The sequence below is a fragment of the Marinococcus tarijensis genome (assembly GCF_054971385.1).
In genome coordinates this window covers 1-114,412 of the sequence record NZ_JBQOJA010000006.1, presented here as the reverse complement: position 1 = coordinate 114,412, position 114,412 = coordinate 1, and the positions used below count along the sequence as shown (strand labels likewise).

Annotated in this window: 120 protein-coding genes, 1 tRNA gene, 1 other RNA gene and 1 pseudogene (1 of these 123 cut by a window edge); 106 read left to right on the top strand and 17 right to left on the bottom strand. The window is 50.6% G+C overall.

The genetic code is table 11. From position 1 onward, the window contains the following. Positions 1-111 carry the 3' portion of an SLC13 family permease gene (locus tag ACTTK7_RS05280; RefSeq protein ID WP_462866389.1) on the top strand. The gene continues 1,668 nt to the left of window position 1, outside the view, so only the last 111 of its 1,779 coding nucleotides appear in the window; its start codon lies off the left edge, out of view; the stop codon is at positions 109-111. Positions 112-173: 62 nt separating this feature from the next. Next, positions 174-689, top strand: coding sequence for a VanZ family protein (locus ACTTK7_RS05275; RefSeq protein ID WP_462866387.1), 516 nt, complete (start codon positions 174-176; stop codon positions 687-689). 82 nt (positions 690-771) lie between these two features. Here the strand turns inward: ACTTK7_RS05275 and ACTTK7_RS05270 are convergent, their stop codons facing one another. Both ACTTK7_RS05270 and ACTTK7_RS05265 read right to left on the bottom strand, forming a co-directional pair. After that, positions 772-1,158 carry a single-stranded DNA-binding protein gene (locus ACTTK7_RS05270; protein WP_091613616.1) on the bottom strand — a complete coding sequence of 129 codons (387 nt, stop codon included), beginning with the start codon at positions 1,156-1,158 and terminating at the stop codon, positions 772-774. Positions 1,159-1,176: 18 nt separating this feature from the next. After that, positions 1,177-1,743 (bottom strand): transposase, encoded by a 567-nt coding sequence (locus ACTTK7_RS05265; protein ID WP_462866385.1) that lies wholly within the window; start codon positions 1,741-1,743, stop codon positions 1,177-1,179. Positions 1,744-2,087: 344 nt separating this feature from the next. On the opposite strand from ACTTK7_RS05265, the gene galU reads away from it, so the two are divergent. Beyond that, positions 2,088-2,975, top strand: coding sequence for a UTP--glucose-1-phosphate uridylyltransferase GalU (gene galU, locus ACTTK7_RS05260; protein WP_462866383.1), 888 nt, complete (start codon positions 2,088-2,090; stop codon positions 2,973-2,975). A gap of 79 nt (positions 2,976-3,054) precedes the next feature. Here galU and ACTTK7_RS05255 read toward each other — a convergent pair whose 3' ends face one another. Continuing rightward, a complete protein-coding gene (locus ACTTK7_RS05255) occupies positions 3,055-3,990 on the bottom strand; it encodes an accessory Sec system S-layer assembly protein (RefSeq protein WP_462866382.1) in 936 nt (311 codons plus the stop codon). A gap of 220 nt (positions 3,991-4,210) precedes the next feature. On the opposite strand from ACTTK7_RS05255, the gene ACTTK7_RS05250 reads away from it, so the two are divergent. The 3 genes from ACTTK7_RS05250 to ACTTK7_RS05240 all read left to right on the top strand — a co-directional run bounded on the left by ACTTK7_RS05250 (position 4,211) and on the right by ACTTK7_RS05240 (position 7,649). After that, the gene (locus ACTTK7_RS05250; RefSeq protein WP_462866381.1) at positions 4,211-5,326 is read left to right on the top strand and encodes a CAP domain-containing protein; all 1,116 of its coding nucleotides are present in this window, start codon (positions 4,211-4,213) and stop codon (positions 5,324-5,326) included. A gap of 7 nt (positions 5,327-5,333) precedes the next feature. Further along, positions 5,334-6,212, top strand: coding sequence for a ribokinase (gene rbsK, locus ACTTK7_RS05245; protein WP_462866380.1), 879 nt, complete (start codon positions 5,334-5,336; stop codon positions 6,210-6,212). 135 nt (positions 6,213-6,347) lie between these two features. Further along, a complete protein-coding gene (locus tag ACTTK7_RS05240; RefSeq protein ID WP_462866378.1) occupies positions 6,348-7,649 on the top strand; it encodes a UDP-glucose dehydrogenase family protein in 1,302 nt (433 codons plus the stop codon). A gap of 64 nt (positions 7,650-7,713) precedes the next feature. Here ACTTK7_RS05240 and ACTTK7_RS05235 read toward each other — a convergent pair whose 3' ends face one another. Next, on the bottom strand, positions 7,714-9,033 hold the full coding sequence (locus ACTTK7_RS05235; RefSeq protein ID WP_462866376.1) for an LCP family protein: 1,320 nt from the start codon (positions 9,031-9,033) through the stop codon (positions 7,714-7,716). A gap of 244 nt (positions 9,034-9,277) precedes the next feature. Further along, positions 9,278-9,916, bottom strand: coding sequence for a YigZ family protein (locus tag ACTTK7_RS05230; RefSeq protein ID WP_462866374.1), 639 nt, complete (start codon positions 9,914-9,916; stop codon positions 9,278-9,280). 230 nt (positions 9,917-10,146) lie between these two features. Between ACTTK7_RS05230 and ACTTK7_RS05225 the strand changes: the two genes are divergently transcribed. The 13 genes from ACTTK7_RS05225 (at position 10,147) to ACTTK7_RS05165 (ending at position 21,061) form a co-directional block, all read left to right on the top strand. Beyond that, positions 10,147-11,280, top strand: coding sequence for a sensor histidine kinase (locus ACTTK7_RS05225; RefSeq protein ID WP_462866443.1), 1,134 nt, complete (start codon positions 10,147-10,149; stop codon positions 11,278-11,280). A gap of 59 nt (positions 11,281-11,339) precedes the next feature. Then, complete coding sequence (locus ACTTK7_RS05220) at positions 11,340-12,056, top strand: response regulator (RefSeq protein WP_462866373.1); 717 nt, start codon at positions 11,340-11,342, stop codon at positions 12,054-12,056. A 131-nt stretch (positions 12,057-12,187) separates the two neighbouring features. Then, complete coding sequence (locus ACTTK7_RS05215) at positions 12,188-13,045, top strand: DegV family protein (RefSeq protein WP_462866372.1); 858 nt, start codon at positions 12,188-12,190, stop codon at positions 13,043-13,045. Between the two features lie 61 nt (positions 13,046-13,106). Next, positions 13,107-14,564: a DEAD/DEAH box helicase gene (locus ACTTK7_RS05210; protein ID WP_462866370.1), complete on the top strand. Its 1,458-nt coding sequence runs from the start codon at positions 13,107-13,109 to the stop codon at positions 14,562-14,564. After that, on the top strand, positions 14,557-15,270 hold the full coding sequence (locus tag ACTTK7_RS05205) for a phosphoribosyltransferase family protein (RefSeq protein ID WP_462866368.1): 714 nt from the start codon (positions 14,557-14,559) through the stop codon (positions 15,268-15,270). Before ACTTK7_RS05210 ends, ACTTK7_RS05205 begins: the two co-directional genes overlap by 8 nt. A gap of 58 nt (positions 15,271-15,328) precedes the next feature. Next, complete coding sequence (locus tag ACTTK7_RS05200; RefSeq protein ID WP_462866367.1) at positions 15,329-15,733, top strand: TIGR03826 family flagellar region protein; 405 nt, start codon at positions 15,329-15,331, stop codon at positions 15,731-15,733. A 132-nt stretch (positions 15,734-15,865) separates the two neighbouring features. Beyond that, positions 15,866-16,132, top strand: coding sequence for a flagellar biosynthesis anti-sigma factor FlgM (flgM, locus tag ACTTK7_RS05195; RefSeq protein WP_462866366.1), 267 nt, complete (start codon positions 15,866-15,868; stop codon positions 16,130-16,132). A 48-nt stretch (positions 16,133-16,180) separates the two neighbouring features. Further along, positions 16,181-16,666, top strand: coding sequence for a flagellar protein FlgN (locus ACTTK7_RS05190; RefSeq protein WP_462866365.1), 486 nt, complete (start codon positions 16,181-16,183; stop codon positions 16,664-16,666). Between the two features lie 33 nt (positions 16,667-16,699). Beyond that, positions 16,700-18,301 (top strand): flagellar hook-associated protein FlgK, encoded by a 1,602-nt coding sequence (gene flgK, locus ACTTK7_RS05185; RefSeq protein WP_462866364.1) that lies wholly within the window; start codon positions 16,700-16,702, stop codon positions 18,299-18,301. An 18-nt stretch (positions 18,302-18,319) separates the two neighbouring features. Further along, complete coding sequence (gene flgL, locus ACTTK7_RS05180) at positions 18,320-19,219, top strand: flagellar hook-associated protein FlgL (protein WP_462866363.1); 900 nt, start codon at positions 18,320-18,322, stop codon at positions 19,217-19,219. A gap of 113 nt (positions 19,220-19,332) precedes the next feature. Next, positions 19,333-19,785 carry a flagellar assembly protein FliW gene (gene fliW / locus ACTTK7_RS05175; RefSeq protein WP_462866362.1) on the top strand — a complete coding sequence of 151 codons (453 nt, stop codon included), beginning with the start codon at positions 19,333-19,335 and terminating at the stop codon, positions 19,783-19,785. Then, positions 19,779-20,006, top strand: a complete 228-nt coding sequence (gene csrA / locus ACTTK7_RS05170) for a carbon storage regulator CsrA (RefSeq protein ID WP_079475418.1) — start codon at positions 19,779-19,781, stop codon at positions 20,004-20,006. The genes fliW and csrA overlap by 7 nt, the downstream gene beginning before the upstream one ends. Positions 20,007-20,356: 350 nt before the next feature. Next, positions 20,357-21,061 (top strand): response regulator transcription factor, encoded by a 705-nt coding sequence (locus ACTTK7_RS05165; RefSeq protein WP_079475419.1) that lies wholly within the window; start codon positions 20,357-20,359, stop codon positions 21,059-21,061. 744 nt (positions 21,062-21,805) lie between these two features. Here the strand turns inward: ACTTK7_RS05165 and ACTTK7_RS05160 are convergent. Then, entirely contained in the window at positions 21,806-22,273 is a 468-nt protein-coding gene (locus ACTTK7_RS05160) for a competence protein ComK (protein ID WP_462866359.1), read from the bottom strand. A gap of 280 nt (positions 22,274-22,553) precedes the next feature. On the opposite strand from ACTTK7_RS05160, the gene ACTTK7_RS05155 reads away from it, so the two are divergent. The 5 genes from ACTTK7_RS05155 (at position 22,554) to ACTTK7_RS05135 (ending at position 25,974) form a co-directional block, all read left to right on the top strand. After that, positions 22,554-23,861: a flagellin N-terminal helical domain-containing protein gene (locus ACTTK7_RS05155; protein WP_462866357.1), complete on the top strand. Its 1,308-nt coding sequence runs from the start codon at positions 22,554-22,556 to the stop codon at positions 23,859-23,861. Between the two features lie 115 nt (positions 23,862-23,976). Then, positions 23,977-24,312: a hypothetical protein gene (locus ACTTK7_RS05150; RefSeq protein WP_462866356.1), complete on the top strand. Its 336-nt coding sequence runs from the start codon at positions 23,977-23,979 to the stop codon at positions 24,310-24,312. Between the two features lie 168 nt (positions 24,313-24,480). Continuing rightward, positions 24,481-24,681, top strand: a complete 201-nt coding sequence (locus tag ACTTK7_RS05145; RefSeq protein WP_462866441.1) for a putative motility protein — start codon at positions 24,481-24,483, stop codon at positions 24,679-24,681. A gap of 29 nt (positions 24,682-24,710) precedes the next feature. Further along, positions 24,711-25,064, top strand: a complete 354-nt coding sequence (locus ACTTK7_RS05140; protein WP_462866355.1) for a flagellar protein FlaG — start codon at positions 24,711-24,713, stop codon at positions 25,062-25,064. A 139-nt stretch (positions 25,065-25,203) separates the two neighbouring features. Beyond that, the gene (locus ACTTK7_RS05135; RefSeq protein WP_462866353.1) at positions 25,204-25,974 is read left to right on the top strand and encodes an acetoin reductase; all 771 of its coding nucleotides are present in this window, start codon (positions 25,204-25,206) and stop codon (positions 25,972-25,974) included. Positions 25,975-26,020: 46 nt separating this feature from the next. On the opposite strand, the gene ACTTK7_RS05130 is transcribed toward ACTTK7_RS05135, so the two are convergent. Beyond that, a complete protein-coding gene (locus tag ACTTK7_RS05130; RefSeq protein ID WP_462866352.1) occupies positions 26,021-26,236 on the bottom strand; it encodes a hypothetical protein in 216 nt (71 codons plus the stop codon). A 102-nt stretch (positions 26,237-26,338) separates the two neighbouring features. Here ACTTK7_RS05130 and ACTTK7_RS05125 point away from each other — a divergent pair, with 102 nt between their 5' ends. The 4 genes from ACTTK7_RS05125 (at position 26,339) to dgoD (ending at position 29,952) form a co-directional block, all read left to right on the top strand. After that, positions 26,339-27,097, top strand: a complete 759-nt coding sequence (locus ACTTK7_RS05125; protein WP_462866351.1) for an IclR family transcriptional regulator — start codon at positions 26,339-26,341, stop codon at positions 27,095-27,097. Between the two features lie 127 nt (positions 27,098-27,224). Then, the gene (locus ACTTK7_RS05120; RefSeq protein ID WP_462866350.1) at positions 27,225-27,863 is read left to right on the top strand and encodes a bifunctional 4-hydroxy-2-oxoglutarate aldolase/2-dehydro-3-deoxy-phosphogluconate aldolase; all 639 of its coding nucleotides are present in this window, start codon (positions 27,225-27,227) and stop codon (positions 27,861-27,863) included. Beyond that, positions 27,860-28,807 (top strand): 2-dehydro-3-deoxygalactonokinase, encoded by a 948-nt coding sequence (locus ACTTK7_RS05115; protein ID WP_462866348.1) that lies wholly within the window; start codon positions 27,860-27,862, stop codon positions 28,805-28,807. Before ACTTK7_RS05120 ends, ACTTK7_RS05115 begins: the two co-directional genes overlap by 4 nt. Then, a complete protein-coding gene (gene dgoD, locus ACTTK7_RS05110; RefSeq protein ID WP_462866346.1) occupies positions 28,804-29,952 on the top strand; it encodes a galactonate dehydratase in 1,149 nt (382 codons plus the stop codon). The genes ACTTK7_RS05115 and dgoD overlap by 4 nt, the downstream gene beginning before the upstream one ends. 164 nt (positions 29,953-30,116) lie before the next feature. On the opposite strand, the gene ACTTK7_RS05105 is transcribed toward dgoD, so the two are convergent. Then, positions 30,117-30,413: a hypothetical protein gene (locus ACTTK7_RS05105; protein WP_462866345.1), complete on the bottom strand. Its 297-nt coding sequence runs from the start codon at positions 30,411-30,413 to the stop codon at positions 30,117-30,119. Between the two features lie 19 nt (positions 30,414-30,432). After that, positions 30,433-31,125, bottom strand: a complete 693-nt coding sequence (locus ACTTK7_RS05100) for an aspartate/glutamate racemase family protein (RefSeq protein WP_462866343.1) — start codon at positions 31,123-31,125, stop codon at positions 30,433-30,435. 552 nt (positions 31,126-31,677) lie between these two features. On the opposite strand from ACTTK7_RS05100, the gene ACTTK7_RS05095 reads away from it, so the two are divergent. The 6 genes from ACTTK7_RS05095 (at position 31,678) to ACTTK7_RS05070 (ending at position 35,688) form a co-directional block, all read left to right on the top strand. After that, a complete protein-coding gene (locus ACTTK7_RS05095; protein WP_462866342.1) occupies positions 31,678-31,941 on the top strand; it encodes a hypothetical protein in 264 nt (87 codons plus the stop codon). Positions 31,942-32,292: 351 nt separating this feature from the next. Continuing rightward, on the top strand, positions 32,293-33,390 hold the full coding sequence (locus ACTTK7_RS05090; RefSeq protein WP_462866340.1) for a GGDEF domain-containing protein: 1,098 nt from the start codon (positions 32,293-32,295) through the stop codon (positions 33,388-33,390). A gap of 33 nt (positions 33,391-33,423) precedes the next feature. Continuing rightward, positions 33,424-33,675, top strand: a complete 252-nt coding sequence (locus ACTTK7_RS05085; RefSeq protein ID WP_462866338.1) for a hypothetical protein — start codon at positions 33,424-33,426, stop codon at positions 33,673-33,675. 24 nt (positions 33,676-33,699) lie between these two features. Then, positions 33,700-34,548 carry a GNAT family N-acetyltransferase gene (locus tag ACTTK7_RS05080; protein WP_462866336.1) on the top strand — a complete coding sequence of 283 codons (849 nt, stop codon included), beginning with the start codon at positions 33,700-33,702 and terminating at the stop codon, positions 34,546-34,548. Between the two features lie 100 nt (positions 34,549-34,648). Next, positions 34,649-34,981, top strand: coding sequence for a hypothetical protein (locus ACTTK7_RS05075; protein WP_462866335.1), 333 nt, complete (start codon positions 34,649-34,651; stop codon positions 34,979-34,981). A gap of 47 nt (positions 34,982-35,028) precedes the next feature. Beyond that, positions 35,029-35,688 (top strand): SOS response-associated peptidase, encoded by a 660-nt coding sequence (locus tag ACTTK7_RS05070; RefSeq protein ID WP_462866333.1) that lies wholly within the window; start codon positions 35,029-35,031, stop codon positions 35,686-35,688. Positions 35,689-35,963: 275 nt separating this feature from the next. Here the strand turns inward: ACTTK7_RS05070 and ACTTK7_RS05065 are convergent, their stop codons facing one another. After that, positions 35,964-36,818: a MurR/RpiR family transcriptional regulator gene (locus ACTTK7_RS05065; RefSeq protein WP_462866331.1), complete on the bottom strand. Its 855-nt coding sequence runs from the start codon at positions 36,816-36,818 to the stop codon at positions 35,964-35,966. A gap of 186 nt (positions 36,819-37,004) precedes the next feature. Here ACTTK7_RS05065 and ACTTK7_RS05060 point away from each other — a divergent pair, with 186 nt between their 5' ends. The 7 genes and pseudogenes from ACTTK7_RS05060 to ACTTK7_RS05030 all read left to right on the top strand — a co-directional run bounded on the left by ACTTK7_RS05060 (position 37,005) and on the right by ACTTK7_RS05030 (position 44,392). After that, on the top strand, positions 37,005-38,582 hold the full coding sequence (locus ACTTK7_RS05060; protein WP_462866329.1) for a gluconokinase: 1,578 nt from the start codon (positions 37,005-37,007) through the stop codon (positions 38,580-38,582). Further along, a complete protein-coding gene (locus ACTTK7_RS05055; protein ID WP_462866327.1) occupies positions 38,579-39,931 on the top strand; it encodes a GntP family permease in 1,353 nt (450 codons plus the stop codon). Before ACTTK7_RS05060 ends, ACTTK7_RS05055 begins: the two co-directional genes overlap by 4 nt. A 22-nt stretch (positions 39,932-39,953) precedes the next feature. Beyond that, positions 39,954-40,853, top strand: coding sequence for a phosphogluconate dehydrogenase (NAD(+)-dependent, decarboxylating) (gene gnd, locus ACTTK7_RS05050; protein WP_462866325.1), 900 nt, complete (start codon positions 39,954-39,956; stop codon positions 40,851-40,853). 136 nt (positions 40,854-40,989) lie between these two features. After that, complete coding sequence (gene fliD / locus ACTTK7_RS05045; protein ID WP_462866324.1) at positions 40,990-43,008, top strand: flagellar filament capping protein FliD; 2,019 nt, start codon at positions 40,990-40,992, stop codon at positions 43,006-43,008. Between the two features lie 173 nt (positions 43,009-43,181). Then, positions 43,182-43,556: pseudogene (gene fliS, locus ACTTK7_RS05040) on the top strand (flagellar export chaperone FliS); the annotation flags it as partial. After that, positions 43,556-43,912, top strand: coding sequence for a hypothetical protein (locus ACTTK7_RS05035; RefSeq protein ID WP_462866323.1), 357 nt, complete (start codon positions 43,556-43,558; stop codon positions 43,910-43,912). The pseudogene fliS and the gene ACTTK7_RS05035, both read left to right, overlap by 1 nt. A gap of 99 nt (positions 43,913-44,011) precedes the next feature. Beyond that, positions 44,012-44,392, top strand: coding sequence for a hypothetical protein (locus ACTTK7_RS05030; protein WP_462866321.1), 381 nt, complete (start codon positions 44,012-44,014; stop codon positions 44,390-44,392). A gap of 32 nt (positions 44,393-44,424) precedes the next feature. Here the strand turns inward: ACTTK7_RS05030 and ACTTK7_RS05025 are convergent, their stop codons facing one another. Further along, complete coding sequence (locus ACTTK7_RS05025) at positions 44,425-45,447, bottom strand: DUF6612 family protein (RefSeq protein ID WP_462866319.1); 1,023 nt, start codon at positions 45,445-45,447, stop codon at positions 44,425-44,427. A 525-nt stretch (positions 45,448-45,972) separates the two neighbouring features. Here ACTTK7_RS05025 and ACTTK7_RS05020 point away from each other — a divergent pair. From ACTTK7_RS05020 to ACTTK7_RS04870, 31 genes are all read left to right on the top strand, one after another. Continuing rightward, complete coding sequence (locus tag ACTTK7_RS05020; RefSeq protein ID WP_462866317.1) at positions 45,973-47,400, top strand: NAD-dependent succinate-semialdehyde dehydrogenase; 1,428 nt, start codon at positions 45,973-45,975, stop codon at positions 47,398-47,400. 225 nt (positions 47,401-47,625) lie between these two features. Then, positions 47,626-48,222 (top strand): ribosome hibernation-promoting factor, HPF/YfiA family, encoded by a 597-nt coding sequence (gene hpf / locus ACTTK7_RS05015; protein WP_462866315.1) that lies wholly within the window; start codon positions 47,626-47,628, stop codon positions 48,220-48,222. A 254-nt stretch (positions 48,223-48,476) separates the two neighbouring features. Beyond that, positions 48,477-50,969 (top strand): preprotein translocase subunit SecA, encoded by a 2,493-nt coding sequence (secA, locus tag ACTTK7_RS05010; RefSeq protein WP_462866313.1) that lies wholly within the window; start codon positions 48,477-48,479, stop codon positions 50,967-50,969. Positions 50,970-51,059: 90 nt separating this feature from the next. Then, a protein-coding gene (gene prfB, locus ACTTK7_RS05005; protein WP_462866311.1) for a peptide chain release factor 2 occupies positions 51,060-52,164 on the top strand; the annotation gives its coding sequence in 2 pieces (ribosomal slippage) (positions 51,060-51,131 and positions 51,133-52,164; 1,104 coding nt in all). 69 nt (positions 52,165-52,233) lie between these two features. After that, a complete protein-coding gene (locus ACTTK7_RS05000; RefSeq protein WP_462866309.1) occupies positions 52,234-53,112 on the top strand; it encodes a YitT family protein in 879 nt (292 codons plus the stop codon). A 251-nt stretch (positions 53,113-53,363) separates the two neighbouring features. After that, complete coding sequence (locus tag ACTTK7_RS04995) at positions 53,364-54,824, top strand: S41 family peptidase (protein ID WP_462866307.1); 1,461 nt, start codon at positions 53,364-53,366, stop codon at positions 54,822-54,824. Between the two features lie 60 nt (positions 54,825-54,884). Then, positions 54,885-56,078, top strand: a complete 1,194-nt coding sequence (locus tag ACTTK7_RS04990) for a hypothetical protein (RefSeq protein ID WP_462866306.1) — start codon at positions 54,885-54,887, stop codon at positions 56,076-56,078. A 194-nt stretch (positions 56,079-56,272) separates the two neighbouring features. After that, positions 56,273-58,249, top strand: coding sequence for an excinuclease ABC subunit UvrB (gene uvrB / locus ACTTK7_RS04985; RefSeq protein WP_462866304.1), 1,977 nt, complete (start codon positions 56,273-56,275; stop codon positions 58,247-58,249). A 7-nt stretch (positions 58,250-58,256) separates the two neighbouring features. Beyond that, positions 58,257-61,142 carry an excinuclease ABC subunit UvrA gene (gene uvrA, locus ACTTK7_RS04980; RefSeq protein ID WP_462866302.1) on the top strand — a complete coding sequence of 962 codons (2,886 nt, stop codon included), beginning with the start codon at positions 58,257-58,259 and terminating at the stop codon, positions 61,140-61,142. Positions 61,143-61,248: 106 nt separating this feature from the next. Then, positions 61,249-62,376 (top strand): DUF4097 family beta strand repeat-containing protein, encoded by a 1,128-nt coding sequence (locus tag ACTTK7_RS04975; protein ID WP_462866300.1) that lies wholly within the window; start codon positions 61,249-61,251, stop codon positions 62,374-62,376. A gap of 21 nt (positions 62,377-62,397) precedes the next feature. Further along, complete coding sequence (locus ACTTK7_RS04970; protein WP_091613446.1) at positions 62,398-62,604, top strand: PspC domain-containing protein; 207 nt, start codon at positions 62,398-62,400, stop codon at positions 62,602-62,604. Beyond that, a complete protein-coding gene (locus ACTTK7_RS04965; RefSeq protein WP_091613443.1) occupies positions 62,604-62,966 on the top strand; it encodes a phage holin family protein in 363 nt (120 codons plus the stop codon). Before ACTTK7_RS04970 ends, ACTTK7_RS04965 begins: the two co-directional genes overlap by 1 nt. 203 nt (positions 62,967-63,169) lie before the next feature. Next, positions 63,170-64,105 (top strand): HPr(Ser) kinase/phosphatase, encoded by a 936-nt coding sequence (gene hprK, locus ACTTK7_RS04960; protein WP_462866298.1) that lies wholly within the window; start codon positions 63,170-63,172, stop codon positions 64,103-64,105. A 36-nt stretch (positions 64,106-64,141) separates the two neighbouring features. After that, the gene (lgt, locus tag ACTTK7_RS04955) at positions 64,142-64,972 is read left to right on the top strand and encodes a prolipoprotein diacylglyceryl transferase (RefSeq protein ID WP_462866296.1); all 831 of its coding nucleotides are present in this window, start codon (positions 64,142-64,144) and stop codon (positions 64,970-64,972) included. Positions 64,973-64,997: 25 nt separating this feature from the next. Then, positions 64,998-65,654, top strand: coding sequence for a pyrophosphatase PpaX (gene ppaX / locus ACTTK7_RS04950; protein WP_462866294.1), 657 nt, complete (start codon positions 64,998-65,000; stop codon positions 65,652-65,654). Further along, on the top strand, positions 65,651-66,130 hold the full coding sequence (locus ACTTK7_RS04945) for an acyltransferase (protein WP_462866293.1): 480 nt from the start codon (positions 65,651-65,653) through the stop codon (positions 66,128-66,130). The genes ppaX and ACTTK7_RS04945 overlap by 4 nt, the downstream gene beginning before the upstream one ends. A 199-nt stretch (positions 66,131-66,329) precedes the next feature. Continuing rightward, complete coding sequence (locus ACTTK7_RS04940) at positions 66,330-67,517, top strand: ATP phosphoribosyltransferase regulatory subunit (protein ID WP_462866291.1); 1,188 nt, start codon at positions 66,330-66,332, stop codon at positions 67,515-67,517. Then, positions 67,510-68,151, top strand: coding sequence for an ATP phosphoribosyltransferase (gene hisG, locus ACTTK7_RS04935; RefSeq protein WP_462866289.1), 642 nt, complete (start codon positions 67,510-67,512; stop codon positions 68,149-68,151). The genes ACTTK7_RS04940 and hisG overlap by 8 nt, the downstream gene beginning before the upstream one ends. Then, positions 68,151-69,422 carry a histidinol dehydrogenase gene (gene hisD, locus ACTTK7_RS04930; RefSeq protein ID WP_462866440.1) on the top strand — a complete coding sequence of 424 codons (1,272 nt, stop codon included), beginning with the start codon at positions 68,151-68,153 and terminating at the stop codon, positions 69,420-69,422. Before hisG ends, hisD begins: the two co-directional genes overlap by 1 nt. A 1-nt stretch (position 69,423) precedes the next feature. Further along, a complete protein-coding gene (gene hisB / locus ACTTK7_RS04925; protein ID WP_462866288.1) occupies positions 69,424-70,014 on the top strand; it encodes an imidazoleglycerol-phosphate dehydratase HisB in 591 nt (196 codons plus the stop codon). A gap of 20 nt (positions 70,015-70,034) precedes the next feature. After that, positions 70,035-70,679, top strand: a complete 645-nt coding sequence (gene hisH, locus ACTTK7_RS04920) for an imidazole glycerol phosphate synthase subunit HisH (RefSeq protein WP_462866286.1) — start codon at positions 70,035-70,037, stop codon at positions 70,677-70,679. Then, complete coding sequence (hisA, locus tag ACTTK7_RS04915) at positions 70,672-71,403, top strand: 1-(5-phosphoribosyl)-5-[(5-phosphoribosylamino)methylideneamino]imidazole-4-carboxamide isomerase (RefSeq protein WP_462866284.1); 732 nt, start codon at positions 70,672-70,674, stop codon at positions 71,401-71,403. The genes hisH and hisA overlap by 8 nt, the downstream gene beginning before the upstream one ends. Beyond that, positions 71,403-72,161, top strand: coding sequence for an imidazole glycerol phosphate synthase subunit HisF (gene hisF, locus ACTTK7_RS04910; protein ID WP_462866282.1), 759 nt, complete (start codon positions 71,403-71,405; stop codon positions 72,159-72,161). The genes hisA and hisF overlap by 1 nt, the downstream gene beginning before the upstream one ends. Next, a complete protein-coding gene (gene hisIE / locus ACTTK7_RS04905; protein WP_322526898.1) occupies positions 72,158-72,787 on the top strand; it encodes a bifunctional phosphoribosyl-AMP cyclohydrolase/phosphoribosyl-ATP diphosphatase HisIE in 630 nt (209 codons plus the stop codon). The genes hisF and hisIE overlap by 4 nt, the downstream gene beginning before the upstream one ends. 193 nt (positions 72,788-72,980) lie before the next feature. Further along, positions 72,981-74,012, top strand: coding sequence for a tetratricopeptide repeat protein (locus ACTTK7_RS04900; RefSeq protein ID WP_462866280.1), 1,032 nt, complete (start codon positions 72,981-72,983; stop codon positions 74,010-74,012). Positions 74,013-74,102: 90 nt separating this feature from the next. After that, positions 74,103-75,047, top strand: coding sequence for a thioredoxin-disulfide reductase (gene trxB / locus ACTTK7_RS04895; RefSeq protein WP_462866278.1), 945 nt, complete (start codon positions 74,103-74,105; stop codon positions 75,045-75,047). A 157-nt stretch (positions 75,048-75,204) separates the two neighbouring features. Beyond that, a complete protein-coding gene (locus ACTTK7_RS04890) occupies positions 75,205-75,678 on the top strand; it encodes an NUDIX hydrolase (protein WP_462866276.1) in 474 nt (157 codons plus the stop codon). Between the two features lie 16 nt (positions 75,679-75,694). Then, positions 75,695-76,579 (top strand): RNase adapter RapZ, encoded by an 885-nt coding sequence (rapZ, locus tag ACTTK7_RS04885; RefSeq protein WP_462866274.1) that lies wholly within the window; start codon positions 75,695-75,697, stop codon positions 76,577-76,579. A gap of 2 nt (positions 76,580-76,581) precedes the next feature. Further along, positions 76,582-77,526, top strand: coding sequence for a gluconeogenesis factor YvcK family protein (locus ACTTK7_RS04880; RefSeq protein ID WP_462866272.1), 945 nt, complete (start codon positions 76,582-76,584; stop codon positions 77,524-77,526). Between the two features lie 20 nt (positions 77,527-77,546). Further along, the gene (whiA, locus tag ACTTK7_RS04875) at positions 77,547-78,509 is read left to right on the top strand and encodes a DNA-binding protein WhiA (protein ID WP_322526381.1); all 963 of its coding nucleotides are present in this window, start codon (positions 77,547-77,549) and stop codon (positions 78,507-78,509) included. Between the two features lie 171 nt (positions 78,510-78,680). Next, positions 78,681-78,938 carry an HPr family phosphocarrier protein gene (locus tag ACTTK7_RS04870; protein WP_298785191.1) on the top strand — a complete coding sequence of 86 codons (258 nt, stop codon included), beginning with the start codon at positions 78,681-78,683 and terminating at the stop codon, positions 78,936-78,938. Between the two features lie 47 nt (positions 78,939-78,985). Here ACTTK7_RS04870 and clpP read toward each other — a convergent pair whose 3' ends face one another. Beyond that, positions 78,986-79,564 (bottom strand): ATP-dependent Clp endopeptidase proteolytic subunit ClpP, encoded by a 579-nt coding sequence (clpP, locus tag ACTTK7_RS04865; protein WP_022793882.1) that lies wholly within the window; start codon positions 79,562-79,564, stop codon positions 78,986-78,988. Positions 79,565-79,936: 372 nt separating this feature from the next. On the opposite strand from clpP, the gene rpoN reads away from it, so the two are divergent. The 27 genes from rpoN to ACTTK7_RS04730 all read left to right on the top strand — a co-directional run bounded on the left by rpoN (position 79,937) and on the right by ACTTK7_RS04730 (position 105,363). Next, positions 79,937-81,265: an RNA polymerase factor sigma-54 gene (gene rpoN / locus ACTTK7_RS04860; RefSeq protein ID WP_462866269.1), complete on the top strand. Its 1,329-nt coding sequence runs from the start codon at positions 79,937-79,939 to the stop codon at positions 81,263-81,265. A gap of 288 nt (positions 81,266-81,553) precedes the next feature. Beyond that, positions 81,554-82,600, top strand: coding sequence for a sugar-binding transcriptional regulator (locus ACTTK7_RS04855; protein ID WP_462866268.1), 1,047 nt, complete (start codon positions 81,554-81,556; stop codon positions 82,598-82,600). Positions 82,601-82,673: 73 nt separating this feature from the next. After that, positions 82,674-83,681: a type I glyceraldehyde-3-phosphate dehydrogenase gene (gene gap / locus ACTTK7_RS04850; protein ID WP_462866267.1), complete on the top strand. Its 1,008-nt coding sequence runs from the start codon at positions 82,674-82,676 to the stop codon at positions 83,679-83,681. Between the two features lie 215 nt (positions 83,682-83,896). Further along, positions 83,897-85,087 (top strand): phosphoglycerate kinase, encoded by a 1,191-nt coding sequence (locus tag ACTTK7_RS04845; RefSeq protein ID WP_462866266.1) that lies wholly within the window; start codon positions 83,897-83,899, stop codon positions 85,085-85,087. Between the two features lie 36 nt (positions 85,088-85,123). Further along, positions 85,124-85,882, top strand: coding sequence for a triose-phosphate isomerase (tpiA, locus tag ACTTK7_RS04840; protein ID WP_462866264.1), 759 nt, complete (start codon positions 85,124-85,126; stop codon positions 85,880-85,882). Next, a complete protein-coding gene (gene gpmI / locus ACTTK7_RS04835) occupies positions 85,879-87,411 on the top strand; it encodes a 2,3-bisphosphoglycerate-independent phosphoglycerate mutase (RefSeq protein WP_462866262.1) in 1,533 nt (510 codons plus the stop codon). The genes tpiA and gpmI overlap by 4 nt, the downstream gene beginning before the upstream one ends. Positions 87,412-87,434: 23 nt before the next feature. Then, positions 87,435-88,718 carry a phosphopyruvate hydratase gene (gene eno, locus ACTTK7_RS04830; protein WP_462866260.1) on the top strand — a complete coding sequence of 428 codons (1,284 nt, stop codon included), beginning with the start codon at positions 87,435-87,437 and terminating at the stop codon, positions 88,716-88,718. Between the two features lie 163 nt (positions 88,719-88,881). Then, on the top strand, positions 88,882-89,112 hold the full coding sequence (secG, locus tag ACTTK7_RS04825) for a preprotein translocase subunit SecG (protein ID WP_022793890.1): 231 nt from the start codon (positions 88,882-88,884) through the stop codon (positions 89,110-89,112). Positions 89,113-89,284: 172 nt separating this feature from the next. Continuing rightward, positions 89,285-90,031, top strand: a complete 747-nt coding sequence (locus ACTTK7_RS04820) for an alpha/beta hydrolase (protein ID WP_462866258.1) — start codon at positions 89,285-89,287, stop codon at positions 90,029-90,031. 36 nt (positions 90,032-90,067) lie between these two features. Beyond that, positions 90,068-90,820 carry an alpha/beta hydrolase gene (locus ACTTK7_RS04815; protein WP_462866438.1) on the top strand — a complete coding sequence of 251 codons (753 nt, stop codon included), beginning with the start codon at positions 90,068-90,070 and terminating at the stop codon, positions 90,818-90,820. Between the two features lie 49 nt (positions 90,821-90,869). Next, entirely contained in the window at positions 90,870-93,209 is a 2,340-nt protein-coding gene (gene rnr, locus ACTTK7_RS04810) for a ribonuclease R (protein WP_462866256.1), read from the top strand. A gap of 81 nt (positions 93,210-93,290) precedes the next feature. Beyond that, complete coding sequence (smpB, locus tag ACTTK7_RS04805; protein ID WP_462866254.1) at positions 93,291-93,770, top strand: SsrA-binding protein SmpB; 480 nt, start codon at positions 93,291-93,293, stop codon at positions 93,768-93,770. Between the two features lie 77 nt (positions 93,771-93,847). Further along, positions 93,848-94,210: a transfer-messenger RNA gene (ssrA, locus tag ACTTK7_RS04800) on the top strand. Between the two features lie 192 nt (positions 94,211-94,402). After that, positions 94,403-95,212 (top strand): zinc transporter ZupT, encoded by an 810-nt coding sequence (zupT, locus tag ACTTK7_RS04795; RefSeq protein WP_462866253.1) that lies wholly within the window; start codon positions 94,403-94,405, stop codon positions 95,210-95,212. 92 nt (positions 95,213-95,304) lie between these two features. Then, a tRNA-Thr gene (locus tag ACTTK7_RS04790) sits at positions 95,305-95,380 on the top strand. Between the two features lie 170 nt (positions 95,381-95,550). Then, positions 95,551-95,763 (top strand): hypothetical protein, encoded by a 213-nt coding sequence (locus tag ACTTK7_RS04785; RefSeq protein WP_462866251.1) that lies wholly within the window; start codon positions 95,551-95,553, stop codon positions 95,761-95,763. Then, the gene (locus ACTTK7_RS04780) at positions 95,760-95,951 is read left to right on the top strand and encodes a hypothetical protein (RefSeq protein ID WP_322526369.1); all 192 of its coding nucleotides are present in this window, start codon (positions 95,760-95,762) and stop codon (positions 95,949-95,951) included. The genes ACTTK7_RS04785 and ACTTK7_RS04780 overlap by 4 nt, the downstream gene beginning before the upstream one ends. A gap of 34 nt (positions 95,952-95,985) precedes the next feature. Continuing rightward, positions 95,986-96,483, top strand: a complete 498-nt coding sequence (locus tag ACTTK7_RS04775; RefSeq protein WP_462866249.1) for a DUF1648 domain-containing protein — start codon at positions 95,986-95,988, stop codon at positions 96,481-96,483. Between the two features lie 36 nt (positions 96,484-96,519). Beyond that, complete coding sequence (locus ACTTK7_RS04770) at positions 96,520-97,224, top strand: response regulator transcription factor (protein WP_462866247.1); 705 nt, start codon at positions 96,520-96,522, stop codon at positions 97,222-97,224. Beyond that, positions 97,221-98,573 carry a sensor histidine kinase gene (locus ACTTK7_RS04765; protein WP_462866245.1) on the top strand — a complete coding sequence of 451 codons (1,353 nt, stop codon included), beginning with the start codon at positions 97,221-97,223 and terminating at the stop codon, positions 98,571-98,573. The genes ACTTK7_RS04770 and ACTTK7_RS04765 overlap by 4 nt, the downstream gene beginning before the upstream one ends. A gap of 70 nt (positions 98,574-98,643) precedes the next feature. Beyond that, positions 98,644-99,336 carry a PepSY domain-containing protein gene (locus ACTTK7_RS04760; protein WP_462866244.1) on the top strand — a complete coding sequence of 231 codons (693 nt, stop codon included), beginning with the start codon at positions 98,644-98,646 and terminating at the stop codon, positions 99,334-99,336. Between the two features lie 167 nt (positions 99,337-99,503). Then, on the top strand, positions 99,504-100,100 hold the full coding sequence (locus ACTTK7_RS04755) for a PepSY domain-containing protein (RefSeq protein WP_462866242.1): 597 nt from the start codon (positions 99,504-99,506) through the stop codon (positions 100,098-100,100). 47 nt (positions 100,101-100,147) lie between these two features. Further along, positions 100,148-100,765 (top strand): redoxin domain-containing protein, encoded by a 618-nt coding sequence (locus ACTTK7_RS04750; RefSeq protein ID WP_462866240.1) that lies wholly within the window; start codon positions 100,148-100,150, stop codon positions 100,763-100,765. Between the two features lie 432 nt (positions 100,766-101,197). After that, entirely contained in the window at positions 101,198-101,593 is a 396-nt protein-coding gene (nrdI, locus tag ACTTK7_RS04745; RefSeq protein ID WP_322526362.1) for a class Ib ribonucleoside-diphosphate reductase assembly flavoprotein NrdI, read from the top strand. 4 nt (positions 101,594-101,597) lie between these two features. Next, on the top strand, positions 101,598-103,652 hold the full coding sequence (gene nrdE / locus ACTTK7_RS04740; protein ID WP_462866436.1) for a class 1b ribonucleoside-diphosphate reductase subunit alpha: 2,055 nt from the start codon (positions 101,598-101,600) through the stop codon (positions 103,650-103,652). 18 nt (positions 103,653-103,670) lie between these two features. After that, positions 103,671-104,642, top strand: coding sequence for a class 1b ribonucleoside-diphosphate reductase subunit beta (nrdF, locus tag ACTTK7_RS04735; protein ID WP_462866238.1), 972 nt, complete (start codon positions 103,671-103,673; stop codon positions 104,640-104,642). A gap of 97 nt (positions 104,643-104,739) precedes the next feature. Next, positions 104,740-105,363 (top strand): hypothetical protein, encoded by a 624-nt coding sequence (locus ACTTK7_RS04730; RefSeq protein WP_462866236.1) that lies wholly within the window; start codon positions 104,740-104,742, stop codon positions 105,361-105,363. Between the two features lie 40 nt (positions 105,364-105,403). Here ACTTK7_RS04730 and ACTTK7_RS04725 read toward each other — a convergent pair whose 3' ends face one another. Continuing rightward, positions 105,404-105,754, bottom strand: a complete 351-nt coding sequence (locus ACTTK7_RS04725; protein WP_462866235.1) for a carboxymuconolactone decarboxylase family protein — start codon at positions 105,752-105,754, stop codon at positions 105,404-105,406. A gap of 122 nt (positions 105,755-105,876) precedes the next feature. Further along, positions 105,877-106,203: a thioredoxin family protein gene (locus ACTTK7_RS04720; RefSeq protein WP_462866233.1), complete on the bottom strand. Its 327-nt coding sequence runs from the start codon at positions 106,201-106,203 to the stop codon at positions 105,877-105,879. A gap of 155 nt (positions 106,204-106,358) precedes the next feature. Between ACTTK7_RS04720 and ACTTK7_RS04715 the strand changes: the two genes are divergently transcribed. From ACTTK7_RS04715 to ACTTK7_RS04695, 5 genes are all read left to right on the top strand, one after another. Beyond that, the gene (locus ACTTK7_RS04715) at positions 106,359-106,769 is read left to right on the top strand and encodes a hypothetical protein (protein ID WP_462866231.1); all 411 of its coding nucleotides are present in this window, start codon (positions 106,359-106,361) and stop codon (positions 106,767-106,769) included. 195 nt (positions 106,770-106,964) lie between these two features. Next, on the top strand, positions 106,965-107,918 hold the full coding sequence (locus ACTTK7_RS04710; RefSeq protein WP_462866229.1) for an ABC transporter permease: 954 nt from the start codon (positions 106,965-106,967) through the stop codon (positions 107,916-107,918). Then, the gene (locus tag ACTTK7_RS04705; RefSeq protein WP_462866228.1) at positions 107,908-108,864 is read left to right on the top strand and encodes an iron chelate uptake ABC transporter family permease subunit; all 957 of its coding nucleotides are present in this window, start codon (positions 107,908-107,910) and stop codon (positions 108,862-108,864) included. Before ACTTK7_RS04710 ends, ACTTK7_RS04705 begins: the two co-directional genes overlap by 11 nt. Beyond that, entirely contained in the window at positions 108,852-109,610 is a 759-nt protein-coding gene (locus ACTTK7_RS04700; protein ID WP_462866226.1) for an iron ABC transporter ATP-binding protein, read from the top strand. The genes ACTTK7_RS04705 and ACTTK7_RS04700 overlap by 13 nt, the downstream gene beginning before the upstream one ends. Positions 109,611-109,714: 104 nt before the next feature. Continuing rightward, entirely contained in the window at positions 109,715-110,731 is a 1,017-nt protein-coding gene (locus ACTTK7_RS04695) for a siderophore ABC transporter substrate-binding protein (RefSeq protein ID WP_462866224.1), read from the top strand. Between the two features lie 32 nt (positions 110,732-110,763). On the opposite strand, the gene ACTTK7_RS04690 is transcribed toward ACTTK7_RS04695, so the two are convergent. From ACTTK7_RS04690 to ilvD, 3 genes are all read right to left on the bottom strand, one after another. Beyond that, on the bottom strand, positions 110,764-111,168 hold the full coding sequence (locus ACTTK7_RS04690) for a disulfide oxidoreductase (RefSeq protein WP_462866222.1): 405 nt from the start codon (positions 111,166-111,168) through the stop codon (positions 110,764-110,766). Between the two features lie 5 nt (positions 111,169-111,173). After that, complete coding sequence (locus ACTTK7_RS04685; RefSeq protein WP_462866220.1) at positions 111,174-111,860, bottom strand: DsbA family protein; 687 nt, start codon at positions 111,858-111,860, stop codon at positions 111,174-111,176. A 142-nt stretch (positions 111,861-112,002) separates the two neighbouring features. Then, positions 112,003-113,697 (bottom strand): dihydroxy-acid dehydratase, encoded by a 1,695-nt coding sequence (ilvD, locus tag ACTTK7_RS04680; protein ID WP_462866218.1) that lies wholly within the window; start codon positions 113,695-113,697, stop codon positions 112,003-112,005. A 303-nt stretch (positions 113,698-114,000) separates the two neighbouring features. Here ilvD and ACTTK7_RS04675 point away from each other — a divergent pair, with 303 nt between their 5' ends. Next, positions 114,001-114,201 (top strand): hypothetical protein, encoded by a 201-nt coding sequence (locus ACTTK7_RS04675; protein WP_462866216.1) that lies wholly within the window; start codon positions 114,001-114,003, stop codon positions 114,199-114,201. Next, on the top strand, positions 114,198-114,412 hold a 215-nt coding region (locus tag ACTTK7_RS04670; protein ID WP_462866215.1), incomplete at its 3' end, for a hypothetical protein. The genes ACTTK7_RS04675 and ACTTK7_RS04670, both read left to right, overlap by 4 nt.

The following is a 114,412-nucleotide window of genomic DNA, read 5'->3' as shown; positions in this document are numbered from 1 at the left end:
GTGTATACGCAGGGCGGCTACCGGTTTACGGATTTTATGAAAATCGGCGTGCCGGTGAGTCTGATTGTTATGGTCATTACCATCAGTATTACATGGACGGTATGGGGTTAAAGGCTGGAAAAGCGCCGGCAGTTTTTTTATACTGAACATAAAGAAGAAAGAAGGTAAGCACCTTGGATATACGTGCAGAAAGTCTGTCCGCGCATAAATGGCTGTTTGCACTGCCGCTTGCAGGTGCTGTACTGACCATTCTCATTTCAACCTCCATGCCGTATCAGCAGCAGGACATTCGTCCGTGGCTCGAGCACATCCCGTTTGAGTGGCTGCAGCCTTATGTGTCTGTGCCGTCCTTTTCCTATGGCGGGGATCCGGTAAGTGTAGCTGCCTCAGGTGTGGAAGGCTATGTGGAATTTTTTATCCGTAAGGCAAGCCACGTGTTTATGTTCACCGCTATATTTCTAGCGGCTCTGCTCGCCGTGTACCCGTACCGCCTGCCGTTTTGGGGAAAGCTCGCCGGGGCCTATGGGTTTGTGTTTATGTTTGCCATGCTTGACGAGTTCCGGCAGCACTTCAGCCCGGACAGGCACGGCATGTGGCAGGATGTTGCTCTCGACATGACCGGAGTGTCCGCTGCGGCGGTGATTGTTGTTTTGTGCTGGCTGTGGAGGTACGGCTCGCGGTTTATGTAAAAAGTCCCCTGCAGAGGAGTGCGGGGGACTTTGTTTATGAAAGAGAGGGTAATGCGGGGAGATAAAGCGAGGGGAAAAACTGCTACATGCCGGCAGGAAAAGGCTCAGTGCTTAAGCCGATGCTTTCCGGCGGAGCGTCAGAAGCGCCTGGCTGCAGCTTTAAAAACCGGACGTCTTCAGCGTTTACTTCAACCACCTGTACGCGCTTGTTGTCCTTGTTGTCGTACAGACGTGTATTAATTCTTCCTTTCACACCGACCATAGCGCCTTTGTGGCAGTATTCGCACGTTGTTTCCGCCTGGCGCCGCCATACGGTGACAGGCACGAAATCGGCGTCGTATTCCCCTTCCTGGTTGCGAAAGGACCGCTGAACAGCAAGGGTGAAGTTGCATACCGGGGTGCCGTCCTTCGTATAGGTTAATTCGGGATCGCGGGTGAATCTGCCGACAAGTGTCACCTGGTTAAACATGTAATCACTCCTGAATAGTTAGTGGGTCTGGGTTACAGACGTGTGGTATAAAAATTGGTGAAAGTATTCATGTCTTGGAGAAGGAAAAAAGGCAAGAGTGCGTTCGAGGGATAAAAAGGGATGTCTCGGGGCGTACTCGGGCTGCGGGGCAAGGTAGTCCCGTGCGCTGCACCACCGGTACGAGCCGGGGTAGGGGTGACTCAGCTTCTCAGAGGGAAGCAGGTGTATCCGGCGGCTCTGTTCAAAAAAGGACGTTTCGTCCGGGAGAAGTTCGGAATGGTAACGGGCCTGGAAAACAGGGCCGCGGGTGTCGTAATGGCGCCGGTAGTGCATGGCATAGGATGCATGCAGCTCCCGCATAATGGTGGAGATGGAGACGTACGTGGATTCGGCCAGCAGATGAATGCTGTCCGGAAGCAGACAGTAGGCGTGAAGGTCGAGCTTCGTGGTATTGATTACTTTAGCTAATAAGTATACGTATTGTTTATAGTCTTTTTCGTCGGGAAATAAGGTGCGGTTGGAAGCCCCAGCTGCAGTAATGTAATAGACGGTGCCAGGAAACCAAAGGCGTTCTTCCCGGGGCACGGGCATACACCTCTTTCGCTAAAAATTTGTAGGGAATATTTCACCAAGAGGAGGGGGTTGGTGAAAATAAGGCCGCAGACAGGGCCTTGGGAGCAGAAAAAACGCGGTTGCGCCTCCTTTCGTGTTAGAATATAACTACTATACCATATATTCCAACAAAAGGAAGAAGCAGAATGTGACAACACTTTGGGAGCCCTGCCCGGCCTTTGGAAAATTTAAGCAGGATGATTTTATCCCATGTATTTGTATTTCCCATTCGTTATGGTATGTTGAATACAGCTTAATTTGTCTTGTATTTAACATGCGTGCAAGGCACGCATCACAGTTATCAAGGAGGAAAAAAGATGAAAGTACGTAAAGCTATTATCCCGGCCGCAGGGCTTGGAACGCGTTTTCTGCCGGCTACAAAGGCGCAGCCAAAGGAAATGCTTCCGATCGTGGACAAACCCACTATTCAATACATAGTAGAAGAAGCGATTGCTGCCGGCATTGAAGACATTATTATTGTAAGCGGACGCGGCAAGCGCGCGATTGAGGATCACTTCGACGTTTCGTATGAGCTCGAGCAGACGCTTGAAAAGAAAAACAAAACGAAGCAGCTTGAAGAGGTCCAGCAGATCTCCAACATGGCAAATATCCACTACATCCGCCAGAAGGAGCCGAAGGGCCTCGGCCATGCCATCTGGTGCGCCCACCGTTTTATCGGGGACGAGCCGTTTGCCGTACTTCTTGGGGATGACATTGTGCATTCGGACGAGCCGTGCATGAAGCAGCTGACAGACGTCTTTGATAAATACCAGAGCTCGGTCGTCGGTGTCCAGCAGGTTCCGGACCAGGACGTTTCCAAGTACGGCATCATCGATCCGAAAAGCGAGGAAGAAGCCGGCGTGCACAAGGTCCAGGGCTTAAAGGAGAAGCCTGACCTTGCGGATGCGCCGTCCAACTATGCAGTAATGGGACGCTACGTTCTGACACCGGAAATCTTCGACATTCTCGAAACGCTGCCGCCCGGCTCCGGCAATGAGATCCAGCTGACGGATGCCATTACAAAGCTGAATGAAAGCCAGGACGTGCTGGCGTATGAATTTGACGGTGTGCGCTACGATGTCGGTGATAAGTTCGGCTTTGTTAAAGCGACGATCGACTTCGCGCTCGACCGGGAAGATCTGCGCGGGCCGCTCGAGGATTACCTGCAGAATAATATTCTGCAAAAAGAAACGGACAAAAAATAATCATACTGAATGAAAAGCCGACGGGCCAGTACCCGGCGGCTTTTTTGCGTAAAAAAAGAGCCCGATTTGGGCTCCTTCGTTACGCGTTGTCTTCATTCTGTTTCTTTTTAATCGGATATGCTCTCCATTTGGAAAGGTTGATTTCCTCTTTTTTCAGCAGACGGTGCGGAAAAACAAACGTCCATGGCCGGCTTGAAAATGGCTGCACGGCAAAGTCGTCGAGCTTAAATCCGCCCCGGGCAATGACCTCTTCGTGCGCATCCTCCACCTGCAGCGGCACGTTGTCGAGCTTGAGCTCATTGTTGCCCCCGTTGCGGATGAGAAGCGTTACATGGAGGTCCCCGTTTTCCGACTGCACGGCACGCATGCCCATGAAGTTGACCTCACCGGGACGCGGTGGCTTCATGTCGCGGATCATGTCCTTCAGCTTGTCCACCTGCTGGTCGCTGAGCGCATTCTTCCAGCTGTCGGCAAGATCAAGATGGTGTTCGCGCTTTGGTTTTTCCACGTGAAAGCCGATTTTCCATCCGTCTTTAGGAAGCTCCTGCTGGAGCTGTTCCTTAGGAGCGAAATAAAAGTTCCACGGCCGGGCGCTTCTTGGCGGAATGTCGCCGACGCCGCTTAAATCCACTTTCTTTTTCGCGATTACCTGGTTGTCATTACTCATCAGAAGCACCGTGGACTGCTTCAAACGGATGGCTTTTTCTGCGCCGTTGCGGATAAAGGCGGTGACAAGCATCAGTCCGTTTTCATCCCGCTGTGCGCTTATGCCTGATAGAGCGACCTGTCCGGGCTTCAGCCGGGGTGCTTCCCCGTTTAAAAAGCGGAGGTAGTATTCATCCTCCTCCGGAATTTCGGCGTCCGGATGCAGGCTGAGAGTCGTTTCCACGGTCTGTCCGCTGTCATCGTGTGCTTCGTCTATGATTTCCTCATCCGCCGGGGTCTGGTCTGCCAGTTCGTCTGGTTTAACAGCGTCACCCTGGGACGATTGCTTTTTTTTACCGAATAAAGCCATACTTTTTCACCCTTTTATAAATGTCATAGTTATAAAGTTTGTTGTATAAATGTACTGGCGTTAAAGATAGTCTGTACGTCCTTACAGTATATCATTCTGCCGAAGGACTTTTAAGGGGAATCTCCAAATGCAAGTTAATATTCCCGCAGGCCTTTTTCCTGTACAATTAATACATACGAGTAAAACAAACAATAAATGAGCAAATAGAGGAGTTATGCACATGAAGAGTCTGGTTGGTACGGCGGTGTTGTTGGCTCTGTTGGCAGCGTTCGTAGTTTACAGCCCGGCGGATTCTCCCTGGAGCGGGGTTCAGGACCGTCTCGAGGAAGCAGGCGACACGACATACGAGGGCACGGAGACGCAGGGCGAACGAATGGCCCTGTTTTTATCCAATCTGCTCGGGGAAAACCTGCAGGCGGATGAAACGAGCGGAGGCGCTCCAGAGGCTGGCACTGTGGAAACGGAAGTGCCTGAAGGAACAGGAGACTGGGAGGTTGCAGGCGTGAGTCTTGGAGACAGCCTTGAAGAAGTGGAAGCGGTACGCGGGGAAGCGAAGGACGTGCAGGCCGGCAGCTATTCGTTCGACTGGCATATTTATTACGACAGTGATTATGAGCAGTACGCCCAGTACGGGATTGAGGACGGACGCGTAGTGGCACTTTATTCCAACCAGCAGACGTGGCAGGACGGTGAAGGAAACGGCTGGGGCACCGGGCGCAATGTTATTCAGGATACGTACGGGGAATCTATGGAGACAGTAACCCGCGGAAACATCCGCACGGAAACGGATGAACAGCAGCAGGGCGTCTACGAGGTGGAGGAAGGCTTTGCGACCTTTTTCTATGACGTCCATGAAGAAAACAGGGTGAACGCCCTGCTTTTGGTGGATAAAGAGGTGGAAAGAGCTTCTTCCTTTTATGCCGAAGGGTCCGAAGAAACGCGGGATTCGTATGAGCGGCTCGTATGGCACTTGACCAACGCCCAGCGTGTGCAGCTTGGCCGGGACACGCTTGCCTACAATGAGCCGGTGGCAGCTGTTGCAAGAGCGCACAGTGAAAACATGGCTGAAAATCAGTTTTTCGATCACGTAAATCCGGAGGGTCAGTCTCCGTTTGACCGCCTGGAACAGGACGGTATCCGCTACGTACAGGCTGCTGAAAATATCGCCTCCGGCCAACGGGCGCCGCTGTATGCCACGGCCGGATGGCTGAATTCGTATGAAGGGCACCGCGAAGCGATGCTAGGCAATTACGATGGTCTCGGAGTCGGAGTGGCATTTGACGACGAAAACCGTCCGTTTTATACGCAGAATTTTGTTAGTCCAAGCAGGGAGTGATGGATGAATGCCGGCAAATATAGTGGTTGTTGGAAGTATTAATATGGATCTGGTCACCACAGCGGAACGTATGCCTTCCCGGGGAGAAACAATTCTCGGGGAGGGCTTTCATACATATTATGGCGGGAAAGGGGCCAATCAGGCCGTGGCCGCTGCCCGCCTCGGTGCCCGTGTGTCGATGGTCGGAGCGGTTGGGAGCGATGCTTTCGGCACAGAATATCTGGAGCATTTGCAAACCGAGGACATCAATACAGAGCATGTCCGCATGCGTCCAGACCTTGCGAGCGGTGTGGCCGTAATTATTGTATCTGAAGGAGACAATTGCATTATTGTGACCCCGGGGGCGAACGCCACGGTCAGTCCTGATGATATCGAAGAAAGCCGGTCGCTCCTGAAAGAGGCGGACGCAGTGCTCGTACAGCTTGAAATCCCAGCGCCGGCTGTGGAGAAGGTGCTTCAAACCGCTGAGGAGGAGCAGACCCCGGTTATTCTAAATCCGGCGCCAATGCAGCCGCTGTCCCCGGAGTATTGGGGTAAAGCCTCCTATCTGACACCGAACGAGCAGGAGTTTGAACAGCTGCGGAACGAGTACCCGGCAATTGCCGGCCGCCGTGAAAATGTAGTAGTCACAAAGGGGGCGGCGGGAGCATCCATTATCCGGGCAGATGGCAGCGAGGCCGTTATTCCGGTACGGACGGCGGACGTGCGGGACACCACAGGGGCAGGTGACACCTTTAATGGAGCGTTTGCAACAGCCGTGGCCGAAGGGATGCCGCTTGAAGAGGCCTGCCGTTTTGCCAATGCTGCCTCGGCGCTTTCAGTCGAAAAGGAAGGAGCCCAGAGCGGCATGCCGCTGCGCTCGCAGATCGAAGGCGGGGACCTTTAATATGTATGCAGAAGTGAATGTAGAATAACTGGCAAAATATGATACAATAAAATTTGGCAATAACGCTTAAACAATAAGCAGTCATTCACGGGTATGATAGAACGAAAATACATAAATTAAAGGTTGGGAAGATGTATGAAGCTAACAGTAGTAGGCACCGGCTATGTGGGTCTTGTATCAGGGACGAGCTTTGCAGAGCTTGGCAATGACGTAATCTGTGTGGATAAAATTCCGGAAAAGGTGGACCGGTTGAACAATGGGGAGATCCCGATTTATGAGCCGGGGCTGAAAGAGCTGGTGGACTCAAACCGGGCAGCGGGACGTCTGCAGTTTACGACAGAGCTGAAGCCTGCCGTACAGGCATCAGACGTGGTGGTTATTGCTGTCGGGACGCCCGAGTCGGAAACGGGGGCTGCCAACATGTCCTACGTGTACGGCGTGGCGGACGAAATCGGGGAAGCGGTAAATGATGATAAATTCCGCGTCGTAGTGAATAAATCGACAGTACCGGTAGGGACTGCAGACCGCGTGCGCAGACTGATTGCAGACAAAAATCCGGAGGCACAGATCGAAGTATGCTCGGTGCCGGAATTTCTCCGGGAAGGATCAGCTGTGAAGGATACATTCAATCCTGACCGCGTCATTATCGGTACAAATTCCGAGAAGGCAGCAGGCATTTTAACAGAGCTGCACCAGCCGCTTACAGACAACATCGTCGTGACGGATCCACGCAGCTCCGAAATGATCAAATACGCCTCCAACGCCTTTCTTGCCACGAAGATCTCTTTTGTGAATGAAGTGGCGAACATCTGCGATTACTACGGGGCAGATATCAATGCGGTTACACGCGGGATGGGAATGGACAACCGGATCGGTCCGAAGTTTTTGAACGCGGGAATCGGCTACGGCGGCTCCTGCTTCCCGAAGGATGTCAAAGCGATCAAGCATCTGGCAGAGGTGAAAGGATACTATCCGCAGCTGCTGCAGGCCGTCAATGACGTGAATGAAAAGCAGAGCCTGCGCATGGTGGACCACCTGAATGTGATTTTTAACGAAGACATCCGCAATATTACAGTGGCTCTTCTCGGACTGGCGTTCAAGCCGAACACAGACGATATGCGGGAAGCCCCGTCACTGAAAATCATCCGTTCGCTTCAGGAATACGGGGTGAAGGTGCGTGCCTTTGACCCGGTAGCAGAGGACAATGCCAAACAGCTGCTCGAGGGAGATATCTACTTTGCAGAAAGCGCGCTGGATGCCTGCGAGGGCGCAGATGCGGCGATGCTTGTGACAGAGTGGGAGGAATGCCTGCAGGTAACGCCGGAGAAATTAAAAAGCATTATGAACAAGCCGGTCATGATTGACGGCAGAAATGCATTTGAAGCCAGGGAATTTAAAGAAGCCGGCTTTATTTATCACGGCATCGGCCGGAAATAGTCATAGAAAAGCCCGGAAGGAGAAGAAACTCCTTTCGGGCTTTTTTGTGCTGAAAAACGTGTGTTTACGGTGTTGTTTCCTCGTAGCTTCCCTCTTCGGCCGGAGCTTCTTCGTATGACTCCTCTTCAGCCGGTACTTCTTCTTCCGTCGCCGGCTCCTCATAGGATTCCTCCGCCGGAGCTTCTTCTTCTGTCGCCGGCTCCTCGTAGGACTCTTCCACCGGCGCTTCTTCCTCTGGCGCCGGAGCTTCCTCATACGATTCTTCCTCTGCAGGCACTTCTTCCTCAGCAGCAGGTTCTTCGTACGATTCTTCCACGGGCGCCTCTTCTTCGGCAGCCGGCTCCTCATAGGATTCTTCAGCCGGAGCTTCTTCAACAGCAGGCGCTTCATTGTTCACCTGCGTGCCAGGGAGGGCCAGCGGTTCTTCAGAAGCCGGAAGGTCGAGCTGCTTGCGCAGGTTGTTGGACGTTTCGAGCGTTTTCTCCGGGTCAAGCTGGTAGTAATAAATGCCGTTGATCGTCGTGTCTGACCCCCGCAGCTGACTGGAATCAATTTCGTTTAACGAATCGGCGTACTGCTGCAGAGCGATCATGTTACCGAACGTAAAGTTGGTGCTGACATTTTCACTGACGCTGTCAAAGACGTCATCATAGTTGTCGATGGATTCGATGGAGCCGGCTTTTTTGATCAGGCTCTCCAACACTTCCTGCTGACGTTCGCCACGTCCAAGGTCACCCCGTGGGTCCTCTTTTCTCATCCGCACGTATTTCAGCGCTTCTTCGCCGTTCAGCGTTGCCGGTCCTTCTTCAAACTCTGTTCCTTCCTCCGTGAAATCAAACGGTACGTCGACGTCGACGCCGTCCAGGTCATTGATAATGTCGGTGAAAGCCGCGAAATCTGATTTCACGTAATAGTCAATTGGAATGTTGAGTGTATTTTCCACGGACTGGACGGCCAGGTCGGTGCCGCCGTAAGCATTGGCGTGCGCGATTTTATTCTCACCGTCTCCTTCAATGTTTACGAGCGAGTCTCTTGGAATACTCACAAGCTTCACTTTTTTGGAGTCCTTGTTGAATGTACCGACGACCATCGCGTCGGAGCGTCCGTCCATGGATCCATTTTCACGGTCATCCACTCCAAGGAATAAAACCGAGAAGCTGTCCTCCGAGGGATCAACAGCCTGATCCCGGAGGTCCGATTTTTCGCCGCGTTCGAGCTCTTCCTCGGTATCAGCGGATACGCTGTTCAACTGCTGGAGAAAGTAGGCGGAAGCTCCTCCGGCAAGCAGAAGAAAAAGCAATGCCACGATGGCTGTGGTTTTCCAGATGAAGGATTTCTTTCTTCTTTTACGAAGGTTTCTCCGTTGAGACGTTGAGCTTGGCATGGGGGCACTTCTCCTTTAGATTGTATAATGATCTTAGTATAGAAAACGGCAGAAAGCGTCTGCGGATACGCTTTATATAAAAATCAGCTGAAATGGGAGCATTTTGAAAAATATTGTATTCTTTCATTGTAGCCGAGGCAGAAACGATAGTAAACAAAATAAAAAACCGGCACGAAAACTATTTCTGTGCCGGACACGCATTTGACACGGGCCGCTTCGTATTACCGGGGAAATAAATGGAAGACTACGAAGGTTCGTCGGTTTCCACGAAGGCCTGTTTTCCTTCTTCAATGCCGGCCTGTCCGCTGCTTATGTTTACAAGCCACTCCCGGCACGTTTCCGTCTCTTCGGCAGGAGCGTAAAGATGAAGCTTCACCTGCTCTTCGTAGTCAATGGCATCGAGAATATAGGAAGACTTCCGGGCTTCGTATTCCAGCTTGCCGAGCAGGCTGTAGTCCGCGGAGACTATGAGCTCCTGCATCAGTGTACGGCGCACGATGCCGATATGATTCAGTGCCTCGGAAACCGAGGAGCCGTAGGCGCGGATGAGACCGCCGGCGCCGAGCTTTATACCGCCGAAGTAGCGGGTGACAACGACGGCGGTGTCCTTCAGCTCCCGCTTTTTCAGCACCTCGAGCATCGGTACCCCAGCGGTGCCGTTCGGCTCACCGTCATCATTGGCCTTTTGAATATGGTCCTGCTCGCCGATCAAATACGCCGAACAGTTGTGGGCGGCGTTCCAGTGCTCTTTTTTTATCTGCTCAATGAACGAATGAGCGGTTACTTCGTCCTCTGCGCGGGTAATATGGGTAATGAAGCGTGATTTATTTATGGTAAATTCATGATGTCCGCTCTGTTTAATGGTACGATATGAAGTAAGCATACGGTAACATTCCTCCTAGGTAATGTTATTACCGTATAATATGATTGTAATGGTTGCAACATTTTGGCCAGTATATAACAGGAAATGGGCGAAAATGAAACAAAATAAGAGGTAAATATGTAAATTTGTGATTTTTCATTACATAGCGGAATAGGTCCAAACGAATATGCTAAACTATTCATGAACCGTTCCAAACGGTATTGAAAATTCGCAGGCAAGTATAGAGGGTGATGGTGGCCTTGCGAAACGCAGCAGACTTAGATCAAATTATTGACCAAATGCTTCAGACAGTAGAGAAAAGCAAAGAAGAAATTTTTGAGATCAGTGAAACCTCCAGAAAAGAACTTCACACACTCCAGGAAGAGTTGAAGGAAATACAGGAACACATTTCGGAAACGATTGAACGCTCCGATCAGCTGGAGGTTGAAGCCAGGGTCGCAAGGAACCAGCTGGCAGAGGTAAGCAAACGGTTTCGGCAGTTCAGTGATGAAGAAGTGCAGAAGGTGTATGAAAAAGCCAACGAATCGCAGGTAAATCTCGCTGTGGTGCGTCAGGAGGAAAAACGCCTCCGCGACCGCAGGGACAATATCGAACGCCGCCTGATTCAACTGGATGAAACCATTGAACGGGCTGAAACGCTTGTTTCCCAGGTAGGCATTGTGTATAACTTTCTTGCCGGCGATCTTCAGGACGTCGGGGAATTTGTCGAAAATGCCCGGGAAAAGCATGAGTTCGGCCTGCAGATCATTGAAGCGCAGGAGGACGAGCGTAAGCGGGTGGCGCGTGAAATTCACGACGGCCCGGCGCAGACGCTCGCGCACGTACTGCTCCGATCGGAGCTTGTGGAGAAAATCTCCCGTGAAAAAAGCGCGGAGGAAGCGATCCAGGAGTTCCGGGAGCTGCGTGTCCTGATCCGCTCAAGCCTCGGGGAGGTACGCAGAATTATTTACGACCTGCGGCCGATGGCGATTGATGACCTTGGCCTCGTACCGACGCTGCAAAAGTACCTGCGCCACCTTGAGGACAACACGGGCATGGTGACAGAGTTTACCACGAAGGGGAAAGAAGCAAGAGTCGCCCCGAACCTTGAGATCGGACTGTTCCGCATTGTACAGGAGGCGGCCCAGAATGCCTACAAGCACGCCAAACCGGAGCTTCTCCGGGTGCAGCTCGAACAGCGGCCGACGAGCATTACGATTTTAATCAAGGATGACGGCAAAGGGTTCGACGTGCAAAAGGAACGGGACAAATCGTTCGGTCTTCTCGGAATGAGAGAGCGTGTGAACGCGCTGGGCGGGGAGCTGACGATTGACTCCGTTGTCGGCCAGGGCACGAGAGTAAAAGTGTTTGTGCCGGTTCATTAAAACAAAGGACTGCATTAAATAACCAAAAGATAAGTGAAGCGAAGAAAGGATGAGAACGTATGCAAGAACGTATCGATGAAAAAATCAAATTGCTGTTAATTGATGACCATCAGCTTTTCCGTGAAGGCGTCAAACGCATTCTGGATATGGAAGAAAACTTTGAGATTGTTGCAGAAGGCAGTGACGGAGAAGAAGCGTTTGCTCTTGTCAACGATTATCATCCGGACGTTGTGCTGATGGATATCAATATGCCGGGTGTGAACGGCGTCGAAGCGACCAAGACGCTGATCGAGCGCCACCCGGATTTGAAGGTGCTTATTCTGAGCATCCATGACGATGAGTCGTATGTAACGCACGTGCTGAAAACAGGAGCTTCCGGCTACCTGCTGAAGGAAATGGATGCCGACGCCCTGATTGAAGCAGTGAAGGTTGTCGGCTCCGGCGGCGCCTATATTCATCCGAAGGTGACGCAGAACCTGATTAACGAATACCGCCGGCTCGCCCATGAAGGCGACGATCACGGTGCGGACGATACCGAAATCGGCTACAAAGAAGTGGAATACCGTAAGCCGCTCCACATTCTGACGCGCCGCGAGTGCGAAGTGCTTCAGCTGATGACGGACGGCTACAGCAACCGGATGATCGGTGAGTCGCTCTATATCAGTGAAAAAACGGTGAAAAACCACGTGAGTAACATCCTGCAGAAAATGAATGTGAACGACCGTACGCAGGCGGTTGTCGAATCCATCAAAAAGGGCTGGGTAAAAGTCCGCTAAATAAGCAAAGGCTGCCGGTGTGATATCGGCAGCTTTTTTGCGCTTTGGCATTGACTTCCGGCAGGAAGTCCGTAAAATGAAAGCGAACTCATACATGCCTGCTACAGACAGAACGAAAGGAGAGGGCCTGTTTGCCAAATATTGCCGTAGTTACCGACAGCACCTCGTACCTGACCCCGGAAGAGCTCAAGCAGTGGAACATTCACGAAATCCCGCTCAACGTGGTGGTGAATGAAGAAACAATGCCGGAGACGGACTGGGACGCTGCAACGTATTTCCAGACGATGAGAAATTCGGAAACGCTTCCGACCACATCCCAGCCGTCGCCGGGGAAAATGGAGGACCTTTACCGGGAGCTTGCCCGTGAGGCCGATGACATTATTTCGATTCATTTAAGCAGCGGAATCAGCGGGACGCACCAGACAGCTGTGGCTGTTGCTGCGGACCTTGAAGACACCGTTCGTGTGCACTGCTACGACTCGGAGATCAGCGCCCGGGCCCAGGGCTATTATGTATTGACTGCCGCCCGGATGGCTTCTGAAGGATACAGTGTAGCGGACATTTTTGCCGAGCTTGATAAAATTAAAGAAACGATGCGAGCGTATTTTATCGTCGAAGACCTGCGTCATCTGCAGCGGGGCGGCCGTCTGAGCGGGGCGCAGGCAATGGTTGGCAGTATGCTGCGCATCAAGCCGGTGCTCGAATTTACCGATAAAAAGATTGTGCCGTATGAAAAAGTACGCACATCCAAAAAAGCGCTCGCCCGTATTCAGTCCCTCTTTTTGGAGGAAGCGGCCAAAGGCCCGCTTGAAGCGAGCGTCCTCCATGCAAACGCAGAAGAGGCCGGGGAAGCCTTCCGCCGGCAGCTGCAGGAAGCCTCACCGGAATCCCGGATTGTTCTCGAACACCTCGGCCCGGTAATTGGCACCCATCTTGGTGAAAACGCCATCGGGCTCGCCTGGTACCGTCCTGACGCCCTCTCCAGGTAATTCCGGCGGCCTTCCAGGCCGCCTCCTCTTTTTAACCCTCCCACGAAAGGAACCATCTCCCATGAATATGATATCCACCTGGTTTACCGGCAGCAAACGGCCGGACTCAGCTTTTCCTTCCTTTTCCCCTGTTTCTGAACCTTCTACTACTATCTTACCTGATTATGAACAGATGCAGGCTCACTGCAGCGGCCGGGCGCTTCTCGCGCAGGAGCTGCCGTACGATCAAAAAATCATCGATATTTACGTGCAGGCAGGAATGCTGAAGGAGGTGCCCGGCATTACGCAGCAGGGCTCTTTTTGGCGATGCCTGCGCTGCAGCAATCAAACCCCCGGCCTGTTCGGCGCGCATGCATGTATCTGCGGCCGAAAACGGTGTTTCTACTGCCGTGAGTGTCTCGAAATGGGGCGGGTGTCGGTCTGCACGCCGCTCTACTGCTGGACGGGAGCCGATGCGGCTCCGGTATTTCCTGATCCGCTTGCATGGGATGGCCGGCTGTCTTCCGGACAGGAGCGGGCGTCCCGTGCCGCGATAGAGGCCGGCAGGCGGAAGCAGGAGCTGTACATCTGGGCGGTATGCGGCGCGGGTAAAACCGAAATGATGTTTCAGGCGGTGGCCGGGGCACTTGCCCGGGGTGAACGGGTGTTATGGGCAACACCGCGGACGGATGTCGTGCGTGAGCTGTACCCGCGTCTTGCGGGCGTGTTTCCCGACGTGCCGGCTGCAGCATGGTATGCCGGCAGTCCCGATGCACGGCCGAAGGCGCGTCTTGTTCTCGCAACGGCGCACCAGGCGCGCCGGTTTAAGGGCGCCTTTGACTTGGCGGTCATTGACGAGGTGGACGCGTTTCCGTATGTGTTTGACCCGGGCCTCCATCAGGCCGTGCGGGAGGCATGCCGACAGGAAAAGGCGGTTATTTATTTAAGCGCCACGCCGGGAAGGAACGAACGGCGGCGGATGAAAAGCGGGGCTCTGGCGTATGCAAGGGTGCCGCGCCGGTTTCACGGACAGCCGCTTCCGGTGCCTGCGTGCCGGTGGGCCGGAAACTGGAGACTGCAGCTCTCCCGCGGGCGTCTTCCGAAGGCGCTGCTGCAGTGGTGCCGGGGGCGGAATACTGCCTATCCGCTGTTTGTGTTCGTTCCATCGGTAGCGGCTGTTCAGCCAGCGGTGGAGGCACTGCGGACGGAAGGCTTCCGCTGCGACGGCGTGCATGCTGAAGACGAAAAGCGCGAGGAAAAAATTACTGCTTTCCGGGAAGGCCAGATCGATATCCTCGTTACAACGACAATTCTGGAGCGAGGCGTGACGATTCCGAAGGCGGATGTAGCAGTACTTGGCGCCGACGATGATATTTTCACCGAAAGCGCTCTTGTGCAGATTGCCGGCCGAGCCGGACGAAATCCGGAGCGGCCCGAGGGCGATGTTGTTTTCTTTCATTACGGCCGTACGAGAGCGATGCAGCAGACGATCCGCCATGTCCATACGATGAACCGGGAGGAGGCGACGCCCAATGAATGACGGTTCTTTTTTATCCTTTGCACGCGGATACTGCCTTTCCTGCCGGGAGCGACTGCAGACGTCGTGGACGTACCATAACCTGTTTACGTGGAGGGCTGGAGAGTTGTGCGACACGTGCACCGGGCAACTGCCTGTCATTACCGGGGCGGCGTGTCCGGAGTGCTCGGCGCCGGGGCACGTGGACGCGTGTTCCGACTGCCTCAACTGGCGCGGGCGGACTAAGACTGGCAGATGGGTGAAAAACGTATCGCTGCTTCGCTACGACGACTGGATGCAGGCGTGGACGACCCGCTGGAAATTTCGCGGAGACGCGATAATGGCAGCAGCATTTTATAATGACCTTCGCCGTGCGTACCGGAAGCATTTTCGGGGCTTTGTCCCGGTTCCCATTCCGCTTGCACCCGAGCGTATGTCGGAACGCCGGTTTAATCAGGCTGAGGTGCTTGCGGCGGGTCTTCAAGTACCTTACGCTTCGGTGCTCGAACGCCCGAACGGAGAGGGCGGCAAACAAAGCAAACAGACAAAACAGGAGCGGCTGCACACTGGGCGCGGATTTACCGTGTCTGCTCCTGACAAAATTATTGGCCGGAACGTTGTGATCATTGACGACATCTACACGACCGGGGCAACGGTCCGCGAAGCGGCGGACGTTCTCGAGGCAGCGGGTGCTGTGTCCACGGCTTCGCTTACATTGATCCGTGCTTAAACTCCGGGCCGGTGGTGCCGATATAAGAAGCAACAATGAATCAAAGGAGAAACGAGCTATGGGCGAATTAAAAAACTGTCCGTCATGCGGCAATTTGTTTGTACAGGCGATCCGGGCTGTCTGTCCGGCGTGTCATCGGACGGAGGAACAGCGGTTCCAGAAGGTATACACATACGTAAGAAAAAGCAAAAACCGCCAGTCAACGATTCTGAAGGTCACTGAAGAAACCGGAGTCAGTGAGGAAGACATTTTCCGCTACATCCGTGAAGGACGCCTGAACCTGGCGCATCTGCCGAACTTCAGCTATCCGTGCGAGGGCTGCGGCGAACCGATCCGTGAGCGCCGGCTCTGCCGCACGTGCAGCGGCCGTATTTCTTCTGGGCTCGAGGCCGAGGAGAAGCAAAGAGAGTGGGAAGCCAGACAGGTTAAGGATAAACGGTCGACGTACCGGGCGTGGGAATAATAAATGAGTCAAAAAGCGTGTATGTGTGTTAAAATTTAAGTCTTAAGTACCAAGAAAATCAACGGCGGAATGACCGATATAAATAGTAACAAATCAGCCGGAGAGAACGTCCGGATGGGAGGGAATTAACAGATGAAAATTCATTCCGCGCATTCCGCTAATGCCATATACCGCAGCCAGGCCGCCCAGCAGCAGAAGCTGCCGCAGGGGGAGCAGGCAGGAAAAAAAGATTCTGTCGAAATTTCAAACGCAGCCAAAGAGATGCAGCAGTCGGAAGCGATCGACCCGGCCCGCAGGGAAAAGGTTGAACAGCTGAAAGCCCAGATTGAAAACGGCACGTACGAAGTGCGGCCGGAGCAGACGGCAAAGAAAATGCAGGACTATTGGAACAATCAGTAACAGGCCGGTAAACGGCCTGTTGATACATATACATAAAGGAGCGGTCGCATGAGCGTACAGATCATAACAGAGCAGCTGAGCGCCCTGATTGAAGAGCACCGGGTGCTGCTCGGCATGTCCGAACAGAAGACGCAGACACTGAAAACAGGTGACGCCAGCGCCCTGCAGCAGCTTGTCCGCGACGAGCGCCGCCAGGTGCAGCGTATTACCCGGATTGAGCGGGAGCGCCATCAGCAGGCTGCGGAGCTTGCAGGTGTCAGCCCGGAGGAAGCTGTATCCATTGAGGCGTTAAAGCCGCTGGCAGAGGTGGACGAGCGTACGAAGCTCGAAGCACTGCAGTACGAGCTGATTCAGGTGATGACAGCCCTGCAGCATCAGGAGGAGCTAAACCGGGCGATGCTTGAGGATGCGATAAAATACACGCAGGTGATGCTTAGTGCTATGCAGCCGCAGGAGTCGGCGCAGTACGGCCGGCAGGGTATGGCCCCGCAGCGCACGAAACGGGAATACTCGGTCTTTGATTCACGGGCATAAGCAGCAGGTACATAAAAACGAGGAGGAAAACGCATGACTTCGACATTCATGGGGCTTGAAACAGCGAAACGGGCGCTCACGGCCCAGCAGCACGCGCTGCAGACGACAGGACATAACATTGCCAATGCCAATACGCCGGGGTTCACGCGGCAGCGGGTCGACCTGCAGCAGAGTGATGCTTTTTCAAAAGCCGGCATGAACCAGCCGAGCACACCGGGCCAGATGGGCACCGGCGTGGACTCCAACACGGTCGCACGCATCCGGGACCAGTATCTTGACGTGCAGTACCGGGGCGAAAACGCGAAGCTTGGCTACTGGGAAACGAAAAACGAAAACCTTTCCCGCATGGAGGATCTCATGAATGAGCCGACCGATGAAGGCGTCGCCAATGCGATGGATGAGTTCTGGAAGTCATTGCAGGATCTGTCGGCCAACCCGGAGGACTCCGGGGCGCGTTCAGTCGTGCGCCAGCGTGGGGAAGCAATGGTGGACACCTTTTCCTACATATCCAATTCGCTGCAGGCGAACAAAACCGACCTCGACGCCCAGATTGATAATGAAACCGGCCAGTTTAACTCGCTTCTCAGCCAGATCAGCAGCGTGAACAAACAGATCGCGGGCGTGGAGCCGCACGGCAAAGTGCCAAATGACCTGTACGATGAACGCGACCGGCTGATTGACAAGCTGTCGTCTATGGCTACTGTGGAAGTGAAGCGCAATCCGAGCGGCGGAAAGGCCAACAGCAACGCCGAGGGGACCGTCGATATTTTCATGACGAGCGATACCGGCGACCGGCTGCAGAAGCTTGTAGACGGCAACGCGCTCGCGTACCAGGAGGTAAGCGTGGAGAAATCCGGCGGCCGGGAGGGTCATGTGGAAACGGTGAGCTTTGAATGGGCGAACGGCAAAGCGGGCACCAACATCCCGGACACTTCGGACAGCGCCAATGCGTTTATGCAGTCGAGCGGCAGCATGCAGGGCTTGCACGAGGCTTACGGCTACATGAACGAAGCTTCCGGTGAAGTGGAGGGCCTGTATCCGGACATGCTTGATAACATCGACACGATGGTCACCACCTTTGCGAACGCGCTGAATGAGGCCCACCGGGAAGGGTGGACGATGAACGACGTGGAAGCGGGTTCGAAGGGCGCCGGCGTTGACTTTTTCAGCTTTGACCCGGCCGTGCTTGAATCCAAGGGTGCTGCCAGTGCGCTGCGCGTGAGCGGGGACGTAAAGAACGATTTAAATAATATCGCAGCCGCTTCCGTCTCAGAAAACGGCACGGGCTATGCAGGTAACGGCTCCAACGCGCTGAACCTGGCGAATGTAAAAGATGCTGATTTAAACTTTGGCGCAGGAAACGAAAACTCCACCAGCGTGCAGCGCTTTTATCAGGGCGTGATCGGTCAGATGGCTGTTGACGCGAGTGAAGCGAAGCAGAAAACAAGCATTACCCAGTCCCTCACCTCGAGTGCCGATGAGCGCCGCATGTCGGTGAGCGGGGTGAGCATGGATGAGGAAATGGCTAACATGATCCAATTCCAGCACGCCTACAATGCAGCATCCCGGAGTGTAACGACATTCGACGAAATGCTCGACCGCATCATCAACAACATGGGTCTGGTCGGCCGTTAAGAAAAGGAGGAAACCACTATGCGAGTCACCCAGCAGATGATGACACAGCGCTCCACCGGTCACATCAGCCAGAGCTATGATCAAGTGATGAACCTGCAGGACCAGCTGTCCACCGGCAAAAAAATCACCCGTGCCTCCCAGGATCCGGTCGTTGCGATGAACGGGATGCGCTACCGCTCCCAGGTCGGGGAGGTGGAGCAGTTTGAGCGGAACGTCGGCGAAGCGCACAACTGGCTCGACTCGAGCGATGCTGCTCTCGGGGAAGCTACCCAGGTGATGCAGCGGGTGCGCGAGCTTGTCACTCAGGCGTCGAACGACACGTACGAAGGCGAACAGCGCGGCAATATTGCCAAAGAGATCAGTGAGCTGAAGGAACAGCTGATCAGCTCCGCCAATACGAAGGTCGGCGATAAATACATTTTCAACGGCTCCAATACGACGAATCCGCCGATTGATACGAATGCGACGGCAAACGGCGTAACGGCGGACAGCTTCACGGGTCACGGCGATGCGGTGGAAATGGAGCTGATGAAGGGCATTAATATCGAGGTGAGCTCAGAGCCGGGCGAGGTGTTTAACGAGCAGCTGTTTGCCGAACTCGAACAGCTGCAGGCAGATCTGGAAAATCCGGATACGACCGGCGAAGACTTGCAGGAATATCTGGGCACGCTCGATAAGCAGATGAACAGCATCGTCAATGAACGGGCCGAACTCGGCGCGCGCTCGAACCGGATCGAAATGATTGAAAGCCGGCTTGCCGACCAAAAGGTCATTTCCAACAAAATCATGTCTAACAATGAAGACGCCGATCTGGAAGAGGTCATTACCAATTTAACGAACCAGCAGACCGTGCACCAGGCGGCGCTCGCCTCGGCCGGGCGGATTATGCAGACGACACTTCTGGACTTTTTAAGATAAAATTTTATAAAATGTGGGAAAATCTGTTTTATTATGAAGAGCGATTCAGTATACTGGTCTTTGTGACTGTCATCTGTTTCGCGTAGGCATTCAATTTACAAGGAGGCAGAGTAGTGGAAATCGAAACGAAGCATTTAGGTGCTGTCACAATCGAAGAAGAGGATATTACCCGTTTTCCGCAGGGCATTCCGGCGTTTGAAGACGAACGTGACTTTGTGTTTCTTCCGTTCGACGACAGCGGCAGCCTGTTTATTATGCAGTCGGTGCAAAATGCGCATATTGCGTTTATTACCGCTGATCCGTTTGTGTTTTTTCCGGACTATGAGCTTGAAGTACCGGACGCGGTCACGGAACAGCTGCATATCGAAAACCCGGAGCAGGTACTTGTCTATGTCACACTGACGCTTGCGAATACACTCGAAGACAGTACAGCGAACCTGCAGGCACCGCTGATTATCAATGTCGAACAGAAGCTCGGCAAGCAGTGGCCGATGGCGCAGTCGCCGTATGAAACGAAGCACCTGCTGTTTCAACGGACGCAGAAAGAAGGCACGGGATCATGTTAGTACTCACACGAAAGAAAAAAGAATCGATTCGTGTCGGGGATGATATCGCGATCACTGTACTCGGAATTGAAGGGGACCAGGTGAAGCTGGGTATCGATGCCCCGGAGCATATTGATATACACCGCCAGGAAGTATACGTTTCTATCCAACAGGAAAACCGGCAGTCACTCGCGGGCGATATTACCCTTTTGCAGAAATTATCGGAAAATATGAAAAAATAATAAATGGCTATTCATTCACTACATACAACTTACGGACTAATAAAAATACTAAAAAATATGAAAATGTATCTAAAAAATGTACAATAAGGAAAAATTATAGTTCTTTATTCATATTTATGATGTAATTAATTTACGATAAGTGGAAAATGCCTAGGGTCATAGGGCTTCTTGTCGGAACCGATGAAGAAAAGGTAGAATTTGTATACGGCCGTTCGAGTTCAGGGGATTGGTTGTCCTGCTGCAGTTTACAGAGAGAAATTAACAGACAAAAACGCAGAGGGCATGCTTGGGGAAAGTGTGTTCAACAATAAAAAACATCACTTTCGGTGAGGTCTCAGGAGGAATACATAATGGCCAAGACTTACAGTCGTAACATCCCGGGAAGCAGGGTGCCGATTTTATTTATCGACCTGCAGGGATCAGAAGTACTGCCGCAGGCAGCAGAATCAATGGGAAAGCTGGCTGTGCGCACGAATGGGGAAGAGTGGACCACGCTCATGCAGCGCGGTTTGCAGAAAGATACGCTGTATTATACAGCGTGCAGTGATTTGGATGCGTTTGTGCGTCTTCAGGAAGCAAAACGGGCCGGATCTGCGTGCAGGATTGGTGTGAACTTGCCGGAGCGGCTCAGGCACCTGGTGGATGAGTTCATCTGCCAGGAAGTGACGATGCTTCTGGCCGCCGAGCGCGACGAAGACGACTGGCGCAAGCATTTCATGCGCGCCACACAGTTTCAGACGTACATCGACCCGGTATTTCAGCCGCAGGTCGTCGAACGGTACCGCCGCATGAATCAGCTACAGGAAGAACCACCCGAGCAGCAGCTCGAACTCGACGTGCATAAAGCACGCGGCACGCTGTCCGAAGCAGAAATCCGGATTTTGGAAAAAATCCTCGAAGGCAAAAGCAACCGCAAAATTGCCGAGGAATGCTTTCTGGCCGTCGCCACCGTGAACAACCACGTCAGCCACCTGACGAAAAAGATGCAGGCCAACGACCGCACGCACACCATAAAGCGCGCGATCGAAGAAAACTGGGTCGAGTTTATAACGTAAAAGAAAAGCGGAGGTCCGCAGCTCAGGAGTCTCGTACGGCTGACCACGCCCTGCCTGGACTTGTTGTCAAATAAGGAAGGCAGGGCAGGGTCAACGGAACGAGCGACTGCGGACCGAAGCTAGACATCACGAAAGGCGAAGCCGCCCTGAACAGCCGCGCCAGACGGCTGGCGTAAACCTGGCTGGAAGCGTCGACAGACGGTGAAGCCAGGTTAGAGCCAATGGACTGGACGGCTGGGTGGCGTAGCTGGACATCACGAAAAGCGCAGAGCGTTTGTTCACCACCCGGGACGGCTCGCGGCCTTCGGTCGGCTTGAGACGTTGAAATTGAAGTTCGACTAAATTTGTTACATCCTGTAACAACGTCGAACTAACTTTCTTCGTGAAAGCCCCTGAAACAGCGAATGGACCCGGGTGGTAACGCTCGGAGCTGGACAGCGAAAGACGAATCTAGCTTAGTGAAAGTAAACTTGATGAAGTTCATTACTTTTTATGAACCCTCGAACTTACCTTTTTTAGCAAACACTAGAATTTAAGCATAAAAAAATGCCATGCTCTATATTTCAGCACGGCACTATTTTTTAGTATTATTAGCGAACATGCTGACGCAGCCTTGAAACTACTTCTTAGAATTATTGCATTGTAGCTAGACAGCAATGTCGCTAAACTTTTAGGCATTATACTTTTCTAACCAAGCATAAACAGAGCGGGAGCCCTTGTACTCCATGCTCTGTTTTTTTGCTTTTAGGCGGTAAACATGCTCTGGCAGTGGCCGGTACGGAACAACTGTTGTTGGATCATAAAAGTACTCGCTTTGGTTGGAAGCGATGCGCCATCTGTGAATCGAATCATTGTTCCATCATCGGAAGTGACAAACTGGCCGGGCTGCACATGATTATAAAAGATCCAGATGTTTTCCGGGTCGCGCAGCGATGAAACTGGAAATGCATAAATCCCCTCTGAAGGATTTACTGGTACTGGCAGCTTCTTGCGGATATGTAAGTAATGCTTTACCGCTTCGCTTCGTCCTTCAAAAGAAGACCCCCCGCGCAGACACCCTCTTTTGATAATAGCCGTAGGCGCACATGAAGCCGGTATACGTGCCCCGTTTTTTTCCCATATAATACTCTTCGCCTCTCCTTCAAAATTAGGTACAATCGCCATCGTGTTTTCATTTACTTCGTATTCTTCCAAAACCATTGCCTTCTGCATAACCCAACACCTCTAATTAAATGTATTCCACAACTATTCTGTCTGTAAATAAGTATACGAATGCTATGTGAAAATAACTAGTACTTTTTGCATAATATAACTAAAAGAATATTTTTAAGAGAATTACAGAAAATACTAAATACATAAACCGAGCAGCCGATATAAGGAGTGTAAGCAGGAATTGCCAAAACGCAGCGTACGGGCGTGAAAGCAAATTCTGTGACATAGGCTTACCACAAGGACGTGGAAAGTACTTACACATTCAGGGAGGAATTTTACAATGATTATCAACCATAACCTCGGTGCCATGAACGCACAGCGTCAAATGAGCACCAACCAGAACAACATGAGTAATTCTATGGAAAAACTTTCTTCTGGTCTTCGTATTAACCGTGCTGGCGATGATGCAGCTGGTTTGGCCATTAGTGAAAAAATGCGCGGCCAGATTCGCGGCCTTGAGCAAGCGGATCGTAATGCTCAGGATGGTATTTCCATGATCCAAACCGCGGAAGGCGCTTTAAACGAAACCCACAGCATTCTGCAGCGGATGCGGGAACTTGCCGTTCAAGCATCTAACGATACAAATGCAGATGCAGATCGTGGAGAAATCCAAAAAGAAATGAACCAGCTAACTTCCGAAATCAACCGTATAGGTAATACCACTGAATTTAACACTAAAAGTCTGCTGGATGGAAATGGAGCAGGTGGGGCTACGGGTGGAACGACAGCGTCAGGTAGCTTGGATACGGAAGGCGATACGGGCGAAGTAACTGCTACCGGTCCTAGCAACGAATCCTATAATGGGTATACTATCGAGTTTACTCAAGCTTCAAATGTTAATGAAGGTGTGTCAGCTAATGTTGATACAAGTTCTAGCACGATTTCAGTAAGCTGGGGAAGCAGTAACGCTCCATCGGACATGGCTGCTATCAATAGCGCTATTAAGGGAGATGTCACAGATGATGAAGCAAGTTTAGAAGGTGATATTGCCTTAGCGGAAGCAGGTACGTTTGACGCAAGTGATTTAATTGGAAAGTCTATCTCTGTTAGTGGCGGGGCAGAAGGATCTGGAGGGACCGCAGGTCAATTCTCTGCTAACTTCCAAATTGGAGCAAATCAAGGCCAGTCCATGACAATAACTATTGATGATATGAGAGCTTCAGCGTTAGGAGTCAGTGGTTCTACAGACGGCAATGCTCCTGGGATTGGTGATGACGATGCTGGCGCTGTCTTTACTAGTGCAAATACTGTCAATAATGGTACAGATAACAATAGTAATGAAGCGGCATTAGATGTATCGACTCATGGCAACGCTTCGAAAGCAGTGGAAGCTATTAATCAAGCAATTGAAGGCGTATCGGCTCAGCGTTCAGAACTAGGCGCTTATCAGAATCGCCTAGAGCACACCATCAACAACCTAGGTACTTCTGCAGAAAACCTGCAGTCGGCTGAATCCCGTATCCGTGACGTAGACATGGCAAAAGAAATGATGAACATGACCAAAAACAACATCCTTTCCCAAGCTTCCCAGTCGATGCTTGCACAAGCGAATCAACAGCCACAATCGGTTCTTCAGTTACTACAGTAAAATTGTTTTTACTCTAGAGGTTCTAGTGTCAATGCTAGAGCCTCTTTCTTTACATAATTGCATAAATTTCGGTCTTACTATCAATATCAAGACACTAATAAAAAGAAAGTTCTTTATGGAAAACTACCTGAACGTCATGAAACAGAACCCAAGTGTTATCGATACGATGATGGAGGGCTTAGCCCATATCCAAAAACAGCTTAATGAAAGAAGCTATCCGGAAGCGGTTCAGCTTATGGAAGATATGGTCATTGGTTTCACTGCAGTGGAGCGTTCTTCTAAGCTAGTGTTGAAAAATATCGAAAACACTGAGGTGACAGAAAAATACTTCAATAAAGTCCGGGTGAACTTAGACTTAGTCGTCACTCATTTAGAAAATCATTCATACGAAAGACTGCAGGAAATTTTTCAATTCACGTTAATCCCAAATGTGAAAAAAACTGCAGCTTGAGCTGACACAGCTTTTTCAGCCGTACGTATTATCTTAAACGCTACACTCTTGCGAATTTCTACCGATACTATAAACAACTGAGGCACTCTTACACCATAAGACTATACATCCAGAGGTTCCGGCGCCCCGGGGCCTTTTTTATACTTTTACAGGAAAGGAGGTGATGGTATCGATGTCGGCAGTGTTTCAATCATAAGCAGTCAATTGCAGGCGCAGCAGCAGGCGAACATATCGCTCATGCGCCAGTCGATGGAAGCGGCATCGAAGCAGAGCGCCGAACTGCTCGATGACATGGCTGGCGGCAACCAGGCCGGGACGATGCAGAGCGTTGTTTCCGGCAAAGGCCAGTCGATCGACGTAAAAGGATAGGGATTATCCCAGGAGGAGGTAGGCGGGAGATGGATGTTTCTATTCGATCAGCCGGGGGCGAGGGAGCTTCGTCCAAGCGGGAAGCGGGTATTATAGATGCTTCGAAAGTAACGCCGAACGAATTGGGGGCAGCTGAAACCAATTCTGCGCTTCACGTAACAAAGAAGGAAGTGGAAAAATCAGTCGAAACGTTAAGTGCGATGCTCGATCCGCATTTAACACGGTTAAAGTTTAACGTGCACGAAGACACCGACCGGGTGTACGTGCAGGTAATCGACCGCAATACAGAGGAGGTCGTGCGGGAAATACCGCCCGAGTCGCTTCTGGATTTTAACGCTTCGCTCCTTCGCCAGGCCGGGCTGCTAGTAAATGAAAAAAGGTAAGTGAAAAGCGTCTTCCTTCGGGGAGGCGTTTTTATTGTCAGTATAAAAGTTTTGATTCTTTTAGCACAAATAGGTTTATGGGAACGGCCATAGAGGAAGAGAGTAATGGTTCGAATTAATGAGATGAAAGGTGAGATCTATGAGTAAAACAGCAGTCGTTACTGGTTCAGGGCAGGGCATTGGAAAAAGCATTGCGACACGATTGGCGGAAGACGGATTTAACCTTGTTATTAGCGATATTGATACAGAAAAAATGAATGAAACCGTACAGGCGATTAAAGACAGCGGCAGTGAAGCGATCGCGGTTGAAGCGAACGTAAGCAATAAACAGGACGTCACGAGCCTTGTGCAACAGGCAGTCGAACAGTTTGGCAGTGTCGACGTGTTTGTGAACAACGCCGGCATTGACCAGGTGGCGCCGCTTCTCAAAGTAGAAGAAAACGATATAGATAAAATCTTTGGGGTAAATGTGAACGGCGTTATTTTCGGCATTCAGGCAGCGGCCGAGCAGATGAAAAAGCAGGGCGGCGGCAAAATTATTAACGCCTGCAGCATTGCCGGCCACAAAGGCTTCCCGATGCTCGGCATTTATTCGGCGACCAAGTTTGCCGTAAAAGGACTGACGCAGACGGCGGCCCAGGAACTGGCACCAGATGGCATTACTGTGAATGCATACTGCCCGGGCGTCGTTGGCACCGGCATGTGGGACCGGATCGATGAGCGCATGGTCGAAGAAATGGGTCTTCCAAAACGCGGCGATGCGTTTGAAAAATTCACCGCCGACATTGCCCTGGGTCGTTCCCAGGAGCCGGAAGATGTGGCTAAATTCGTTTCCTACCTCGCTTCCACGGATTCCGATTATATGACCGGCCAGGCTGTATTGATTGACGGCGGGATTGTGTATAATTAATAAGTATGTAAATTACGGCGCTTGTCCTCCGAGACAGGCGCTTTTTTCATTCCTCCTCCCGATACTTCCGGAACTTCCGCACGGAACCAATACAGAGAAGCAGGGCAATAGCCGCCGCTACGCTTACCTTGCTTGGCATACTTGGAGGTTCGCTGGCAGAGAGACTGTCGATACCGATCAGCATCGCAAACATCACGGCAAAATTGCCGATAATACTCGCAATTAGATTCCAATGTTCATCTACGAACACGCGGGAATACATGCAAAACTCCTTTCCTTACTTTTCCATTTATCGTGTAGTTTTATACTAACATACAGGGAAAATATGCTACGATGACTGCAGTACCGAAAGGAGGAAGGCTGCATGAATACTAACGGAGTACAATCCGTCGACCGCGCCCTCCGGATTATCGATCTGCTCGCGGAAGCGCCGGAGGGGCTGGGTGTCACGGAGCTTGCGAACCGCCTGAATGTCGCCAAGAGTACAATACACCGGTTGCTGGCATCCCTTCTACAGAAGGGATACGTGAAGCAGGGAAGCGGGCGCGATGTGTATACGCTCGGGTTCACATTCATGGAAATGGGCGAGCGGGTGGCGGAATCCATCGACGTGCGAAAGGCAGCGGGCGAAATCATACATGACCTCGCGAAAGCGACGGCAAGCACCGTGCACCTCGTGCAGCTCGAAGGAGCCCAGGTCGTCTACATTGATAAAGTGGAAACGTACGCGCGGCTGCGGCTGTTTTCCAGAGTGGGCCGTAAAGCTCCGCTCTACTGCACCGGCGTCGGTAAAGCGCTGCTGGCGTTTCAGTCCCCGCACATGCAGGAAAGGCTTCTCGACGAGCAGGAAATGGTTCGCCATACGCCGCATACGATTACGTCTAAAGAAGCAATGATGCCGGAGCTGGAGACAATAGCACAGGAAGGCGTGGCCTATGACCGGGAGGAGCATGAGCTTGGGGTTACCTGCGTGGCAGCACCCATTTTTGATTTTCACCGGCGGGCGGTCGCGGCAATTAGTGTCACCATGCCGCACATGAACGTGGAAACGATTGCCTGGGAAAAAACCGTGCAGCAGGTGCAGCGGGCGGCGGCAGCCATATCGCGGGAGCTTGGTCATTAAAAGAACGCTTTCAATCTGCCGTGCGGTCTGCTACACTATAAGCGACATTTCCCGCAGCGGGATTATCTTTTTATTCATAATACGGAACATTGTTCCCTAATAAGGAACAAAAGGAGGCCGCAGGCTGATGAGTATTATTCAGACGATTGAACAGGAGAAAATAGTGCCGATCATCCGCAGCAGCGACAAAACGCAGCTGCAGCAGGTGATTGAATCCTTATACGCAGGCGGGGCCCGGGTGCTTGAAGTGACAATGAACACGCCGGGGGCGCTTGCGGCGATTGAATGGGCGAAGGCAACGCACAGCGATCTGCACATCGGCGCCGGAACAGTGCTGGACGCCGAGTCTGCTCGCACTGCCATTTTGTCTGGCGCGGAGTTTCTGCTTGCTCCGACGCTTGACGCTAAAACGATTGAAACCGGCAGCCGCTACGGCGTTCCGGTCATTCCGGGGGTGCTCACGCCGACCGAAATTCTGCAGGCGACCGAGGCCGGGGCGGAAATGGTAAAAATTTTCCCGATCCGCGCGTTCGGCGCTTCGTATTTGAAAGACGTTCAAGGTCCGCTTCCGCACGTGCGGGCGATGGCTGTGGGCGGGGTGTCGCTTGATAACATGCAGGAATACCTGCAGAGCGGATGGCACGCGGTCGGCCTTGGCAGTCAGGTGGTGGATCCGAAGGCAATGGAGCGCGGAGACATGAAGCAGCTGACCCGCAACATGGAAAAAGCCCGCGGGATTCTCCGGGAGGGAGGCGGCAGCCAATGAACGTGATTGTCATCGACGGTGGTACCACGAACACGCGCCTCCGGGTCGTGAATACAGAGACACTTGAAGTTAAAAAGCGAATCTCGCTCGACCAGGGCGTGCGCAATCAGGCGATGGAGCAGGACTTTTCGCTGCTCGAGCGGCTGATTGATAACGAGCTGGACACACTGGCTGCCCAATTTACGTTCCGCGATGTGATCGGCTATGGCATGCTGACGGCGAACATCGGCATGCGCGAAGTGCCCCACGCCCCGTCGCCGCTCACAATGGAGGAGCTCGCCGAGCGTACGGTGCACGAGCGCTACAATGCCCGGCGCTGGCACTGGATTACCGGCATGAAAAACGGGGAGGAGCCGGTCGATGTGATGCGCGGCGAAGAGGTCGAAGCGTTCGGCATGCTGCGCCATACGCCCGCGGAAGGCAGCGGCCTAATCATTCTGCCGGGCTCGCATACCAAATACATCCGGGTCGAAGACGGCTCGCGGCTGCTCAGCTGCACATCCACCCTGGCCGGCGAAACGCTGTCGGCGCTCCGGACATCCACGATTTTATCCGATTCGGTCGGGCCGAAGCTCGTGGAATCGCTCGAGCCGGAGGTGCTGATGGAGGGCTGGGGCCTGGCGGAAACGGAAGGGTTCACGCGAGCAGCGTATTACGTACGTCTGCGCCATCTGTTTGCTGACTACACCGAAAACGCACGGGCGAATCTGCTGCTTGGCGCGGTGCTGTACGAGGATATGAAAGCATTTGAACATGCCGCTGATGGTTCTGGCTGGCTGTATCTTGGCGGGCACGGCGCGATGCAGGAGGCGTACCGGCACGTGCTCGAGCAGAAGCAGGGGCGTCCGGTCCACGTCTTTACGAAACAAGATCTCGAAAAAGCGTCGCTGCAGGGAGCCCTGCAGCTGGCCAATCTGGAACAAACGAAAGGGGAATTCCGATGAAAATCCGATCCTACGAACTATTTCAGGTGCCGCCGCGGTGGCTGTTTCTAAAAATTACGACAGACGAAGGCCTGGAAGGCTGGGGCGAGCCGATCGTAGAAGGACGCGCTGCTTCGGTTAAGGCGGCTGTCGATGAACTGATGGAATACATGATCGGGGAGGATCCGATGCGGATCGAGGACCACTGGAACAAGCTGTACCGCTCTGGATTCTACCGCGGCGGACCGATTCACATGAGTGCGCTCGCCGGCATCGACCAGGCGCTCTGGGACATTAAAGGCAAGTACTACAATGCGCCGATTTATGACCTGATGGGCGGGGCCTGCCGTGACAATATCAACATCTACTCCTGGATCGGCGGTGACCGTCCGAGCGACGTCGGCGCAGCGGCAAAGGAAACCGTGGATTCCGGCTTCCGGGCAATTAAAATGAACGGCACGGAGGAAATGCAGTACATTGATTCGTTCGACAAAGTCGAAGAAGCGGTTGCGCGCGTAGCGGCTGTGCGGGAAGCGGTCGGTACAGGCGTCGGCATCGGCATCGATTTTCACGGACGGGTGCACCGGCCGATGGCAAAGGTGATTGCTAAAGAGCTTGAGCCGTATCACCCGATGTTTATCGAAGAGCCGGTGCTGACTGAAAACATGGAGGCGCTGCAGGAACTGCGCCAGCATACGCATATCCCAATTGCGACCGGTGAGCGGATGTATTCACGCTGGGAGTTCAAGCATATTCTCGCGAACGGCTGGGTGGATATTATTCAGCCGGATCTCTCGCACGCGGGCGGGATCACCGAAGGCAAAAAAATCGCGACGATGGCGGAAGCGTATGACGTCGCCGTGGCGCCGCACTGCCCGCTCGGACCGATTGCGCTTGCGGCCTGCCTGCAGGTGGACGCCACAAGCCACAACGCCTTCATTCAGGAGCAGAGTCTCGGCATTCACTACAACCAGAGCAACGACCTGCTTGACTACATTGAAGACAAAAGCGTGTTTGCCTACGAAGACGGCGCGGTGAAAATGCCGCAGGGGCCGGGTCTTGGCATTGCAATTAACGAAGAATACGTGCGCGAGCGCGCGAAGGAAAGCCACAACTGGAAAAACCCGGTGTGGCGGCATAAAGACGGCACAATTGCCGAATGGTAACAAGAAATCCAGCATGCGCGAGACGCGTGCTGGATATTTTTATGCTCCGGAGCCGAAAGCAAGCGGGAGAGGTTAAACGGTGAGCCGTTATCCTGCTCTTCGCGGTGGATATTCCCGTACGTGGTGCGTAGCTCTTTGGTTAAATTCCAGTGCTGCATGAACGTTCACCCCTTTGAAGTTCTTAAGGATTTTCGGATGCCGAGGAGGCATATGCCGGCTCCGGCGCCGAGCCACACCATTGCAGCGAGAAACGCAAAGCTGAGGGCAGTTACGGCGTCCGTTGTTTCCCGCCATCCGTAGACGGCTGCACCTGCCGCACCCAGCAGCAGAAGCGCCCAGAAAATAGTCACGGCAGGCCCCGGCCGCCGGCGGTTACGGACAAGCAGCCGGCTGAACACGACAAGAAGCGCAGCAGTAAAAAAGACAGCGGCCATCACCCCGTAATGCTGAAACCATTCCATCGTAATCCCTCCGTAGTGGTTAGTGACTGAGCGCTTCGTTTACGGCTTCGAGCGCGTGTATTCGGGTCGTATCAATCACCGAAAGGTCGGTGTCTTTCGAAGTAACCAGCATGCCAAGCTCTGTGCAGCCTAAAATAACACCTTCCGCTCCGTCTTTCCTGAGCTGGTCCATGACCCGCAGCATATAGCTTCTGGATTCCGTACGTATTGTACCGTGGCAGAGCTCCTCAAAGATGATGCGGTTGACCTCCGTACGTGCTTCCGGTCCGGGCAGCGTCACCTCCAGGCCGCCGGCCCGGAGACCGTCGGTATAAAACGTTTCCTCCATCGTATATTTGGTGCCGAGCAGGCCGACGCGTGAAAGCTTCTCCCGGCGGATCTCACGGACAGCGGCGTCGTCGATATGAAGCACTGGAATATGTACACAGCTTTCGATCGCTTCGATGACCTTGTGCATCGTATTCGTACAGAGCACAATGAAATCTGCACCCCCGTGCTCAAGGGCGGCGGCTGCTTCCCCAAGCCGCTCTCCGGCTTTTTTCCAGCTGCCGGAGGTCTGCATCTGTTCAATCTCTTCAAAGTCAACACTGTACAAAAGGCAGCGGGATGAATGCAGCCGGCCGAGCCGGCGGTTCACCTCTTCATTAATCAGCTGATAGTACAGCGCGGATGACTCCCAGCTCATACCTCCGATAAGCCCGATTGTCTGCATGTTTTTTATCTCCCTTCAGTCAGTTCGTAGCTGCGTTATATGCTTATATTACCATTTTTATCATACTTTGTTGGAGCAACTTAGTTGCCTGTGTTATGCTTGAAATATAAGAAAATAGTTTTAAAGCAAGCCTGGCAAGTGCAGCCTGAGTTAAGGACGGTAAACATCTTGGACAAAAGCGCCTGTAATGTACTGTCTGGGAAAAGAAATACTCACTATATGGATGAGCATATAGGAGTAAAGAAAGCTTGAAAAGCTTTAGCCGGGATTTTACGTTTGAAGCTTTGTGAAATAAAGAAACACTTTTAAGCGAACACAGGCGGAAATCTTCAGACAATCAGTGCTGGTAGATAAGCTGCAGAGAGCCATACATCTCTGTGGTTTTTTATATTTATACGTATTAAAAAGCCAGGCCGATGGCCAGAGAACAAGATAATACACCGGCAGTAGTTGAAAAGAAGAACGCTTTTCTTCGCAGCCAGTACTAAGGATGCTTCTTAGTGCTGGCTTTTTATCTGCCGGGCTATATTCTGTAGAAAAGAGGCTGAAAAGATGAATTCTCCAGCGTTTGTTTACTGCTACAGTTCAAAAGAACGTGAAGTAATTGTCGGGCGGTGCGAGGACGTGGACACTGAAGGATGGAAACGAAAAGGGTATACGGTCGTGGAATGCAGCAATGAAGAGGAACTGTATGAAAGAATAAAGGATTTTCGAATGAACGAATGGATTGTGACGATTATGTCGAACCTCTCGCTGTTTGAAAAATTTCTAAATGAATCCTCCGAGATCCCAGAAAGCAGGCAAAAAAACAGGTAGTATTTTTATCGATACTCACGAATCGGGGCTGTTCCAATCATCGAGCAGCTTTTTTTTGCTTTTAAAATATAGGAAAATTATCACGACGGGAATAGGTTTATGCATAGAGGAAATTGGTTATGGAAGGTATTAAACGTTGTTTTGCACAAAAATAAGCATGATTTAACCGTTTAAAATAAATGAGGCGTGTACAGCTATAACTAAATATGAAAAAACAGATATAGTTAATGATTATATATACCTAAAACTTAAGACATGTGGTAAAATAAGTAAACAATACGGCCGCCATCGATTGTATACATAAATTTTCTATAAAATATAGTAGCGTTCATGAGCAGAACGGGGGATAAAATGAAGCACAAGGAGATAACGCAGATCAAGACCCAGGAAGTGGCGAAGCGTGTCGGTCTGTCGATGCTTGTTTTAATTCCGGTATTTATGCTTTTAAATTTTTATGATGCTCTTTTCCTTGGTGAACCGATTGAAAGCGAAGGACTGATAATAAGACTGCTGACGGGCGTAATTCTTTTGGGGGGTGTGCTCTGGTTTTTATTCAGGCGCAGCGTGGAGCAGCAGGTGCAGCGAAACTACTACCATGCTTTGTTTGATCAGCCGCTCTCCCCGGTGTTTCTGCTGAATAACCGCGGCAATGTGATTGATGTGAACGAAAAGCTTCTTGAAATGTTGAACAAGGAACGTGATACCGTGATCGGCCTGTCGATGAATGATTTAAACTTTACAGATCACGCTCTGGTCGAAAAATATACAGCACGGGTGATGAAGGGAAATTCCCAGCACTTTGAAGTGAACCTCAGAAGGCAGAACGGTTCGCTCATGGAGCTTGAAGTGATGGCGAGCCCGGTTTTTATGTATAAACGGATTATTGGCATGGTCGGCATTATCCGGGATCGTTCCAAACAGAATGCAAATGTCCGCAAGCTTGAACGCCTCGCAAACGTAGACGGCTTAACGGGCCTTTCGAACCGGAGGGCGTTTAACGATGCCTTTGACCGATACTGGGCGGAAGGAATGGAACGCCAGTCCCCGCTTGCGGTCATGATGATTGACCTGGACGAATTTAAAAACTTCAATGATACGTACGGGCACCTAGAAGGCGATGAATGCCTGAAACAGATTGCCGGCGCTATCCACGGAGTGTGTATGCGCTCCGGTGGCATGGCCTCCCGCTTTGGCGGAGAAGAGTTTGCTCTTCTGCTGCCAAAAACCAATAACAAAGAAGCCCGGGCGATTGCCCACGAGATTAGTGAAGAAGTAAGCAGACTCAATATCCGTCATGAAACGTCGAGAGTGAGCCAGAAGGTGACAGTCAGTATCGGCGTAAATGTCGTCGTGCCTGCCCTGCACCGCCACCGGGAGGATATGATGCTTAAAGCAGACCAGGCTCTGTATGATGCGAAAAGCAATGGAAAAAACATGGTGAAATTATAACAAAAGTCCTTATCAGTTAAAGAGGTGACAGAATTGGACGCCAAACAGCGGAAAGCTGGAAACAAACAATCACTATATGCAGGGCGCTTAAAGAAGGATTTCTTCGGCAGCGCCCTGCTTCTTTTAGTAACAGCTATTCATTGGCTGGCAGGTGATTTTACGGCGGGGGCCTACGTATTTTACGGAATAGTTTATACAATTATGATCCTGGAGGACGTATATATTTACCGGAAAATGAAAGCAGAGCAAAAATGGATGGAAAAAAGCATGAGTGATAAACGATAAACCCCGAAAAAGGAGGCGCGTCAGATGGAGCTTACGATCCGGCGTTTGACTGAAAACGATATCCCCTCACTTGTTGAACTGCCCCGGGAGGCTGGATGGGACTATGACGAAGCGGAGATGAGGGCGGTACTCGCTTCCGGAGCTGTATACGGGCATAAAACCCCGGAAGGCACGGTGGTCTCCAGTTCAGCTGTCATTCCATATAAAGACACGGCAGCGCTCGGCCTCGTTATTGTCCGGAAGGCTTCTCGCGGGCAGGGATTAGCCAGAGAAGCGGTGCAGGAATGTCTGGGTATGCTGCCGGCGGGTACCGGGGTGATGCTGGTTGCTACTGAAGAAGGGAAGCCGTTATACCATAAACTCGGGTTTGAAGAAGCAGGAAAGGTGTACAAATATGTCGCCCGGGGCCATGAGGTGAAGACAAACAGCACCGTTCTCTCATTTAACATAGAGCCGTATAAGGATTCTGACTGGCACAGCATACAGCAGCTGGACCGCGAGGCATTTGGGGACGACCGGCATACCTTTTTAAGGCACCGGTTGAGTCAGGCCCATCAGTGCTTTGTGTTGAAGGACGATCAAAACCGGCCGACTGGTTTTGGTTTGTCGGTCTGGCATGACGGGCAGCTGTTGATAGGCCCGGTCACGGCTAAAGACGAGCGGGGGGCCGCTTCGTTAATCGAGCAGCTGATAGAGATGCATCCGGTGAAGGTTCGGATCGATCTTACCGAAGAAAACAGCATCATTACGGCTCTGCTTGAGCGGTACGGCTTTGAAAAACAAAGCGAACCAAATATGATGGCGTTATCTCCGGAAAATGCAGGTTCACGAAACGGGAACCTCTACGCTATTGCATCGCAGATCTTCGGCTGAGGAGAAGGTCTTTCTTGAAAATAAATTTTCACAGGTCCTGCTGCCTAAAACAGGATTTATGGTACCATATTATGTTACTTTATTAGGAGAGAAGAGAGGGTTGATGAACATTTGGCCGGCTTTTATCAATGGTGGGAACCGTGGGAGAGATATCATGATCAGTGGACCATTCACAACATCTATACTTCCAGGAGTTATCGCTCTCCTTTTTACGCTGCTGTTTGTGCTTAAAGGATGGGCACTCTGGGTCAAGCTGCTGCCGGGCATTGTACTGATGGCTTCGGCCATTTCGCTTTTTTATTACGGCTATATGCACGTCCAGGGGTTTGAAGGAGCCTCGTACGGTATTTTTGGAGGGTTTTTAAGCCTCTATGCCGTAGTTTGCTTCATCATAGCCGGATGGGATTTACGCCGTAGTAATATTTTTAAGTAGAATATTTATTTTTCGGGTACATAAGCTGTAAAAGGAGGTGTCTTGTGATGTGTGGAAGATACACCCTGGTTTATTCTAAAGAGGCACTGGAGCAGGCTTTTGGTACGACATTTCCGGAGGGGCAGGAAAGCTACAATGTAGCGCCGTCACAAAAGGTGCTGGCGATAGCATCCTCTACTGAACAGACAAAAGCCGGCTGGCTGCAGTGGGGGCTGATCCCGTCCTGGGCAGACGACAAGAAAATCGGCCACAAAATGATCAATGCCCGGGCGGAAAGCGTTGATACCAAGCCGGCGTTCCATCGCCTGCTTGAACGCCGGCGCTGCCTGATCATTGCTGATGGCTTCTATGAATGGGACCGGGAGGGAGGTACGAAGCAACCGTACCGCATCACGGTCGACAACGAAGCGCCGTTTGCGTTCGCGGGGCTGTGGGACAGGTGGGAAGGCGAGGAAGAAACGATTACGTCCTGCACGATCATTACGACCGAAGCAAACGATTTAATGCAGAGTATTCACCACCGGATGCCGGTCATTCTGAATGAAGAAGCACGAAAAACCTGGCTCGACCCGCATGAAACCGATAAGCAAGTGTTAAAATCACTGCTGCAGCCATTCGACGCTTCCCGGATGACGATGTACCCCGTAAGCACTGAAGTGAACAGCCCAAAACATAATCATGCCGCTTTGATCGAACGCACGGGATAAAACAAACAGCCCGGCTTCTCCTTAATTATAGTAGGAAAAGCCGGGCTGTTTTTGTTAGTGAGGCCTGTAAAGCAGATCCGTTCGATGGTGTCACGATAGTGACGTCTTTCATCGAACTTCCTTACAATAAGGGTGGCTCTGCTTTTCTTGTTGTCTAGCTTTGCCACCCAGCCGTCCAGTCCATTGGCTGCATCCTGACTTCACTGTCTTACGACGCTTCCAGCCAGGATTACGCCAGCCGTCTGGAACGGCTGTGCAGGGCGGATCCGCTTTTCCTATAGCTTTTTCCGTGCGACGGCTTTGCGTATTTTGGCCACGGCTTCCTGAGCCTGGTCTTTCTTTTTGATGCAGTAATTTACATACAGGCCGTCAAGAAGCGATAATTCGGCAAGTCTGGAGGCGAGGGCTTCCGAGCGGTATTCGGTTTCGCGGGAAATGGTCTGCAGCGTCAGGTCCGCTTTTTGGCTGATCGGCGTTTTGGCGTAGCTTGTAATGGCGATAATACGGGCGCCCTGTTCTTTGGCCACATCCATCGCTTCAAGCACATCTTCGTTGGCCCCCGAGTGCGAAATCACAATCGCGACGTCGTCTGGCTTCAGCTGGGAAGCGGCCATTACCTGCCAGTGGGCATCGGTATAGGCATGACTCGGAAGCCCGGTACGCATAAACTTGTGCTGGCCGTCCTGGGCAGTGACACCGGAGCCGCCGCTTCCGTAAAAATGAAGCTCAGACGCTTCAAGCAGGTACTGAACCGCTTGGCGGACAGTGCTTTCATCAAGCACTTCCTGCGTGTAGGTAAGGGCATTTTTATTACTTTGAAACACCTTGGACATGACTTCTGCTTCGGTGTCGTTTTCCTGGATCGTTTCATGAATGTCTTCGATTGGTTCGATAATGTCGGAAGCGAGCGCGATTTTCATCGCCTGGTAGCCCTTAAAGCCGAGCCGTTTACAGAAGCGGAACACGGTGGCGTCTGCCAGGGAAAGCTGATCGGCTACCTGATTGATAGTTGAATGGACGATGGTTTCGGGATTTTGCAGCATGTAGTCGGCGATTTGCTTTTCTTTATCACTGAAACTGTTGTACAGCGACTGGATCCGCTGGCGGACATGAGTCGTTTCGGTAGCCATGAGCACCCCTCCGGAGAAAAAAGTCTTACCTTTATCATAAAGGAATAAATTTCACTTATCCATTAAAATACATGAAAAAAATTTTCTTAAAACGCTTGCATAGAATTTTATTTCACGTATAATAACGAAATGAGAAAAATATTTTCATCAATTGAAAGCGTTACCGAAAGCGAGGGAGTAAATGTTATGGCTGAATCACTTACAGCCGGCGTGGACATAGGCACAACGAGCACAAAAACGCTGGCGTACGATACAGACGGAAAAATTTGGGCGGAACGGGAGCTTGAATATCCAATTTATTCTCCGGACCCGGCCTGGAAGGAGCAGGATCCTTACGAAATTCTTCGCGCCGTCGAACAGACGCTGAAAAACGTTGTCGAAGACGTTGCGAAAGAAGGAAAACATATTGGAACGATTGGCTTCAGTGCAGCGATGCACAGCATACTTGCTGTAGATGAAAACGGCGAGCCGCTCACACAGGCACTCACCTGGGCGGATCAGCGATCGGTGCATGAAACGGAAAAAGTAAAGGCTGAAAACGGACAGGATATTTTTGAGCGGACCGGTACACCGATCCATCCCATGGCGCCGCTGACGAAAATTATGTGGTTTCAGAAGCACCGGGAAGAAATTGCCGCAAATGCAGCGAAATGGATTTCGGTGAAGGAATTTCTTTTTCATAAATGGTTCGGGGAATACATCGTTGATTACTCCATCGCCTCCGCTTCCGGCCTTTTCAATATTCATAAAAAGCAGTGGGACGATAGAGCACTGTCTCTTGCCGGTATTACGGAAAGCCAATTATCCACTCCGGTAAGCACGACGTACAAGCGCAGCGACTTACGCAAGGATGTCTGTGAGCGGCTCCATTTGCAGGAAACGACAACAGTCGTCATCGGGGCAAGCGACGGAGTGCTCGCAAACGTTGGTTCCGGGGCGCTTGAGGAAGGGGTGGTTGCCTGCTCGATCGGTACAAGTGGAGCGATACGCACCGTCATCGACCGGCCGTACACGGATCCGAAGGGACGGATATTCTGCTACGCGCTGACCGATGACCTGTGGGTGATCGGCGGTCCGATCAACAACGGCGGTATAGCACTTCGCTGGATGCGGGACAAAATCATGCCGGATCTTAAGGAAGAGTGCCGCAAAAATGGTACAGATCCCTACGACGTGCTGACGGAAATGGCGGAAAGCGTGATGCCGGGCTCCGACGGTCTGCTGTTTCTTCCGTACATGACTGGTGAACGTGCCCCGTTCTGGAACAGTGATACGAAGGGCGTATTTTTCGGCCTGACGCTGCACCACGGTCGCGAACAGATGGTCCGGAGCGTTATGGAAGGCGTCATGATGCAGATGTACGCCGTCGTCGTAGCGCTGATTGAGGCCGGTATCAACATTAAGGAATTCCGTGCCAACGGCGGCTTCGCCCGCTCGGAGCTGTGGAAGCAGATGATGGCAGACATATTCGAAAGCGACATTGTCGTTCCGGACAGCCACCAGAGCGCCTGCTTCGGCGCCGCGTGGCTTGCCATGACTGCCACCGGGCAGAAGGACAGCCTGGATACGATTCACGAACTGATCCCGATCGAAACACGGCAGTCCCCAATTATGGATAACGTGACAGCGTACCGGGACTTGAAGCCGATTTTCCTTCGGCTCGCACGCAATCTTCAATCGGAATTTTCCGCGATTGCCGACGTACAGCGTGCACACGCAGAAGGCAAACGCACACTATCCACTGAAAAAGGAGAAATACTATGACGACTTCAGCACCGTGGCTCATTATTGTAGCCGTATTAGCAATTGTTGCACTGTTATTTTTAGTGATGAAGACGAAGCTTCAGGCCTTTATCGCCTTGCTTCTCGTCAGCTTCCTCGTCGGTATTGCCGTCGGCATGCCGCCAGGCGAAATTATAACGACCATCGAAGAAGGGATGGGCGGCACCCTTGGATTTATTGCTGTCGTGATCGGCCTTGGGGCCATGTTTGGGGAAATGCTTCGTGTGTCCGGGGGCGCCGAGCGCCTGGCGCTTACACTCGTTGATAAATTTGGAGAAAAGAACGTCAGCTGGGCGCTTGCGCTTACAGGCTTTATCGTTTCAATTCCCGTCTTTTTGGACGTTGCACTTGTTATCTTAATTCCAATTGTGTACAGCCTCGTTCGTAAAACGAAAAAATCACTCGTGTACTACGGTATTCCGCTTGTAGCAGGTCTTGCCGTGACGCACAGCTTTATTCCGCCAACGCCGGGACCGATCTCAGTTGCTTCGATCATCGGCGCTGACCTCGGCTGGGTTATTCTGTTTGGTACACTTGCCGGCCTTCCGGCAGTAGCCATTGCGGGCCCGCTGTTCGGAAAATACATGGCGAAAAAAATCGACGTCGGCGTTCCGGAATACATGATGGAGCAGATGAGAAACGTCGAGTACGACCGCGAGCTGCCAAGCTTCCGCAGCGTTCTCGCTATCATTCTTCTTCCGCTTGTGCTGATTCTGCTTAACACAGGCTCCGGGGTTTTCCTCGCAGAAGACAGCACCGCGTATGAAATACTGTCCTTTATCGGGGATCCGTTCTTTGCACTAACTGTTGCAGCACTTTTAACATTTTATGTGTTTGGTATCCGCCGGGGCTACTCGAAACAGGAGGTCCAGCAGATTACGACGAAAGCCCTTGAGCCGGCGGGTATTATCATTCTCGTTACCGGTGCCGGTGGGGTGTTCGGTGAAATGCTGATCCAGTCCGGCGTGGGCGATGTACTTGCAAGTGCGATGGAGAACGCGAACATGCCAATTCTCGTTTTTGCCTTTATCACAGCTGTTCTTGTCCGTGTAGCCCAGGGCTCTGCAACCGTGGCGATGGTAACAGCCGCCGGCCTTGTAGCGCCGCTGCTTGAAACATATGACGTCAGCGAGCCAATGCTCGGGCTGCTCGTTATTACGATTGCTTCCGGTGCGACCGCCTTCTCCCACGTGAACGACTCCGGGTTCTGGCTGGTCAGCAGGTACTTCGGCCTGAACGAAAAACAGACGCTGCAGACATGGACCGTCATGGAAACAATTATCGGGTTTGTCGGCTTTGGCGTGGCACTGATTTTAAGTATCTTCGTATAAATAGAAAAGAGGAGTGGAGAACATGAAAGCAGGAATTATTGGGTTAGGAAAAATGGGGTATAATATCGGCCTGCAGATGCTTGATAAAAATCACAATGTGGTTGCCTACGATCTGTCCGAAGAATTTCGTGAAAGCTTTAAGGGCGACGGCGGCAGCACAGCCGCCTCCCTGCAGGAGCTCGTGGATCAGCTGCCGAAGCCGCGCATCATCTGGGTGATGGTGCCGGCCGGGGACGCGACCGACCAGGTGCTTACTGAAACGGCTTCCTACCTTGATGAAGGAGACATTTTAATCGATGCCGGCAACTCCCACTACAAGCGGACGCTCGCTCATTATGAAGCACTTGAAGCAAGAGGCGTCCACTTTTTCGACGTGGGCACAAGCGGCGGTATTTCCGGTGCCAGAAACGGCGCCTGCCTGATGATCGGCGGACGCAAGGACATCTTCCCGGTGCTCGAGCCGCTGATGGAAGACCTGTCGGTGGAAAACGGCTACCACTACACCGGGGAAGGCGGCAGCGCCCACTATTTGAAAATGGTGCATAACGGCATCGAGTACGGCATGATGGCCGCGATGGGCGAAGGATTTGAACTGCTTGAAAAAGGCCCGTTTGACTATGACTACGAGCAGGTTGCCCGCGTGTGGAACAACGGCTCGGTCATCCGCGGCTGGCTGATGGAGCTGATGGAGGAAGCCTTCCGCGGCGATGCGAGGCTTGACGAAATCCGCGGCGTGATGCATTCGTCCGGCGAAGGCAAGTGGAGCGTGGAGTCCGCGCTCGAATACGAGGCAACCACCCCGGTCATTGCGCTCTCGCTCATGATGCGCTATCGTTCGCAGGAAACCGATACCTTTAACGGCAAAGTGGTGGCTGCCCTCCGTAAAGGCTTCGGCGGCCATGCCGTAGAAAAAAGTGAATAGCAATGTCCCAGAGGCCCGGATGGTATCCGGGTCTTTTTTCATATTTTAGAAAAACTGCGGCAAATGCTTCAACTGCCTTAAAGTATTTCCGATAGTAACAGTAACGAAGAAAACGGCAGAAGGGAGCCTATCATTCATGCGAGTATCCGGGTTTGCTTCAGGAATGGACATTGACCAGACAGTAAAGGATTTAATGCGGGCGGAGCGCCAGCCGATCAATAAGCTGAACCAGCAGAAGCAGACGCTCGAGTGGCAGACGGAAATGTATCAGAATGTAAACAAGCAATTTTTTGATTTCCGGAACACGATTTTTGATTCGGTTATGAAAAAATCATCGATGACAGCCCGCTCGGCGACGTCCACCAACGACAGCCGGGTGAGCGCCACGGCTTCAGCGTCAGCCGGCAATGCGACCTATTCGATCAGCGAGGTCAAGCAGCTGGCCAAATCAGCTTCGCAGAGCAGCTCCGAACGGGCGACTGCCACCGGTTTTTCCGCTTCGGAAGCCGTCGGCAGCCAGACATTTGCAGACGGAAAAGAACCACAGTGGAGCGAAGGCGTGATTCAAAGCAAAACGGTTAACGCTGATGGCGGCACCTCCTACAGCGTGGAAGGCAGCAATTTTAAACAAAACACGGACGACATGATCGTAAAGGTAAGCGGCAAGCAGTACGAGGTCGTAACCGGTACGGACCCGCTCGAGTCCGGGCAGGTACGGGCCAGCTTTACGGGCGGCCAAATTGATTTGGAGTTTAGTTCGGCGGTAACGAGCGGCAAAAGCATTAGCGTGCAGTATGCCACGGACAATGAAACCAAAACAATTAACGCGGCCGCTCCGACCTCTTCTTTTTCGCTCGGTAAGGGAGCGATTAACCCGGACACGCTGGACATCAGCGTAAACGGAGGTGCAGCGCTGAAGATTGTGACAGATCCCGATAAGGAGCTCGCAACAGACGAAGCCTACGTGGATACGAAAACAGGCAGAGTTACGCTCGGCGAAGCGGTGACCGGAACGATTGAAGCGACATTCACCCAGCAGTATTCCACGAACACCATTACGACCTTTGATAAAAACGGAAACGAACAGAAAAACAAATTTACGTTCACGAGTGCACAGTCGATGAACAATATTATGAGTGCCATCAGCTCCTCGGGGGCGGGCGTGAGCGCGTTTTACGATGAGCATTCGGGTAAAGCAGCGCTCACCCGGTCAGAGACCGGTGACTTTAACAAAAATGGCGATGAGATGCTTTTTTCGGGTGATTTTTTCAATAACACGCTGGGGCTGAACAATGTAGAGGGCGAGTCCAACCAGGGCGAGCAGAATGCTGTGTTTACAATGAACGGACTTGAAACCGAGCGTGCGAAAAACACGTTTGACGTTAACGGGATGAGTATCACGCTTAAAGAAGCATTCACTGAAGCGGACGGCGCGGTAACACTCGGCTCGGATACAAATACCGACGGTGTCATGGACACGATTAAAGGATTTGTTGAAGAGTATAATAAGATAGTTGAAGATGTAAACGGGAAGCTGAATGAAAAGGTGAACCGGGACTTTAAGCCGCTCAGTGACGAGCAGAAAGAAGAAATGAGCGAAAAAGAAATTGAGCTCTGGGAGGAAAAAGCCCGCAGCGGCCTGCTCCGCAGCGACAGCTCCATCTCGAACGTCATGAACAATATGCGCTCTCTTTTATACGAGCAGGTAAACGGCACCGATTCAGCGTATAATACGCTCTATTCAATCGGAATTACGACAAGCTCCAGCTACACTGACAACGGCAAGCTCGAAATTGATGAAGACAAGCTGCGTCAGGCGATTGAAGATGACAGCGAAGGCGTTTACCAGCTGTTTGCCGCCAGCGGATCAACAACCGAAACCCAGGGACTTGCCCGCCGGATGAGGGAAACGCTCGACAACGGTGTGTCGGCGCTTGCCGAACGGGCCGGGGGCTACAAAGGCAAGCTGCTTCCGCACCAGTTTACGCTCGGCCGCAATATGGAAAACATCGACGACCGTATCGCTCAGTTTGAGGACCGGATGGCGTCAGTGGAAAACCGGTATTACCGCCAGTTTACAGCGATGGAGCAGGCGATGAGCCGGGCCAATTCGCAGTCCAACTATTTGATGCAGTTTATGAACAACGGCCAGTAACAACAGCACCTTCTTGAGGAGGAAGAAAACATATGAGTTTTAACCAGGCACAGGCAATGTACCAGCAGGCAATGAAGCAGACGGCTGCACCGGATAAAGAGAAGCCGCAGAAAACGTTCAGCCCAAAGCAGGCAGCACCTGCTCCGAAACCGGCGCCAGTCAAAGCGAATCCTTATCGGCAGCAGGCAATGCAGACAGCCTCGCCGGGAGAGCTCACGCTTCTTTTATACAACGGCTGTTTGAAATTTCTCCAAAAAGCGGAGAAGGCGATGAATGAGGGAAAGGTTGAAGAAAAAAACAAGCTGATGATTCGGGCCCAAAACATTATCGGCGAGCTGATGATTACCCTGAAAACGGACAGCGAGCTTGGCAGCAGCATGATGCAGATGTATGACTATATGTACCGCCGCCTGATCGAAGCGAATGTCAGTAATGACACAGACGCTCTGCGGGAAGTGTACGGACTTGTCGAAGAGTTCCGCGACACATGGAAGCAGGCGATGCAAAAAGACCGGGAGAGCCGTTTCCGTGAAGGTGGCCGCGTGTAATGAGTGTAATCCGTGAACTGTATGTCACGACCCGGGAGCTGTACGAGAAAATGGCGCAGCCCATGCCGGAGAATGAACAGCCAAGGGATGATTACATTGAGAGCGTGGATCTTTTTCTGCAGGCCCGGGACCGGCAGCTGAAAGATCTGCCGCCAGTAGGGGAATGGTCAGAGGCCGAGCGTCAGCTCGGGGAGGAGACGGTCAAGATGAATCGTTATATTGACGACCGGCTTGCCGGCTGGAAACAGGTGATCCGCACAGAACTGCAGGGAAGCCGTCAAAAGCGCCGCCATATGGGGAAATATGAGCAAACCGGCGCCACGGCTTCAGCCTATTTTTTCGACAGCAAAAACTAATACGTAAAGCCTTCAGACCTCGATCTGAAGGTTTTTTTATGTATGCGTGCTTCGATTATGTTATAAACGGCTTAAAGGATAAAAAAGGGGCAGGTAATGATGAGCGAACATCTCCGCCGGGCAGAAGCGACATTTCTGGAGCAGTACAGCGACTGGCTGCAGATGGTGCAGGAAAGTATGGTCCGGGTAACAGGCTTTTACCGGGAAGGGTTTGAAGAAAACGGCGACCGGCTGCTCGACAGCACGACCAGGGAATCCTCGCTGTTTTCCTCGCAGACAGTAACGATGGCATATCTGTTTGGCCAGGAGGAGGAATGGAAGCAGGATCTTGAAGCCTTCGAGCAGGCAACGGAAGAATTGCGGGGCCTGATAGATGCAGAAACGATGAGCAGCGCCGAGAAGATGCGATACGTCGCTTCAGTGTATATGCCGGTGCTTGAACGCTGGAAGCTGCGGGTGACAGCACTCGCGCGTAAATAAACAGGCAGGGGCCGGCCCCCCTGCCTGTTTATTTATTCGTCGCTGCCCTGTTCGGAAAGAGGCGGCAGCCCCAGCCTCTGTTCAAGCACCGGCAGAGATCCGTGATCAATAATCCAATTCGCCGGCTGGCGATCAGGATACATGAGCTCGGAAATGCTCTGGCCTTCAATCTGGCTGAACCGTTCACCTTCCTCCCACTCCTGCAGATTTTCAAAGTTCAGCTCTTCCGCCGTAGCGATGACGTTGGAAGGCGCGCTGATTGTCTGCTCATTGTTTACCTCATCATAGGCAAACGTGAGGGACTGAGTGGAGGAAGCAGTCTGCGGGGTCTGACTGTTATTCATGGCAATTTTAAAATCTGCCTGAATGCTTTTAGTCTGCATCGAGTCCTTATCGATAGTAATAGTGTAGACGGTGTCTTCCAGGTTACCGGCAAACAGCATATCGTCAATTAAGTTTTCAAAATCTTCATTGGTGAAACCGACCGTGCTCTTCACGAGTTCACGCATTTGATCGGAACGTCCTCGTGCCTCGATCACGTATTCCGACTCCTGTTCGTCCATTTGAAAATCTGTAGCGTAGGCTTCGATCAGCTCCAGCACAGCCGATGGTTCGCCGATGGACTGGCTTGAAGCACTCAAATCACCGGTGAATTCATCCGGATACTTGATCCATTCTTCTTCTGCAGAATCATACGTAAAAAAGCCTTCGGCCGTCAGGTAGCGCTCGATTTCCTTTGGCTCCTGTTCGGTCGTCTGCAGCGTCGAAGACTCGTGGTAGGCGAACGGATCGGTACCGACTTCCACATGGGAGGTGAGTTCATTGGTAACCGGCTCTTCCCGGGCCGGGCCGATGGTCTGGTCCATATTTATATCAATAGAATAACGATCTAATTCCTGCATATAGTCAATACTTTCAGAAAGAACCTCACCAGAAGCCGGTTCCTCATCTGAAGCTTGGTTTTCCGTGGGATCTGGTTCATTGTCAATGGATGAACATCCTATCGGAAGGACGAGACTTAAAGAAACGAGAAGTACGCCAAAAGACTTCCTCATGGAACCTCCGACCTCCATCTAAAATTCGTTTTACATATTCCTCAAGAATACCACACTTTTACACAAAAAAGAATAAGACCTCGTTCACGGTTGTCTTCCACCGCTTTCCAAAGAGGGGGAACGAATATGAACTGCGTGGAGGAAAGCACCCTCAGCAGCAGGAGAGCATAAGAAAGAAACCCGGCGGATGCCGGGCTTCTGGTGCCCGGGGCGGCCGCTTAGACAAGGGGAGCGGCGCCCGGACGGACAGAACAGTGTGGGAGGTTGCTGCTGTCAGAGGTATAAGGGGAAATATGTAGAAGAGTAAGCAGCCGAAGTGCTGCTGCCTGGTACTATCATATGTTCCGGAGCGCCGGAATACAAGGGAAGACGCGCTTTTAGGCTTTATTTTAAAATAGGGGCTCCTGTCCGTGTCCTATTCTAAAATAGGAAGCGTCTGCTTTATTAAATGAGCAGAATAATAATTGAAAATTGCGGGTATAGAATGAACGATGCATATTCCGCATGAAAGGGAGTAATATTGGTATGTTTGGAAAAATATATATTAACGGTGAATGGAAACAGGCAGACGAAGGCACCATTGATGTTGTGAATCCGGCAAACGGAGAAGTAGTGGGAGAGACGGCTAACGCAGGCGAAGCGGAAACGAAGGAAGCGATTAATGCCGCCCACGAGGCGTTTGATTCCTGGTCGAAGACGACGGCTTACGAACGGGCAGACATTCTCCGCAAGATTTACACCCTCATGATGGAGCGCCAGGATGAACTTGGCGAACTGCTGACAAAGGAAATGGGTAAACCACTTGCGGAGGCAAAAGGCGAAGTAGCCTATGCGGCCTCCTTTATTGAATGGTACGCAGATGAAGCGAAACGGGTATACGGCGAGACCATTCCATCCGGTTCGGAAAACAAGCGGCTGATGGTGATTCACCAGCCCGTCGGCGTTGTGGGCGCGATTACCCCGTGGAATTTTCCGCAGGCAATGATCACCCGTAAAGTAGGACCGGCTCTTGCCGCAGGGTGCACGATCGTGCTGAAGCCGGCGAAGAATACGCCGCTGTCCGCTGTTCGTTTCGTGGAAATATGTGAAGAAGCGGGCGTACCAAAAGGCGTGATCAACCTGGTTACCGGCCAGAGCTCCTCGGCAATCGGCAATGAACTGATGGCAAACGAAAAAGTCCGGAAGGTTACCTTTACCGGCTCCACCGAAGTCGGAAGCAATTTGATGGAGCAGGGCGCCCAGGATATTAAAAAGCTGTCGCTTGAACTCGGCGGCCATGCGCCGGCACTCGTCCTTGACGATGCAGACATTGAAAAAGCAGTCAACGGCGTTGTGGCCTCAAAATTCCGTGCGTCCGGACAGACGTGCATCTGCGTCAACCGGGTATATGCCGATGAAAAGGTATACGAAGAGTTTGTCGAAAAATTTGCGGAGGCATGCAAGGACCTGAAGGTCGGCGACGGCATGGACGAAAACGTGAAGGTCGGCCCGCTGATTGATAAAGACGCCTACGACAAAGTTGAACGCCACGTGCAGGACGCCGTCGATAAAGGCGCGAAGGTTGTCACCGGCGGCAGCGGCTATGAAAAGGACGGCGGCTACTACTTTGAACCGACCGTGCTCCGCGACGTCAACCACGACATGATCATCATGCACGAAGAAACGTTTGGGCCGGTGGCACCGGTACAGAAAATCACAAGTGATGACGAAGGCGTCAAGCTCGCGAACACGACGCCGTTCGGTCTTGCTTCGTACTTCTTTACCGAAAACATGTCCCGGGGCATGAAAATCGCCGAAGGCCTCGAATATGGTATTGTCGGCTGGAACGACGGCGGCCCATCGGCCGCCCAGGCACCGTTTGGCGGCTGGAAGCAGAGCGGTATCGGACGCGAAGGCGGACGTCAGGGCATTATGCCGTTTCTTGAAACCAAATATATTTCCATGGGATTATAATAGAAATACAGACTGCGCCGGAACGTTCCGGCGCAGCTTTTTTGTATGAAATTTCTGGTTAAGCCAGCGCTTACAATTAAAAGGGTTTTATCTGTTTCATAAGTCCTGAGACCCTTTTGTTATGCCACATTCTTTTCACTTTTTAAAAAAATTTTGTTGTTTGAAAAGGATTCTGCAAAAGGAATATAGAAAGTAGACACATAACGATAAGGAGGGGTTCACTTGATGAACTTTAACATTCGCGGGGAAAACTTAGAGGTGACTCCAGCTCTTCGAGGTTACGTAGAAAAGAAAGTGAGCAAGCTTGAACGTTACTTTGATACAACCCCTGTAGCGGACGTCCATGTAAATATGGAAGTTCAAAACAGCGAGAAAATTTTAGAAGTGACCATCCCTATGCCGCAGCTGCTGCTCCGTGCAGAAGAAACGCATACGGATATGTATGCGGCGATCGATCTTGCGACGGATAAGCTCGAACGGCAGATTCGAAAATATAAAACGAAAGTAAACCGCAAGTTCCGCCAGAACGGCAAAACATCGGAAGTATTTAAAAACAATATTGAAGAATTAAATGAGGAAATTGCCAATGGCGGGGTGAAAGAAGCTCCGTTAATGGATGAAGTGACAGAGGAGGACGACGGCCTTGAAATTGTCCGGACCAAACGGTTTAATTTAAAGCCGATGGATACGGAAGAAGCAATCCTTCAGATGGACATGCTCGGCCACAACTTTTTCGTCTTTGCCAACTCTGTCAGCGGTGACACATCAGTCGTATACAAACGCCGCGACGGGCGCTACGGCCTGATTGAGCCGGAAGAATAATTTTATGAGTCAACAAGCCCTGTGCGGGTAATGCGCAGGGCTTGTTTTAGTTTTGCCGGAAGCACGGGTACTCGTTGTAACAATAGCGGAATACTGTTAAAATATACGGTGATGCTTAGAAATACAACGATTCATTTATATATGTAAAACAACAGATAAAATCAGGCTTCGAGCCCTTACTGACAATTAAAACAACTATACGCGTCAATCGTATTTCGGCTAGATGGTACGAAAGAGAGGACGATGATTAAACCATGAGAGGTTTATTAAAGAAAGTCATTGGAGATACAAACCAAAAATATGTAAAAAAACTGGAGAAAAAAGCGGAAAAAATAGAAGCTTTTTATGAAGACATCCAGACTTTGAGCGATGAAGACCTTGCCCGTAAGACAGAAGAGTTTAAAGAACGCTATCAGCAGGGGGAAAAGCTTGAACAGCTGCTTCCGGAAGCCTATGCGGTTGTCGCGGAAGCATCGACACGCGTACTCGGGATGACTCCCTTCCGCGTACAGCTGATGGGCGCCATCGTATTAAACGACGGAGATATCGCGGAAATGAAAACCGGGGAAGGGAAAACCCTCGTCGCAACCATGCCGGTCTACTTAAACGCCATTACCGGCAAAGGCGTGCACGTTGTTACCGTCAACGACTATCTGGCCAAGCGTGACAGCGAAACTCTGGGAGAGCTTTACCAGTTCCTCGGATTGACCGTCGGCCTGAATTTAAAGGATATGAGCAAAGAAGCGAAGCGGGAGGCCTATCTGGCTGACATTACGTACGGGACCAATAATGAGTTTGGCTTTGACTACCTGCGGGACAATATGGTGCTGTACAAGGAACGAATGGTGCAGCGGCCGCTGCATTTTGCCCTCGTCGACGAAGTTGACTCAATTTTGATCGACGAAGCGAGAACACCGCTGATCATTTCCGGCTCGGTGGAGCAGTCGACCAAGCTTTACGCAGCGGCTAACGTGTTTGTGAGCCGGCTGAAGGAAGAGCGGGATTACACAATCGACGAAAAAACCAAAACGGTGCTTTTGACCGATGAAGGCGTTACCCGGGCGGAGAAAGCATTTCAGATAGAGAATTTGTATGACCAGCAGCATGTGCAGCTGCTCCACCATATTAACCAGGGGTTAAAAGCCCATGTGACGATGCACCGCGATGAGGACTATGTGGTGCAGGACGGCAAAGTGGTCATAGTGGACCAGTTTACCGGACGTTTGATGGCCGGGCGCCGGTACAGTGAAGGCCTCCATCAGGCCATTGAAGCGAAGGAAGGCATGCGGGTGCAGAAGGAAAGCATGACACTCGCTTCGATTACATTCCAGAACTACTTCCGGATGTACCAGAAGCTTGGCGGCATGACCGGTACGGCAAAAACGGAGGAAGAGGAATTCCGCAATATATACGGCACGGATGTAGTGTCGATTCCCACTAACAAACCGGTCGTCCGTGAGGATAAATCCGATTTGATTTTTAAAACCCGGGAAGCGAAATTTCGTGCGGCTGCCGACAGGATTGCTGAATTGTACGAAACCGGCCAGCCTGTGCTCGTCGGTACGGTTAACGTTGATACGTCCGAGCTGATCTCCCGGTACTTGAAAAAGAAAAACGTTCCTCACAACATCCTGAACGCAAAAAACCACGAAAACGAAGCGAAAATCATTGAAAATGCCGGTCAGCGCGGGGCTGTCACTATTGCGACCAACATGGCCGGCCGTGGTACCGACATCAAGCTCGGAGACGATGTTCCGGATCTCGGCGGACTATTTGTGATCGGTACCGAACGGCATGAAAGCCGCCGGATCGACAATCAGCTCCGCGGCCGTGCCGGACGCCAGGGGGACCCCGGTGCTTCCCAGTTTTACCTGTCGATGGAGGACGAGCTGATGCGCCGGTTCGGCTCTGATAATATGAGCAGCATGATGGAGCGCCTCGGGATGAGTGAAGATCAGCCGATCGAAAGCAAGCTGGTCACCCGCGCGGTGGAACAGTCGCAAAAGCGGGTGGAAGGCGCCAACTACGACTCCCGGAAGCAAATCCTGCAGTACGACGATGTCATGCGTGAGCAGCGTGATATTATTTACGCCCAGCGGATGGAAGTGCTCGAATCGGACAACCTGCGTGATATCGTGCTTCGTATGCTGGATTCCACAGTGAAAAATATTGTTGCCGCTTATACGCCGGTGGAACAGGTACCGGAGGACTGGGACCTGGAGGGCATGCTTCACTACCTGAACACGACCGTTCTGAATGAAGGCGATTTGACAGAGCAGGACGTTAAAGGTCTTGAGCAGGAAGAAGTTATCGAAAAGATATGGGAGACAGCAAAAGGGAACTACGAAGCAAAAGAGCAGGAATTTGACGAAGAGTCCATGCGTGAATTCGAAAAAGTGCTGCTCCTCCGGTCGGTGGACCGGAAGTGGATGAACCATATCGATCAGATGGACCAGCTCCGCCAGGGCATTCACCTGCGGGCTTACGGCCAGAATGATCCGCTTCGTGAATACAAATTTGAAGGCTTTAATATGTTTGAAGACATGATTGCCTCCATTGAAGAAGAAGTAGCGACGTACGTAATCAAATCGGAAGTGAACGAAGAGAACCTGCAGCGCCAGGAAGTCGCTAAAGGAAAAGCAGTACGCCAGGACGAACAGGAAGCAGAAGAAGAGCAGCCGAAAAATAAAAAGAAATCAGCGCCGGCAAACGGCAGCCGGAAAATGCCGGTGCCGAACAAGCGGTAATAAGAAACGAAAAACGGCAGGGACAGGTCCCGAAGTGCTTAGCTTCGGGCTTTTTCCTTGCCTCCTACATTCAGAAAGGGGATTTCTCACATGGATATGGCAGAAATTCGAAACGAACTTGAAAATATGGCTAAGCGATTAGCGGACTTCAGGGGGTCTCTTTGACTTCGATGCCAAGCGGGAACGCATAAGCGAGCTCGAAGAAAAGATGACCCACCCCGGCTTCTGGGATGACCAGGACGCCTCCAAAAAAGTTATCGATGAAAACAATGCGTTAAAGGATATTACCGAAGGCTACCGCGAGCTTGAAGAGCAGCACGAAAATCTCGAGGTTTCCTATGAGCTTGTGAAAGAAGAAGACGATGAAGATTTAAAAGAAGAGCTCGAATCAGGCACGAAGCAGCTGAAAAAGGACATTAACGATTTTGAGCTGCAGATGCTCCTCAGCGAGCCGTATGATAAAAACAACGCCATTCTGGAGCTGCACCCCGGCGCCGGCGGAACGGAATCCCAGGACTGGGCGTCCATGCTGCTCCGGATGTACACCCGCTGGGCGGAAAAGAAAAACTATACGGTGGAAACCCTCGATTATCTTCCCGGGGACGAAGCCGGCCTGAAAAGCGTCACTATGATGATTAAGGGGTACAATGCCTACGGCTTCCTGAAAGCAGAAAAGGGCGTGCACCGGCTCGTGCGGATCTCCCCGTTTGACTCCTCCGGGCGCCGGCACACCTCATTTGTCTCCTGCGAGGTCATGCCGGAAATGGAGGACTCCGTAGAGGTGGAAGTGCGGACAGAGGATTTGAGAATCGATACGTACCGTGCGAGCGGTGCCGGCGGTCAGCACGTAAACACGACGGACTCCGCCGTGCGGATCACCCACCTGCCGACAAACATCATCGTCACCTGCCAAAACGAGCGGTCCCAGCTGAAAAACCGGGATCAGGCGATGAAAATGCTGCGGGCAAAGCTGTATCAGCGCCAGATTGAAGAACGCCAGCAGGAAATGGATGAAATCCGCGGAGAACAGAAAGAAATTGGCTGGGGAAGCCAGATTCGTTCTTACGTGTTTCATCCGTACAACATGGTGAAAGACCACCGGACGAATGTTGAGATGGGGAACACGCAGTCAGTGATGGACGGCAATCTTGACCCGTTCATCGATGAGTATCTGCGTGCAAGCATGAAAGTATAACAAAGGGCAAAATCAGCAGCCTGCGTTCGCGCAGGCTCTTTTTACGTCAAACCAAAAGGAGGAAGTGTAATGGTAAACCGAAGAAGAAAACCAATGTCAAAAACGGCGTTGAAATGGGTCAACGGGTTCCAGATTTTTGCCGGAACGGCCGTTGTGGCTGTTTCCTATAACGCTTTTTTACTGCCGAACTCGATCGCATCCGGAGGGGTAAGTGGTTTTGCGACCCTCCTGGAGGCTTCGCTGAACGTAGAACCGGCTGTAACGATAGGAATCACCAACGTTCTCCTTTTCATTCTCGGTCTCCTGCTTCTTGGTGGACTCCAGTACGGGGCAAAAACGATAATTGGGACGCTGTTTTTGCCGTTTATTGTTTATTTCACAAGGAATTGGGACATCGGCATCGATGATCCGCTGCTCGGTGCGTTATTTGGCGGAATCGGAGTGGGCTTTGGTCTTGGACTGGTGTTTCGCGCGAGTGCTTCGACTGGAGGGACGGATCTTCTAGCTCAAATTATTCATAAATACGCCGGGGGGACGCTCGGTACCTCAGTTTTTATTATGGACGGGCTGATCGTTACGGGCTCGGCATTCATATTTGGCCTGGAGTTCGCACTGTATGCCCTTATTTCGTTATTTGTTACCGGAAAAACTATTGATGTCGTGCAGACCGGTCTGGGCTATGCCAAGGTGGCTTTTGTGATTACAAAGCACGAAGAAACGGTACGCAAATCCATTTTAAAAGAAGTGGACCGCGGGGTAACCAAACTCGAAGGACGTGGGGGCTTTACCAATGATGCGCGTCCGGTGCTGATGTGCGTCGTCAACCGTGGGGAGGTCACCCGGCTGAAGCGTGTGATCCAGCTGCAGGATCCCGAAGCCTTTGTGGTTGTAAGCAACGCTTCAGAAGTGCTTGGCCAGGGATTTGAAAATCAGGGCAACTCTGTGTAAAAAAGCGGAAGCGCCAACATTGTGTTTCAGAACCATAGAAGTTCATGCTACACTAAAGAAAAGCGGAGCCACCCTTGTTGTAAGGAAGTTCGATGAAAGACGCCACTTGCGTGACACCATCGAACTGACCCGCTTCGCAGGTTCAGGGACGGCTCGTCGTTTTCGATTCGGAGGAACAGCTCGTGCAGCTGATTCCTCTTTCGTATAGTCTGTGGTTTGGTTACGACTTTAATAAAGCTGGAGTGAAATAGATGAAGAAAAACATCAAAGTGACGGCAGCAATTCTGGTCACAGCAGCGGCAGCCGGGACCGGAGGCGCGGCCGTAGGTGCTTCTGTCTGGGGAGGAGAGTCGGGGGCGAACTCACCTGCACTGTCCGAATCCGGTTCGGACAGCGGAACGGAAAACGTGTCAGAAGAAGACTTAAATAAAATCAGTTCTGTATATGATCTGATCGACTCCGAATACATGACAGAAGTGGATGACGATGCGCTGGTGCAGGGGGCTATCGAAGGAATGATCGGAGAACTCGATGATCCTCACTCCAGCTACATGAGTGAAAGCACAGCACAGGAATTCACGCAGTCACTGGAGTCGTCCTTCGAAGGCATTGGAGCTGAAGTAAATAAATCCGGGGACGCGGTAACTATCGTTTCTCCAATCGATGATTCTCCAGCAGAAGCCGCCGGACTTCAGCCAAATGATGATATTTTGGAAATTAACGGAGAAAGCACAGAAAATCTGGAGCTCAATGAAGCGGTCCTGAAAATCCGCGGAGAAAAAGGAACGAACGTGAACCTCACCGTACAGCGGGGAAGCGGGGAGCCTTTTAATGTTGAAGTGGAGCGCGATGAAATTCCGATCGAAACCGTAGAGGGCGAAGTGATCGAACAGGACGGGGAAAGCATCGGTTATTTGAATGTATCGTCATTTTCTGAAAATACAGCCAATGAATTCGAAACCCAGCTCGAGCAGGTGGAGAGTGAAAACATTGACGGACTGGTGATTGATGTCCGTGGAAATCCGGGCGGATATTTGAACGCGGTGGAAGACATCGGCAGCATGATTATTCCGGGCGGAGAGCCGGTAGTCGAAATTGAAGACCGGGAGGGCACAATTTCAGAGGTGACCTCATCCTTAGAGGAGAACAAAGACTACCCGGTGGTCGGCGTGATTGACCAGGGAAGTGTTTCTGCTTCTGAAATTCTGGCAGCTGCAATGAAGGAGTCCGGAAGCTTTGAGCTGGTAGGGCAGAGTACCTATGGCAAAGGAACGGTCCAGCAGGTAATGGAACTGGATGACGGAAGCGATGTGAAGCTCTCTGTTTCCAAATGGCTGACACCGGATGGAAACTGGATTAATGAAGAAGGCGTGGAGCCGACCATTGAGCAGGAGCAGCCGGACTATTTCCAGGCATCTATTTTGTCCATTGAGGAAGCCCTGGAGCCGGATACGACTGGAGAAAATATTGCGACTGCGCAGACCCTCTTAAAGGGGGCCGGCTTCGATCCGGGACGTGAAGACGGGTACTACAGCGAAGAAACCGAAGCGGCGGTACAGGATTTCCAGGAGGAACAGGAAGGTCTGGAAGCCACCGGAACGCTGACGCCGGAAACAGCAGATGCGCTGAACGATTTTGTGCTTGAAAATGTCCAGAACCGGGATAACGATAAGCAGCTGCAGCGCGCGCTTGATGTAGTCGCAGAAAAATAAATGAAGGCTGATACCGGTGGCCGGGCTCTGCCCGGTCCAAAGAAAAGGGGGAAATAGTGGATGCAGGGAATAATCGATGAAATTGGTCCTGCGTTAGCGTGGTTTTTTCTGAACCCGCTGACTTACATAATGATAGCAGCCATGCTTATGGTTGGTTATCTTCGAGTGAAAAGAGAACGGAAAATGTTTCAGGCTAAAATGTATCCAATGCTGATGGAAATGACGATGAGTGTTATTCCGGCGATCGTAATCGCTGCTTTTGTCTCGGTCGTCACCATTGTTACGGGCATTTCACTGCCTCTGGGAACAATCGTGCTTGCAATAGTGATCAGCGCCCTGCTGGCAGTATCAGGTCTGCACCGCTGGCTGACCGCTCTGCACGTGTGGGGAACGTCATTCTTAGCGGCTCTGGCGCTTGATGCTGCCGGGGCTGCGGTACCGTTTTTCTCTGACGCAGCCTGGCTCGGAAATGGCTTTGATGCTTTTTCTCTGATGGTCTGGCTCGCAGTGCTCACGCTTGCGGAAGGAATACTGATTGTCTGGAACGGGACAAAGTTCTTTTCTCCGATACGGACAGTCAGCCGCCGCGGCAAGCCGATTGGAGGTCAGATCACGCACCGCCTCTGGATGCTCCCGGTATTTCTGTTTATTCCGGGGAGCGCTGTTGAGGCAGGAGGCTGGTGGCCGCTGCTTCCGGGCGGGACCGCTTTTTCTCTTCTTCTTCTGCCGGCAGTGATCGGCATACGGATGAAAACCTTCGACCGTCTGGCAGCTGTGCAGGTGCGTTCGGCCGGGTGGTGGGTTGTACGAATCGCTGTCCTTACCGGCGCCGGTGCAGCACTTGCTTATTTTTACAGCGGATGGGTTATTCCGGTAATTACGGCTGTCCTGATTCTGCTGCGGGAATGGGTAACCATTGCTGCCGGCAGTTCAGCTAAAAGCAATTTTCTTTATACGCTCCGCGGAGACGGAATATCCGTACTCGCTGTCCTGCCGGAGTCTCCGGCAGACCGCATGCATATTAAAGCAGGTGAGGTTATCCGGCGGGTGAACAGCGAAAAAGTATATGATGAAGCGAGCCTGTACCGGGCGGTGCAGAAAAATTCCGCCTACTGCCGGCTGGACGTGGAGGATATTAACGGAGAGCTTCGCCAGGCGCAGGCGGCGCTTTACAGCAATCAGCACCATCAGCTTGGGATATTGATGATTAATAAAGAACGAACGGCACCGGAAAGCATGCATACGGCCCAGTAAAACAGAACCCCCCTGCCGGGTTCTGTTTTTTTGCATGATGCAGGGGAAATGTCGTTTTCTTTGCAATTACCGGGGAGTGGAGTACAATAATAATAGCGAATATACGTTCGTTTTTATGTTGTTTCTTTCCAATCTTCATGTGGTATAGTAAATAGACATATGACCGGAACGCAGACAGGAAGTGAGGGACTAATATGAACGAAACATTTGAACTGGCTAGTAAATATAACCCGGCGGGCGACCAGCCGCAGGCGATTGAAAAGCTGGTTCAAGGGTTGAGCGACGGCGAAAGATACCAGACACTGCTCGGAGCTACAGGGACCGGCAAAACGTTCACAGTATCCAACGTGCTGACAGAAGTAAACCGGCCGACGCTTGTCATGGCGCACAATAAGACACTGGCCGGGCAGTTATATAATGAATTTAAGGAAATGTTTCCAAACAATGCGGTGGAATATTTTGTGAGTTATTACGACTACTATCAACCGGAGGCCTACGTACCGCAGACAGACCAATTTATTGAAAAGGACGCGAGTATTAACGATGAAATTGACAAACTAAGGCACTCGGCGACGAGCGCCTTATTTGAGCGGGAAGACGTTATTATTGTCGCCAGTGTCTCCTGCATTTACGGCCTTGGTTCTCCGGAGGAGTACCGGGATCTGGTGCTTTCGCTCCGGACCGGCATGGAGATTGAACGGGACCAGATTCTCCGGAAGCTCGTGGACATTCAATACGAGCGTAACGACATTAATTTCGTGCGCGGGACGTTTCGCGTGCGCGGCGATGTCGTCGAGATCTTTCCGGCTTCAAGAGACGAGCACTGCATTCGTGTTGAAATGTTTGGCGATGAAATCGACCGTATCACTGAAGTGGACGCCCTGACCGGTGAGGTTATCGGTGAACGCTCGCATACTGCCATTTTCCCGGCCTCCCACTTTGTGACCCGGGAAGAAAAAATGGAACGGGCCATTAAAAATATTCAGCAGGAGCTTCAGGAACAGCTCGAAAAGTTTCGGGCGAACGGCCGGGAGCTTGAGGCGCAGCGGCTCGAACAGCGTACCAATTACGACCTTGAAATGATGCAGGAGATGGGTTTTTGCTCCGGCATCGAGAACTATTCGAGGCATTTGACCTTCCGGAACCCGGGGGATGCGCCGTATACATTGATTGACTATTTTCCGGATGATTTTTTACTCGTGGTGGATGAGTCCCACGTTACGCTTCCGCAGGTGCGCGGTATGTACAACGGGGACCAGGCGAGAAAGCAGGTGCTCGTAGACCACGGCTTCCGTCTTCCGTCTGCGATGGACAACCGCCCGCTGAAATTTGATGAATTTGAAGAGCGGATTAACCAGGCGATGTTCATTTCCGCGACCCCGGGACCGTATGAGCTTGAACACGCACCGGAAGTTATCGAACAGATTATCCGGCCGACCGGTCTGCTTGACCCTACCGTGGAAGTGAAGCCTATTGAAGGACAGATCGATGACCTGATCGGCGAAATTCATGAACGCCGGGAGCAAAACGAGCGGGTGCTCGTAACGACGCTCACCAAGAAGATGGCGGAGGATTTGACCAACTATTTAAAAGAGCTCGGCATCCGGGTGAAGTATCTGCACTCGGACATTAAAACGCTCGAGAGGATCGATATTATCCGCCAGCTGCGTCTCGGCCAGTTTGATGTTCTGGTCGGCATCAACCTTCTCCGGGAAGGGCTCGATATTCCGGAAGTGTCGCTGATCGGCATTCTGGATGCAGACAAGGAAGGCTTTCTGCGCGCGGAACGCTCCCTTATCCAGACGATGGGTCGTGCTGCCCGGAACGACCGCGGGCATGTTATTATGTACGCAGACAAAATCACGCGGTCAATGGATGTGGCGATCAGTGAAACGAATCGTCGCCGCGAGATCCAGATAGCGCATAACGAAAAATACGGCATCACACCAAAAACGATCCAAAAAGAAATCCCTGCCCTGATCCAGGCAACAGTCAGCTCAGAGGATTCATCTGATATTGATAAACCGGCTCTCGATAAAATGAGCAAGACGGAGCGGAAAAAAGTAATCGACCAAATGGAAGACGAAATGAAACAGGCGGCCAAAGACCTGCAGTTTGAACGCGCAGCCGAACTGCGCGATATGGTATTAGAACTTAAAGCGGAAGGATGACCAACGAATGGCAGCAGATAACATTAAGATTCAGGGGGCGAGGTCCCACAATTTAAAAGATATTGACGTGACAATTCCTAGGGACCAGCTGGTCGTCATGACTGGATTATCCGGCTCCGGGAAATCTTCGCTCGCCTTCGATACAATCTATGCTGAAGGACAGCGCCGGTACGTCGAATCATTGTCCGCGTATGCCCGCCAGTTTTTAGGGCAGATGGAAAAGCCGGACGTTGATTCCATTGAAGGGCTGTCCCCGGCGATATCGATTGATCAGAAAACGACGAGCAAGAACCCGCGCTCCACAGTCGGCACCGTGACGGAAATTTATGACTACCTGCGGCTTTTATTTGCGCGAGTTGGTACGCCTTACTGCCCGTACCACCATGTGCCGATCACCTCCCAGACCATTTCCCAGATGGTTGACCAGATGATGGCTTATGCCGAACGGACGAAAATGCAGATTCTCGCTCCGGTTATTGCCGGCAGAAAGGGAGAGCATGTGAAGGTGATGGACCAGCTGAAGCAAAAAGGGCTGGTGCGTATTCGCGTGGACGGAGAAATGCGCGACGTTGGAGAAGAAATCAATCTCGAAAAAAATAAAAAGCACGATATTGAAGCAGTGGTGGACCGCGTTGTCATTAAAGACGGGGTGGAGTCCCGGCTCGCGGATTCATTGGAAACAGCCCTCGAACTCGGGGAAGGGAAGGTGCTGATTGATGTTGTCGGTGAAAAGGAAATGCGGTTCAACCAACATCACTCGTGCCCGGAATGCGGATTTTCGATCGGGGAGCTTGAGCCGAGAATGTTTTCCTTTAACAGTCCATACGGCGCCTGCCCGACCTGTGACGGTCTTGGCAGCAAGCTCGAAGTGGACAGCGACCTTGTAGTTCCCGATCCGGACCGGACGCTGCGGGAGCATGCCATCGCTGTATGGGAGCCGATCAGCTCCCAGTATTATCCGCAGCTGCTCCGCTCGGCCTGTGATCACTTTAATATTGATATGGACACGCCATTTAAAGATCTTCCGGAAGAGCATAAAGAAATACTGCTCGAAGGCAACGGCCAGCAGAAAATAACCTTCCGTCATAAAAATGAACGCGGCCAGGTCCAGGAGCGCCAGATTTATTTTGAAGGCGTGCTCAACAACGTTTCCCGCCGCTATCGTGAGAGCGGATCGGATTTTACCCGTGAACAGATGCAGCAGTATATGAGCAACAAGCAGTGCCCGACGTGTAAAGGCCACCGCCTGAGCCTTGAGGCGCGTTCTGTGCTTCTTGGGAATATTCACGTCGGGGAGCTGACGGACCTTTCAATACAGCAGGCGTATACGTATGTCGAAAACATCGATCTAACGGAAAAAGAAATGGAGATCGCCCGTTTGATTCTGCGTGAAATCAATGAACGGCTCGGCTTTCTCATTAATGTCGGTCTCGATTATTTAACCCTGAGCCGTTCTGCCGGTACGCTGTCAGGCGGGGAGGCGCAGCGCATCCGGCTGGCTACCCAGATCGGTTCGGCACTGATGGGTGTCCTTTACGTTCTCGATGAGCCGTCGATCGGCCTTCACCAGCGGGACAACAACCGGCTGATACAGACGCTGCAGAACATGCGTGATCTTGGAAACACGCTGATTGTCGTTGAACACGATGAGGATACCATGCTTGCTGCCGACCATATCATTGACATCGGCCCCGGGGCCGGCCGCCACGGCGGTCACATTATTGCAGAAGGTACACCAGAGGAATTGAAGGAAAACGACGCCTCCTTGACCGGTCAGTATTTAGCGGGAAAAAAATTTATTCCGCTCCCGGGAGAACGGCGTAAGCCTTCCGACCGCTGGCTGAAAGTAAAAGGCGCAGTGGAAAATAATCTGAAGCGTACGAATGCAGATGTCCCGCTCGGCCTGCTGAGTGCGATTACCGGTGTCTCAGGATCCGGGAAAAGTACGCTGATCAACGATATTTTATACAAGGTGCTTTCGCAGAAGCTTCACCGCGGTAAACAGAAGCCGGGCGCACATAAAAGCGTGGAAGGTATCGATCAGCTTGAAAAAGTGATTGATATCGATCAGTCGCCGATCGGCCGGACGCCGCGCTCAAACCCTGCGACCTATACCGGGGTATTTGATAATATCCGTGAGGTATTTGCGATGACCAACGAAGCGAAAATCCGCGGCTACCAGAAGGGACGCTTCAGCTTCAACGTCCGGGGCGGACGCTGTGAAGCGTGTAAAGGCGACGGTATTATCAAAATAGAAATGCATTTTCTTCCGGATATTTATGTCACATGTGAAGAGTGCGGCGGTCAGCGCTACAATCGTGAAACGCTCGAAATTAAATACAAAGGCAAAAACATTGCCGATGTACTTGAAATGACCGTGGAAGAGGCGGTGGACTTCTTTGAAAATATTCCAAAAATCCGGCGCAAAATCCAAACGTTATATGACGTTGGTTTAGGGTATATAAAACTAGGACAGCAGGCAACGACACTTTCAGGTGGGGAAGCCCAGCGTGTAAAGCTTGCTTCCCAGCTGCACCGCCGTTCCACGGGCAAATCCCTTTATATCCTCGACGAGCCGACGACTGGTCTCCATGTGGATGATATCGACCGGCTCCTGAAGGTGCTCCAGCGGCTTGTGGATAATGGCGATACTGTTTTAATCATCGAGCACAATCTCGATGTCATTAAAACGGTGGACCACATCATTGATCTCGGTCCGGAAGGCGGAGCAGGCGGAGGCAAAATTGTGGCTACCGGCACGCCGGAAAAAGTAGCGGAGTCAAAGGCTTCCTATACAGGTTATTATTTAAAGCCCGTACTTGAAAGAGAACGGGAGCGCATGGCCAGGCAATGGGAAGCATCGGAGCAGGCCGCCCATACCCCTTCATCATAGAAGAATCGACTGAAACGGATACCACTGTTCTTCGTATGTAATAGGAAGCAGAAGGCTAAAAAGTCCATGTACCGGTTCTGATATATTACCTAAGGAGGAACATGAAATGGATGAAGAACGTCAGCGAATACTGAAAATGATGGAAGACGGTATTATTTCTCTTGAAGAAGGAGAACGACTGCTCCGGGCCAAAGGATCAGGCGCATCGTCCGGTCCCCAGGCAGACAGCAAGGAACAAGGGGAAGGCGGCTCCTCCGAATCCCGGAGAAGCGGTGCCTACCGGACAGATAAGAAAGCAGCCGGCAGCCAGAAGAGAAAAAGTAAGGAAGACCCGTTTGCGATGCTCTCCGGCTTTTTTGATCATGCGCTTGACCGCGTTAAACGGTTTGACCTCGACTTTAATTTCGGCCCAGCCGTAGACTTCCAGCATACGTTTGAACATGATGAGAGTGACATTCGCTCGCTCGACATGTTTATTCAAAACGGAAGCCTTATCTGTCAGAAGTGGGAGGGCAGCACCATCCGTGTTGCCTGCCAGGTAAAAGCCTATACCGAGGAAAGTGAAGACGCAGCCCGCCGTGAGTTCATCGAAGGAACTGATTTTGACTCCCGGAGCGGGAAGCTCCGCTTTGCTTCAAGGTCCGGCCACTATAAAGTCCAGGCGATCGTTTATGTGCCGGAAAAATCGATGGACAAAATGGATGTATCGACGTTTAACGGAGATATCCGGATCGACGGAGTTCAGACAGATAATCTGTACGTCAAAGCAAGCAACGGGGCAATTACAGTGCTGCATGCTTCTGCCGGCTATCTGGCAGTGGAGACAGCCAACGGGTCAGTGGAACTGAAAGAAGGTAAAATCGGCAGCGCCGACGTCAAAACATGGAACGGTTCGATTCATTATGACGGATCGCTTTCAGATATTGAAGCAGAGGCGCTGAACGGGGCGATTACGGCCCGGTACACGTCCCTTAGTGAGAGGAGCCGGGCGCTTCTTTCCACTACAACGGGGAGCATCAAGGTGATTACGCCGCGGGACATCAGAACGGAGGGCGTACTCCGTACAAACGTCGGGAACTACAAGTGTCTGCTCGACAACATCGAAGTGAAAGAAGAAAAAAGCGAATTCATGCAAAAGTATTATCAGTTTGTATCCAATCCGGATTCGACTCCAACGCTTAGACTGGAGGCTTCGGCAAAAACTGGTGCCATAACCGTGCAGGGTCATGAATAAAAAACTGAAAGGGTGATCAGGTTGGCAAAAAAGAAGTTGTACAAATCCCGTGAAGACCGGAAATTGACAGGCGTATGCGGCGGATTGGCGGATTACCTCGGCTGGGATTCTTCCTTAATACGGATTATCAGTGTGGTGCTCGTTATTCTCCCGGTTACCTCCTGGGTGCTTCTGATTTATCTCGTATTAGCCGTGCTTCTCCCTGATGAAGAGGATGCCGTCTCCTAATGGGCTGTTTAGTACCTTTTATTGTTAACACTATTGCATTAATGGTAGTAGCCGGGTTTTTCCCCGGCTTTACTATTGACGGCTTTGGGGCAGCTATTGCGGCTGGTTTAGTGTTGACGCTGATCAATCTCGTGATTCGCCCGCTTTTAATTTTTTTCACTCTACCGCTTTCAGTCGTTACATTCGGATTGTTTATTTTTGTGATCAATGCGTTGATGCTGATGCTTACATCAGCGGTTATGGGAGAAGCCTTTAACATGTCCGGCTTTGGCATGGCTTTTCTTGCTGCTGTAGTGATCGCTGTTTTAAATATGCTGATGTACAACCTTTTCGTGAATCCGCTGAGCGGAAGAAAAACGTGACGGTCTTCCGGAAACTGGGAAAAATTATAATAAGTGAAAAATGGCCCGCCTGCAGGCGGGTCTTTTTCGTGCAGCAGTGAAACTGAAATCCTACGGAGCAGGTTCCATCTTCTTTTGAAAACGTGCTACAATAGCAACGTACGAAGTAGAGAGAGCAAACGCATTCACGATATAACAGAGCGATTTTTGAGGGAGGCAGCATGATGGCAAAAGTGACAGCAACGGATTTAAAGGAGCGGTTTCAATTAGAGCTTCTTGCCGGGGAAGAAGGGCTGTACCGGGCGATAACCACGAGCGATATTTCCCGTCCGGGAATAGAGATGGCTGGTTTTTTTACATATTATCCTGCCCGGCGGCTGCAGCTGCTCGGGCGCACAGAACTTTCTTTTTTTCAACAGCTTCAGGACGAAGAAAAGCAGGAGCGCATGGAAAAGCTTTGTACATACGACACTCCGGGTATTGTTATTTCGCGGGGACTGGTGGCCCCGCCGGAGCTGATTGAAAATGCGGAAAAGACCGGGGTGCCAATCATGCGCTCGCATCTGCCAAGCACACAGCTGATCAGCCAGCTGACGAACTATCTCGATACAAAACTGGCCAAATCCACAGCCATGCACGGCGTTCTGGTGGACATTTACGGCATCGGCGTGCTGATCACCGGGGCAAGCGGTGTTGGAAAAAGCGAAACGGCGCTCGATATCGTGCGCCGGGGGCACCGGCTTGTAGCGGATGATTCTGTCGAAATCCGTCAGCAGAACGGCGATACCCTTGTGGGCACGGCTCCCGAGCTTATCCAGAATCTGCTTGAAATCCGCGGACTCGGCATCATCGATGTGATGACGCTGTTCGGGGCAGGCGCCGTCCGGCCGTATAAACGAATCTCGCTGACCATTCATCTTGAGCTTTGGGACGAGCAAAAAGCGTACGACCGCCTCGGTCTTGATGAAGAGACGCTTCAGGTGCTCGACACAGAGATTCAGAAGCTGACTGTTCCGGTGCGGCCGGGACGAAACCTCGCCGTTATTATTGAAGTAGCGGCCATGAATTTCCGGCTGAAACGGATGGGCGTGAACACAGCCCAGCAGTTTTCGGATCGGCTGAAACAGATGATTGACGACGGTGATAAAGAAGAATTTTAATTACTACACATTTAGCAGTCAGGAGTGGCAGGGGATATGATTTATTCATCGATTCAGCCTATCGACCGGGTCGCCTTTGAAATCGGGTCTGTGCCTATTTACTGGTACGGGATTCTCATTGGCCTGGGCGCTCTGCTTGGGTACATTTTAGCTTCCTATGAAGCAAAGAAACGCGGGCTCCCGGAAGATATTTTCGCGGATCTGCTCATTTTTGCCATACCGATTTCGATTATCTGCGCCCGGTTGTATTACGTGATTTTTGAGTGGGATTACTACGCACAGAATCCGGGCAGTATTCTGGCCGTATGGGAAGGCGGTCTTGCGATACACGGCGGATTGATCGGCGCCGTGCTTACGGGCATCGTTTTCTCGAAGGTTAAACGGGTCTCCTTCTGGAAGCTGGCGGATATTGCCGCGCCGAGTATCATTTTAGGGCAGGCGATCGGCCGCTGGGGCAACTTTATCAACCAGGAAGCCCACGGCGATGAAGTGAGCCGTTCGTTTTTGGAGGGGCTGCATCTGCCGGAATTTATTATTAACCAGATGTATATTGAGGGAGCTTACTATAATCCCACGTTCCTGTACGAATCGCTTTGGAATATTGCAGGATTTTTACTGCTTTTAGGGCTGCGCCGGGTTAACCTCCGCCGCGGGGAGCTGTTTTTAACCTATGTTATCTGGTATTCCTTCGGACGCTTTTTTATCGAAGGGATGAGGACCGACAGCCTAATGCTGTTTGATACGATCCGGGTGGCGCAGTTAATTTCGGTGCTCCTGATCGTAGCAGCCGTGAGTCTGATTTTATACCGCAGGCAGGCCGGCCTTGCAAAAGCAAGATACTTAAGTAAAGATGGTCCCGGCATATAAGGATGAAAGCGAAAGGGGAAGCATCATGACCAGATGGAATACACTGCTGTTTGATTTAGACGGCACGCTGATTGATACAAATGATTTAATCATTTCTTCATATGAACATGTGCTGACGTACTACGCTCCTGACCAATACAGCAGAGATGACATCATCAGCTGGATCGGGGTGCCGCTGGCGGATAACTTTTCAAGCATCAGCAGCAATCCGAGCCAGGTGGAACAGATGATTGATACGTATCAATCCCACAACCTGGCGAACCATGAAACGCTCGTCCGGGAATACGACGGAGTATACGACACTATCAAAACGTTGTACGAGCGCGGCTATTCCCTTGGTATTGTGACGACAAAGCGGAAGGAAGCGGCGGTCAAGGGGGCTAATATGCTTGGGCTGCTTCCTTTTTTCTCCACGTTCGTTACGGTGGATGATGTCGAAAATCCGAAGCCGCATCCGGAACCGCTGCAAACAGCTATGAAACAGCTGAATGCCCGTCCGGAGGAAACCATTATGATCGGGGACAGCCAGTTTGATATTCTGGCAGGGAAAAATGCCGGGGTGCACACAGCCGGAGTGGAATGGACCATCAAAGGGGCATCATTTCTGAAAAATTATGAACCGGACTGGATGCTCACCCGGATGAGCGATCTGCTCGATATTATTGGAGAAACAGAAGAATGAGAAAAACAGATCGTTATTTCCCGGGCAATAATACCAATGCTTTGTGGCAGATGTACCGGACGGTTCCATTTTTGAAGGCATTCAGAAATACAGCTGTTATTGAAGCTTCCCGGGTCGTACCTTTTGTATCTGTGAAAAGATGGATCTACCGGCAGCTGCTTGGAATAGAAATAGGTGAAAAAACGGCGCTTGCGTACAAGGTTATGCCGGACCTTATGTTTCCCGAGAAAATCCATATTGGCAGCAATTCCATTATCGGCTATCAGTCGACGCTTTTGACACACGAGCATTTAATTGATGAATACCGTCTTGGCGACATTGTAATCGGAAACGAGGTTATGATCGGTGCCAATGTGACTATTCTGCCCGGGGTGACGATTGGAGACCGGGCTGTGGTGGCAGCGGGAACGGTCGTGCATAAAGACGTGCCGGCACGGGCCTTTGCCGGCGGCAGTCCGATGCGGATAAGAACGTAGGCTTCAAGCCGGCTTTCAAGAGAGCCGGCTTTTCGCATTTTTGGAGACGGAAAAGGCTGATAGGGCAGCAAATATTGTTACAATGAAAGCAGAGATGGAAAATTGACGGTGTAAAAAAAGATGTGTAAACTATGGTTATTCTTTATTTTGTTAGTACATTAGCGAACTAAAGCACCGTGAAAAGAAAAGGAGAGAGAGTATGAGTAAGCTTTTTATGTTTGAAAAGCCGCTCGGCATGCGCGATGCGCTTCCGGGATATTTTCAGACAAAACGGAACGTACAACGGGTCATTAACGATGAATGGGAAAGCTGGGGGTATCTGCCCGTCGAAACGCCTACCCTGGAATATTACGATACGGTCGGGAGCGCTTCGGCGATTCTTGATCACCAGCTGTTTAAACTGCTCGACCAGCAGGGGCGGACGCTGGTGCTGCGCCCGGATATGACTGCGCCTATCGCCCGGGTGACGGCGTCCGGTCTGCAGAACCAGCACTTTCCGATCCGTTTGGCTTATCATACTAACGTTTTTCGCGCGCAGCAGCTTGAGGCAGGACGGCCGGCAGAATTTGAACAGCTTGGCGTGGAATTGATTGGAGACGGCACTTCGAGCGCGAACGGAGAAGTTGTTTCTCTTATGATCGAAGCTCTGCGAAAAACTGGGCTGACTACGTTTCAAATTACCGTCGGACACGTCGGGTACGTGAATGCGCTGCTTGAAGAGGTGCTTGGAAATGATGAACGTGCTGATGACCTGCGCCGGTTTTTATATGAAAAAAATTATGTCGGCTACCGCCAGCATGTGGAAAATCTCCCGCTTTCGTCTCTGGATAAGAAAAAGCTTAACAGCCTGCTGCGCCTGAGGGGCGACTGGCGGACGCTGGACGAAGCTTTGAATCTGGTTCAGACGCCGGCGGCAAAGGAAGCGGTCGAAGAGCTGCAGGAGCTGAAAACGGTGCTTGAACACTACGAGCTGTCCGATTACATTAAGCTCGACTTTAACTTATTTATGCATATGAGCTACTATACTGGCATCGTATTCGAAAGCTACGGCAACAACCTGGGTGTGCCGCTTGGAAGCGGTGGTCGCTATGATGAACTGCTGCAGCAGTTTAACCGTCCGGCCCAGGCTGTCGGATTCGGTCTCCGGCTTGATTTACTGGTCGAAGCCCTCGGCCTCACTGGAGCGGTGCCTTCCCAGACGTGTATCTTGTTCAGTCCGGAGCGCCGCCCGGAAGCGGTGGATCACGCGCGCAAACTCCGCGAAACCGGAAAACGGGTCGTGCTTCAGGATATCCGCGGCGTAGAGGACGTGGATCAGCTGAGCGGGTCCTATGAAGATGTTGTATCCATGATCGGAAAAAAGAAGGAGGGAGCTTCGCATGAATGAATGGCTGACAATCGCGATGCCAAAGGGACGGATTTTCGAAGAAGCGGTGCAGCTTCTCCGTAAAGCCGGATTTCCTATTCCTCCGGAGTTTGAAGAATCCAGAAAGCTGATCGTCGACGCTCCGGAAGCAAATATGCGCTTTATCCTGGCAAAGCCGATGGATGTGCCCACCTATGTTGAACACGGAGTGGCAGACATCGGGGTCGCCGGCAAGGATACGATGATTGAAGAAGAGCGTGACGTGTATGAGGTGCTGGATCTGAAAATCAGTGCCTGCTACCTGGCAGTTGCCGGGCTTCCAGAGTATGAGAAGTCCGATATAAATCCAAAGGTGGCGTCCAAGTACCCAAACCTGGCGACACAGTACTTTAAGCAGCAGGGGGAACAGGTGGAAATTATTAAATTAAACGGCTCGATTGAACTGGCCCCGCTTGTCGGTCTGGCAGACCGTATTGTAGACATTGTTTCTACCGGCCAGACGCTGAAGGAGAATGGTTTAATAGAGCTTGAAACAATTGTGCCGATCACGTCCCGGCTGATCGTCAATCCGGTAAGCTATCGTTTGAAGGATACTGTTATTGATGATCTTGTGGAGCGTGTTGCCCAGGTGATAGGAGTGGAAGAGCAGGTATGATGAACGTGACCCCCTTGGATAAATCAGTAACGCTTGAGCGCACCATTGAAGGAGGGACCGAAAAGCAGCGGGAATCGGTCGCCTCCATTATTGAAAAGGTGCGTCACAACGGGGATAAAGGACTCGTTGAGCTGACCGAGATATTTGACCGCGTGACGCTCGATGAGATGTTTGTCCAGCAGGAAGAAATAGATGAAGCGTATAATCAGGTGAACGATAAAGAGCTCGAAGCGATCCGCAAAGCGATTGAAAATATCCGTGATTTTCATCATCGCCAGCTCCGGCAGTCCTGGATGGTGACAAAAGAAGACGGGACGATGCTCGGCCAGCGGATTATTCCGTTCGACCGCGTCGGTATTTATGTACCGGGCGGCAAGGCAGCATACCCCTCGACCATTATGATGGATGCCATCCCGGCAATCGCTGCGGGCGTGAAAAGCATTACGATGTGCTCGCCGCCGGGGGAGGACCAGCGCCTTCATCCGATGGTGCTCGTCACGGCCAGTGAGCTTGGCATTAAAAATATTGTGAAAATCGGGGGAGCGCAGGCGGTAGCCGCGCTTGCCTACGGCACGGAAAGCATCCAGAAGGTAGATAAAATCGTCGGGCCCGGCAACATTTATGTAGCGCTGGCTAAACGCGAAGTGTTCGGCCAGGTGGCGATCGACAGTATCGCGGGACCAAGCGAAATTGTTGTGCTTGCTGATGACACAGCCCGGGCGGATTATATTGCGGCCGATATGCTTTCCCAGGCGGAGCACGATGAGCTCGCCTCGGCTGTGCTTGTAACCACCTCGGAGGCGCTCGGCCAAAAAGTGGCCGAAGAGCTTGAGCGTCAGCTTGAAGACCTCCCTCGCAAAAAAATTGCGCAGGAGTCGCTTGATAAACACGGAGCCATCTACTTAACAGAAACGATGGCGGAGGCGGTGGAAGCTGTGAACCGGCTTGCACCGGAGCATCTGGAAATCATGACCGCCCAGCCGGATAACCTGCTCGGCTCCATTCGTCATGCCGGGGCTGTCTTTTTAGGGCCGTACAGTGCCGAAGCGGTCGGCGATTACTTTGCCGGCCCGAATCACGTACTTCCGACGAGCGGGACGGCCCGCTTTTCGAGCCCGCTCGGTGTCGATGATTTTGTGAAACGGTCCAGCGTGATTTCCTACAGCAAAGAAGCACTCGAGGAAAACGGCGAATATATCTCTGCGATCGCCCGGATTGAGGGCCTTGAAGCACACGCGCGCGCAGTGGATATCCGGAAAGGGGAGAAGTAGAATGGCAGAACGTACAGGAAGCGTCGAACGCAAAACGGGAGAAACATCCATCCGCCTGCAGTTTGGCATCGACGGCGAAGGGGACGGGACCATACAGACGAACGTGCCATTTATGAGCCACATGCTTGACCTGTTTAAAAAGCACGGCCATTTCTCCCTTAACGTGCAGGCCGAAGGGGATGTGGAAGTGGATGATCATCATACGACCGAGGACATCGGTATCTGCCTCGGCGAAGCCTTCGGCCAGGCGCTCGGCGATAAAAAGGGTATCCGCCGCTACGGCCAGGCTAAAATTCCGATGGACGATGCGCTCGCAGAGGTTATTGTGGATCTAAGCAACCGTCCGCACCTTGAGTTCCGGGCGGAGCTGCCGTCCGCTAAAGTGGGAACATTTGATACCGAGCTCGTGCATGAGTTTTTGTGGAAATTCGCGGTGGAGGCCCGGATGAACCTCCACGTCGTCGTCCATTACGGACACAATACCCACCATATTATTGAAGCGGTATTTAAGGCGATGGCACGGGCTCTTGATGAAGCGACCCAGCTGGACCCAAGAGTGAAAGGTGTTCCTTCAACCAAAGGAATGCTGTAAAGAAAAGGAGTGGAGCGCTTGTGATAGGAATAATCGATTATGGCATGGGCAACCTGTACAGTGTGAAAAAAGCACTGGAACGACTGGATATTCCTTATTTTGTATCCGAGCACACAGAGGAGCTTGCGGAAGCGGACGGCCTGATTCTTCCGGGGGTTGGTGCTTTTCGGGATGCCATGAATTTAATCCGGGAAAACGGGCAGTTTGAGTTTATTGAACACTGGGCGGCTGATGGCAAACCGCTGCTTGGTATCTGCCTTGGAATGCAGCTGTTGTTTGAAGGCAGCGACGAGCACGGGGAAACAGAAGGATTCGGGTTTCTTCCGGGGTATGCCCGCCGCTTTTCCGGAAAAGACAGCCAGGGAAGAAGGTTGAAGGTGCCGCACATGGGCTGGAATTCGCTCAAGTTTCATCAGCCGGACCATCCGCTTTTGAAAAATGTGGAGGAGAGCCATGCGTATTTTGTGCATTCCTACGTGATAGAAACCGCCGACCCGGACGTTTTGATTGCGACAAGCGATTACGGCGAAACAGTGCCGGCGGTGGTTGGCCGCGGTGAAGTCATGGGCACGCAGTTCCATCCGGAAAAAAGCAGCACAGTCGGCATCGGCATGCTGAAAAATTTCGGGGCGATTGTCCGGGAAAGGAGCGGAGCTCATGAGTGATTTTATTGTATACCCGGCCATCGATATCCGGGACGGCAACTGTGTCCGTCTTTTTCAGGGCGATTACAATCAGGAGACTGTTTACGGGGATTCGCCATTTGAAATGGCTGCTTCATTTGCACAGGCGGGAGCTTCCTGGATTCATATGGTCGACCTTGACGGGGCAAAAGAAAAACGGCGCATTAATCATGCGCACGTCGTTCGTGCCGCACGGGAGCTTGATGTCCGTATCCAGGTTGGCGGAGGCATCCGGACCGAGGAGGATGTGGACTATTACTTATCCAACGGCGTGGACCGGGTGATACTCGGCAGTGTTGCCCTGCAGTATCCGGAATTTGCCCGGGATATGCTTGAAAAGCACGGCAGCCGTATCGCTATCGGTCTTGATGCAAGAGACGGGTATGTAGCCGTCAACGGCTGGCTCGACACGTCGGAGGTAACAGCCGTTGAGCTTGGCCGGGAAATGGCTGCCCACGGGGCGGAGACGTTTATATTCACCGATATTTCCACCGACGGGACGATGACCGGGCCAAACGTCGAGGCGACAAGGCAGCTCGCAGAAGCGACCGGCGTAAATGTTATTGCTTCCGGCGGCATCGGGACGATGGAGGATGTCCGGAATCTTGCAGAGAAGCGGGATAAAGGGATATCCGGTGTCATTGTCGGAAAAGCGATATATACCGGCCAAGTAGATGTGGCAGAAGCCGTGAAGGAGGTACAGTAATGCTTACGAAACGGATTATTCCATGCCTGGATGTGAAAGAAGGCCGGGTCGTGAAAGGCACACAGTTTGTAGAGCTGCGGGATGCCGGTGATCCGGTGGAACTCGCTGCGTTTTATGATGAGCAGTGGGCAGACGAACTTGTCTTTCTCGATATTTCCGCCTCGCATGAAGGACGGAAAACGATGATAGATGTCGTGGAACAGGTGGCAGCAAGCATCGCAATTCCCTTTACGGTCGGCGGCGGCATCAGCTCGGTCGATGATATGCGCAACATGCTCCGTGCCGGGGCAGACAAGGTTTCGCTCAATACGGCTGCGGTCAAAAACCCTGATTTAATTACTCAGGGCTCCACCTATTTTGGCTCCCAGTGTATTGTTGTAGCGGTTGATGCAAAGTACGATGATTCACTCGGCTCCTGGAGAATCTATACCCACGGAGGCCGAACGCCGACCGACTGGGAAGTCGTCGACTGGGCGAGAGAGGTCACCGCCCGCGGAGCCGGCGAAATTCTTCTGACGAGTATGGATCAGGACGGAGCCAAGACTGGCTTTGATGAGGCTTTGACACGAACGGTCAGCGAAGCAGTGGACGTGCCTGTTATCGCCTCCGGCGGCGCTGGCGCCAAAGAGCATTTTGTAGATGTATTTGAAAAATCAGGGGCGGATGCGGCACTCGCTGCTTCAATCTTTCATTATAAAGAGACATCGATTGAAGAAGTGAAGGCTTTTATCCGGGAGAGAGGAGTCTTAGTACGATGAACGTCGACGAACTAACATTTGATGAAGCAGGCCTGATTCCGGCCATAGTGCAGGATGCCGTCAGTAAAGAGGTACTGACGCTTGCCTATATGAACAAAGAATCGCTGCAGAAAACAATCGATACGAAAGAAACCTGGTTTTACAGCCGCTCCCGCCAGGAGCTCTGGCATAAAGGGGAAACCTCGGGAAACAAACAGCAGGTGACAGACATCCGGTATGACTGCGACAGTGACGCGTTAAATGTGCTTGTGGAGCCGGAAGGCCCTGCGTGCCATAAAGGGGACTACAGCTGTTTTTCCCGTTCGCTGCTGTCGGAAGAAAAACAGTCAGCCGACGGCCGGCGGTTCGCGATTATTAATGAGCTCGAGCAGGTCATTGCCACCCGCGAGGCAGAAATGCCGGAGGGCGCCTACACGACGTACTTGTTTACCGAGGGCGTGGATAAAATTCTGAAAAAAGTCGGTGAAGAAGCCGGAGAAGTGATTATTGCTTCGAAAAACCGGGATCACGAAGAGCTGAGCTGGGAAACAGCTGATCTTCTTTACCATCTGCTGGTGCTGCTGCGGGAACAGAAGCTTCCGCTTGATGATGTGCTGCGGGTGCTCGAAGAAAGACATCGTTCGTAATAAGGCTGACCGCAGAAAAGACCGTCCTCTCCGGACGGTTTTTTCTTTGGTATCCTCCTTCGCCGTCTTTGGCTGCTGAAAAAACATGCGGGGTCCTGGGAGTTTTCATGAAGCAGGGGGCGTGTTATAATGTCACAATTGATGTGGAACGTGATGGAACAAAGAATAACAAATGAAGGAAGGATGAAAGGAATTGGGCTCAAAACAAAAAAACGAAGACGCAATTATTCCTTTCTTGCAGTCAGGTGAATATTTCTTTCAGCGGGGCGTGGTGGCTTATCAGAAAAATCACCTGAAGCGCGCCGTTCTCTTTTTGGAAAGAGCTGTCGAGCTCGAACCCTCCAAGGGGTTGTTTCAATGCCAGCTTGCCGCCATATATACAGACATGGAACGGTTTGACCGCTCCAACGACATCCTCGACCGGGTGCTCAAAGAAATTGAGCCGGAACGCTCCGAATGCTACTTCTTTCTGGCCAACAATTATGCCTTCCAGGGCAATTTTGAAAAAGCAGCGGAAACAGCCGGTTATTATATGAAGATCGCACCGGAAGGCGACTTTGCAGAAGAAACGAAGGAACTGCTCGAAATGATTAAAGAAAATGAGCCTGGTCTTCTCGAGCATCCAGGAGACATGACTATTTATGAACAGGCAGTGGAAAAGGCTGATAAAGGCAGGGTGCAGGAAGCCCAGGAACTATTTGAAGAGCTTTTGAAGCAGGAGCCAGATTACTGGGCCGCTTACCATCAGCTGGCAAAGCTGCACCAGCACCGCGGAGACACGGAGCAGGCTGTAAAGCTGCTGGAAACGGTGCACCAGGAGGGCGCTTACGTGCCGGCCAGCTGTCAGCTCGCCGCATTGTATGAAAGCGAAGGGGAGCATGAGCGTTCGAAGGAAGTGATGAACGTGCTTACAGCGATCCTTCCGCTCGACCGGGAGTCCCTTCACTGGATCAGCGCGGTCTGTACGTATCTTGGCTATTATGAAGATGCCTGCCGTTACGCCCGTCTTTATCATAAACGGTTCGTGATTGAACGCGGATCGGTTGCGTTTTATCACGGAGCGGCGTTATATTTGCTCGGTGAAACGGAACAGGCGGCAAAATGGTGGAAACAGAACCGTCAGCTCGATCACCCGGAAGTAAAACAGCTTTACCGGGAATATGAACAGAATATATTGACCGGACAGAGGGTAAGAGAAATGGTACAGGACGATTTTCAGCAGTAAGCAGAGTACTGGACGCCAAAAAGCGGCTGCCATACAATAAGTATAAATGCCATAAGAGAGCGATATTTAAAATAAGGGGAGTGGCCTTTTATGACGGAAGAACGGATTTATGATGTGATTATCGCGGGGGCCGGCCCGGCCGGCATGACCGCGGCGGTGTACGCCTCCCGGGCAGAAATGGATACGCTCATGCTCGAGCGCGGTGTGCCCGGCGGCCAGATGGCCAACACCGAGGACGTGGAAAACTATCCGGGCTTTGACCATATCCTCGGGCCCGACCTGTCGACGAAAATGTTCCAGCACGCCCAGAAGTTCGGGGCGGCGTACGCCTACGGCGACGTCTCCCGCGTTGAGGACGGCAAGGAATACAAAACGGTCTACGCCGGCAACAAGCAGTATAAAACGCGCGCCTTGATCATCGCGACCGGCGCGGAGTACAAGCAGCTCGGCGTCGAGGGCGAAAAGGAGCTCGGCGGCCGCGGCGTGTCCTACTGCGCGGTGTGCGACGGCGCCTTTTTCCGGAACAAGGAGATCGTGGTCGTCGGCGGCGGCGACTCCGCCGTCGAGGAGGCGGTGTACCTGACCCGGTTTGCCGATAAGGTGACGGTCATTCACCGCCGCGACGAGCTGCGGGCGCAGAAGATCCTGCAGCAGCGCGCGTTTGTGAACGACAAGATCGACTTCAAATGGAGCACGGTCGTGAAGACGATCAACGGCGAGGGCGGCAAGGTCGGAAGCGTCACGCTGACGGACCTGAAAACCGGCGAGGACTACGACTTCGAAACGAGCGGCGCGTTCATCTACATCGGGCTGCTGCCGCTGAACGGGGCGTTTCTCGACCTCGGCATCACGAACGACGAGGGCTATATCGAAACGAACGAGGAAATGGAGACGAAGATTCCGGGCGTGTTCGCCGCCGGCGACATCCGGGACAAGTTCCTGCGCCAGATCGTGACGGCGACCGGCGACGGGTCGCTTGCGGCCCAGACGGCGCAGCAGTACGTGGAAGAACTGAAAAACGCGGTCGAAGCGTAGGCGCTCCGGCTGAAACGACGATGCACAGGCGCAGAAAATCATTTCTGCGCCGTTTTTTTGGTACAGAAAGCAAAAAACATAGGATACTTTCTTTTGTAAATTGTCTGAACCATCGAAGGATAGTATACTGGAAAAAGGTATATGTGAGGTGGTACACATGCAGCGGGTAACAAATTGTTTTTTACAGCAGAATGATCAACTGCTTATGCTCAAAAAACCAAGCTACGATTGGTGGAATGCCCCCGGCGGAAAAATGGAGCCGGGAGAGTCGGTATATGATTCCGTCCGGCGGGAGTTCCGGGAAGAAACGGGCCTTTCGCTTGAACGCCCGCATCTTCGGGGTATTTTTACATTTATCACGATGGAGGACGGGGTCGCGGCAAATGAATGGATGATGTTTACATTTGAAGCTTTTGGTGCAGGAGGCAGACTGCTTAATGAGTCTCCGGAAGGTATCCTTGAGTGGAAGAAAAAGCAGGAAGTGTCGTCTCTGCCCATGGCCGAAGGCGATAAAGCCATTGTTGAGCATATTTTGAATAATAAAGGGACGGTGTATGGTACGTTCCGCTATACGAAGGATCGCCGGCTTCTGGACCGCCGGTTTGAGCAGTCAACGCCATACTATATGTAAAAGAGGGATGCAGATTATGGAACAAGAGCGCAAATCAATTCAGGTTGAAATCATTACGGGGATGTCAGGGGCCGGAAAGACGGTGGCCATCCAGTGCTTTGAGGATCTGGGCTATTACTGTGTAGACAATCTGCCTCCTTCACTAATTTCGACATTTATCGATTTAATTGAAACGACTGAAAACAAAACCGATAAAGTAGCTTTCGTGGTGGATCTTCGGACGAGGGAGTTTTTTGATCATCTGTTTGCTTCCATAGATCAGCTTGACCAGCGCAAGGATCTGTCGACACATATTTTATTTTTGGATGCAAAGGAGCAGGTGCTTGTCAGCCGCTATAAAGAAACACGGCGGTCGCATCCGCTTGCAAGTGAGGATACACCGCTTGAAGGCATTCAGCTCGAGCGGGAGATGCTGCAGGAGCTCAAAGGCCGGGCGCGCCATATTATTGATACGAGCAGCCTGAAACCAAGAGAGCTGCGAGAGCGTATATTAACTGATTACGCTGAGAAAAACCAGTCGGTTTTTAATATGAATGTTATGTCCTTCGGATTTAAGTACGGGATGCCGATCGATGCGGATCTGGTGTTTGACGTTCGTTTTCTGCCCAACCCTCACTACGTGGAGCATCTGGAGCCCAAAACCGGTCTCGAAGAAGAAGTGTCTTCGTACGTGTTAAAATGGACGGATACAAAGGAATTTATAAATAAACTGGTGGATATGCTTGAATTTATGCTTCCACTGTATAAGCAGGAAGGCAAGTCCCAGCTTGTGGTTGCGATTGGATGTACAGGAGGCAAGCACCGTTCCGTGACGCTTGCTGAATATATTGCTTCTTACTTTTCAGGGAAATATGAGACGAATGCCAATCACCGGGACATTGAGGAAGGAAGGAAAAAATAGACGTGGAGGACCAGAAGGTTGTAGTGATGGGCGGTGGCACAGGTATAGGCGTTCTGCTCCGGGGGCTGAAGCAGTTTCCGGCAGATATTACGGCGATTGTGACCGTCGCAGACGACGGAGGAAGCTCCGGGCGCTTACGGAAAGAGTTTAATATTCCCCCGCCCGGGGATGTAAGAAACGTACTGGTGGCGCTTGCGGAAGTTGAGCCTTTAATTGAAGAATTGTTCCAGCACCGCTTCACGAGCGGGGAGGGGCTGACCGGTCATTCCCTGGGGAATTTACTGGTAGCAGGAATGACCTCCATTACCGGAGACTTTGCCAAAGGGATTACAGAGCTTAGTACCGTGTTAAACGTACGCGGAAAGGTCCTTCCCGCCTCTAATCGGAGTATTGAGCTGTCTGCAAAAATGAAGGACGGCTCCACGGTCTACGGGGAGTCCCTGATTCCAAAAGCCGGCAAGCAGATTGACCAGGTGTTTATCCACCCGCCGGACGCTGAAGCGCTTCCGGAAACCGTGCGTGCCATTGAACAGGCAGATGTCATTGTGATTGGTCCCGGTAGCCTGTTTACAAGCATCATGCCGAATTTGATCGTGCCCGGTATCCGGGATGCCATTAATCGCTCAGGGGCGCGCAAAGTATACATTTGCAATGTAATGACGCAGCCGGGGGAAACGGACGACTTTTCGGCAGCCGATCATCTGCATGCCATCGAAAAGCATACAGGGGGCGCTTTTGTGGATACTGTACTTGTGCATAACGGAGAAATACCGGCTCCGGTGCTTGCAAACTATGAAAAACAGCAGGCGTTTCCCGTGAAATGTGATTATGAAAGATTAGAACAGATTGGGTGCCGGGTAGTAACAGATACATTTATGCACTATGACGGCCTCGTTCTTCGTCATAATGCCAAAAAAGTATCTGAAGCCTTGCTCGCCCGTGATTGACAGAAAGGCGGTGAAGATGGATGTCTTCATTTGCGGCTATAACAAAAAAAGAATTAACTCAGATTGAAGTGGAAGATACGAGCGCCAAAGCGGAGCTGGCGGCGTTAATCAGAATGAACGGCTCAATTTCATTTGGCAACGGCCAGCTGATTTTAGACGTTTCAACTGAAAATGCCGCTATCGCACGACGGATCTATTCGTTAATCAAGCGTATCTACAAGGATATGGTGATTGAACTGCTTGTGCGGAAAAAGATGCGTTTAAAAAAGAATAATGTCTATGTAGTGCGGATGGCCGAAGAAACGAAAGAGATGCTGAGCGACCTTGCCATTATGGAAAACGGCTACCAGTTTAACCGGTCGATCGCGAGAGACGTGATTCCAGACACGGACAGCCGCCGGGCGTATTTGCGCGGAGCCTTTTTAGCCGGCGGATCGGTCAATCATCCGGAAACTTCTTCGTATCATCTTGAAATTTATTCGATGTATGAAGAGCACAACCGGGCACTCCGGGAGCTGATGGAAACGTTCGGGCTCACATCGAAAAGCCTTGAACGGAAAAAGGGCTACATTCTTTATATTAAAGAAAGCGAAAAAATTACCGAGTTTCTAAATATTATCGGTGCGCACCAGGCGCTGCTTTATTTTGAAGATGTACGGATTATGAAAGACATGAGGAATTCGGTGAACCGCCTGGTGAACTGCGAAACAGCGAACTTAAACAAGACTGTGGGAGCCGCACTGAGGCAGGTGGAAAACATTCAGCTTGTCCAGGCAGAAGTCGGACTCGAAAACCTCCCTGAAAAAATCAGGGAAATGGCAATCCTGCGTGTCCAGCATCAGGACGTCACGCTGAAGGAGCTTGGGGAAATGGTGCCGAGCGGAAAGGTGAGTAAATCCGGGGTGAACCACCGGCTGCGCAAGATTGATCAGATCGCCGAGCGTATTCAGGCCGGAAAGCCGCCGATTCCAGAAAAAATTTAATCGCTAAAGGCAGGCGCCTGTAGCAGCAGAGGCTTCTTCTGTTCCTGCAGGCGCCGTATTACAGCAGTCATTAAAGCGCTTGCTTGAAAAACGTTCTAAATTGAATTACGTTATGTGTAGATGAAAAGCGGGTACCGGGTGAAGACAGACAGAGAAAGGAAGATAATAACTATGGTCGAAAAAACAGTGGAAGTAAATTTGCGTACAGGGCTTCAGGCCCGGCCGGCAGCACTATTTGTACAGGAAGCGAACCGGTTTCATTCCAATATTTTTCTTGAAAAAGACGATAAAAAGGTGAATGCTAAAAGCATTATGGGTGTTATGAGTTTAGCTGTGCGCACCGGAGCCTCCGTAAAGCTTTTAGCTGAAGGGGCGGATGAAGAGGAAGCGGCCGAATCCTTAACGGAATTCATGAAAAAAGAAATGTGAACATAAAAAAATCAGGGCGGCGCTATGCCGTCCTGATTTTTTGTGTCTTACTGACCCATAACCTGGTCTACAAGACCGTATTCTTTTGCCTGTTCCGCACTCATGAAATTATCACGGTCCGTGTCGCGCTCGATGACTTCAAGCGGCTGGCCGCTGCGGTCTGCAAGGATCTGGTTGAGTTTTTCACGCATTTTGATGATGCGGCGGGCGTGAATTTCAATGTCCGCAGCCTGTCCCTGGGTGCCGCCGAGTGGCTGGTGAATCATTACTTCACTGTTTGGAAGGGCATAACGTTTGCCTTCCTGGCCAGCTGTAAGAAGAAAAGCACCCATCGATGCTGCCATGCCGACGCAGATCGTAGAAACCTGCGGTTTAATGTGCTGCATTGTGTCATAGATAGCCATGCCGGCTGTAATGGAGCCGCCCGGACTGTTGATATAAAGAGAAATGTCCTTCTCCGGATCGTCGGCTTCAAGGAAAAGAAGCTGTGCTACGATCGAATTGGCCACATTGTCATCAATGCCTGAGCCAAGCATAATAATGCGGTCCTTCAACAAACGCGAATAAATGTCGTATGCGCGTTCGCCCCGGTTGGTTTGTTCAATAACTGTTGGTATCAAGTTCATGAAAAGCGTCCTCCTTTAATGAAATGTATGCCTACATTCATGGTAGTTGTATGGAAAATATTTTTTCCTTCCGCGTTGCTGTTATTATCATAACTCTTTGGTCAATTAAGGTCAAATAAAAAGTCTGACCCTATTCCATATAGCTACACGTCAACCTCCATTCCCTTTATTTTCACAAACATAAACGTTACGTGCAAATGTTTCACTTCCGCATAAATCTTAATTTAGATGAAAAATGATCTGACAAACAAATAGAAGGGTCACATCTATTTTTATATAATGCCATTAAGAGAACAAGAAAAAGGGATCGATTCATGGAAGAAAAATATGATATGATATAAGAAAGCGTTTTCAGTAAAGGAGGTGGAGATAATGGGTCTGGGGCTTGAACTGCAGCAGAAGCAGGAAATGAGCTTGGTGATGACGCAGGAGTTAAAGCAGGCAATTGCCCTGTTGAAGCTTTCTTCACAGGAATTGTCCGACTATCTGCAGGAAGAAGCAATGGAAAATCCCTTAATGGATTTAACTCTCCCTTCTATCACGGACGGAGCGTCGCTTTCTGCATCCCGGGCCGCTGCTCCGGTCCACAATACAGCGTCCATGGGTGAACAGCTGGACTGGCGTGAACCTTCGGAGGAAACTCTCGAAGAGGCACTGAGGGAGCAGATTGCATGCGGAGGTTATAAAGGAACTGCCAGGGAAATACTTTTATTTTTAGCCGGAAGCGTTGACGAGCGTGGATACTTAGAAGACATCGAATGGGAAATGGAACGGAAATTCGGGCTGGGCAGAGAAGAAAGCGGGCAGTATATTTCGATGCTTCAACAGCTCGAACCGGCAGGGGTCGGTGCCAGGGATTTAAAGGAATGTCTTCTTCTGCAGCTTGAACGCTGCCTGGATATAGATCCATATATTGACCAGGTCGTAGCCGAAGATCTCGAGGCGCTGGGGGCGAAAAAATGGCGCTACCTGCAGCAGAAGTATCAGCTCACTAAAGAGCAGCTGCAGGAGATCTATACATGCCTCCAGAAGCTTTCCCCGCATCCGGGGGATGCCTACCGGCAGGAGAAAACAATTTCTGTATCCCCGGATGTCCGCGTGGAGGAAATCGGCGGAGAATGGGTGGTCACGATTTTGAATGACCGGCTTCCCGAGCTGCAGATGAATGAAAAATACTGGCGTCTTTTGAATCAGGATGCCGATGAAGAAGCCAGGCAGTATGCTATGGAAAAATATAAGCAGTTTCTATGGATTGTTAAGAGCGTGGAACAGCGTCAGCAGACACTGCAGAAAATATCAGAGGTGATCGTGGAAGCGCAGAGTGAATACCTGAAACACGGGGAAGAAAAGCTTCGCCCTTTGACGCTCCGGGAGGTGGCTGAACTGGCGGAGGTGCATGAATCCACTGTTTCAAGAACGACGAGCCGGAAGTACATGCAGACGCCTCACGGTCTCATAGAACTGAAGCACTTCTTCTCTTCGAAAATTGCCCGCCCGGATGAGGATGCTTCAAGCACCGGAGTGAAAGCCATGATGAAAAAATTGATTAAAGAAGAAAATAAAGAGAAGCCTCTTTCGGACCAGAAGCTGGCTGATCTGCTGCAGCAGGAGCAGCAGTGTACGATTTCAAGGCGGGCAGTGGCAAAGTACAGAACAGAGCTTCGCATCCCGTCTTCCTCCCAGCGGAAAAAGCCGGTGTAGCCAGAATCCTCCCTGCAGAAAAGGGAGGATTTTTTATGCATAAAATAATTAATATCCGGGTAATAATAAAACATAGGCAGCCTATAAAAAAGCAGTAAACATTTGCGTTGATTTTCCAAATATAGATTGCTACAATGAAATTGTGAACAAAACGTTCATTTTTTTATAAAATGAGCGGGACAGAAAATGTCTCTGCGGGACATTAATTGTCCCAAAGGGTACAGTAAAGATCAATGATGAGGAGTGGCTTGAAATAAGCTGCTGCCACAGGTTCGGTGGTGTAGCAATATGTTACGTGACGTATTGGAGATGCAGCGGAAACTGCAGCCTGATGTGCTTGAAACATTAGGGAAAAGGTACCGCATTTTGCAATACATCCGCCTGATGCAGCCGATTGGAAGAAGAACCCTCGCCACTCAGCTATCCACTTCAGAGCGGGTTCTGCGCAGTGAAACAGATTTTTTAAAGCAGCAGGGACTTATCCTGATGCAAAGCGCAGGTATGCTTTTAACAGAAGAAGGAAATAAACTGCTGGAAGGGCTCGAACAGACAGTTAAATATGCTTTCGGGCTTGAGGAATTGGAGCAGAAGCTGGCGGCCCGCTTATCCGTTCCGAAGGTTATCGTCGTTTCAGGAGACAGCGATGAGCTTCCGGTAGTGAAAAAAGAACTTGGCCGGGCAACGGTGCAGCAGATGAAGAACCGTGTCAGCCCGGGGAACGTGATTGCGGTAGCCGGGGGCACAACGCTCGCTTCAGCAGCTGATATGATGGTGCCTGACGCAAAATGGCACAACACCATCTTTGTGCCTGCCCGCGGCGGTCTCGGCGAGAAGGTGGAGATCCAGGCCAACACCATAAGCTCTGCAATGGCGATGAAAGCCCAGGCTTCGTACCGGCTGCTTCATGTGCCTGACCAGCTGAGTGAGGATACAAGGCGGTCGCTCATGCAGGAGCCCGGAGTACAGGAAGTGCTTGGTCTGTTAAAGTCGGCATCGCTTGTCGTTCACGGCATAGGGGAAGCAAAAACGATGGCCGGTCGGCGGACCACGGATACTTCCCTGCACAGCAGGCTTGAAGAAGAGTCTGCGGTGGCGGAGTCGTTTGGCTACTATGTGAATCAGGACGGAAAAGTGGTGCACCGTGAAAATACGGTGGGTCTGCAATGGGACGGACTCCGGTCGGATCAGACAGTGATCACAGTCGCCGGAGGCTCAAGCAAGGCAAAGGCGATTGAAGCTTATATGCGCTACCGCCCGAGCAGCATTTTGATCACCGATGAGGGTGCAGCCAAGGCTATTCTGAATGAAGGCGATGCACCGGAGGCGACTGAGTAACAGGCAGAACACCTGCCGCATTATGCTGCAGTAGCTTTCACAATTATTTATATTCCAAGGAGGAAAAATTATTATGGCAACAAAAATTGGTATTAACGGTTTTGGACGTATTGGACGTAACGTTTACCGTGCAGCGTTAAACAACCCGGATGTTGAAGTAGTAGCAGTAAACGACCTTACAGACACTGATACGCTTGCACATCTTTTAAAATACGATACGGTTCACGGCACGCTTGACGCAGAAATCCAGGCAAGCGGCGACAACCTTACAATCAACGGCCACAAGCTGACCGTTTTCTCTGAAAAAGATCCTGCAAAAATCGACTGGAAAGGCGTAGACGCTGAAATCGTCGTTGAATCCACAGGTATCTTTACGCAGCGCGACCAGGCAGCAAAACACCTTGAAGGCGGAGCGAAAAACGTTATCATTTCTGCCCCGGCTAAAGGCGTAGACGCAACATTTGTTGTCGGTGTGAACGAAGGCGAATTCAAGCCGGACGAGCACAAAGTCGTTTCCAACGCATCCTGCACAACCAACTGCCTGGCTCCGGTAGCTAAAGTACTGGACGAAAAATTCGGCATCAAACGCGGCCTGATGAATACAGTCCACTCCTACACGAGTGACCAGCAAATCCAGGACGGCCCGCACAAGGACCTTCGCCGTGCGCGCGCTGGCGCTGAAAACATCATCCCGACAACTACAGGTGCCGCCCAGGCAGTAGCACTCGTGCTTCCACAGCTTGATGGTAAGCTTACCGGCGGTGCAATGCGTGTTCCTACTCCAAACGTCTCCCTTGTGGACTTTGTGGCAGAGCTTGACAAAGACGTAACAGTAGACGAGCTGAACAACGCCTTGAAAGAAGCTTCTGAATCTGATGAACTTAAAGGCGTTCTTGGCTACAGCGAAGAGCCGCTCGTATCGAAGGACTACAATGGAAGCGCCTATTCCTCCACAGTAGACTCTCTTTCGACACTCGTTATGCAGGACAACATGGTTAAAGTAATCGCTTGGTACGACAACGAATTCGGTTATTCCAGCCGTGTTGTGGACCTCGCAGCAAGCTTTGGCAAAAAACTGTAAATCATACGTTTAATACTTGAGAAAGGGAGGAGAATATTATTTCTTCCTCCCTTTTTTGGGTGTGGAGGGCCGGGCCCGCCAGAAATTCAGCATTTCCGTTCAGACCGCCGCAGTAATAAAAATAGACGTTCCAGTTTTTTCTGCGGCGGGTAAAGAACGGAAGTGCAGATTTTTGTTATGATAGATGAGGAAGATAATTTAAGGGAGGTTTGGCAATGGCGTTAAATAAGAAAACCATCCGCGATTTAGATTTGAAGGGCAAAACCGTTTTCTGCCGTGTTGATTTCAACGTACCAATGAAAGGCGAAAGTATTACGGATGATGCACGGATTCGTGCAGCTGTACCAACAATTCAATACTTATCCGAACAGGGAGCGCGCGTCATTCTCGGCAGCCACCTTGGACGCCCGAAAGGGGAAGCTGTGGAAGAGCTTCGACTCGGCCCGGCAGCCAACCGTCTTGGCGAAATCATGAATGTCAGCGTGAAAAAGGTCGACGAAGTATACGGCGAAGAGGCTAAGCAGACAGCAGCATCCCTCCAGGACGGAGAAATCATGCTTCTTGAAAACCTGCGCTTTGAAGCTGGCGAAGAGAAAAATGATGAAGCTCTGGCAAAAAACATAGCCTCCCTTGCAGATATTTATGTAAACGATGCATTCGGGGCGGCGCACCGTGCCCATGCGTCCACCGAAGGAGTGGCGCGCCATCTGCCGTCGGCAGCCGGCCTGCTGATGGAAAAGGAACTCGATGTACTCGGCCAGGCGCTTGACAATCCGGACCGTCCGTTTACAGCAATTGTTGGAGGAGCGAAAGTAAAAGACAAAATCGGCGTTATCGATAACCTCCTCGATATCGTGGACAATCTTATTATCGGCGGCGGCCTTGCCTATACGTTTGTCAAAGCGCAGGGGTATGAAATCGGCCAGTCCATGCTTGAAGAAGACAAGCTCGATATGGCGAGAGAATTCATGCAGAAGGCAAAGGACAAGGGCGTAAACTTTTACATGCCAAAAGATGTTATTGTTTCCGATGACTTCAGCGATGATGCGAACACGCAGACAGTAAAAATCGACAGCATTCCATCCGATTGGGAAGCGTTGGATATTGGACCGGAAACGAGAAAAGAATACGCGAACGTCATTAAGGATTCGAAGCTTGTGATCTGGAACGGGCCGGTTGGCGTGTTTGAACTTGCTACATTTGAAAATGGGACGCGCGCAATTGCAGAGGCAATGGCTGAAGCTTCAGGCACGTATACGGTTATTGGCGGCGGCGACTCTGCAGCAGCGGTGGAGAAATTCGGACTTGCAGACAAAATGAGCCATATGTCCACCGGCGGCGGAGCATCGCTTGAATTTATCGAAGGAAAAGTTCTGCCTGGCGTGGCAGCATTGGATGATAAATAAGCAGTATATTTACTATAATCTTAGCGGGGTGAAACAATGAGAAAACCAATCATAGCAGGCAACTGGAAGATGAATAAGCTTCACGGCGAAGCAGTGGAATTTATTGAGCAGGTAGCAGGCAAAGTACCGAACGCTGAAGAGGCGGAAACGGTAGTGTGTGCACCGGCTCTGTTTCTGAAGGATATGAATGAGGCGGCAGCATCGAGCGATGTGAAAATTGGCGCCCAGAATATGCATCAGGAAGACAGCGGCGCGTTCACCGGCGAAATCAGTCCGGCAGCGCTCGCAGACCTGAACATTCCCTACGTCATTATCGGCCACTCCGAGCGCCGAGAGATGTTTAACGAAACCGATGAAACAGTTAATCAAAAAGTAAAAGCAGCCCTGAACCACGGGTTAACACCGATCATGTGCTGCGGCGAATCCCTTGAGCAGAAAGAAAACGGCTCCACAGAAGCAGTCGTGCGCGAACAGATTGAAAAAGGCTTTGCCGGCCTGAGTGCCGAGGACGCCGCAAAAGTGGTTGTTGCTTACGAGCCAATCTGGGCCATTGGCACAGGCAAATCCTCCACTGCCGAGGATGCGGATGAAACCTGCGGCTCGGTCAGAAAAGCACTTGCCGATCAGTACGATCAGGACACAGCAGACAAAGTGCGTATTCAATACGGCGGCAGTGTAAAGCCGGAAAACATTGAAACGTACATGGCGAAAGAGCACATTGACGGTGCGCTTGTCGGCGGTGCCAGCCTGAAGCCGGATGCCTTCCTCGAGCTTGCAGAGGCGGGAAAGAAATGAGCAATCAGCCAGTAGCACTGATTATCCTGGACGGCTACGCCTGCCGGGAGGAAACCAAAGGGAACGCGGTAGCGAAGGCAAGCACGCCAAACTTTGACCGCTATTGGAACCAGTATCCGCATGAAACGCTGACGGCTTTCGGTGAAGCGGTCGGCCTGCCTGAAGGACAAATGGGCAACTCGGAGGTCGGCCATATGAATATCGGGGCCGGCCGGGTCGTCTATCAAAGCCTTTCCTTAATTAATAAGGGCATTAAAGAAGGAACGTTCAAAAACAATCAGGCATTTCAGCATGCTGTGGAGCACGTGAAGGAAAACGACAGCGCTCTTCATTTATTCGGTCTGCTTTCTGACGGCGGAGTCCACAGCCATATAGACCATTTAAAAGCACTGCTCGACATGGCGAATGAAAAAGAAATTGAGCGCGTGTATGTTCATGCCTTTTTGGACGGTCGTGACGTGGGCCAGCGTTCTGCTAAACAGTATGTGTCCGAAGTGGAAGATTATATGAAAGAAATCGGTACCGGCGATATTGCTACGGTGCAGGGCCGTTACTACGCTATGGACCGTGACAACCGCTGGGAACGTGTGGATAAATCCTACCGGGCGATTACTTACGGAGAAGGGCCATCCTATGAAACAGCCGAAGAAGCGATTGATGCTTCATACGAAGAAGGAGTATGGGATGAATTTGTGCTTCCGTCGGTTATTACAAAGGACAAAGAAGCAGTCGGCCGGCTGCAGGATAACGATGCGGTGATTTTCTTCAACTTTCGTCCGGACCGGGCTATCCAGCTTTCACAGGTGTTTACTCAGGATGGCTTTAACGGCTTGGACCGAGGAGATAAATTCCCATCCAATCTGAAATTTGTCAGCATGACCCAGTACAGTGATTCGGTAAATGCTGAAATCGCCTACCCTCCGCAGGACCTGGTCAATACAATGGGTGAAATCGTTTCAAATGCGGGACTGCACCAGCTTCGCATTGCAGAAACGGAAAAATATCCGCACGTAACATTTTTCTTCAGCGGCGGACGTGAGGAAGAGTTTAAGGGTGAAACACGGGTGCTGATCGATTCGCCGAAGGTAGCCACGTACGATCTGCAGCCGGAAATGAGCGTATATGAAGTGACTGAGGCGCTTGAAAGCGAGATTCAGTCTGAAAAGCATGATTTCATCGTACTGAACTTTGCAAATCCGGACATGGTGGGGCACTCCGGTGACCTTGATGCTACGGTTAAAGCAATTGAAGCAGTGGATGAATGCCTCGGGCGGGTCGTGGACCTGCTGCACGATAAGGGTGGACGAGCCATCATTACGGCAGACCACGGAAACTCCGATGAAGTAACAACACCGGATGATAAACCGATGACAGCTCACACGACCAACCCGGTACCGGTTATTGTCACAGGAGATGAAAATGCGAAGCTCCGCAAGGGCGGCGTGCTCGCTGACCTGTGTCCAACAGCCGTAGAGCTGCTGCAAATAGAAAAACCAAAAGAAATGACGGGGCAGTCCCTCATTCAATAATCATTCAGAGGAGTGAATCATCAATGAGTTTAATTGCAGATATTTACGCACGTGAAGTACTCGATTCCCGCGGGAACCCAACAGTAGAAGTAGAAGTATTTACCGAAACAGGCGCTTTTGGACGTGCGCTTGTGCCAAGCGGCGCTTCCACCGGTGAATACGAAGCGGTAGAGCTTCGTGACGGCGGCGACCGTTTTATGGGCAAAGGTGTCACTAAAGCGGTTGACAATGTTAACGAAACGATCGCCGAAGAAATCATCGGTTTCGACGTGACAGACCAGACAGGCATCGACCAGGCAATGATCGAACTCGACGGCACAGACAACAAAGGCAGCTTTGGCGCCAATGCCATCCTCGGCGTTTCGATGGCGGTAGCGCGCGCAGCAGCTGATGAACTCGGCGTTACACTGTATGAGTATCTCGGCGGTTTTAATGCGAAAACCCTGCCGGTCCCAATGATGAATATCCTGAATGGCGGCGAGCACGCAGACAACAACGTTGACTTCCAGGAATTCATGATTATGCCGGTCGGCGCGAGCAACTTCCTTGAAGCTGTCCGGATGGGGGCAGAGATCTTCCACAACCTGAAGAAGGTACTCGGAAGCAAAGGCTATAACACCGGTGTTGGCGATGAAGGCGGCTTTGCTCCGAACCTCGGTTCGAATGAAGAAGCGCTTCAAACGATCATTGAAGCTATCGAAAAAGCAGGCTACAAGCCGGGCGAAGAAATTATGCTCGCCATGGATTCTGCGGCTTCTGAAATGTACGAAGACGGAAAATATCACCTTAAAGGTGAAGGCGTTGTGAAAACAGCAGACGAAATGATTGAGTTTTACCAGGACATGGTGTCGAAATATCCTATCGTTTCTATTGAAGACGGCCTGGATGAAAACGACTGGGAAGGCTTCAAAAAGCTTACAGATGCTCTTGGCGACAAAGTCCAGCTTGTGGGCGATGACTTGTTTGTAACGAACACCAACAAGCTGAAAGAAGGCATTGAAAAAGGCATCGGCAACTCCATTCTGATCAAGGTGAACCAGATCGGTACACTGACCGAAACCTTTGATGCTATTGAAATGGCGAAGCGTGCCGGTTACACAGCTGTTATTTCCCACCGTTCCGGGGAAACAGAGGATACGACTATCGCGGACATCGCTGTAGCGACCAACGCTGGACAGATTAAAACAGGCGCACCATCCCGGACGGATCGTGTGGCTAAATACAACCAGCTTCTCCGCATCAACGATGAACTGGCGGAAACCGCTGTTTATCTGGGCAAAGATGCTTTTTATAACCTGAACAAATAATTGCTTTTCGACCGCGGCCCGTCACATGGGCTGCGGTTTTTACAATTGAATAAAACACCGTTACCAAGGGTTTTGCGGCCTGTGCTGCCGCATGTGCTTGCACTGCACGTTTTGGTGTGTTACATTAATACAAGCGTAATTGGAACGTGGAGGTGTACGGGTGATGATAACGGCGTTGTACGTTGCATTAATAGTCGTTGCGGTCATGCTTATTGCAATTATTTTATTGCAGTCGGGCCGAAGCAGCGGTTTGGCAGGAGCAATATCCGGCGGAGCCGAACAAATGGTTGGAAAACAGAAAGCGAGAGGCATCGAAGCCTTTCTGATTCAGTTTACAGTAGTTCTGGCTGTGTTGTTTTTTGTTCTTACCATACTCATCGCCTATTTTGTCTGACAGACAGTATAGGAAGCTATCTCAGCAGCGGACGGTTCCATCGTTCGCTGCTTTTTATGTTACCGGCTAATGTTTGCTTTTCCTTTATTTGGTGAATCAAACAAACAGGTGGAAATTTAGTTTAACGTTTAGCGGCCGGATAGAGGTAAATCAAGGATAGGAGAGCAGGAGCATGAAGACAGCAGCTGAAAACCAGACGATTGGATGTTTGTGTCTGCATGGATTTACAGGCTCTCCGTGGGAGGTCGAACCGATTGCTGCAGAGCTCCGTGCGTGTACAGACTGGACAGTGGAAACACCGGTACTGCCAGGTCATGCTGACGGAAGCTTCAGTATTCAAAGCCGTGTTTCCTATGTCACATGGATTCACGCTGCTGACCGCGCCGCGAAAAAACTGGCAGCTGCATGCAGCACTCTGTATGTGATTGGATTTTCGATGGGAGGCCTGCTTGCCTGCTACGTGGCGGCCCGTTACAAGGTGGAACGGCTCGTCCTTATTGGTATGCCGATGGAATATATTAACCCGGGCCAGTTTTTGAAGGACACGCTGCTTGTCGCAGGCGGCCAGGTCAGAGGATCGCTGCATCCCTGGTACGGCGTGGCCGCAGAAAAATTAAAAACCCCCGGCTGGGCGCTTCGGGAGTTTCAGCAGGCAGCGCACGTGCTGCGTCCGTTTGTTGGAAAAGTATCCTGTCCGGTATTTATCGGTCAGGGTGAGAAAGATGGCCTGGTGCCGGTCCGGAGCGCTGTACGTATATATAAAACGGTAAAAAGTCCGGTGAAGCAGTTTGTGCTTTACAAAAACGGCAAGCACTTTCTTTTTCACGGGCCGCACCGGCACGAAGCGGTGAATGATGTACGGTTGTTTTTAACTTCAGCACAAATAAATTCTGAGAGCCTTATGCGAACGATCGATTAAATAGAAATAGAAAAGAAGAAAGATAGGAGACGATGAATCATGCGTGTAGTACCCCCTAAGTCATTTACTTTTGAAGGAGGCAATCGTGCAGTGCTGCTGCTGCACGGATTCACAGGATCATCTGCGGATGTCCGGATGATGGGACGTTTTTTGGAAAAGAAAGGGTATACTGTCCATGCGCCGGTCTACAAAGGCCACGGTGTTCCCCCGGAAGAGCTGATGGAGACGGACTACCATGACTGGTGGGAGGATGTAAAAGCAGGAATTGAGGAATTAAAGGAAAGAGGATTCGACCAGATAGCGGTCGGGGGTCTTTCTCTCGGCGGGCTGATGGCTCTGCGTGTGGCGTATCATTACGACGTACTTGGCGTTATTCCGATGAGCGCTCCAATGTCGACGTTCAACAACGCAGACAAACTGTATGGAGACGTCATCAATTACGCGAAAGAATTTAAACGCCTGGAAGGAAAAGACCAGGAGCAGATTGATAAAGAAATTATGGAATTCCGCCAGCTGCCGACGGATACGCTGCACTCGGTTAACCGGCTGATCCGGGAAGTGGCAGAAGACCTGGATATGGTTCACGCTCCGGCGATGATTGTGCAGGGTGAAAAAGATGATATGATTGCAGAGGACAGCGCAAATATCATTTATGAAGAAATCTCTTCGGAGGATAAACAGATTAAGTGGTATCCGGACTCCCCGCACGTTATCACCCTCGGGAACGACCGCGATGAGCTGAACGAAGATGTTTATCAGTTTTTAGACGGATTAAATTGGTCAAAATAAAAAAAGAGCGTAAAGCTCAAAACGTTTATCACAACAACATTGAAAGGAGATGAAAACGTTGGACCAGGAAATAAAACAGACACTGCTGAATTACCTGAAAAACGATTCTGCGGGTCCTGCAACCATTGAGGAGATCCAGGAAACGCTTCAGGCCGATTCGGCGGAAGACATTAAGCGCCTCATGAAGACGCTGAACGAAATGGAGGACAGCGGAGACGTTGTCCGGACGAGAAGCAACCGATACGGCATACCGGAGAAAATGAACCTGATGCGCGGGCGCGTGCAGAGTCATGCCAAAGGATTTGCCTTTATTATTCCGGAGGAAAAGGAACGTGACGACATCTTTGTACCGGCCGGTGAAATTAATGGGGCGATGAACAAAGACACCGTACTCGTTCGTATCTCGGACTCGAGCCAGGGAAGTAAAACCGAAGGCACGATTATCCGTATCATCGAACGCGGTATTGAGAAAGTCGTTGGTACGTACCAGCGCTACGGTAATTACGGGTTTGTCGCGGCGGATGATAAGCATATCCGTGATGACATTTATATTCCACAGGATGCAGAAAACGGGGCAGTGGACGGCCATAAGGTTGTCGTAGAACTGACCAAATATCCGGATGCGGCGTCAGGCGCTGAAGGCAAGGTCGTCAATATCATCGGGCATAAAAACGACCCAGGCGTCGATATTCTGTCGATCATTCATAAGCACGGCCTTCCGGGAGATTTTCCGGAGGAAGCTGTGGAGCAGGCCCAACAGACGCCGGATGTGATTGATGAAAGTGAAATTAAACAGCGCCGGGATCTGCGCGATGAAACCATCGTGACCATCGACGGGGCAGACGCAAAGGATCTCGATGACGCCGTAACGGTGACGAAATATAATAACGGAAACTATAAGCTCGGCGTTCATATTGCAGACGTCAGCTATTATGTGGACGAAGGAACACCTATCGATGTGGAAGCGGGAGAACGGGCCACGAGCGTGTATTTGGTGGACCGGGTAATTCCGATGATTCCGCACCGTTTGTCAAACGGCATCTGCAGCCTGAACCCGCAGGTGGACCGGCTGACGCTCTCGTGTGAAATGGAAGTAACGCCGCAGGGCGAAATTGTTAACCATGAAATCTTTGAAAGTGTGATCCGCACGGCCGCCCGTATGACGTACAATGACGTCCGCCTGATTCTTGAAGAAAACAACGAGGCAAAACGGGACGAATACAGCGAGCTCGTGCCAATGTTTGAACGCATGGAAGAGCTTGCAGCCATTCTCCGCGAGAAGCGGTTTGGAAGAGGCGCCATTGATTTTGATTTTAAGGAAGCACAGGTGCTCGTAGATGAAACGACTGCTCCGACAGATGTGGTGCTTCGTGAGCGCTCGGTCGCTGAAAAGCTGATTGAAGAGTTTATGCTGGCAGCCAACGAAACGGTAGCCGAGCATTTCCACTGGATGAAGGTGCCGTTTGTCTACCGGATTCACGAAGACCCTGCCGAAGACAAGCTGCAGTCGTTCGTGGAGTTTGTTACAAACTTTGGCTATGCAGTCAAAGGGACGGCAAATACGGTCCATCCGCGTGCGCTTCAGGAAGTTCTTGACGCTGTCAAAGGAGAACCGGAACAGGCAGTAATCAGTACAGTGATGCTGCGCTCGATGCAGCAGGCAAAGTACGATCCTGAAAACGCCGGCCACTTCGGTTTGGCTGCGGATTTCTATACTCACTTCACTTCGCCTATCCGCCGGTATCCGGACTTGATTGTTCACCGTTTAATCCGGACGTATCTGGTAAATAAACGGCTGGACGACAAAACGCAGCAGAAATGGAAAAATGAACTGCCGGAAATCACCCAGCATTCTTCGGAGATGGAGCGCCGGGCCATTGATGCCGAGCGTGAAGTTGACAGCATGAAAAAAGCCCAGTATATGAAGGATAAAATCGGGGAAGAATTCACCGGTTTTGTAAGCGGAGCCGCTAATTTCGGTCTGTTTGTGGAGCTTGAAAACACCATTGAAGGTATGGTGCATATCAGCTATCTAACAGATGATTATTATCACTATGATCCGAAGCAGTATGCACTGATAGGCGAGCGTACCGCGAATATGTACCGCATCGGTGATCAGGTGGAAGTGCGTGTTCTGAATGTAAATCTTGACGAAGCGGCGATCGACTTTGAAATTGTCGGCATGAAACGGCCGGCGAAAGCGCGGCGCAAAGAGTCTGCAAAGGTTGTTCAGGGCGACAAGGGCAAGCGTCCCGGGCGAAAAGAAGGCCAGGGACAGGGAGAAAAGAAGGACGGCAATAAAAAAGACGGTGGACGTAAAAAAGGTAAATCAGGTAACAAAAAGCCGTTTTACTCGAAAGTCTCAAAAAACAATAATAAAAAGAAATAATACGATCGCAGGAAAGCCCGGGGCAATAGGACGCTCCCGGGTCCCTATGGTAGAATAAAGACAGAAGGCAGGTGAATGGAGATGGCAGTAAAAACGGAAAAACGTGTGCTGGCGCAAAACCGGAAGGCCCGTCATGACTATACCATCGAAGACACCTTCGAAGCCGGTATTGAACTGCGGGGCACCGAGATAAAGTCGATCCGGTCCGGCAGGATGAACCTGAAGGACAGCTTCGGTAAAATCGACAATAACGAGCTGTTTCTGCATAATGCCCATATCAGCCCGTATGAACAGGGAAATCAGTTCAACCACGATCCCCTGCGTACGAGAAAGCTTCTGCTGCACCGCCGGGAGATCAATAAGCTTATTGGTAAAAGCATGCAGTCCGGGTACTCCATTATTCCATTGAAGGTTTATATTAAAAACGGTAAAGCGAAGGTGTTAATCGGCCTTGCCAAAGGTAAGAAAAAATACGACAAACGCCAGGCGCTTAAGGAACAGGATGCCAAGCGTGAAATGGATAAAGCAATCAATCGCAGCATGAAAGGCATGAGCGACTAGATTGACACGCTCCGGACCTCTCGTTATAATATAGTATGTCGCTCATGAACCTATGGGCACATGCTTGTCCTTCACATGGGGACGTTACGGCTTCGACAGGGATAGGTTGAGCTTTAGCTGCGAGCCGAGAGGCAGCTCGTAAAAATGCCACGCCAATAATAACTGGCAAAAACAACGAAAACCTCGCAGTAGCAGCGTAACAACTGCTTTTTGCGGATCCCGCATTCCATCGCCCGCGTGGAATGATTTGGGGTCTCACTCTTAGTGGGCTACGCAGTTCGCCCTCCGTCTGAGGGCGGCTGAAGAGACTAATCAGACTAGCCGTACGGAAGCCTGTTGCTAGGCTGACGTACTGGCGAATGATAATATAGCGACTACGCTCGTAGATGCTAAAGTGGCAATATCTCTGGACGTGGGTTCGAATCCCACCGTCTCCACCATACATACAGGAGACAACCAGGTGCTTACGGCTTTCCAGCCGTGGGCGCCTTTTTTTGTTCACGGCGCAGGGGAAACCTGCGCCGGCTTTCCACCGCGGAAGGTTTTGCATTGACACAACAATTGAAGAATGGTTAAAATGTTGCATAAGGGAAAGAATCGTGAAACCAATCAGATTACAAAGGGGGCAGCGTATGGAACCAAACGTCATTTATGCATTTTTATTAACACTTGGAGCCGGCCTTGCGACAGGAATCGGAAGTATACTGGCTTTTTTCACTTCTACGACAAATACCCGGTTTTTGGCTTTTTCGCTCGGTTTTTCCGGAGGGGTGATGATTTACGTCTCCATGGTGGAAATATTTTTTAAGGCACAGGAGTCACTGGTCGGGGCGTTGGGAGAAGTCGGAGGCCAGTGGGTGACCGTTGGGGGATTTTTTGGAGGGATGATTTTTATTGCTGCCATTGACCGGCTTGTCCCCCAAAAAGGAAATCCGCATGAAGTAAAACGGGTGGAAGATATGCATATGTCAAAGGAAGAGCTTGAACGCCAGGGCCTCATGAAAATGGGAACCTTCACAGCTCTTGCGATTGCTATACATAACTTTCCTGAAGGGATAGCTACGTTCACCTCTGCCCTGAATGACCCGGGTCTTGGGCTTGCGATCGCTCTTGCCATCGCGATACACAATATTCCTGAAGGGGTAGCCGTTTCGGTGCCGATTTATTTTGCGACCGGAAGCAAACGTAAAGCATTCCGACTTTCATTTTTGTCCGGATTAGCAGAGCCGGCAGGAGCGATTCTGGCATTTCTTCTACTTATGCCGTTTTTGACCGATACGCTGTTTGGCATCATTTTCGCTGGTGTGGCTGGTATTATGGTGTTCATTTCTCTGGATGAACTGCTGCCTGCCGCAAAAAAATATGACGAAACCCATCTATCAATTTACGGGGTAGTGAGTGGTATGGCCGTAATGGCACTGAGTCTGCTGTTGTTTATTTAAGTGAATGAAAGATAGGGGCCGTGATGGGCCTCTGCTTTTTTGATTGACACACATTTTTTCTTTTTGTATATTATTATTTGCCGTAAACGTTCGCTAGTGTAGCTCAGCTGGTAGAGCAGTTGCCTCGTAAGCATCAGGTCGCAGGTTCAAGTCCTGTCACTAGCACCATTCATATCATTACAGCGCCCATACAGATGGGTGCTTTTTTTGTTTTAAACCGGTCTAAAAAGAGAAAAGACCAATGAGGAAATATTTTGTCCTCTTTTTGATGAAAAGATGGGCAATGAGAAAAGAAAATGATACGTTGATATAAGATAAAGTCGAAAGGGAGGGGTAGTTTGAGATCCCCGGTACTGTTTACGTTTAATATAATATTTTTAGTTTTGGCTGCGGCGACTGCCGGTTTTTTCCTATGGCTTGGCGGTTCCACATTTTACGTCATCGTCGCAGCAATTGGCATGCTGAGTGCTCTGCTTGGAGCGTACCAGACGGGCAGAAAAAAGCCAGGCAATAAAAAGAAATCAAAAGAAAAATCAGGGGGAAAGTCATGAACACAAATGCAGCCGTAAAATTCTTTTATTGGTTCGAAGGGTTTATTGTAGTGCTCAGTCTTATTCTCGGCGTTTTCTTCGTCATCTCCGGAGAATGGATGTGGAGCATCGTCATGGTCATTATTGCGATGTCCTGTATCGTTACGCTCGTAATGATATCAAAAGCGTTAAAAAAGCAGCAGTGGTGAAGCTGGAATAAAGAATAGTAGGAGGCAGACCGTTATGCCGACGTTTGCAAGAACAGCATTAATTGTAGGAGGTGTAGCTTCAATAGGAATGCTTGCAATTGTGCTTTTCTATTGGACCCGTCTTCCCTACATTGTGCCCCAGTTTTTCGACGCTACCGGAGACCCAAACGAATATGCTGCAAAGTATTATTTATTTGTCCCGCCGCTGGCGTTGATTGCTATCTGGATCGGGGCGTATTTTTCTCTCCGCTACCCGGGGTGGTTCCGTCTGCCGGTACGAATGAATGAGCATCAAATAGAAGTGTTTAAGCGTGAAGGACAGATTCTTATTTCCGTCCTCCTCGTGGAGCTGTCGCTCGGATTCGTCTATGTTCAGTGGCAGACCGTTCGTACGGCCCTGCATGAAAGCGAAGGACTCGGGTGGTTTTTCCCTTCGTTTTTTCTTATTTGTTTAATTGGAACCGCTGTTTATTTTACATGGAGAACAATCATTTTGTGGGGCAAAGCTTCAAATCAACGTTCTTCATCATAATAGACTGCCATCCGGCAGCGTATTGAGGGATGCATAATGGAACAGGCACGTATACTGATTGTTGAAGATGAAGAAAAAATTGCGCGGGTGCTTGAGCTTGAACTCACCTACGAAAATTATTATGTCCAGAAGGCTTCCGATGGTCTCGAAGGACTGGCTATGTATCAGGCGGAGCCGTGGGATTTAATTATTCTCGACATTATGCTTCCGGGAATCAGCGGAATCGAACTGCTGCGCCGAATACGAAGCCAGAATACAAAAACAGCGGTTCTGCTTGTTACCGCTAAAGATTCTGTGGAGGATAAAGTTTCCGGACTCGATCTCGGGGCCAATGACTACATTACAAAGCCGTTCCAAATTGAAGAACTGCTCGCCCGCGTCCGTTCGTCGCTCCGCTTTCAGGCGGAAGCAGCTTTGAAAGCCGAAACAGAGGAGGAGCAGTGGCTGTCTGTGGGCGAGTTGAGGCTGAATGAGTCGGCCAGAGAAGTGTATGCCGGAGGGGAATCGGTAGAGCTGACCCGCAGAGAGTTTGACCTGCTTTATTATCTGTTGAAAAACAAAAAGCAGGTGCTCTCCCGGGACCAGATTTTAGAGCAGGTGTGGGGCTTTGATTACATTGGGGAGACAAATGTGGTGGACGTCTACATCCGTTACCTGCGCAACAAAATTGATAAACCGTTCGGGACCGCGTATATCCAGACTGTGCGCGGCGTTGGCTACGTGGTGAAGGACTTCTTATGAAGCTTGGAAATAAGATTCATTTATATACATCGGTGCTCGTATTTGTGCTCGTCGTTCTTTTAGTTCTTGCTATTTACTTTTCCTTTTCCCGTATGATGATCGGAAGTGAAGTAGAACAGACTGTGGAAGAAGGAAGGCAGACAGCGTCCACGTTTAATGAATCAGCGGATAATTTTTCGGTCGAACAGCTTCTGCGGGCGTATACCCCGACTGAAGGGATGGCCAGAATTGTACTGCAGGATGAATCTGAGGCAGCGACGGTAACTTCTCCGGAAGAGGGAAGCTTAACGGAGGAGCCTGTTCAATATTATTCGGAAGAGTATTCCCAGGTCACGGAATATGACGGGGAGCGGTACGCATTCGTATCGGTGCCGGTGATATGGACGGACGGCCAGGTGGCAAACATTCAGATTACCGACAGCCTACGTCCGACAGAAGAAAATCTGGCAGTGCTCCGGATAATATTAATAGTCGCCACTATTGCGGCTGTCATCCCGGTCTTTCTCTCTGCCCGTTTACTTAGCACTGTGATCCTGCGTCCAATCGCAGCACTGTCAGCAACTATGCAGGATATCCAGACGAGCGGCAGATTCAAGCGAATTTCCACGTCGTCGAAGTCCAGGGATGAAATTGAACAGCTTGGGGAAACGTTTAATGAAATGATTGAGCGTCTCGAGGAAAATTACCATAAACAGGAGCAGTTTGTATCAAACGCATCACATGAATTAAAAACACCACTTACTGTGATTGAATCATATGCAAGCCTTCTGCAGAGAAGAGGAGCCTCCCGTCCGGAAATCATTGAAGAATCGGTGGAGGCTATTCATTCCGAGGCGGTGAGGATGAGAGAGCTGACCCAGCAGCTTCTGCTGCTTGCCCGTCAGAGTGAAAAAGAGAACCTTCACATTAAAGAGGTGGACTTGGAGAGAGTGGCAGCAGATGCTGTGGAAAATTACCGCAGCAGCTACCACCGGGAGATTGAATTGACCGGGGAGCCGGCAATCGTTCAGACCGATCCCGACAAAGTGAAGCAGTTGTTGTATATCCTGCTCGATAACGCCCGGAAATACAGCAGCGACGTTATTGATGTAAAAATCGAAACGACAGCTACAGAACCGGTTATCGCTGTGATTGACCGGGGCATCGGTATTCCGGAAAAGGATATTGAACGAGTCTTCGAACGCTTTTACCGGGTCGATGAGTCGAGAACGCGGACAAGCGGGGGCTATGGGCTCGGTTTGTCGCTTGCGAGAGATATTACTGAAGCTCTCGGCGCACGCATCACAATTGAAAGCACGCACGGCCAGGGAACTGCGGTCCGCCTAATTTTTCCTGTAACCAGCGAATAACTCTCCCTTTCTCATCAATTTCTCAGAATGAATGGGTACAATAATAACAATAGGGAGAGGGGGGCCTGCGGTGAAAAATGTTATTTTTTTATTTGTGCTGGTCGCTGGTATCATAGTGGCAGCTCTTGGGGCCTGGCGGTTTTCTCCGTATTTTACCCCGGAAATGTCTCCGGAGGAAATTGAACAGGCTGTACAGGGACAATACCAGGGGGACATCACGAGCGTGGAAAAACAAAACGGCACCTATGAGGTGATGACTGAGCTCGACCGGGGGACGTACCAGCTGCAGGTGGATGTTGAAGACGGAGCGGTCACAGGCGTCACCCGGGTAGCGGGTAACAGCACTGGTGATACAGAAGTTTTAACAGAAGAGGAAGCACGCGCCCGGGTGGAAGAAGAAACCGACTTTTCTATTGAGGAAATCAGCCGGGAAACACGGGAAGGTACCGCCGTGTACGTAGTCGAGTTTGCCGAAGACGAAACGTTGGAAGAAATGACTATCGATGCGAGGTCAGGAGATATTTTAGAAGAAAAAGAACAGGAAGACCGTGAAGAAAGACGCCAGACAGTGCTTAGTGAACAGGAAGCTGTGGCTGTGGCACAGGAAGAAGTGCACGGGGAAGTGGATGATGTTGATTTTGAAACGTCAGACGCCGGGGAGCCGTTTTATTACGTGGAGCTTGAACAAAATGATGAAGGTGAAGCTACGGTTCAGGTGCACGGCATCACCGGAGAAATACTGTCAGTCACCTGGGATGATTAAACGGCAGAGGCTGCCTGGAGAATTCCAGGTGGCTTTTTTTGTCTCTTTGCTTGTTTTGTTATGCGCCGTTCATGTATTTCTCATTAATTTCTCATTTTCTTATAGGAATATTCTCATGTCGGGCCTTTATAGTAAGGGTGTAACAACAAATAAAGGGGGAAATGACCATGAAAAAGAAAGTACTTGCAGGCAGTCTGGCGGGGGTCACGGCGCTTGGTGCAGTTGTTGGTGCAGGAGCTTACACGACCATGAATAGTGGCGTGGAAGCAGAAACCTCTTCAAACAAATCTTCAGAAGAAACAGCCGCAGAAAGTAACGAAAACAACAGCAGTTCTGGTGAAGAAAAAATTACTGCCGACGAAGCTGTAATGATTGCTGAGGAGGAAACGGGCGGTCAGGCGGTTGAGCTGGAACTGGATATGGAAGATCAGAAATACAATGTAGAACTTGAAGGTGAACAGGAATACGATGTTGAAGTAGGCGCGTTCTCCGGCAATGTAACCGAAAAAGAAACCGATGATGATAAGGATAATGAAGAAACGTTGATTCAGGACGGGGACAGTGTCAGCTTAGAGGATATCGTGTCTTCGGGAATGGGTGAAGTGTCCGGAGAGCTGAACGAATGGGAGCTTGATCGTGAAAAGAACGGATACGACCTTTCGGTGGAAACGAACGAACAGGAAGGTGATTTCTTCATAAATGATGCAGACGGTACAATCGCTTCCAGGGATATTGAAGATGACGACGATGATGATGACAATTAAAAACTAACACCAACAGATGAACGGGGTCCGAAAGGAGTCTTCCAGGAATGGCACTACTGAGGGAAAAGGTGCTGCATTCACAGCTGCACCGGGCAAAAAACATCTTATGGAACGAATGGCATCAGGAGAAACGGCCGGGAGTCTGCCCGGGACTTAGAATGGGAGAGAGAGCACCGGCATTCTCACTGCCTGGCATGGACGGGGAAAATGTTACGTTAAACCAGCTCCTCCTCCAGGGGCCGGTAGTGCTTCTGTTCTGCTTTGGCGGCTGGATACATGCAGAAACAGAACGGCTGCGAAGCTACCAGGAGGCTTCACCGCTGCTGCGGCAGATGGGCGCCCAGGTTGTAGTAGCTGCCAGCGGGCAGGTGTCCGCGCTTCAGGAAGAGCTGCAGTATATGTCTTTCTCAGGAAAGGTGCTTGCAGATACAAATGATGTGGCAGCCTCCTGGTACAACGCGTGTATCTCCTGCCGCGATTACCTGCTTCAGGACGTCCCGGAGGTTAAAGCGGCCCTGCGGACTGCCGGATACCATTCGTACTGTCCCGCAGATGTAACGTATGTCATCGACCAGGACGGTACCGTGGCAGTTTCTGCCTGGGATGCTGACCGGCCGGACCCCTACTGGATCGTCAACGAGCTTATTCAATTGAAAGAACGGTAAAACACCGCCTGAAAAGGCGATGAAATATGGAAAGGCAGTCCGCGAAGGCGCGGGCTGCTTTTGTTTGCGTAGTGCATTTTTTCTGTATGCTGAAAGTATCAAGAATTTACCGAAAATTACTCTGCCGTAAGTAGAGAGCTGGACTAAATGCATGTCCGTATGTAGTATTACAGACACTGCCAGTTTTTAAAAACGACTAGATATAGAAGCAGGCCTTACTTACTGAAATTTTTTCTGTCAGAAAATGTGCACAATTACAGGGGTAGAATCGCGGAGTATAAGGAAGTATGGCAGAGATTTTAATTGTCAAGAGGATGAAACGAAAAATATCTATATCATGTATGTTGAAAAAGATGATTACACCATATATAGTAGTGGTATAGCAAAAGTGTACAGGCATTCGTACATTTTAGAAAGTAAGGAGGGGATTCGATGATACCGATCATTTTTGATTCTATGACGGGCAACGTGAAGCGTTTTGCGGAAAAAATCCCGTTTGACCGGGTGTACAGTCTGAATGAAGCGGAACAAATCGATGAACCGTTTATCCTTATCACCTATACGAAGGGATTTGGAAATATTCCGGAATCCACCGAAGCATTTCTCGAAGAACATGCAGAGCAGCTTCTTGCTGTGGCATCGAGTGGAAACAAAGTATGGGGAGACAATTTCGCCAAAAGCGCCAATCAGATTGCAGTTAACTACAACGTTCCCATACTCCATAAATTCGAACTGAGCGGAACAAAAAACGATGTGTCCATTTTCGCAGAGGAGGCGATGAAAGTTGCAACAAACACAAACCACCGACTGGATCCAGTTAAACAATGAAATCATGTTCCAAAAGGACGGGTCCTTTCAATTTGAAAAAGACAAAGAAGCCGTTTATCAATACTTCATTCAATACGTCAATCAGCACACTGTTTTCTTTCACGATCTGAAAGAAAAGCTCGACTACCTGCTCGAAAATGACTTTTATGAAAAAGAATTCCTCGAGGCGTATTCATTTGAAGAAATTGAGCGCGTCTACAATCTTTGCTATGAAAAGAAATTCCGTTTTCCGTCATTCATGAGTGCGTTTAAATTCTACAATGATTATGCGCTGAAAACCAATGATCAGAAAATGATCCTTGAGCGCTTTGAAGACCGGGTGGCTGTTGTGGCCCTTTATTTCGGCAATGGAAATGCAGAGAAAGCTGAGCAGTTTGCAGAAATGATGATGAGCCAGGATTATCAGCCGAGCACCCCGACGTTCCTGAATGCCGGCAGAAAACGGCGCGGAGAATTAGTCAGCTGCTTCCTGCTTGAAGTAAACGACTCTTTAAATGACATCTCCCGGGCTGTCGATATTTCCATGCAGCTGTCCAAGGTAGGCGGCGGTGTGTCGCTGAACCTATCGAAGCTCCGGGCGAAGGGCGAAGCCATTAAGGATGTGGAAAACGCGACAAAAGGCGTCGTCGGCGTAATGAAGCTGCTCGATAATGCTTTTCGTTATGCAGATCAGATGGGGCAGCGCCAGGGCTCCGGCGCGGCGTATTTAAATATTTTTCACCGGGATATTCACGACTTCCTGGACTCCAAGAAAATTTCGGCCGATGAAGATGTGCGTGTTAAAACATTATCAATCGGGGTCGTAATTCCGGATAAGTTCGTTGAACTCGCCCGCCAGGATAAAGATATGTATCTGTTCTATCCGCATACAGTGTACCGGGCGTACGGTGAGCATCTTGATGAAATGGATATGAGTGAAATGTACGACAAGCTCGTCGAGGACGACCGTGTGAAAAAAGACAAGGTCAATGCCCGCCGCATGCTTGAAAAGCTGGCGATTCTCCGGTCCGAATCCGGGTATCCTTATCTGATGTTCCAGGATAACGTTAACCGGGCGCACGCGCTGAATAACGTGTCCAAAGTAAAATTCTCCAACCTTTGCTCTGAAGTCCTTCAGGCGTCTGAGGTATCAAGCTATACGGATTACGGCGAGGAAGATGAAGTCGGCCTCGATATTTCCTGCAACCTTGGTTCGTTGAACATTGCCAATGTCATGAAGCACAAAACGATCAAGGATACAGTGAAGCTCGCCACCGATTCGCTGACCCACGTAGCAACGCATACCAATATTACGAACGCTCCGGCTGTGCGCCGCGGCAACCAGATGATGAAATCGATCGGTCTCGGAGCGATGAACCTGCACGGCTTTCTGGCGCAAAATCATATCGCGTACGAAAGCGAAGAAGCACGGGAATTCGCTGATTTCTTCTTTATGGCTGTGAATTTCTACTCTATCCAGCGTTCGATGGAACTGGCCAAAGAGACAGGGGAAACGTTCTACGGCTTCGAAGGATCCAGCTATGCTGACGGCTCCTACTTTGACAAGTACCTGAATCGTTCTTACCTTCCATCCTCGGCTAAAATTGCGGACCTGTTTGAAGGCATGGCTATACCGGATGCCGAAGACTGGAAAGAGCTGATGAAGCAGGTGCAGACGCACGGATTGTTCCACAGCTACCGCCTGGCGATCGCGCCGACCGGCTCCATTTCCTATGTACAGTCGGCAACTGCTTCTGTTATGCCGATTATGGAGCGGATTGAAGAACGGACGTACGGAAACTCGAAAACGTATTACCCAATGCCTGGCCTCGCACCGGATAATTGGTTCTACTACAAAGCGGCATATGACATGGACATGTTCAACGTAGTGGATATGATCGCAGCTATCCAGGAGCACATCGATCAGGGCATCAGCTTCACTCTCTTTGTGCGTGACACCATCACCACAAGAGATCTGAACCGAATTGATCTCTATGCCCATCATAAAGGTATCAAGACGATTTACTATGCGCGGACAAAAGACACAGGACAGGACGACTGCCTCTCCTGCGTCGTGTAAAGAAAGGAGCATCACCCCATGAATCAAATATTTGACGCAGCCGACTGGTCCAAACAAGACGACGACTTTACGCAGATGTTTTACAGCCAGAACGTAAAACAATTCTGGCTTCCAGAGGAAATATCGCTCAACGGGGATCTGCTCACCTGGAAATATTTATCCGATGAAGAAAAAGACACGTATATGAAAGTACTCGCAGGTTTGACCCTGCTTGATACAGAGCAGGGAAATATCGGCATGCCAAAGGTTGCTGAGCAGGTGGAAGGCCACCAGCGTAAAGCGGTATTAAACTTTATGGCAATGATGGAAAACGCGGTGCATGCAAAATCCTATTCGAACATTTTCATGACACTTGCATCTACAGAAGCAATTAATGAGCTGTTTGAATGGGTGAAGGAAAATCCGCACCTGCAGAAAAAAGCTACCCGTATTGTAGAGCAGTACAATAAAATCGAGGACGGAGACGAAATTTCCCTGTACAAAGCCATGGTGGCTTCTGTTTACCTTGAAAGCTTTCTGTTCTACAGCGGCTTTTATTATCCGCTTTATTTCTACGGCCAGGGCAAGCTCATGCAGAGCGGGGAAATCATTAACCTGATTATCCGTGACGAAGCAATCCACGGGGTATACGTTGGTCTTCTGGCGCAGGAAATTTACAAGCGCCAGACACCGGAAAAGCAGGAAGAACTGCGGGAATTTGCCCACGACCTTCTCATGGAGCTGTATGAAAATGAACTGCTTTACACCGAGCAGCTGTATGATCCGGTAGGACTGACCTCTGATGTGAAAAAGTTCCTTCGGTACAATGCGAACAAAGCATTGATGAACCTGGGTCTGGATGCGTATTTTGAAGAGGAAGAAATTAACCCGATTGTATTAAACGGCATGGATACTAAAACAAAATCCCATGATTTCTTTTCGATGAAAGGGAACGGCTACAAAAAAGCAACAGTGGAGCCGGTCCGGGACGAAGACTTTATTTTCGACTAACAAAAAAAGCCGGGCCTGCGCCTGGCTTTTTTAATGTGTATTTAAAAAAGTTCCGCTATAATAAAGTACAGAGGAACATCACAAAGAGGTGAACAGTATGGGGAAAATGGATGAAATGATTGTAGTAGCACCAAGAGAGCAGGTATTTGCACGCGAAGCCCGGGCTTTTCACGGGGTGCAGGACGAGCAGGGACAAATTCAGGAAATTATCGGAACGATTGCGGATACATATACGGAAAAAAGGCGGGGAGACGCCGAAGAAGATCCTTCCTGGAAACAGCCGATTCCCTACGTGGTTATCCGCAGGGGAGAACAATTATTTGCATACGAACGGCTTGCAGGTGGAGGAGAAGGAAGGCTGCATAATAAACTGTCCCTCGGGTTTGGAGGACACATGAATGCTGAATCCGGCGTTTCGACATTTCAGGAGCTGCTGCATGCAAATGCCGACCGTGAGCTTGAAGAAGAACTTCATATTTCTTCTCTGGAAGGAGCGGAAATGCAGGCGCTTGGACTGATTAATGATGACGAGAACGCCGTCGGTGAAGTGCATCTTGGCATTTTGTATACTTTTATTCTTCCGGAGCACGTAGACGTACAGGTGAAGGAAACGGAGCAGATCCGCGGCTTCTGGACGAGCGTGGAAGAACTTTCCCAGCCGGAAACCTATGAACGGCTCGAGACATGGTCCCAATTTGTTGTAGATATCCTGGATAAATAAAATAAGAAGCTGTTTCCGGCAAAGGAAACAGCTTCTTGTTTTACTTATCTTTTAATTGCTGCAGGGCATCGAGGCCTATCGTCACTGCCTCACTCATTGATTCGCCGCCGCCAAAGGCTGCTGCTACACCCATATATTCTTTGATTTCATCCTCTGAGCATCCATGACGGAGACACTGGTCCATATGGTAAACAATGCATGTAGTATCCCCCTGATGAACGCCAATAGCAAGGGCTGCCAGATGCTTCTGAGCGGTCGAAACCTCTCCGCCTTCAAAGGCACTTGAGGTAAAGCGGTTGTAATTTTTTGCAATCTCCTGATAGGATTCACTAAATTGCTCTATGCCGCGGCGGTATTCGCTTAATATTTCTTTGGCATCAATAACTGCCATAATGTTCACTCCTTTTTAGTATGCTGAAGGGAACATTCCCGCTTCTGGCAATTTCAAACAAAGCACGACATGAGCTGCCCGGAAAAAATTAAAAATCTGCCGGGGTCCCCGGCAGATTTTCTTTAGTAATATTTGGAGAAAAAGTCGCTTACCTGGCCCGGGGTTTTAGCGTCTGCGCTATGCAAATGGCCTATTTTTTCCCCGTTCTGGAATACAAGAATACTCGGTATGCCCATTACTTCCTGTTCGCTTGTAATGTCTGGCAGCTGTTCGGTATCAATTTTATGAAACGGCACGCTGTCAAAACGGTTCAGTACATCGTCCATAAACATATCGAGTCTCCGGCAGTCCGGACACCACCCCGCTGAAAATTCTACTGCCACCGGTGTTTCTGTTTGTATTGTCTCCTCAAAAGAATTTTTGGATTCAATGCGGTTATTCGTAGTCATCACTTATTCGCTCCTTTCATGCTGTTCTCTATTGTAACAAAGGCATAAAAATGTGCAAAAAAACAGGAAGAATAATGTTTCGACTGGAAATCCCTGTTAGAATAAACATATACATAATCAGCAGCATATTCATTTTTTCGGGAGGAGGGGCTGCAATGCGGCTTTTCAACAGGATGGCAGCGGGCGCAGCGGCAGGCATGCTGCTGTTTGCATCTGCCTGTGGGAATGAGGCAGAGGGAGGAAAACAATGGATCGAAGAGCTTGAAAGCAATGGGCTTTCCATGCAGGAAACAGAAGAAAACCCCGCGGCCCCGGTATCCATGGATCATGAAAGCGAAATGTGGGAGGAAGACAGCACGAATACAAAAGTAGCGGTTTATGAGTTCGATTCGCGGGAGGCGGCTGTACAGGCAGAGGAGCAGTTTCAGCAGGAAGTGACTGAAAACGGGGGATGGGAAAATGTTTCCTACCGGACGGCCGTTTCAGGATCCATGTTTTTATACGCCTACAATGAAGATTCCTACGCTTTTTCAGCATTCATGGACAAAGTAACACTCCCGTCTTAACAGGAATATGAAACGCCGGTTCTGCCCTTCAGGCAGGCCGGCTTTTTCATTAATGAAAAATTTAGGAAAAAATGCAGAAGGTACATTGACATTTAAAACCGAAGTGATAAAATAAAAAAATGTAATTGATAATGAATATCATTAATAATTAGACGCAGAACGATGCAATTGTTCTTGGAAATGAAGTGTTTACAGATGAAATGGTGGTACTTACTTGTTCTTCTCGTTCTTCTTTCAGCCGGGTCCCTGTTTATTGGCGTTCAGACGGTTTCGGTGCAGGGACTGATAGCAGGGAATGAAGACGAATGGCGTACATTGACATCGAGCCGCATACCGCGGCTCCTCAGTATTATTATGGCCGGCATGGGGATGGCCATCTGCGGATTAATCATGCAGCAGCTGAGCCGGAACCGGTTTGTTTCCCCGACTACAGCCGGTACGATGGATTCGGCCCGTTTTGGTATTTTAGTGGCCATGATCTGGTTCGGCGGAGCTGCGCCGCTGCTCCGGACCGGAATAGCTTTTTTATTTGCACTACTCGGTACGTTTATTTTTATGACTATTCTGGAGCGTGTGAAATTTAAAGACCCCATCTTTATTCCATTGGTGGGATTAATGTTTGGAAATGTTGTAGGCTCTGTAACGACATTTTTTGCCTTAAGATATGACGTTGTCCAAAACATGTCAGCCTGGCTGCAGGGGGACTTTTCATTAATCGTAAACGGGCAGTATGAGCTCCTGTACGTCAGCCTGCCGCTTCTTTTAATAGCTTACATATTTGCCGGTAGGTTTACGATCGCCGGTATGGGAGAAGAATTTGCGGTGAACCTGGGGCTGAATTACCGTACAGTCGTCAATCTTGGCATTACCATTGTCGCCGCTGTGACGGCTGTCGTTATATTAACAGTGGGAACCATCCCGTTTTTAGGTCTGGTGGTACCAAATATTGTTGCTATCTACCTGGGGGATAATCTGCAGAAAACGCTGATTCATACCGCACTGCTTGGAGCAGTGTTTGTACTTGTCTGTGATATTTTTGGACGCCTGATCGTTTTCCCTTATGAAGTGCCTATCGGTTTAACCGTAGGTGTTCTTGGCAGTTTCTTGTTCCTCTATATGCTGATGAGGAGGAAGAAATATGCGTTTTAATTGGAAGATCATAGGACTGGCTGTTTTGTCGCTTGTTCTGGCCATTATCTTTATGTTTACAGATGCAGGAGGCAACTGGGATTATGTTTTGGAGCACCGGGCAGAGAAGCTTCTTGCGATGGTGATGACCGGCGGGGCGATTGCTTTTTCCACTGTTATTTTTCAGACGATTACGAATAACCGGATTTTAACACCGAGCATTATCGGCCTTGATTCGCTGTATATTTTGCTTCAGACAGCACTTGTGTTCTTTTTCGGTTCCACCTCGGCAGTCGTAATTAACGGCCCGTTGAACTTTTTCGTATCGCTTGCCCTGATGCTCGGGTTTGCTGTTATTCTTTACTACTTTTTATTTCAGGGGGAGCAGCAGGATATTTTCTTTCTGCTTCTCGTCGGAATTGTCTGCGGAACATTGTTCAGCAGTATTTCAACATTTTTACAGGTCCTCATATCACCAGATGAATTTTTAACGATTCAGGATAATATGTTTGCAAGCTTTAACAATGTGAATACAAATATTCTCGGTATTTCTGCAGCGGCTTTTGTACTGCTGTTTATATACTCCCTGTCCTTCATGAAATATTTAAATGTCCTCTCCCTCGGAAAGGACCAGGCGGTGAACCTGGGAGTGCCGTATAAGTACGCGGTAAAGCGTCTGCTTGTCATTGTAGTCATGTTTATTTCCATTGCCACCGCGCTCGTCGGGCCGATTACGTTTTTAGGTCTGCTCGTGGCCAATGTTGCTTACGAGCTGATGAAGGATTACCGGCACAGCGTGCTGCTTGCTGCCGCTGCGCTTGCTGCCGTGGCGTTTCTGATCGGCGGACAGCTGCTCGTCGAACGGGTGCTTGGCTTTAACACAGCGATCAGCGTCATTGTGAATTTTATCGGAGGCATTTACTTTATCTATCTGTTATTAAGGGGGAATAAAGCATGGTCCAGGTAATGAATGTAACAAAAAAATACGACGAAACGCCGGTCGTAGACGACGTGTCCGTAACGATTAAGCAGGGCCAGATTACCTCATTTATCGGCCCGAATGGGGCGGGTAAAAGTACGTTGCTTGCTATGATCAGCCGCCTGATCGCTAAGGACGCGGGCGAAGTGAAGATCGGGGACAAGGACATTACGAAAACTAAAAGCCGGGAGCTGGCAAAGAAGCTGGCGATCTTAAAGCAGTCCAACGAAATGAACGCCCGGCTTACCGTCCGTGAATTAATCTCCTTCGGTCGTTTTCCTTATTCGCAGGGACGTCTGAGCGCAGAAGACTGGGAGTATGTGGATCAGGCTATTGATTATATGGAGCTTGAATCGATGCAGGACTCCTTTATTCACCAGCTGAGCGGAGGCCAGCGGCAGCGGGCATTCATTGCGATGGTGATTGCCCAGGACACCGACTACATTCTGCTCGATGAACCGTTGAACAATCTGGATATGAAGCACTCCGTGCAGATCATGAAGGTGCTTCGCCGATTAGTGAAAGATATGGGGAAAACCGTGCTTCTGGTTATTCATGATATTAATTTTGCTTCCTGTTACTCCGATGACATCGTCGCTTTGAAAAACGGGCACATCGTGGCTCAGGGCACAACCGAAGAGATGATGGCATCAGAAGTACTGACAGATATCTATGAGATGGATATGCCGATCTGTCGTATTAACGACCAGAAAATCTGTGTTTACTTTACGTAAACAAAGCTGTCAGCCTGTTAATACGGTGAAAGAGTAACAAAAGGAGGGAGCAAAGCACACCAGGCTGGGAATATAAAAACAACTTATCCAGGGGGAATGGAAAAATGAAAAAGAACAAATGGATGCTTGCGTCAACTGCAGTATTTGGAACCGCACTTATTGCTGCATGCGGAGCTGATAATTCAGAGTCATCAACTGCAGAAGGTGAAAACAGCAGTAATTCAAATGAGGAAAACAGCAGTGAAGAAAATGGGGAGGAAAGCAGCGGGGAAGTGACGGTAGAACACGAGCTGGGTGAAACCACAGTACCAGTAAATCCTGAAAATGTTGTCGTGTTTAACTATGAAATGCTGGAAACGCTGGATGAGCTTAATGTAGGCGTGAACGGCGTGGTCCAGGAGTCGCTTCCTTCGTATCTGGATGATTACAGCAGCGATGAATATGAAAATATCGGCAGCCTGAAAGAACCGGATTTTGAAGCAATTAACGCAATGGAGCCGGATGTTATTATTATTTCCGGGCGCCAGAGTGATGCCTACGATGAACTGAGCGAGATTGCTCCAACTGTTTATACAGCGGTGGATACAGAAAACTATATGGAATCCTTTGACAGCAACATGGAAATGATCGGAGAGATTTTCCAGAAAGAAGAGCAGATGCAGGAAAAGGTGGACGAGCTTCATACCCGCATTGAAGATTTAAACGAAACGGCTGAAGATGCTGGAGAGTCCCTGGTGACGCTTGTCAATGACGGTTCCTTGAGTGTTTACGGCGAAGGCTCCCGCTTCGGGCTGATTCACGATGTGTTTGGCGTGCCGGCAGCGGATGAAAATATTGAAGCATCCACACACGGGCAGAGTGCTTCCTATGAATACTTAGCGGAAGAAGATCCAGAACATCTCTTCGTCATAGACCGCAGTGCGGTAGTCAGTCAGGGCGGGGAAGAGCAGTCAGCTGCGGAAACTCTCGATAATGACATTGTGAATGAAACGCAGGCAGCGCAGAACGATAATATTCATTATCTGGATCCGGAATACTGGTATCTTTCCGGCGGCGGTCTGCAGTCGATGGATGAAATGATTACAGAAATAGAAGAAGCTGTGGCTTCATCGGAACAATAATAAAAAATAGTCACGTGCCTGATGGCATGTGACTATTTTTTGCGTACAGCGATAACCAAAAGAGCAATGGAAATGATCAAAAATGCAGCGAAGGAAAGAAGAGGAATAGTAATAAACCCAAACCACTGCGCTGACTGATCGGAGCAGGAAACCGCACCGGTGCATTCCGTGGCCTGCTGCAGTGCCGGAAGTTTTTGATAAAGGTAATGGTAACCGGCAAGCAGCGTACCGGGCAGAGCAAGAGGGAGCGCATACCATATGACCTGCCGCTCCCCGCGGAAAACAGCTATTCCCAAAATAACTGCGAGCGGGTACATAAGAATACGCTGGTACCAGCAAAGCTCACACGGCGTATAGCCTAAAATTTCGCTGAACGATAAGCTGCCGAGCGTAGCGATAATGGCCATCAGCCAGGCCGCACTTAACCAACGATCCATAGGCGTTACTCCCCTGCCTCTTTTTCAATCATATCGAGCAGCTCCTGATAGCTGTCACCTTCAAATAATTCTCCGTTCACAAATACGGAAGGGGTGCTGTTTACACCAAGATCCTCTGCCATGGCACGGTCATTCTCCACGTTTTCCTCATAGGTGCCATTTTCAAAAGCTTCAACCACTGTGTTTACTTCCTCTTCGGAAGCTGTTGTCTGCAGCAGCTCCGTTAAACGTTCCTGGTTGAAGTAATCGCCGCCTTCGTTCTGCGGCTGGTTGGCGAAAAGCGTATCGTGAAAGCTCCAGAAGGCTTCATCCCCGAGTTCGCCGTAAACAGCTTCGCTGAATTCTGCCGCTGTAGTGGAATCTTCACTTAGGAATGGATAATGAACGTAATGGAAAGCGGCATCGCCGGATTCGATAAACTCGGATTCGATTTCAGGAACGACGGATTCATGAAAATCTTTACACGCGGGGCATTTATAATCCCCGAATTCAACGACTGTTACCGGGGCGTCCTCGTCCCCCTTGAGGGGCTGGCCGCCTGTATCAAGACTTTCTCCGCTGCTCCCGCCGGAATTATCACTGCTTCCGCCGCCGAGGTTGCCGACAAGAATGATGGCGAGCAAAATCACAGCTATAACAGCGACAATGGCTGCAAATGTACGGCCGGAACTAGGCCTTGGTTTTTTGGACATAGGAAACTCCTTTCGTGGCTATTATGTATGTAGTGCTCAGCACCTTCATAATTTACCATAAATTGTTGGAAACTCAAGAGTCTTCAAAAAAATGCTGAAAAGAAAGAGAACTGCCCGAAAAGGCAGCTCTCCGTAGTATTGTTTATAAATCTGCGTCTGTAACGGCGCCTTTGGCACTTGAAGAAACGAGCTTCGCGTATTTGGCCAACGCTCCGCGTTTTTCCGGAAGATCCGGGGCCTGCCAGGCATTCCGGCGTTTTTCAAACTCTTCATCGGAAATATGGAGGTTGATCTCCTGCGTGTCGCTGTCAATGGAGATGGTGTCCCCGTTTTCAAGCAGTCCGATCGGACCGCCAACACTTGCCTCAGGCGCTACGTGTCCAATAACGAAACCGTGTGAACCGCCGGAAAAACGACCGTCAGTCATAAGAGCTACTTTGCCGCCGAGTCCGCGACCGACAATCATGGAAGTGACAGAAAGCATCTCCGGCATGCCCGGGCCGCCCTGTGGGCCGACGTAACGGATAACGAGCACGTCCCCTTCGACGATATCCCCGTCCATGATGGCCTTTGTTGCTGATTCTTCGCTGTTAAAGACTTTCACTGTACCTTCGAACCGGCTGATCTTCTGACCGGACAGCTTGATTACGGAGCCTTCCGGTGCGACGTTTCCTTTTAAAACGACAAGCGGACCTGTCTTTTTAAACGGTTCAGCCAAAGGACGGATAATTTCCTGTCCCTCTTTCAGGGACGGAACAGCATCAAGGTTTTCTGAGAGCGTCTTGCTGGTTACCGTGAGACATTCGCCGTGCAGGAGCCCTTCCTCATGGAGAAGCTTCATGACTGCCGGCACGCCGCCAATTTCATAAAGGTCCTGCATGACATATTTACCGCTCGGTTTCAGGTCGGCAATATGAGGCACCTTCTGACGAACACGTTCAAAATCATCATAAGACAAATCCACGTCTGCCGAATGAGCAATCGCAAGAAGGTGTAAAAACGCATTGGTGGAACCACCAAGCGCCATAACAACCGTAATGGCATTTTCAAACGCCTTTTTCGTCATAATATCCTTTGGAAGAATGTTATTTTCAAGCAGCTCGATGGTTAATTCCCCGGCCTGCCTGCACTCGGTTTCTTTGTATTCGTAAATCGCAGGCGTGGAGGAAGAACCGGGAATGCTCATGCCAAGCGCTTCTACTGCAGCAGCCATCGTGTTGGCTGTATACATACCGCCGCAGGCACCGGCGCCTGGGCAGGCATTGCATTCCACCTGATGAAGCTCTTCGTCGCTGATCTGACCGGTCTGGTGCTGGCCGACAGCCTCGAAGGACGAAACAATATCAATGTCTTTGCCGTTTAATTTACCCGGCTGAATAGTTCCGCCGTATACGTAAACGGAAGGAATGTTCATGCGGGCCAGAGAAATGACGCAGCCAGGTGTCGTTTTATCACAGCCGCCGATGGCGACCACTCCGTCGAGACGTTCCGCATTGGTAACAGTTTCAATCGAGTCCGCAATAATTTCGCGGCTTGGAAGGGAATAATGCATGCCTTCATGGCCCATTGCGATTCCATCAGATACGGTGATCGTGTTGAAAATAAGCGGTGCGCCACCATTGGTGGACGCTCCCTGCTTTGCATGGCGTGCAAGATTATCGATATGTACGTTGCACGGAGTAACCTCGCTCCACGTACTTGCAATGCCGATCATCGGTTTTTTAAAGTCGTCGTCTGTAAAACCGACGGCCCTGAGCATTGCCCGGTTAGGCGCCCGGTTGGCTCCTTCGCTGATGGCTTTACTGCGGTTTCGTAAATCTTTTTCTGTTTTTCCCATCGCTATGACCCTCTCTCATGAAGTTTCGTCGCAGACAATGTGCATGACGGTTCGCGTGCTCTATACGAAGCACGGGTATTTTTCTATGCATATACAAATGTCTATCTAACAAGGACTATCTACTATCATACTAGGAATAGATGATTGTTTCAACGTAACAGCGGTGGTGAATAAAAGTTATTTCTGACAAATGAAAAAATTAGTATGGAAGATAACTTTACAGATGGATGGGAAAAGGAAGGGGAGTTTATTATGATATAGATAACCTATCTCTACTCATGAGAGAAAATGGAGGGAATAACGATGAAAGAACCAGTTGTGTGGGCTGTGGCAATGTTGGTTGCGTTTCTCGCTCTGTTTTTAACGGGGACTCTGCAGCTGCAGGGATTCGAAAGTGTTATTATTCAAATGATTGGTTTCGGTGGCATGGTGTTTGCGATTTTGTACAGTGTACTGCTTACACAGAAATCAAACGACGAAAAGGATCAGACATTCAAACGGTGAGTGAAGACCGACATTATAATGAAAAAAGCATCCGGGAAGAAAACCGGATGCTTTTTGTGTCTTATTTTGCAGAAGTGGAAGTTCTGTGTGAGAGACGATCCGAGCTTGGCTTGATCGCGGAAGTGTCCTGGCGGTTGGCCAGAAATTCCGGGCGCGGCTCCTGGCCGCTGAACGGATCGGTGAGCTTGTTTTCCACCGAGTTGAACACGAA

Coding starts and splice junctions, on each gene's coding strand:
- ACTTK7_RS05270 (WP_091613616.1), bottom strand. CDS start 1,158: ATGTTTAACCAGGTGACACTTGTCGGCAGATTCACCCGCGATCCCGAA.
- galU (WP_462866383.1), top strand. CDS start 2,088: ATGAAAGTACGTAAAGCTATTATCCCGGCCGCAGGGCTTGGAACGCGT.
- ACTTK7_RS05255 (WP_462866382.1), bottom strand. CDS start 3,990: ATGGCTTTATTCGGTAAAAAAAAGCAATCGTCCCAGGGTGACGCTGTT.
- ACTTK7_RS05250 (WP_462866381.1), top strand. CDS start 4,211: ATGAAGAGTCTGGTTGGTACGGCGGTGTTGTTGGCTCTGTTGGCAGCG.
- rbsK (WP_462866380.1), top strand. CDS start 5,334: ATGCCGGCAAATATAGTGGTTGTTGGAAGTATTAATATGGATCTGGTC.
- ACTTK7_RS05240 (WP_462866378.1), top strand. CDS start 6,348: ATGAAGCTAACAGTAGTAGGCACCGGCTATGTGGGTCTTGTATCAGGG.
- ACTTK7_RS05235 (WP_462866376.1), bottom strand. CDS start 9,033: ATGCCAAGCTCAACGTCTCAACGGAGAAACCTTCGTAAAAGAAGAAAG.
- ACTTK7_RS05230 (WP_462866374.1), bottom strand. CDS start 9,916: ATGCTTACTTCATATCGTACCATTAAACAGAGCGGACATCATGAATTT.
- ACTTK7_RS05225 (WP_462866443.1), top strand. CDS start 10,147: ATGGTGGCCTTGCGAAACGCAGCAGACTTAGATCAAATTATTGACCAA.
- ACTTK7_RS05220 (WP_462866373.1), top strand. CDS start 11,340: ATGCAAGAACGTATCGATGAAAAAATCAAATTGCTGTTAATTGATGAC.
- ACTTK7_RS05210 (WP_462866370.1), top strand. CDS start 13,107: ATGAATATGATATCCACCTGGTTTACCGGCAGCAAACGGCCGGACTCA.
- ACTTK7_RS05205 (WP_462866368.1), top strand. CDS start 14,557: ATGAATGACGGTTCTTTTTTATCCTTTGCACGCGGATACTGCCTTTCC.
- ACTTK7_RS05200 (WP_462866367.1), top strand. CDS start 15,329: ATGGGCGAATTAAAAAACTGTCCGTCATGCGGCAATTTGTTTGTACAG.
- flgM (WP_462866366.1), top strand. CDS start 15,866: ATGAAAATTCATTCCGCGCATTCCGCTAATGCCATATACCGCAGCCAG.
- ACTTK7_RS05190 (WP_462866365.1), top strand. CDS start 16,181: ATGAGCGTACAGATCATAACAGAGCAGCTGAGCGCCCTGATTGAAGAG.
- flgK (WP_462866364.1), top strand. CDS start 16,700: ATGACTTCGACATTCATGGGGCTTGAAACAGCGAAACGGGCGCTCACG.
- flgL (WP_462866363.1), top strand. CDS start 18,320: ATGCGAGTCACCCAGCAGATGATGACACAGCGCTCCACCGGTCACATC.
- csrA (WP_079475418.1), top strand. CDS start 19,779: ATGTTAGTACTCACACGAAAGAAAAAAGAATCGATTCGTGTCGGGGAT.
- ACTTK7_RS05165 (WP_079475419.1), top strand. CDS start 20,357: ATGGCCAAGACTTACAGTCGTAACATCCCGGGAAGCAGGGTGCCGATT.
- ACTTK7_RS05160 (WP_462866359.1), bottom strand. CDS start 22,273: ATGCAGAAGGCAATGGTTTTGGAAGAATACGAAGTAAATGAAAACACG.
- ACTTK7_RS05155 (WP_462866357.1), top strand. CDS start 22,554: ATGATTATCAACCATAACCTCGGTGCCATGAACGCACAGCGTCAAATG.
- ACTTK7_RS05150 (WP_462866356.1), top strand. CDS start 23,977: ATGGAAAACTACCTGAACGTCATGAAACAGAACCCAAGTGTTATCGAT.
- ACTTK7_RS05140 (WP_462866355.1), top strand. CDS start 24,711: ATGGATGTTTCTATTCGATCAGCCGGGGGCGAGGGAGCTTCGTCCAAG.
- ACTTK7_RS05135 (WP_462866353.1), top strand. CDS start 25,204: ATGAGTAAAACAGCAGTCGTTACTGGTTCAGGGCAGGGCATTGGAAAA.
- ACTTK7_RS05130 (WP_462866352.1), bottom strand. CDS start 26,236: ATGTATTCCCGCGTGTTCGTAGATGAACATTGGAATCTAATTGCGAGT.
- ACTTK7_RS05125 (WP_462866351.1), top strand. CDS start 26,339: ATGAATACTAACGGAGTACAATCCGTCGACCGCGCCCTCCGGATTATC.
- ACTTK7_RS05120 (WP_462866350.1), top strand. CDS start 27,225: ATGAGTATTATTCAGACGATTGAACAGGAGAAAATAGTGCCGATCATC.
- ACTTK7_RS05115 (WP_462866348.1), top strand. CDS start 27,860: ATGAACGTGATTGTCATCGACGGTGGTACCACGAACACGCGCCTCCGG.
- dgoD (WP_462866346.1), top strand. CDS start 28,804: ATGAAAATCCGATCCTACGAACTATTTCAGGTGCCGCCGCGGTGGCTG.
- ACTTK7_RS05105 (WP_462866345.1), bottom strand. CDS start 30,413: ATGGAATGGTTTCAGCATTACGGGGTGATGGCCGCTGTCTTTTTTACT.
- ACTTK7_RS05100 (WP_462866343.1), bottom strand. CDS start 31,125: ATGCAGACAATCGGGCTTATCGGAGGTATGAGCTGGGAGTCATCCGCG.
- ACTTK7_RS05095 (WP_462866342.1), top strand. CDS start 31,678: ATGAATTCTCCAGCGTTTGTTTACTGCTACAGTTCAAAAGAACGTGAA.
- ACTTK7_RS05090 (WP_462866340.1), top strand. CDS start 32,293: ATGAAGCACAAGGAGATAACGCAGATCAAGACCCAGGAAGTGGCGAAG.
- ACTTK7_RS05080 (WP_462866336.1), top strand. CDS start 33,700: ATGGAGCTTACGATCCGGCGTTTGACTGAAAACGATATCCCCTCACTT.
- ACTTK7_RS05070 (WP_462866333.1), top strand. CDS start 35,029: ATGTGTGGAAGATACACCCTGGTTTATTCTAAAGAGGCACTGGAGCAG.
- ACTTK7_RS05065 (WP_462866331.1), bottom strand. CDS start 36,818: ATGGCTACCGAAACGACTCATGTCCGCCAGCGGATCCAGTCGCTGTAC.
- ACTTK7_RS05060 (WP_462866329.1), top strand. CDS start 37,005: ATGGCTGAATCACTTACAGCCGGCGTGGACATAGGCACAACGAGCACA.
- ACTTK7_RS05055 (WP_462866327.1), top strand. CDS start 38,579: ATGACGACTTCAGCACCGTGGCTCATTATTGTAGCCGTATTAGCAATT.
- gnd (WP_462866325.1), top strand. CDS start 39,954: ATGAAAGCAGGAATTATTGGGTTAGGAAAAATGGGGTATAATATCGGC.
- fliD (WP_462866324.1), top strand. CDS start 40,990: ATGCGAGTATCCGGGTTTGCTTCAGGAATGGACATTGACCAGACAGTA.
- ACTTK7_RS05035 (WP_462866323.1), top strand. CDS start 43,556: ATGAGTGTAATCCGTGAACTGTATGTCACGACCCGGGAGCTGTACGAG.
- ACTTK7_RS05030 (WP_462866321.1), top strand. CDS start 44,012: ATGAGCGAACATCTCCGCCGGGCAGAAGCGACATTTCTGGAGCAGTAC.
- ACTTK7_RS05025 (WP_462866319.1), bottom strand. CDS start 45,447: ATGAGGAAGTCTTTTGGCGTACTTCTCGTTTCTTTAAGTCTCGTCCTT.
- ACTTK7_RS05020 (WP_462866317.1), top strand. CDS start 45,973: ATGTTTGGAAAAATATATATTAACGGTGAATGGAAACAGGCAGACGAA.
- hpf (WP_462866315.1), top strand. CDS start 47,626: ATGAACTTTAACATTCGCGGGGAAAACTTAGAGGTGACTCCAGCTCTT.
- secA (WP_462866313.1), top strand. CDS start 48,477: ATGAGAGGTTTATTAAAGAAAGTCATTGGAGATACAAACCAAAAATAT.
- ACTTK7_RS05000 (WP_462866309.1), top strand. CDS start 52,234: ATGGTAAACCGAAGAAGAAAACCAATGTCAAAAACGGCGTTGAAATGG.
- ACTTK7_RS04995 (WP_462866307.1), top strand. CDS start 53,364: ATGAAGAAAAACATCAAAGTGACGGCAGCAATTCTGGTCACAGCAGCG.
- ACTTK7_RS04990 (WP_462866306.1), top strand. CDS start 54,885: ATGCAGGGAATAATCGATGAAATTGGTCCTGCGTTAGCGTGGTTTTTT.
- uvrB (WP_462866304.1), top strand. CDS start 56,273: ATGAACGAAACATTTGAACTGGCTAGTAAATATAACCCGGCGGGCGAC.
- uvrA (WP_462866302.1), top strand. CDS start 58,257: ATGGCAGCAGATAACATTAAGATTCAGGGGGCGAGGTCCCACAATTTA.
- ACTTK7_RS04975 (WP_462866300.1), top strand. CDS start 61,249: ATGGATGAAGAACGTCAGCGAATACTGAAAATGATGGAAGACGGTATT.
- ACTTK7_RS04965 (WP_091613443.1), top strand. CDS start 62,604: ATGGGCTGTTTAGTACCTTTTATTGTTAACACTATTGCATTAATGGTA.
- hprK (WP_462866298.1), top strand. CDS start 63,170: ATGGCAAAAGTGACAGCAACGGATTTAAAGGAGCGGTTTCAATTAGAG.
- lgt (WP_462866296.1), top strand. CDS start 64,142: ATGATTTATTCATCGATTCAGCCTATCGACCGGGTCGCCTTTGAAATC.
- ppaX (WP_462866294.1), top strand. CDS start 64,998: ATGACCAGATGGAATACACTGCTGTTTGATTTAGACGGCACGCTGATT.
- ACTTK7_RS04945 (WP_462866293.1), top strand. CDS start 65,651: ATGAGAAAAACAGATCGTTATTTCCCGGGCAATAATACCAATGCTTTG.
- ACTTK7_RS04940 (WP_462866291.1), top strand. CDS start 66,330: ATGAGTAAGCTTTTTATGTTTGAAAAGCCGCTCGGCATGCGCGATGCG.
- hisG (WP_462866289.1), top strand. CDS start 67,510: ATGAATGAATGGCTGACAATCGCGATGCCAAAGGGACGGATTTTCGAA.
- hisD (WP_462866440.1), top strand. CDS start 68,151: ATGAACGTGACCCCCTTGGATAAATCAGTAACGCTTGAGCGCACCATT.
- hisB (WP_462866288.1), top strand. CDS start 69,424: ATGGCAGAACGTACAGGAAGCGTCGAACGCAAAACGGGAGAAACATCC.
- hisA (WP_462866284.1), top strand. CDS start 70,672: ATGAGTGATTTTATTGTATACCCGGCCATCGATATCCGGGACGGCAAC.
- hisF (WP_462866282.1), top strand. CDS start 71,403: ATGCTTACGAAACGGATTATTCCATGCCTGGATGTGAAAGAAGGCCGG.
- hisIE (WP_322526898.1), top strand. CDS start 72,158: ATGAACGTCGACGAACTAACATTTGATGAAGCAGGCCTGATTCCGGCC.
- trxB (WP_462866278.1), top strand. CDS start 74,103: ATGACGGAAGAACGGATTTATGATGTGATTATCGCGGGGGCCGGCCCG.
- ACTTK7_RS04890 (WP_462866276.1), top strand. CDS start 75,205: ATGCAGCGGGTAACAAATTGTTTTTTACAGCAGAATGATCAACTGCTT.
- rapZ (WP_462866274.1), top strand. CDS start 75,695: ATGGAACAAGAGCGCAAATCAATTCAGGTTGAAATCATTACGGGGATG.
- whiA (WP_322526381.1), top strand. CDS start 77,547: ATGTCTTCATTTGCGGCTATAACAAAAAAAGAATTAACTCAGATTGAA.
- ACTTK7_RS04870 (WP_298785191.1), top strand. CDS start 78,681: ATGGTCGAAAAAACAGTGGAAGTAAATTTGCGTACAGGGCTTCAGGCC.
- clpP (WP_022793882.1), bottom strand. CDS start 79,564: ATGAACTTGATACCAACAGTTATTGAACAAACCAACCGGGGCGAACGC.
- rpoN (WP_462866269.1), top strand. CDS start 79,937: ATGGGTCTGGGGCTTGAACTGCAGCAGAAGCAGGAAATGAGCTTGGTG.
- ACTTK7_RS04855 (WP_462866268.1), top strand. CDS start 81,554: ATGTTACGTGACGTATTGGAGATGCAGCGGAAACTGCAGCCTGATGTG.
- gap (WP_462866267.1), top strand. CDS start 82,674: ATGGCAACAAAAATTGGTATTAACGGTTTTGGACGTATTGGACGTAAC.
- ACTTK7_RS04845 (WP_462866266.1), top strand. CDS start 83,897: ATGGCGTTAAATAAGAAAACCATCCGCGATTTAGATTTGAAGGGCAAA.
- tpiA (WP_462866264.1), top strand. CDS start 85,124: ATGAGAAAACCAATCATAGCAGGCAACTGGAAGATGAATAAGCTTCAC.
- gpmI (WP_462866262.1), top strand. CDS start 85,879: ATGAGCAATCAGCCAGTAGCACTGATTATCCTGGACGGCTACGCCTGC.
- eno (WP_462866260.1), top strand. CDS start 87,435: ATGAGTTTAATTGCAGATATTTACGCACGTGAAGTACTCGATTCCCGC.
- secG (WP_022793890.1), top strand. CDS start 88,882: ATGATAACGGCGTTGTACGTTGCATTAATAGTCGTTGCGGTCATGCTT.
- ACTTK7_RS04820 (WP_462866258.1), top strand. CDS start 89,285: ATGAAGACAGCAGCTGAAAACCAGACGATTGGATGTTTGTGTCTGCAT.
- rnr (WP_462866256.1), top strand. CDS start 90,870: ATGAAAACGTTGGACCAGGAAATAAAACAGACACTGCTGAATTACCTG.
- smpB (WP_462866254.1), top strand. CDS start 93,291: ATGGCAGTAAAAACGGAAAAACGTGTGCTGGCGCAAAACCGGAAGGCC.
- zupT (WP_462866253.1), top strand. CDS start 94,403: ATGGAACCAAACGTCATTTATGCATTTTTATTAACACTTGGAGCCGGC.
- ACTTK7_RS04780 (WP_322526369.1), top strand. CDS start 95,760: ATGAACACAAATGCAGCCGTAAAATTCTTTTATTGGTTCGAAGGGTTT.
- ACTTK7_RS04775 (WP_462866249.1), top strand. CDS start 95,986: ATGCCGACGTTTGCAAGAACAGCATTAATTGTAGGAGGTGTAGCTTCA.
- ACTTK7_RS04770 (WP_462866247.1), top strand. CDS start 96,520: ATGGAACAGGCACGTATACTGATTGTTGAAGATGAAGAAAAAATTGCG.
- ACTTK7_RS04765 (WP_462866245.1), top strand. CDS start 97,221: ATGAAGCTTGGAAATAAGATTCATTTATATACATCGGTGCTCGTATTT.
- ACTTK7_RS04755 (WP_462866242.1), top strand. CDS start 99,504: ATGAAAAAGAAAGTACTTGCAGGCAGTCTGGCGGGGGTCACGGCGCTT.
- ACTTK7_RS04750 (WP_462866240.1), top strand. CDS start 100,148: ATGGCACTACTGAGGGAAAAGGTGCTGCATTCACAGCTGCACCGGGCA.
- nrdI (WP_322526362.1), top strand. CDS start 101,198: ATGATACCGATCATTTTTGATTCTATGACGGGCAACGTGAAGCGTTTT.
- nrdE (WP_462866436.1), top strand. CDS start 101,598: ATGTTCCAAAAGGACGGGTCCTTTCAATTTGAAAAAGACAAAGAAGCC.
- nrdF (WP_462866238.1), top strand. CDS start 103,671: ATGAATCAAATATTTGACGCAGCCGACTGGTCCAAACAAGACGACGAC.
- ACTTK7_RS04730 (WP_462866236.1), top strand. CDS start 104,740: ATGGGGAAAATGGATGAAATGATTGTAGTAGCACCAAGAGAGCAGGTA.
- ACTTK7_RS04725 (WP_462866235.1), bottom strand. CDS start 105,754: ATGGCAGTTATTGATGCCAAAGAAATATTAAGCGAATACCGCCGCGGC.
- ACTTK7_RS04720 (WP_462866233.1), bottom strand. CDS start 106,203: ATGACTACGAATAACCGCATTGAATCCAAAAATTCTTTTGAGGAGACA.
- ACTTK7_RS04715 (WP_462866231.1), top strand. CDS start 106,359: ATGCGGCTTTTCAACAGGATGGCAGCGGGCGCAGCGGCAGGCATGCTG.
- ACTTK7_RS04710 (WP_462866229.1), top strand. CDS start 106,965: ATGAAATGGTGGTACTTACTTGTTCTTCTCGTTCTTCTTTCAGCCGGG.
- ACTTK7_RS04705 (WP_462866228.1), top strand. CDS start 107,908: ATGCGTTTTAATTGGAAGATCATAGGACTGGCTGTTTTGTCGCTTGTT.
- ACTTK7_RS04700 (WP_462866226.1), top strand. CDS start 108,852: ATGGTCCAGGTAATGAATGTAACAAAAAAATACGACGAAACGCCGGTC.
- ACTTK7_RS04695 (WP_462866224.1), top strand. CDS start 109,715: ATGAAAAAGAACAAATGGATGCTTGCGTCAACTGCAGTATTTGGAACC.
- ACTTK7_RS04690 (WP_462866222.1), bottom strand. CDS start 111,168: ATGGATCGTTGGTTAAGTGCGGCCTGGCTGATGGCCATTATCGCTACG.
- ACTTK7_RS04685 (WP_462866220.1), bottom strand. CDS start 111,860: ATGTCCAAAAAACCAAGGCCTAGTTCCGGCCGTACATTTGCAGCCATT.
- ilvD (WP_462866218.1), bottom strand. CDS start 113,697: ATGGGAAAAACAGAAAAAGATTTACGAAACCGCAGTAAAGCCATCAGC.
- ACTTK7_RS04675 (WP_462866216.1), top strand. CDS start 114,001: ATGAAAGAACCAGTTGTGTGGGCTGTGGCAATGTTGGTTGCGTTTCTC.